Source organism: Uliginosibacterium sediminicola, from assembly GCF_039631295.1.
Classification (GTDB): domain Bacteria; phylum Pseudomonadota; class Gammaproteobacteria; order Burkholderiales; family Rhodocyclaceae; genus Viridibacterium; species Viridibacterium sediminicola.
In genome coordinates, this window is record NZ_JBDIVE010000004.1 from 1 (window position 1) to 113,561 (window position 113,561).

The following is a 113,561-nucleotide window of genomic DNA, read 5'->3' on the forward strand; positions in this document are numbered from 1 at the left end:
CCGCGCGCCTACTTCGAGAAAGACAACGACGCCCGCAGCGGCAGCAAGGGCGACTACATCTTCCGCGACAAGGACGAAGCCGACACCGAAATCGTCTCCATCATGTTCGAGATGAAGAACGAGAGCGACACCACCGCCACCAAACAGCGCAACGAAGACTTCCTCAAGGAACTCGACAAAGACCGCAACGAGAAAGGCTGCGAATACGCCGTGCTGGTCTCACTGCTCGAACCCGAGAGCGAGCTCTACAACACCGGCATCGTCGACGTCTTCCACCGCTACCCCAAGATGTACGTGATCCGCCCGCAGTTCTTCATCCCCATCATCACCCTGCTGCGCAACGCCGCGATGAACTCGCTCAAGTACAAATCCGAACTCGCCCTGGTGCGCGCGCAAAACATCGACATCACCAACTTCGAAAACGAGCTGGAGAGCTTCAAATCCGCCTTCGCCAAAAACTACGACATCGCCTCCCGCCGCTTCCAGACCGCCATCGACGAAATCGACAAATCCATCGACCACCTGCAGAAAACCAAGGAAGCCCTGCTCGGGACCGACCGCAATCTGCGCCTGGCGAATGACAAGGCGCAGGATGTGACAATTAAAAGGCTGACGCGGGGGAATCCGACGATGGCGGGGAAGTTTGCGGAGGTGAAGAAGGGGGAGGCTGGCGAATGACGAAGTGGATGCGGGATAGGGGAAGACGATTAGCACTTCGTCCTATGGGTATCTGGGGGGGGTTTAAGCATGCCGAGGTTTTGCCATGACTGATCGCAGTGCTACAGCGACTATCAAGGGATATTTCTACCAATTTGACCAAACAATCGTGCGATTGCTGGAAGGCTCGGAGCATGCGAGCGTCACGGTTGAAGGGATTGAAGATATCGATATTGACGATGGGAATGACAGTGCCTTCGTCCAATGCAAGTATTACGAGGGGACGGAATACAACCACTCCGTGATCAAGGAGGCGGTAATCCACATGCTGCGGCACTTTCATGCAGCTGGATGTCCAGCCAGTCAAGTCATTAAATACCGACTCTACGGGCACTACAGGAGCGGCCAGACAAAGCTTACGCTCCCCCTGACCGATAACTTCTTGAAAGTGAATTTCCTCACTTACACGAAGGACAAGGAGGAGCACAAGGTTCATGAGGAGCTTGGACTCTCTGGGCCGCAGCTTGCAGCTTTTCGGTCCCTGCTTGATATTGATGTGAATGCGCTCTCCTACGATGCGCAGCAAACAAAACTGCTTAAGCTCCTGGAGTTAGCTATTCCCGGATGCAGCGACGTCGATGCGAAGGTTTTTTACTATCCGAGCGCGATCAATGTGATTCAGCGGCTAGCGATTCAGGCTGACGAGGCGAGGCGAAAGATCACCAAGAAGAACTTTCTTCGGGAAGTGAATAGTAAGGACGTCATCTTCAGGTCCGTAGGGTGCAATAACCGAAGGGCATTGCACCGGATTTCGCGCCGCCAATCCTGCCCAATGCTGAGCACGCTGCGCACCCGGTGTCCCGATGATATGTCTGCCAATTCGGTGGAATGGGGCTCACATGCTGGCGATGACTTTCGGTGCAATGCCCTTCGGTTATTGCATACATGGACGCCCCCGTTTGCAAAGCCAATCTTTTCATTGATGACGACACACGGAGTCGATTGCAGCCATACATTCGGTCTTTAGTGCAGCCTTCGTATGGCTGCTGACGCATGATGAGATTCGCTGGTTGCCGCTCAATCACCCTAACGTGCTCAAAGGCACAGGTCCGTAGGGTGCAATAACCGAAGGGCATTGCACCGGATTTCGCGCCGCCAATCCTGCCCAATGCTGAGCACGCTGCGCACCCGGTGTCCCGATGATATGTCTGCCAATTCGGTGGAATGGGGCTCACATGCTGGCGATGACTTTCGGTGCAATGCCCTTCGGTTATTGCACCCTACGCGGTGGCTTTGATGAAAATGTCCGTCGCCTAGCATTGCACCGGATTTCGCGCCGCCAATCCGCCCGATGCCGAGCACGCTGCGCACCCGGTGTCCCCACGATATGTCTGCCAATTCGGCGGGATGGGGCTCACATGCTGGAGATGACTTTCGGTGCAATGCCCTTCGGTTATTGCACCCTACACGGTGGCTTTGATGAAAATATCCGTCGCCTGGCATTGCACCGGATTTCGCGCCGCTAATCCTACCCAATGCTGAGCACGCTGCGCACCCGGTGTCCCCACGATATGTCTGCCAATTCGGCGGGATGGGGCTCACATGCTGGAGATGACTTTCGGTGCAATGCCCTTCGGTTATTGCACCCTACACGGTGGCTTTGATGAAAATGTCCGTCGTCCGGCATTGCACCGGATCTTTCGCAATGGCAAGCTTTCCCGATGCCCAACTATCTGCGCGCCTGGCGCCCCGGCGGCACTTTCTTCTTTACGGTGAATTTGCTGCAACGGCAAGGCAATGACTTGCTCACGCGCCACATTGATGTGCTGCGACGCGTGGTCATGGATGTGAAGCGCCGTCATCCTTTCGTGATTCATGCATGGGTTGTGTTGCCCGAGCATTTGCATTGCGTGATCGAGCTGCCACCGGATGATGCGGATTTCGCCTTGCGCTGGCGCCTCATCAAAATGGATTTCTCGAAAGCGATTCCGCTCACTGAGCGACGGAATGCTTCTCGCCAGAAGCGCGGCGAACGGGGCATCTGGCAACGTCGATATTGGGAGCACCGGATTCGTGATGAGGCGGATTTCTGCGCGCACATAGATTATGTGCACTTCAACCCCGTAAAACACGGCTGGGTGCGGCGTGTGGCGGATTGGCCGCATTCGACGTTTCACCGGCTGGTGAAAGCCGGTGTTTATCCGGTTGATTGGGCTGGTGGTCTCGAAGAAAACGCTAGCGATCCAGCCAAATGAATGCTCATCGATAAAGCGACGAGATTCGGTGCTACGTGGTGCGATTGCGCATGGCATCTGACCGCGCACCCTAGATATTAATAATTCGGAACGCAAAGCGCTTCCGCCCATCCACCTCTCGTGCAGCCTGATCTCTGCCCTGCTAGCCGTAGTCGAGGCGGGCGAGGAGATTGCTGTGACGCGTCACGGCAAGGTCATTGCACGTCTGATCACGCTTGGCGGAGTTGGCGCAACGCTTGCCCTTGCTCGGCACGGAGCGCGAAACCTGTCGTCGTTATGCCCAGGTGCGCGCCCATCTTGAAGCGCATGGCACCCCTATTGGCGCCAATGACACCTGGATTGCCGCACAGGCATTGGCTGCTGATGCGCTACTCGTCACCGACAAGGAGCGGGAGTTTGCGCGCGTACCGGGATTGGTGATTGAGAACTGGTTGCGCTAGGGGCTGGCCTAGCTGAGGCCCTTGGGGGTCAATCGCCGACGAGCATTGCAGCAGATGTCCGCATTCGCCGCTCGATCTTCCGCGCCAGCGGGCGGGCGCGTCGACCACGCGCAAAAAAAATTTCACTCCAGCTGTAAGAAGCGGGCGGCTCGCTACGACTGAATCAGCAAGCCCCGGCATGACGCAGTGCAGATTCTGGCGCGGGGCGGTTGCCAGACGAGCCAACTTCTTAACTTTTTGTGGAGATTCAATCATGAGCAAGACTTTTACCCGTTCCCTTCCTGCTGCTGCGCTGGCCCTGGCGATTGGTGCTGCGCTGAGCCTGCCTGCTGCGGCGAATGCTGCCGATACCGAAAAATGCTACGGCGTCGCCCTCAAGGGCAAGAACGATTGCGCGGCGGGGCCGGGTACGACCTGTGCAGGTACGTCCAAGATGGATTACCAGGGCGCCTCGTGGAAGCTGGTGCCGGCGGGTAGCTGCGAGAAGACGGCGTCGCCGACTTCGCCGAGCGGCTTTGGCCAGCTCAAAGCCTTCAAGGAAAAGGCCTGATCGACTCCCGGAGCGCGCGATGAATCGTGATGACAATTTCATTGCAGGCCTGCATCGCGCCACGCCGGGGGCTGGCGCGCCGATGCTCCCCTTGCGGGCGGGCATCGGCCTCAAGCCGCAGCATTTCCGCGACATCCTGCACAGCCTGCCGGAGATCGGCTTTTTTGAAGTGCATGCCGAGAACTACATGGTGGCGGGCGGGCCTTTTCATCATTACCTGGGCCGCATCCGCGAGCATTACCCGCTGTCGATCCACGGCGTGGGCCTGTCGATTGGCGCCGAGGCGCCGCCGGACGAGGCGCATCTGGATCGCCTGGCGGCGTTGCTGGAGCGCTATGCGCCGCAGTCTTTTTCCGAACACCTGGCCTGGTCCACCCACGATGGCCGCTTTTTCAATGATCTCTTGCCGCTGGTGTACGACCGCGCCAGCCTGCAGCGCGTGTGCACGCACATCGACCGGGTGCAGGAGCGGCTTGGCCGCCGCATGCTGCTGGAGAATCCGGCGAGCTACCTAGAGTTTGCCGCCTCCAGTGTGGACGAGGCGGACTTCATCAGCGAAGTGGTGCAGCGTACCGGCTGCGGCTTGCTACTCGATGTGAATAATGTCTACGTCTCCTGCGTCAATCACCAGCGCGACGCCAAGGCTTATCTGGCGCGGCTGCCGCTTGCAGCGACGGGCGAGATCCATCTGGCCGGCTTTGCCCGCGATACGGATGAAGACGGCAGCAGCTTGCTGATCGACAGTCATGGCAGCGCGGTGGACGCAGCCGTCTGGGCCTTGTATGCCGATGTGCTGGATATGATCGGGCCGCAGCCGACACTGATCGAGCGCGATAACGATGTGCCCGCGCTGGCCGTGCTGCTCGACGAAGCCAGGCAGGCCGAACAGCTGCTGCAGGTGGCACGATGAACGCGGCGAGCGTGCAGGCGGAGTTTGCTGCCGCCGTGCTGGACCCGGAACGGCCTTGCCCGACCGGCCTCACACGCTGGAACGGCGGCGTACCGGCGCGGCGTCTGGCGGTGTATCGCAACAATGTGGTCAGCTCGCTGGTCGATGCGCTGGCCGATACTTTTCCGGTCGTCGCCGAGCTGGTCGGCGAGCCTTTCTTTCGCGCCATGGCGCGCTGCTTCGTGCAGGCGCAGCCGCCCAGCTCGCCATTGCTGGTGAACTACGGCGCCGGTTTCGCGGCCTTCGTGCGCGACTTTCCGCCGGCGGCGTCGCTACCTTATCTGGCTGAGGTGGCACAACTTGAATATGCACGCGTGGTGGCCTGCCACGCGGCCGATGCCGCCAGCCTGAGCCCGGCTCAGATCGCCGCCGAGCTTGCAGACGCCGAACGCGCCGGCGCCTGTCGCCTGCTGCTGCAGCCTTCGCTGCATTGCCTGCGCGGCGAGTTTGCTGCGGTGTCGCTGTGGGCTGCGCATCAAGGGCTGTGCCGCATCGAGTCGGTAGATCCCTTCCGCGCCGAGCATGCCCTGGTGTGGCGGCAAGACCTGGAGGTGCAGGTAATGGCGGTGGATGCCGCCGGCCTGCTGTTCATCGAAGCACTGCAGCAGGGCCGCACGCTGGGTGAGGCGGCTGCGTCAGCACTCGCGCTGCAGGCGGACTTCGAGCTTGGCGCGGCACTCGCCCAGCTGATCGGCGCCGCGCTGATCAGCGCATTTGATTTTTCCGACGATAGCGAAAGAGAACCGACATGAATCCAAGCCCTGCCGACGGCGCACGCTCGCCTGTCGCCCTGCTGCACTATGCAATGGCCTGCTGCGCGCGCATCCCGCCCGATCTGATCGCGCTGCTGGCGCGCTTTTCGATTGCCGCCGTGTTCTGGAAATCGGGCCAGACCAAGATCGAGGGGCTGGCCATCGACATCGTGGACGGCAGTTTCCAGTTCGGCTGGCCGCATCTGGCGGCCTCGACCATTCCGCTGTTTGCCGAGGAATACAAAGTGCCGCTGATCCCCAGCGAGCTTGCCGCCTACGCCGCAGCGTTCGCAGAGCATTTTTTCCCGCTGCTGATCCTGCTCGGGCTGGGCACGCGCTTCGCAGCGCTGGCCTTGCTCGGCATGACCTGCGTGATCCAGATCTTCGTCTACCCCGGCGCGTATCCCACGCATGGAACCTGGGCCGCCTTGCTGCTCTACCTCATCGCCCAGGGGCCAGGGCGCGTAGCACTGGATCACTGGCTGGCGCGGCGTTACGGCCTGCGTTGAGCGGGCGCCTCAAGCGCCGGGTTCTTCGCCATCGTCCGGCGGCGGAGCGCCAGCCGCGCCCTTGCCTTTGGCATACACGCGGCTGAGTTGGCGCAGGCTGCCCATCTGCGCGTCGAAATTGCTGCAGCCGCTGCACATCATGAGGTGGAAGCGCAGATTGATCGCTTCGCGCAAGCTGAGCTTGCGTTCAAGCTTTTCAGACATCAGGCGGGTGGCATTGTGGCAGTTCAACATACCTGATCTCCAGACACGAACCATTTGTTTTCCAGGCATTCGCGCAAGCGCAGGCGCGCGCGGTGCAGGCTGACATTGAGATTGCTCACGCTGATGCCAGCCACCGCGCAGATCTCGGGGGAGTCCATTTCGACGAACTCGCGCATCATGAACAAGCGCGCTTGCTGACTGGGCAGATTGTCGAGACAGGCTTCGAAGACGCGCCAGAACTGCTGCGTGTGCATGGCACCCTCCGGGTTGCCCCAGGCCTGCGGGCGCTCGTCCGGCTGCCAGTGACCCCTGGCATCGAACAGCTCGTCGAAGTCTTCTTCCTCTTCATCACTGTGCAGCAGGCGGCTGGCCTCCTGCAGCGCCTGACGCTGGCGCAGGATGTCGCCAATCTTGTTCTTGAGGATCGCAAACACCCAGGTCTTGAACGCGGCATTGCCGGCGAAGGAGTCGGCATTCTTCATCGCACCGATCAGCGCTTCCTGCACAGCATCTTCGGCCAGCTCGGCATTGCTGAGCTGCAGCGTGGCAAAGCGCAGCATCTGCCGGCGCAGCGCGGTGATGAAAACCGGGTCGTGCAAACCCTGGCTGCTACTGCGCTGTTGCTCATCAGTGCGTATGTGTTCGGTCACCAATCCTGTCCTCATGTGCATTCGGCACTAGCCTTACGGGATGATATTCAGGATGCCGCCGGACACCAAGACAATCTTGCAAGGCCCACCAAAAATGCCATATGCCTACAGCTTGCGGCTGGTTTCTTCCAGACTCTCCAGCAAGACTTCAAGCGCATGGGTGACCGGACTGCTCTTGAGCCACATCATGCCGACCGGGCGCATCAGGCGCGCCAGACGCAGCGGCAGGATCGACAGCGTGCCGGCCGCTTGCAGGCGACGGGCGACCGTGCCGGGCAGAGTGGCGACCGCATCGCTGGCTTGCACGTAGTTGAGCGACACGTTGAGCGAGAGCGTTTCGATGTAGTTGAGTGGTGGCCCGACACCGTGGGCGCTGAAGGCGACCAGCAGCGGCTGGCGCAGCAGGGAATCAGACGGAGGCAGCACCCAGGGGTAGCGGGCGACTTCTTCCCAGTCGACCGAGCTTTGCTCGAACAGCGGGTGGCCGCAACGGGCGACGAGCAGGGTGTCGTCGTCGAACAGCGCTTTTTCGGCGAGGTCTGGAATCAGACGACGGGTTGGCAGGGTACCGATGATGGCATCGAGATTGCCCACGCGTAGCTCGTTGAGGAGCAGGTCCATGGTCGCCTCGCGCACGAAGACGCCGGTTTGCGGCTGCTTGCGCTTGTAGTCGGCAATGGCGTGCGGCAACAACCATGAGGCAGACGCCGGCTGACTGCCGATGCGCAGACGGCGGCTGGCACCACTGGCGGCCGAGTGCAGTTCATCGCCCGCCTCGGCAAGGTCGTGCAGCATCTTGCGTGCGTGGCGAATCAGCACGCTGCCGTACTCGGTGGGCTTGAGGCCACGGCCCGTGCGCAGGAAGATCTTTTCGCCAAGGCCTGATTGCAGCTCGGCCAGGGTTTTCGACAGCGCTGGCTGGGTCACGTTGAGCAACGAAGCGACCTTGCCCAGATGGCGGTAGTCGTCGAGTGCAACGAGCAGCTGCAAGTGCCGGAATTTGAGATTGGCTCGGATGTACCAGTCCAGACGCGCCACGTGTATGCCCTGATATGAGTATTTGGTTATCTCATTTTCCAACAATCTCATTGGAAGCTGCGTAATTTTTTGGCAATACTGGCCTCATGAATTTCAGCGAGAGCCCAGCCGTGACAGTTGCCCGTGACATCCTTTACGTTCGCTACCAGCTTGCCGATCTGGACAGCGCCGAGGCCTTCATGACCGACTTCGGTCTGACCACGGTGCAACACGACGCAAAGGTTCTGCGCATGCGTGGTGCCGAGGCGGCGCCCTTCATCTACGAAGCAGTGAAGGGTGATGAGAACCGTTTTCTGGGTGTCGGTTTCAGCGTGCGCTCACGCGCCGCGCTGCAGCATCTGGCGAGCTTGCCCGGTTCTGCGCCCGTTGCCCCGCTCAACACCAAGGAGGGCGGCGAATTCGTGCGCATGCAGATGCCCGACGGCTTCCTGATCGACGCGGTGTGGAGCAGCGAGCGCCCGGCGGATTGCCGCGTGCGCGGGCCCTTCAGTTTCAACGCCGGTCATCGCAAACAGCGCACCAATGCGAGCATCCGCCAGCGCGCCGAAGCAGCGCCGGCGCTGCGTCTGGGGCATGTGGTGCTGCATGTCAGCAATCACCGCGAAGCGGTGCGCTGGCTCAACGAACGCCTGGGGCTGATTGCCTCGGATCACTTCGGCCCGCCGCCGGGGCGCATCGAAGATGCAGTCGGCAGCTTCATGCGCGTCGATGCCGGTGGCGAGTACGTCGATCACCACTGCCTGCTGGTGCTGGAGTCCAAGCGCATCGGTGTGCACCACTGCTCATTCGAACTGCAGGACATCGACCACCTGATGGCCGCCCATGACTATCTGCTGGCACGTGGTTACCGGCTCGATTGCGGCGTTGGTCGCCATTTGCTGGGCAGCCAGATCTATGACTACTGGCGCGACCCGGCAGGCTTTCGCGTCGAGCATTACACCGATGGCGACATCGTCAATGCACAGCACACGCCCACCGTGTTCACCGGCAGCGCCGACGAGACCACGCAGTGGGGCATGGCGCCCGACAAAGCCTTTTTTGATTGATACCTCTTCCCCCCGACAAAGCTAAAACATGATCACACGAATCACCAGTGCCAGCATCCGTGAGCCCGCCCCCGGCTTGTGGTCCAACTGCCTGAAGGTAGGCGACACCGTCTATGTGTCCGGCCTGACCTCGCGCGACCGCGACAACCAGGTGCAGGGCGACGACGAATATACCCAGTCCATCAACATCTTCCAGCGCATGGGGCAGCTCTTGCAGGCCGCCGGCGCAACACCGGACGATGTGGTCAAGCTCAATCTGTATCTGACGCGTATCGATCAGCGTCAGGCGGTATGGCGGGCGCGGCAGGAGTTCTTCGGCATGGCGCGTTGCTTTCCTGTGGCGACACTGGTTGAAGTGAGTTCGCTGCAACCTGGCGTGCTGGTCGAGATCGAAGCCGTGGCGGCGCTTGGCCACGGTGGTCGCCCGCTTGAGACGATGGAGGCCTGAGCATGAGTGAGCACTACACACACGCGGCCCACATCACCAGTGTGCCGGTTGCCGGGCGCACGCAGCGCTTCCCGATCCACCGCGTTTACTGCGTCGGCCGCAACTATGCCGATCACGCGCTGGAGATGGGTGTCGACCCGCGCATCGACCCGCCCTTCTTCTTCTGCAAGCCGGCCGATACCGTGTTTGCGCCCGAGACGCCGGAGGCTGTGCTGGAGCTGGCCTATCCGCCGCAAACCAGTAATCTGCACTATGAGGTGGAACTGGTGGTGGCCATCGGCCGCGGTGGCCGCAACATCACCAAGGAAAACGCACACGAACACATCTTCGGCTATGCCGTAGGCATTGACATGACGCGGCGTGATCTGCAGCAGGCGATGCGCAAGGCGGGCAAGCCCTGGGAGATCGGCAAGAGCTTCGAGCGCTGCGCGCCCATCGGCCAGATCCAGCCGCTGGCCAGCACCGGGATCATCGACAGCGGCGAGATCCAGCTCAGCGTCGCCGGCAAGCCCTGCCAGCACAGCAATCTGGACAAGCTGATCTGGTCGATTCCCGAGATCATTGCCGACCTCTCGGCCTTGTTCACGCTGCAGGCGGGCGACCTCATCTTCACCGGCACGCCCGAGGGCGTCGGCCCGGTGGTGGCGGGTGACACCATGCTGGCCGAAGTAGCTGGTGTAGGCCAGCTGCAGGTGCGCGTCACCGATACCGTGACGGAGGCAGCATGAACGAACCGGATGTCATGCCGCTGAGCACGCAGACGCGTGAGCTGCTCGCGCAATCGAGCAGCTCAACCATCGCCAATGTGTTGTTGATGCGCTTTGGTCTGCGCAACAGCTATCTGCTCGGTCTGTTCGCCGTGCGCAGCGGACTGCCGCGCATGGTTGGCCCGGCCTTCACCCTGCGCTTCATCCCGGCGCGTGAAGATATCGACACGATGCAGAACTACCAGCGCGACGACAATCCGCATCGGCGTGCCATCGAAGAGTGCCCGGCCGGCTGCGTGCTGGTGATCGATAGCGGTGGCAGCACGCGCGCCTCCTCGGCGGGCGACATCATGGTGGCGCGGCTGTCGATGCGGGGCGTCAGCGGCATCGTGACCGATGGCGGCTTTCGCGACACACCGTCCATTGCACGCATCGGCCTGCCCGCCTACCAGCGTGAAAACGCGCCGCCGGCAACCCCGATTGGCCTGCATCCACTGGAGCTCAACAAGCCGATTGGTTGCGCAGGCGTCGCCATCTACCCCGGCGACATCATCGTTGGCGACGATGAAGGCGTCGTCGCCATCCCCTCGCAGCTCGCTGATGAAGTCGCTGAAGCGGCCTTCGCCCAAATGCAGTACGAGCGCTATGTGGAGACCCAGATTCCGCGCGGCCGTGCGCTGTTCGGCCTGTTCCCCGGCACCGACGAGAGCCGTGCCGATTACGAACGCTGGGTGGCCGCCGGTCGGCCCAGCAGCTTTCCATAAGGTGCACGAATGGATACCAGCAAGCTTCCCGCGACGCTCGAAATGCTCTTGCACAGCACCGAGCTGGACCCCGCGAAATGGATCGACTTCCCCGAGTACGGCTTCCGTCAGTACTTCCTGTGGAAGAACGCCGAGACGGGCGCCAGCATCGCCTTGCTCGAATACCAGCAAGGCGGGCGCATTCCGGTCAAGCACACGCATGCCTCCAACCAGTTCATGTATTGCCTGGAAGGCGACTACGAGTACACCGATACGCAGCTACGCCTCAAGCCCGGTTCCTTCTACATGAACCCCAAGGATCATCCGCACGGACCGACGATTGCCCATGCCCGCAGCGTGCTGATCGAGATCTACGACGGACCGCACTACTACGCCAAACCGGTATTCCATACGGATGAATCGATTGGCGGATTTCTCTCTCAGCAAGACAAGGAATGATGATGTTCGACACCTTTGAAACACTCAGCGCGCTGGGTCTGGGCGCTCTCAATTCCGGCGCCTGCGCGGGGAGCGCAGAGGCCTGGACGGCACTCGATGCCGCCAGCAGCTTTGCCGCCATCAACCCGGCAACCGGCGAAGCCACCGCCCGCATCACGCCCGCCACGGCGGAAGATTTCGAACGCATCACGGCCAATGCCGTGGCGGCCCAGCTGCGCTGGCGCATGGTGCCGGCGCCGGTGCGCGGCGATCTGGTGATGCGCATCGGCGAACTGGTCAAGGAGCACCACACGCTGCTGGGTCAGCTGGTCGCCATCGATACCGGCAAGTCGGTGATGGAAGGCAAGGCCGAGGTCAAGGAAGTCATCGACATGGCCACCATGGCGGCTGGCCAGTCGCGCATGCTGTACGGCTTCACGCAGCAATCGCAGCGCGCACGCCACCGCATGTATGACCAATGGTTGCCGCTGGGCGTGACCGGCATCATCTCGGCCTACAACTTCCCTGCTGCGGTGTGGGCGCAGAATGGCTTCCTGGCCGCCATCGGTGGCAATACGGTGATCTGGAAGCCCAGCCCAAAGGTCTCGCTGACCGCGCTGGCCTTGCAGCACCTGAGCAATCGCGCCATGAAAGAGCTGGGCCAGGAAGGGGTGTTCTCCCTGTTCCTGCCCGAGGACAATGCCGTTGCGGAATTGCTGATCAGCGATCCGCGCATCGCCCTGGTGTCCTTCACTGGCTCCAGCGGCGTTGGCCGCAAGGTGGCACAGATCGTTGGCGCGCAGCTGGGCCGTCGCTACATGCTCGAATGCTCGGGCAACAATGGCTGCATCGTCGATGAGACCGCCGACCTCAAACTTGCTGCACGCTCGATCACCTTTGGCGTCGTCGGCACCACCGGCCAGCGTTGCACCAGCACGCGCCGCGTGATCGTGCAGAAGAGCGTTGCGGCGCGCTTTACCGAATTGCTGGCGCAATCATTCGCGCAAATCAAGGTTGGCGATCCACGCGAAGCTGACGCCGTGGTCGGCCCGCTGATCGACAAAGCCGCCGTCGGACATTTCGAAGAGGCCATCGCGCAGGCGGTCGCACTGGGTGGCCGTGTGGTTTACGGCGGCAAGCGCATCGAGCGCCCCGGCTATTACGTGGAGCCGACCATCATCGCCGGAGCAGACAACAGCTGGCCCTGCGTGCAGCACGAAACCTTTGCGCCCATCGTTTACATCGTCGAGTACGACACGCTGGAGCAAGCCATCGACCTGCACAACGGCGTGGTCCAGGGCCTGGCCTCGGGCATCCACAGCCAGGACATTTCCAATATCGAGCTGTTCCTCTCCGCCGCCGGCAGCGACTGCGGCATCGCCAAGGTGAATATGGGTACCACGGGCGCCGATGTCGGCGCGGCCTTTGGCGGCGAAAAGGAAACCGGCGGCGGGCGCACAGCTGGATCCGACGCCTGGAAGGGCTATATGCGGCGCCAGAGCGTGTGCATCAACTGGAGTCGGGAATCACCCTGGGATCAGCGCATCAAGCTCGACTAAGCCGTACGCAGCGGCACACCTTCTCTCATTTTGAAATCAAGCGTCCCGCAAGACGGGGCACAGGCGGAACCATGTCTATTGAAATCGTAAAGCAGTTTCACGCACTGGCCGGCAGCGGTCAGTTTGCCGAGGCGCTGGCGCTTTTTGCTGATGATGCAGTCATTGAATTCCACGGCCCGGCGAGCATCCCGCTGGCTGGCCGGCATGTCGGTCGCGCAGCGATCGGCAAGTTCTTCGCCACGATCGGCAGCGCGCTGGAGATCGAACATTTCGAGGCCAGCGAGTTTATCGATGGCGGCAGCAGCGTCGTGGTGCTGGGACGCGAACGCTCGCGGGTCAAGGCCACAGGCCGCGTCTTTGACGTGCCCTGGGTACAGGTGTGGCGCAGCAATGGCCGGCAGCTGACCGCACTGAGCGACTTTTTTGACACCGGCTCGATGGCGCAGGCCTTCGTTCAAGCCGCTTGAAGCACCGACACGAGGAGAGATCATGAGTACCAGCAGAACAGGTGAGGACTACATCAACAGTCTGCGCGATGGACGCGCGGTCTATATCAATGGCGAGCGTCTGGACAATCACGTCGACCATCCGGCTTTCCGCAATGCGATTCGCACGGTCGCCGGCCTCTACGATTATCAAGCCGCCAATCCCGAGACGATGAGCTTCCGCTCGCCCGGCAATGGCCGCGAGGTGAGCTTTGCATGGCAGATTCCGACCACGCCGGAGCTGCTCAAGAAGCGCGCCGAGGGTCACCTCGCCGTCGCCCGCCAGACCGGTGGCTGGCTAGGCCGCTCGCCCGACCACGTGCCCTCGGCCCTGGTCGGCATGATGGCCGGCATCGAGGTGCTCGAAGAGTACGACAGCAAGCGCGCGGCGGCACTCAAGGCCTATTACGAGTGGGCACGCGACAATGATGTGGCGATGACCTACACCATCGTCAATCCGCAAGGCGACCGCTCCAAGGATGTTGGCGAGCAGGGCAACAAGTACCACTCGCTGTGTGTCATTGATGAGGATGCCGAAGGCATCACCGTGCGCGGCGCCAAGATGCTCGGCACCTCGGCGACCCTGGCGCAGGAGTGTTTCGTCGGCGTGCAGAACCCGCTCAAGCCCGGCGATGAAGACTACGCCCTGTCCTTCGCCATCCCGATGGGCGCCAAGGGCGTGCGCACGCTGTCGCGCCGTTCGTATGAAGCGGCCGCCAGCTCGGAATTCGACTACCCGCTGGCGACGCGCTTTGACGAGAACGACGCCCTGGTGTTCTTCGACGATGTGAAGGTGCCCTGGGAACGCGTGTTCATCTACAAGCGCCCGGACCTGGTCAATTCGCTGTTCCACAAGACCGCTGCCGAAGCACTGATGAATCTGCAAAGCCAGGCCCGCCTGACCGTCAAGCTGCAGTTCCTGCTGGGTGTGGCGCGCCGCGTCACCGAGACCACCGGGGTGATCAACTTTCCGCCGATCCAGGACATCCTCGGCAAGCTCGCCGCGCAGGCGATGGCGGTTGAAGGCGCCTTCCGTTCGCTGGCCAATGACCCGACCCGGCGTGGCGATGTGTATGTGCCCAAGGCCTCACGTGTGTATTCGGCAACCTCGATCGGGCAGGAACTCTACCCGCTGTTCGTCAACGAGATCCGTGGTCTGGTGGGCGGTGGCGTGATCATGCTGCCTTCATCGGTCGAGGATTTCGCCAACCCCGAGATGAGCGCAATGATCGAAGCGACGCAGCGCTCCGGCGCCACCACGCCGCTCGGTCGCGTCAAGCTGATGAAGCTGGCCTGGGACGCGCTGGGTTCGGAATTCGGCTCGCGTCACACGCAGTACGAAATGTTCTATTCCGGCCCGCCCTTCGTGCAGCACATGCGCTGCTTCGGCAACTACGACTGGAACGCCTCGACCTCCATGGTCGACGGCATTCTCGACAGCATCCAGCTACCCGCCAAGGCCTGAGGACATCATGACTGCGCATGTCGCCTGGATTCCCCAGCCCACCGCCGGCGTATCCGCCGGCCCCTCGTCCTACCTCAGTGCAGAAGAGGCGCAAGCCGCGTTTCGCGGTGCCATGCGCCGCCTGGCGGGTGCAGTGCACCTGGTCACCACGCGCGCTGGCGAAGAGCTTGGCGGGCTCACCGCCACAGCGGTCTGTTCGCTGACTGCCGCACCGCCGCGCGTACTGGCCTGCATCAATCTGGCCGGACGCAGCTACCGCATGATCTGCGAGAGCCGCGTGATGGCCGTCAATGTACTCGGCGCCGAACACGAGGAAGTGGCCAAGCGCTTTGCCAACCCCAAATGCGGCAATCCCTTCGAGGGCAGCGAGCAATGGACCCAGGCGACGACCGGTGCGCCGCTGCTGGTCGGCGCGCAGGCGAGTTTCGACTGCGCCGTGGAACAGATCCTGGTCACCAGCACCCACGCCATTGTCATCGGCGACATCCGTCACATCAGTTATCAGGAGAGCGGCAAGCCGCTGCTCTACGCCGAGGGGCAGTTCATGAGTACCGCGCCACTCAGTTTCGCTTGATCCATCCCGCACCCATCAAAACGATCAGAAAGGCCCCAACATGCAACCCAGCAGACTCCCCGCCGCGCTCGTGGTCAGCGCCATCGCTCCGCTCGCAGCCCTGGCAGGCAATAGTGCCCAGGCAGCAGCTCTCGACTTCAAGAATGTCGCCACCAATATTCAATATGCCTACGCGCTGGATTCCAGCGAAGACAAGGCGCTGGGCTATGGCGCCGCAAGCAGCAAGCTGAGAACCTTCCGCTTCCACCATGAGGACTCGTGGCGCTTCGGCAACAACTCCTTCCTCTACGACTACCTCAAGAGCGACAAGGCGCTGGGCGGCGAAGTGTTCGGCCCGAACAAACCGGCCAATTTCGCTTACGGCGATGGCAGTGGTACCTATTTCTGGGTCGCCGAATCGGAACTGCTGGGCAGCAAAGTCTTCGGCCTGGAAGAAGGCAAGGGCTTGCTCAAGGACATCGGCTTGTCAGCCCGCGTCGAGCGTGGCGGCTACTACAAGTTCCATGCCTTCGAGTACGGCCCGCGCGTGCACCTGAATGTGCCTGGGCTGGATGTCTTCAAGCTGGCGCTGTGGCGCCGTGAAAAGTCCGACATCTCGGGCTCCGCCGGCAAGGGTGGCTTCGATGTCGGCACACGTCGCGATTATCGCGACAGCTGGCTGGTCGGCGCCGACCTGAAAACTTCGTGGCAGATGTTCGGCTACAAGTGGACCTCGCAAACCTTCATCCGCTACCAGATCGGCCGTGGTGGCAAGGCTGCCGCAACGGGCGACGAGAACATCAATGGCATTCCGTCACGCGTGTGGATCGAACCCGATGTGTTCATGGAACTGAACCCGCACCTTGCCATCGGCCTGCGCGACTACTACCTGCGCCAGAGCGACGCCATCGACAACGGCTACAGCACCGCGGGCACCAAGGCGCACCACGTGCCGCAGATCGTGCTCAAGGCCAGCTTCTGAGCGCTCCCAATCCTGATTAGCGAGGCCAGCATGAAACCCATCAAGTCCGTCCATCGTCGCCAGCTCTTGCAAGGCTTGTCGGCCGCCGCGCTGTCGCTGACGCTGCCGCGCATGGCCAGTGCGCAGAGCAAGGTGATCCGCATCGGCTACGTCTCACCGCAAACCGGCCCGCTGGCCGCGTTCGGCGAGACCGACAACTTCACCCTGGCGCAGGTGCGCGAAGCGCTCAAGGCAGGCATCAAGATCGGCAATCAAACGTATGCCGTCGAGATCATCGTCAAGGACAGCCAGTCCAACCCGAATCGTGCCGCCGAAGTGGCGATGGACCTGATCAACAAGAGCAAGGTCCAGCTGATGCTCTGCGCGGCCACGCCGGATACCGTCAATCCGGTCAGCGATCAGTGCGAGCTGGCCGAAGTGCCCTGCGTGTCGACGGCCTCGCCCTGGGAGTCCTGGTACTTTGGCCGTGGTGGTACGCCGGCCAAAGGTTTCGACTGGACCTATCACTTCTTCTTCGGCCTGGGCGATGGCATCGCGGCCTACACCGCGCTGTGGCAGAAGCTGCCAACCAATAAGGTGGTCGGTCTGCTGTGTCCGAATGATGCCGATGGCGAGGCCTGGGCCGACAAGCAGCACGGTTTGCCGCCGGCCCTGCAGAAGCAGGGTTACAAACTTGTCGATCTGGGCCGCTTCCAGTCCGGCAGCGACAACTACACGGCGCAGATCACGGCCTTCAAGAAAGCCGGTGTGGAGATCGTCAGCGGCGTGCTCAATCCGCCGGATTTCACGACCTTCTGGAATCAGGCACGACAGCAGGGCTTCAAGCCGAAGATTGTGACGGTGGCCAAGGCGATGGTGTTTCCGCAAGCGGTCGACAACCTCGGCACCGCCGGTGATGGCGTAACCGCCGAGGTGGTGTGGTCACCTTATCACCCCTTCAAATCCTCCCTCACCGGGGCCAGCTCGGCGCAAGTGGCCGAAGCCTGGGAAGGGCGTGCGAAGAAACAATGGACGCCGCCGCTGGGCTGGATTCATGCGCTGTTCGAGGTCGGCATCGACGCACTGCGGCGCAGTGGCGACCCCTTCAAAGCGGCCGCCGTGCGCGATGCGATCAAGGCGACCAAGCTGCAAACCCTGGCTGGCGCGGTCAATTTCACCAACGGGCCGATGAAGAACGTGTCCTCGATTCCGCTGGTGACCGGGCAGTGGAAATCCGGCGGCAAGTTCAAGCATGACATCGAGATTGTCTCCAATGAATCTGCGCCTGCAGTCGGTCTGACCGGCAAGCTGCGTGCCTTGAGCTGAGCGGAACGGAGTCTGTTATGGCCGGCTTGCAGCTGGAGGGACTGCACAAGTCCTACGGAGCGCTCAAGGTGACGGACGATTTGAGCTTCTCGCTCGAATTCGGCCGCACGCTCGGGGTGATCGGGCCGAACGGTGCGGGTAAAAGCACCTTGTTTAATCTGATCACCGGCGTCGTGCCGCCTGATGCCGGCCGCATCATTTTTGACGGGCAGGACATTACGCGGCGCCCGGCGACACAGCGCGCGCGCATCGGCATCTGCCGCTCCTACCAGGTGCCGCAGCCCTTCAACAACATGAGCGTGTTCGAGAACCTGCTGGTGGGTGCCAGCTTCGCTGCCGGCATGTCCGAACGCGAAGCGCGCACGCACTGTGCGCAGATCCTCGAACAAACCGGTTTGCTCGCGCGCGCCAATGAACCGGCCGGGCAGCTGCGTCTGCTCGACCGCAAGCGGCTCGAAATGGCGCGCGCGCTGGCGGCCAAACCGCGCCTGCTGCTGCTCGATGAGATCGCTGGCGGACTGACCGACGATGAATGCCAGTCCTTGTTGCAACTGATCCGCAGCATTCACGCGCAAGGCGTGGCGATCATCTGGATCGAACATGTGGTGCACGTGCTGACCTCCTTCGTCGACCGCTTGCTGGTGTTGAACTTCGGCGCAAAACTGGCCGACGGCACACCCGACGCGGTGATGGCCGATGCCGAAGTGCAGCGCGTTTACATGGGGCTTGAAGCATGAGTGCATGGGCGCTTGAAACACGCGGGCTATGTGCATGGCATCGCGATCTGCAAGTGTTGTTCGATGTTGACATCCAGGTGCCGGAAGCCGCCGTGGTGGCTTTGATCGGCGCCAACGGCGCAGGCAAATCCAGCCTGCTCGACAGCCTTGCCGGACTGGTGCGCAGCCGTGGCAGCATCGCGCTCGGCGATACGCCACTGCAGGGGCTGAGCCCGGCACGCATCGCGCAGCTGGGGCTGGCCCTGGTGCCTGAGGGCCGCCGCCTGTTCCCTTCACTGAGCATCGAAGAAAACCTGCTCATCGGCGCCGCATCAGGGCGCAGCGGGCCGTGGAATCTGGCGCGCATCTACGCGCTCTTTCCGGTGCTGGCGGAGAAGCGCCACGCGCCCTCACATTCGCTCTCCGGCGGGCAGCAGCAGATGGCCGCCATCGGCCGCGGCCTGATGTCCAACCCGCGCGTGCTGATGTGCGACGAGATCTCGCTGGGCTTGTCGCCCGCGGTCGTCAAAGGCATCTACGAGCAACTGGGCACGATCACCCGCGAAGGCACGGCCATCGTGCTGGTCGAACAAAGCATCGTGCTGGCCATGCAGGCGGCACAACACGTCTATTGCATGCGTGAGGGGCAGGTCGTGCTGAATGGCGCGCCTGAGGCACTGACACGCGAGCAAATCAGCCAGGCCTATTTCGGAGCGCACCATGAGTGATTGGTTGGGAATCGTGGTGCAAGGCATCCTCACCGGAGGACTCTATGCCTTGTTCGCCGCCGGTTTGTCGATGAGCTTCGGCATCCTGCGCATCGTCAATCTGGCCCATGGTGATCTGATCGTGCTGGCCTGCTTCGTCGCCTTGATGGTGGTGGAAACACTCGGCCTGCCGGCGCTGACAAGCTTCATCTTCGTCGTACCGGCAATGTTCGCGCTCGGCTACGCGCTGCAACAGGGCTTGCTGAACCGTGTCATCGGCAATGGCGAGCTGCCCCCGCTGCTGACGACGTTCGGGCTGTCCATCGTCATCCAGAACAGCTTGCTCGAACTGTTCAGTGCTGACAATCGCAAACTGCAAGCCGGTGCCATCGAAGTACAGAGCCTCGATCTGCTGCCGGGCGTCACGGTGGGCTGGCTGCCCCTGCTGATGTTCCTCTGCGCCGTCGTGCTGCTGGCACTGCTGCATGCACTGTTCTTCCGTACCCGCCTGGGGCGCGCCTTCCGCGCCGCCGCCGATGACCCGCGCACACTCTCGCACATGGGCTACGAGCCCAAGCGCATCTATGCCTTGGCCATGGGTACAGCGATGGCGGTGTGCGCAGTCGCCGCCGTGTTCATGGCAGTGCGCACGCAATTCACCCCGCTGTCCGGGCCGGCACGCCTGCTGTTCGCCTTTGAGGCGGTGATCATCGGCGGCATGGGTTCGATCTGGGGCACCTTCCTCGGTGCGCTGCTGCTCGGTGTGGCGCAGGCCGTGGGCGCCGCACTCGACCCCGTGCTGGAGACTCTGGCAGGCCATGTGCTGTTTTTCATCCTGCTCCTGCTACGCCCGCAAGGCTTGATTGCCAAAGGTAAATGAAGTGATGAACCCTGATCGCTCCGCTGCCACGCGCAGCCTCGTCGCAGGCGGCTGTTGCTTCCTGCTGTGCATCGTGCTCGGCCTCGCCCCCTGGTGGCTGGAACGCGCCAGCTTGTTGCGCGCGGTCGAGTTTGCGTACTACATCGCCCTCGCCCAGATGTGGAACCTGCTCGCCGGATATGCCGGATTGATGTCCATCGGGCAACAGATGTTCGTCGGTATCGGCGCCTATGTTCTGTACGCCATGGTCATCAAGCTCGGCTGGGGCGTGCTGCCTGCGCTCCTGCTGGCCGGCAGCGCTGCTCTCGTCATCGCCCTGCCCGCGGCCTTGCTGCTGTTCCGCCTGCGCGGCGCACAGTTCGCGATTGGCTCCTGGGTGCTGGCCGAGAGCGTGATGCTGCTGGTGACCCGCAGTGAAGATCTGGGCGGCGCCTCTGGTCTCAGCCTGCCCGCGACAGCAGTGCGCGCCATGGCCGCCTCGGCCGACGAGCGAATCCAGCTCATCTGGTGGCTGGCCCTGCTGCTGGCCATAGGCAGCACCTTGCTGGTGTTCCTGTGGCTGCGCTCACGCCAGGGGCTGGCCCTCACCGCGCTGCGCGACAACGAGACCGCCGCTGCGGGCCTCGGCGTTGACACCCGTCGCGTGAAATTCGCGGTCTATCTCGCCGTGGCCGGCATGAGTGGCCTGATCGGCGCGCTGATCTTCCTCAACAAGCTGCGCATCTCGCCCGGTGCGGCTTTCAGCATGAGCGACTGGACCGCCAGCGTGATCTTCATTGTAGTCATCGGCGGCATTGGCAGCATCGAAGGTCCGCTGCTCGGCGCGCTGATCTTCTTCGCCTTGCGCGAGGTGTTCGCCGCCTACGGCGCCTGGTACCAGATCCTGCTCGGTGCGACCGCCATCCTGGTGATGATCAAAGCGCCACGGGGTGTGTGGGGACTGCTGTCAGCACGCTGGGGCTGGTCCTGGTTGAGCGTACGGCGATTGCTGAAGAACTGATTTTCGCGCGCACACTGGCCACGGTGGCCAGCGCTTGATGCTGGCGTGTCGCCAGACCGCCATTCACTCGACGCGGCTTCACTCATGCACTGCCAGATGGCCGATGAAGTGGCGTGCGAAGTCGTCGAGCACCTTGGCGCGTGGCTGGTCGGCGCGAAAAGCCAGGCCGAAGGTGTAGGCGATGCGCGGGCGGAAGGGCCGGCAGACAATCGGCAGATGACTGAAGTGCGAGGCGAGCAGCGAGTTGATGATGGAGATGCCGAGGCCTTCCGCGACAAAGCCGCAGGCGGCGCCGGCCGAATGCACTTCGATGCGCACCTTGGGGATGAACTGCGCGGCGCGGAAGGCCAGATCCAGCTCGGTGCGCAGGGCGCGCTGGCGGCCGAGCAGGACCAGCGGTTCCTTGCGCAGATCATCGAGCGTGATCTGCGCGCGGGCACTGAGCGGGTGATCGAGGGGCAGGACGCAGACCGCTTCGCTGACCAGCGTGTGCACGATGTCGAAGTCGGCCAGCGCACTGGGCACGCGCACGAAGCCGATGTCGGCCGAGCCGTCGAGCACCGCGCGCTCGATGGCTTCGTAGGAGCCGGAAACGATCTCGACCACGGTATTGGCGTGCTCGGCGATGAAGTCCGCCACCACGCGCGGCATCAGCTGCTGCGCCATGCTGATCGGCACGCCAACCTTGATCAGGGTCTTGCGGATGCCGCCGACGCGCAGGGCATCGGCCAGGCGTTGCACGCGCTGCACTTCTTCGACCACACGATTGATCTGCGCCAGCAATTCCTCGGCGTCTGGCGTGGCCAGCAAGCGCCCCTTGCGCCGCACGAACAGCGACAGGCCCAGCGATTCCTCAAGCTGCGTCAGCAGGCGACTGGTGGCTGACTGCGAGAGGCCCAGCCGGGCCGCCGCCGCAATCGTCGAACCGCTGGCCATGATCGCCTGGAAGGCCTCGAACTGCTTGAGATTCATTGCGCGATGCTCCTCGATACAGCCGTGTCCGAAAGGCACTTAGTATCACGAAACGCCGCGCACTGCAGGCGGCCTGATCAGCAGCGAATGAGGCCGAGGCCTGCGGTGATCTCGATCTCGGTGCCGAACGGGGCGGACAGTCGCTGCAAGCGCTGCAGGATGCGCTGCGCGTCTTCGCCCTGAGCCAGACGCGGGATGCCGCGATCGGCATCGCGCTCGTTTTGCCAGTGCATCTCGACCGGGTGCAACTCGATCGCCTGCAGCCTGCCGTTGGCCTGATAGCGATTGATGGCGATCACGCTCTCGTACCAGATCTGTTCCTTGAACACGCCATGCACGCGGCGATGTTCCATGAACTCCGCCTCGGTCATGCTGCCCGGTTCGAGCTTGTCCTTGTCGTATTCATCGCGGGTAATCGGGAACTGCTGGTTCTCCATGAAGAAGAAGTTGCCCAGCGAGTAGTAGATCGGCCGCCCCTGGTAGATCTCGATGCCGCGCAGCTGATGCGGGCCGTGGCCGATCACCGCATCGGCGCCCTGATCGATGGCCTCGCGGGCGATCAGCGGCATGAAGTCGGGCGGCGTTTCGCTGAAATTGCCCGGCTCATGCGTGTGCAGCGAAAACACCGCAAAGTCGCTGCTCTGCTTGGCCTGGCGGATGTTGTGGAGGATGCGCCGGCGGTCCGCTTCGTTGAGGCTGAAGCTGAAGGCGACGTCCTGATCCAGATCGGCGCGGGCACGGTACTTGGTGTCGAACAGGCTCACCACCTGGTTGCGCGCGTCGGCGGCGAGGATGGAGCGCCGCATCATGCCCTTGGGCAAGGCGTCGCGCAGCGCGGCAAGCTGTTGCAGGCGCTGTTCGGAGACCAGCACGTAACGCGTGCTGCGCAAGGCGTTGAGGCCGGGGCGCCCGGGAATCTGGCCGAGCGGGTCGATGGCGCGCGCATCGGCCTCGAAGCGCGAAGCTGCGGCGACCAGGCTGACGCGCCCGGCGGCGGTGCTGAGGATCGCCGGCGCGCTGGCCTGCGCAAGCGTCTCGCCGGTGCCGGCCTGGACGATGCCTGCCGCGCGGAACAGCGCATCGGTGCTGCGCAGGCCCGCCACGCCCCAGTCGGTGCTGTGATTGTTGGCGCGGCTGAGCAGCGTGAAGCCCATCTTGCGCAGATCTTCAGCCACCGCAGGCGTGCTGATCAGCCACGAGCCGCCCGACAGCGCGGCGGGGCTGCCGCCGAATTGCTGCAGGTCGATGGCCGTGCCTTCAAAATTGCCAAAACAGGCATCGGCGTTCTGCAGCAAGGCCAGCAGATCGGGCGAGCGGCGCGCCAGACGGGCGTGGATCGCATCGGAGATGATCAGGTCGCCGACCGCGCTGAGCGTGAAGCCGGCAGCTACGTTGGCATCGCGCCAATTAGGCGCGAGCTCGCCCGGCGCGCCGGGCTGGCTGGAGTGTTGAGTCTGGGTCTGAGTCTGAGTATCAGCCATGCTGTGCGGCCTCCACAGCAATGCCGTCCCAGCACGCACGCGCCAGACGGCCCAGGGTTGAGAAGGCAGAGGCGTAGCCGGGCAGGCCATCCGGCATCACCAGCGGCACCTGGTCGGTGTAGCCGGTGAAGATGAACAGTGGCTTGCCGTCGCGGAACACGATGCCACCATCCATGCGGCCACGCTTGCCGGTGCCACCCTTGTGCGCCACCTTGGCATCGGCTGGCAGCAAGGAGGCCATCTTGGTCCGCAGCTTCTGCCAACTCAGCACCTCGATGGCAAACGCGCATTGCGCCTGCGTGCAGCCGAGCAGTGGCGCGCCAGCGGGACTCTGCGCACCTTGCAGGATCAGCTCGTAGAGACGGCCCTGATCGCCGGCACTCGTCGTCGTCACTTCCTCCAGCGCGTGATCCAGCGGCAGGTCGGGGCGCGGAATGGTGTTGCGGTGCCGGGTATTGTGCAGCCCGGCGCGCTGGCAGAAGTCATTGATTTCGTCGAGGCTGATGCGTTCGAGCACCATGCGCGTGCACACATTGTCACTGACGATGATCATCTGCACGAGCGCGTCGCGCAGGCTGATGCTGAATCCGGGCGTGAGGTACTTGAAGGTGCCGGAGACCACGCCTTCGCGCAAGCGCTCCTCGTACAGAATCGGCTCGGCAAGATCCAGCCGACCCTCGCCGACCGCGCGCAGCACCGCCATCAGGATCGCCGTCTTGCGCGTGCTGCCCGACGCGAATGGCATATCGCCGTTGCGCTGCAGGATTTCGCCGCTGACCAGATTGCGGACGTACCACGCCGTGGTGTAGATCTGCTCGTCGCAAATGCGGTTCAAGCGCAGTGCCAGGTCTTCCATGAGCCCTCCTTCAATCCATCCTGCGCTGCGCAGCTAGACAGCTCAGGATTTGCCTTTGGCATACACCGGCGCGGCGAGCGCGCGGGTGCATGAACGAAGCCGATCATAGTCAGCCGCGTTTTGGCCGCGCAAGGGTATGCGCGAAATGGATTGGGCTATGCGCTTTCTGGCGCTGCGCCTAGTTGCTCAGCTTGAAGCTGCTGCTCAGCACAAAGGCATAACGCTCGGGGCGGATGTAGAAGCTGGACTGGTCGCAGCAGGCGCCGCTCTCGAAGTAGGAGCTGCGCGTGAGCACCAGCAAGGCGTCGCCCGGCTGCGTCTGCAGCACCTCGGCGAGCGCGGCATCGGCAGCTTGCGCGCTGATCGCCATGTCGGCACGGACCGGAGCCTGACCCAGCAGCGTGTCGAGCAGGCTGTAGGCGGGCTGCTGCGCCACTTCGTCCCAGCTGGCGGTATTGAGCGCATCGGGCAGATAGCTGATGCCCAGCGCCACCGGCTGCGCATCGACCAGATGCAGGCGCCTCAGCTGGCAGAGCTGCGGCGCGCCGCCGAAGCGCTCGCGCAGCGTGGCCGGGGTGGCGACGCGCTGCTTGTCGAGCAGGCGCATGCTGGCATCGAGGCCTTGCAGGCGCAGCGATTCGTGAAAGCTGCGCAGCGAATCCAGACCATGCCGCACCTGCTTGCCGGCGGCGTAGCTGCCCTTGCCCTGGCGCCGCACGATATGCCCCTCGGCCACCAGCTTGTCGAGCGCCAGCCGCACGGTGACGCGGCTCACCTCGAAGCGCTCACCCAGCTGCGCTTCCGAAGGCAGGCGCCCGCTGGGCTCGTAGTGACCGGCTTCGATTTCCTCCAGCAAGCGGTTGGCGATCTGCGCGTAGAGCGAGGTCGCATTCTCACGCGCCAGCAGGCTGGGCGCCGCCGCTGCGGGCACTGCGGATTTCTTCATAAGCTTTTCCGGAATTCGTATTAGGCCAACTTGTATTAATACGTATTATTGCCACACAGTAGTTTAGCGCCAAGTGTTGAGCGACAACTTACAGCCCCACAATTTCAGCGAATCCAGATCATGCACGGCGCAGCCGACCTCGTTTCTCCCTCCACGCCGGTCGCAGCCGGGCCACGACGCGCGGCGCATCTGCAGCTCAGCGAGCTGGCCTTTGCCTATCCCGGCGCGGGCAGCGTGTTCCGCGCGCTCAATCTGCAGGTGCAGCCGGGCGAATTCGTCGCCGTGCTCGGCCCCTCGGGCTGCGGCAAGTCGACCCTGCTCAATCTGCTGGCCGGCTTTCTGCAGGCCGATGGCGGCAGCGTGCAACTCAACGGCCAGAGCATCCGCCCGGAGATGCCCGAGCTGGGCTATGTGTTCCAGTCACCCAATCTGTTCCCCTGGCTCACCGTGCTCGACAACGTGCGCTTCGGCCTGCAGATGGCCGGCAGCTTGAGCGCGGCCGAACAGATTGCGCGGGCACGCCACTACATCGATCTGGTCGGCCTCGGCGCGGCGGCCGAGCTGTTCCCGCACCAGCTCTCGGGCGGCATGCGTCAGCGCGTCTCGCTGGCGCGCACCCTGGCACCCGAGCCCACCTTGCTGCTCGCCGACGAGCCTTTCGGCGCGCTCGACGCGATCACCCGCCGCCACATGAACGAAGAACTGCTGCGGCTGTGGAGCCAACTCGGCCAGAGCATCCTGTTCATCACCCACGACATCGACGAAGCGATCTTCCTCGCCGACCGCGTGGTGCTGCTCGGCCGCGCGCCACAGGGCATCGACAGCGAACTCGCGATCGATCTGCCGCGCCCGCGCAGCTTCGCCAGCACCACGCGCCTGCCGCGCTTCCTCGAATACCGCAACCACTTGCTCGACCGCATCGCCCACGTCACGGAGACCTTCGCATGAGCCATCGTCGTCAATTCCTCAGCGCGCTTGCGCTGGCAGTCTCGTTCCTCGCCACACCCGCCGCCTTTGCACAAAACAAGCCGCTGCGCGTCGGCTGGGTGTTTGCGATGGCCAATGCGCCGGCGGTGATCGCCGAGCAGAAACGCTTCTTCGCCGAAGAAGGGCTGAATGTCGAGATCAAGTCTTTCGGCGACGGCCCGGTGCTGCAGCAGGCGCTGGCTGCCGGTGAACTCGACGTGGCCTATGTCGGCGCGCCGCCGATCTACCAGTGGTTCTCGCGCGGTCTGGATGCACGCATCCTCGCCAAGGTGAATTATGGTCAGGCTGCGATCATCGCCAACAATGCCAGCGCCATCAAATCGGTGGCCGATCTGCGCGGCAAGCGCCTGGCCTCGGTCGCCAAGGGCAGCGGCATGGATGTGCTGCTGCGCGGTTTCATCCTCAAGCAGCAGGGCAAGCTTGATCCGGACAAGGATCTGGACATCCAGACCATCCCGCCGGGCAATATGAATGCAGCATTGGATCGCAATGTCGTCGACGCGGCCTTCCTGTGGGAGCCCTTCGTCAGCCAGGCCCTGCTGCGCGGCAACAGCCGCCTGGTGCTCGATCTGAACCTCGCGCTACCGCAATACCCCTGGTACGTGGTGATGGCACCAGCCAGCACGCTCAAGGAACGCCCGGCCGATGTGATCAAGCTGCTGCGCGCGCATCGCCGTGCGATTGCCTTCCTGCAGAGCAATCCGGCGGAGTCGGACAAGATCATCGCCCAGGCTTTCAACCTCGAAAGCGTGCAGACCGCCGATGGCAAAACCCTGCAGGGCGAGACCATCGTGCATGAGGCACGCAAGCGCCTGGGGTGGTCCGACAAGCTGGAAACGCGCGACCTGCAATTCATCCAGCAGCTGATGGATTACTCGCTGGAGCTGGGCTTCATCAACCGCCCGCTGAAGGTCGACCAGGTCGTTGATCTGAGCTATTGGCAGAAAGCCACTTCAGCAAAATGAGTGTCAAGAATCATCCGGCATGGCGACGGCGCGCGCTGGCCTGGAGCTCGCTGCCCCTGCTGGTGCTGATCTGGATTGCACTGGCCAGCCGCGTGCCCGCCTATGTGCTGCCACAACCTTGGGACGTGCTGCGCGAAGGCCTGCAGTGGCTCGATAGCGGCAAGCTCGCCAAGCACCTGGGCAGCAGCCTGCTGCGCGAGCTGATCGGCTTTGGCAGCGCCGCCGCGCTGGCCATTGCGCTGGGCACCGGTCTCGGTCTGTCGCGTGCGCTGCGCGACTTCATGGGCCCGCTCAACAGCCTGTTCATGGCCATCCCGCCGATTGCCTGGACGCCGCTGATGATCATCCTCCTCGGTCTGGGCAATGCCTCCATCGTCGCCGTGATCATCCTCGCGGCGCTGTTCCCGATGGCGCTCACCGTGCAGGAAGGCGTGCAGGCTATCCAGGGCGGCCTGGTGCGCGCCGCACGTACCCTCGGCGCAGACAAACGCCAGTTGCTGCACCACGTCTACCTGCCCGCCTGCCTGCCTTTCATCACCGCTGCGCTGCGCATCGGCTTCAGCCAGGCCTGGCGCGCACTGATCGCCGCCGAGATGATCGGCGCCTCGCAAGGCATCGGCTGGATGGTGTCGACCGGCGGGCAGATCGGCAACAGCAGCCAGGTGCTGCTGGGCATCTGCCTGATCGGCCTGATCGCCTGGCTCACCGAGAGCCTCCTCTTCCGTCGACTGGAAGCGCATTACCAGCACTGGGTCGGTCAATAAAGGAATCCATCATGACAAAATCATTCGATCCGGCACGCGAAGCCGGTGACTACATCGCACCCGTCGGGCTTTACGAGCGCAACAAGGCGCGCCCCTTCCTCGGCCAGTTCAGTTGCGAACGCAGCGAGCTGATCGCCGGCGAATGGACCGAGCTGACCTTGGTCTACGAAGTCGGCGCCTCGGGGCTCGCCGATGGCGCATGGCTCAAGCTGGCTTTCAAGTTCTACTCGGACTGGGCGCTGTTCCAGACTTCCGACCCGCGCGCCGCCAACTTCGTTTCGGCTGAATACCATGCGGGTGCGCTGGTGCCGGGCCAGAGTCCAGCCACCGTGCAGCATCTCAAAGTACGCTTCGACCAGAAGGGCCACGAGCGCCCGTTCCAGAAAGCAGTGCTGATCGACATCGTCGATGGCTACCTCAACCCGGGCGACCGCATCGTCATCCGCCTCGGCGATCGCCGCCAGGGCGGGCCCGGCACGCGCGTGCAGAGCTTTGTCGAAAAGGGCTTCCGCTTCCGCATGTACATCGATCCGCTGGGCAGCTCGAAGTTTGCCGAAGTGCCCGGCGACTGCGTGCTCGACATCCTCGCCGGGCCGCCGAAAACTCTGGCGATCATCGCGCCGCGCCTGCTCGGCACCGAAGAGCGCTTCGATGTGCTGCTGCGCGTGGACGACGCCTGGGGCAACACCAGCCAGAACACGCCGCTGCCCGGCACCCTTTCGCTACACGGCCCGGCGGGCGAAGCGCTGGACTTCCCCTTCACGCTGGCGACGCAAGGCTGGGCGGTGGCGCGGATCAGCATTCCGGCTTTGCACAGCGCAGGCGAATGGCATTTGCATGCGCAGGTCGATGCGGGGCACGAACAGTTCCACGCCAGCGCTTACGTCACCACGGCCGCCAGCGGCGGCCTGCGTCCGCTGTATGCGGATCTGCATGTGCATTCGGACGACACCATCGGCACCAATGACACGCTCTACAACCTCAGCTACGGCCGCGATGTCGCCGGGCTCGACGTGCTGGGCTACACCGCCAATGACTTCAACATCACCGAGCAACGCTGGAACGACGCCGTCGCGCTGATCCATTCGCTCAACGAAGACGGCCGCTTCGTCTGCTACCCCGGCACCGAGTGGTGCGGCAATTCCTCGGCGGGCGGTGACCGCAACATCGTCTTCCTCGGCCACGGCAAGCCGCGTTTTCCGTTTGACGAACAGGGCCGCCTGGTGCGCAGCTTCGAGTGGAACGAGTTCACCGCCGGCACCATCCGCCCCGGTGCCTGGCCGGTCGATGAGTTGTATGCCGCCTATGCCGACGACGCCGAGCATCACCTGATGATGCCGCACGTGGGCGGCCGTCGCTGCAACCACGACTGGCATCACCCGCAACTGGAACGCCTGGTCGAAGTGACTTCGGCCTGGGGGCAGTTCCACTGGGTCTATGCCGAAGCGCTGGAGCGCGGCTACCGCGTCGGCGCTGCCGCCAATGGCGACGAGCACCAAGGGCGCTGCGGCGGCGGCGTGCCGGCGACGGCCGTGTTCGGCTCACGCGGCGGCCTCACCGGTGTGCTGGCCACAAGCTTCAATCGCGAAGGCGTCGGCCAGGCCCTGCGCGCACGGCGCACCTTCGCCACCACCGGCGAGCGTAGCTTCGCATCGCTACGCCTCGGCGAGCACTGGATGGGTGAAGTGTGCGCGAGCGACGGCAACACGCCGCTGCAATACCGCCTGCTCGGCGACCAGGGCTGGGAGAGTGTGGAGCTGTATCGTGGCGAACGCCGCATCTGGCAGCGCAATCTGCATGCCGAGCTGGGCTATGCCGACACGCGGGTGCGCATCCGCATCGGCGGCGCGCGCATCAAGGACCGCTACCGTGGCGCGTACTGGAGCGGCAGCATCGAAGTCATCGGTAGCCCGATTGGCGGCTTCACGACCTATGGCTTCGACCACCCCGAGCAAACCTGCTGGCGCGACAGCGCGACCACGCTGGGTTTCCGTACCGCGACACACGGCGACACCGACAGCATCGAACTCACGCTGGGCGCACTACGTCACGCACGCATCGAAGTCAAAGCGCGCATCGATGGCTACATCAAGGTCGGTGATCCGCTCACGCCGCAGTCTTTCGTGCATGCGCCCGAAGTGAGCTTGAGCATCAGCGGCGCGCAATTGCTGGAGCAGGGCTTCATCGAGCAACTGCTGCCCGGTGCCGAACTCAAGCTATCGATCGAACGCATCAGCGAACAGGCACTGCCACGCGATCTGGCTGGTGACATTGCGCTCGACGACTTGCCGCTGGAAGCTGGCAAGGAGCACCCGCTGTTCATCACCGCGCGGCAGCGCGATCAGTCACGGGTGTGGACTTCAGCGCTGTTCGTGCAGCGCTGAAGACGAGGCAGCGCGCTACTGGCGGGAGAACTTCTTGGCCAGCAGCGCGAGCTTTTCCTGACGCTCGCGTTCGGCGCGGGCGGCTTTCTCGGCCTTTTCCTTGGCGGCTTGCGAGGCCTTGTGCTCTTCGTTGCGCTTCTTGAAGCGATCGAACAGTTCCTTGCTGGCCAGCGCTCGCTGCTCTTCGCTGACTTCGCCGACAGCCACGCCCTCAAGGTCGAAGCGCTGCGTCGCCGCCTGGATGGACTTGAGGTAGCGCAGCGAATGGGTGTGCATGCCGAGGGCAGCACGCAGCTTCTTGCGGTTGATCTGCGGACGCAGCGCCATCAGCTGCTTGTCGATGCCAATTGCCAGCGGCAGATATTCACGCATGACCTTGAACTCCTGTTGCAGCTGCTTCAGCAGATCCTTCGCGGAGGGCTCAGCGACTGTTGTGCTCGGGACTTCGGTCATGGTGTACGTCTTGCAGGAATTTTTCGGAGGCTCAGTTTAACCAATCGCCCGCCACTTGGCTGTAAGTGCCGTCAGCAAGCGTGGTTCAAGGCGCTGCTTTTTGCGCTGCGGCAAGCGGGCAGACCAGGGTCTTGCCACCTTTACCGGGGCCCGCAAACTCAGCCAGATGATCATGCACGCACTGCACCGGGTCAGCGCTGTAGGCATAAGTGAGCGCCGCGGCGGGGAAAGGCTTGGTGGTCGTCCAGTCGCTGGCGTTCTTGAGCGTGCTGCGCGAAACATCCCAGGTGATGTTGTACTTTGCAAAGTCGGCCGGGCTGCTGATGTTGTTGTTGCGCAAATCCCAGTAACCAGCCACCGGGCTGTCACGCGAAGTCACCGGATTCCGGGCATTCTGGAACCAGTTACCCTCGATCAGCGCCTGCCCGTCCTGACGCACATTGATGCCGGAGACTTCAACACCGTCGTAGATGTTGTTGTAGGCATGCACAAAGCCGTAGCGCTGCAAGGGCAGACGTGCGCGGACATTGGAATAGATGTTGTGGTGGAAGGTCAGGTGACGGGTCGCGTTGTCGTGGTCCGAGGAGCCCGCCAGGCCCACCTTGAGGTGGTCATGCAGCAGGTTGTAGGAGATGGTGATGTTATCGACGTCATCGCGGATGTCGATCATGCCGTCGAAGGTGGTGTCGCCATCCGGCGTGTCGGGGCAATCAACATGCTTGTTGAAGAAGTTGTTGTGGTGCAGCCAGATGTTGCGTGAGCCGGCCTGGATGCCGATGATGTCGCCATTCCTGGCGCCGCCCTGCATCATGCCGATAGTCATGTCGCGGATGATGACGTTGCGCGCACCCTTCAGACGGATGCCGAAATTGGCCGAGGAACCCGGCGCACCGATGATGGTGAGATTGCTGCTGCCGATCAGGATTTCGCGCGGGCTCTTGCTCCACTGCCCGCAGACGTCGGCTTCAGCGCTCTTGATCGCGTCGTCTTCATTACCGGTATAGATGACAAGCTTGTTACCCCAAGCCACCGCCGACTGCAGCGCAGACATGCTGTCCGCATAGACCGGAGCAACATCACCACCGCCCGTGGCAGTCGAGTAGCCACCGCTGTCAGCAGCACTGGCAGCGCCGCTGCAGCACAGCGCGAGGGCCAGCAACAGCGCGCTCGGGTGGCGAAGGTGGGGGGCAATGGCCGGGCGGCCGGCGAAACGGGTTTTCATCTGGGGACTTTCTGCAACAACGATGCGAAGGGAGGGCTGCTTGCGCAAGCCGCGTATGTTCCGTGGCAATCTCCGGCCCGTCAATCACCTGACCGCCGCACGCCCTTTCTGTATGCTTGGCCCGGCGCGACATGCGCGGCAGCAGAGACCATGATGAAGTTGAGCAAGACGCAGCAGGACCAGCGGAGCAAACATGCTTGAGGCGGACCCGCCCGGTGACGAACTTCCCGGCGAAGGCGCGCGGGTGGCGGCGATCTACGCCCTGGTCGCCCACCAGCTCGATGCCTTCTACGAGCATGGTCAGTGGCTCAGCCAGGCGCAGGGCGCGACGCTGTGCAGCGAGTGGCTGGCGCGCTCGAAAAAGCGCTTGCCGCTGGCCGAGCGCAAGCAGCTGGCCGCGCTGGGAGATCAGGTGGCGGCGCAGATCCGCGACAGCCTCTCGCGCGAGGCCGGGCTGTACGCTGCGCACGAGTTGATGGAATCGCTGGACCCGCGCCATGTCTCGGAACTCGGCGCCTCGGTGATGGATGAGTGCCTGCGCGTCTTCAAGCAGGCCGGCGGCGCAGCTTAAAGCGGCGGCAGCGGGCTGCAGCAGCTGCGCTGATCAAGCGTCTCGATCAAACGGCAATGCTCGGCCGTATGGCTTTGGCATTCGACGATCTGGCTCAGCACTTCGCGCATCGCACAGAGGTCGGCGATGCGCGCTTCCACCTCGGCCAGATGCGCACGCGCCAGACTGTCTGCCTCGCGGCAGGGCGCTTCGGGGTGGTCAGCCAGCTGCAGCAAGGTCTTGATCTCCTCGATGGCAAAACCCAGCTCGCGGCCACGGCGGATGAAACGCAGGCGCTTGGCGGCGTCAGCGTCGTAACGCCGGTAGCCGCTCTGCGAGCGCGGCGGTGCGGCGAGCAGGCCGGTACGCTCGTAGTAGCGGATGGTTTCCGGATTGACGCCCGATGCGCGCCCCAGCTCGCCGATAGTGAATTCTGCAGACATGGCTTGACCCTGTAGTGACTACGGGGTTCACGATAGCGCTTTCTGATCTGCCGGAGAAACACCGATGAGCGCCCATTGCTGTCACCCCGAACCCTCCTCCGCGCCCCCCGCGCACGGGCCTTACCGCCGGGTGCTGTGGATCGCCCTGATCATCAACTTCGCGATGTTCGGCATCGAGATCATCTCCGGCGTCAAAGCCGGTTCGGTGTCCCTGCTTGCCGACTCGCTGGACTTCCTTGGCGACGCCGCCAATTACGGCATCAGCCTGTGGGTGCTCGGCCTCAGCCTTGCCACGCGGGCACGCGCCTCGCTGATCAAGGCTGCCTCGATGGCGGCATTCGGCCTCTGGGTGCTGGGCAGCACCGTGTGGCACGCCGCCAACGGCGATGTGCCGAGCAGCGAGACCATGGGCATCGTCGGCAGCCTCGCGCTGGCCGCCAATCTGGGCGTCGCACTGCTGCTCTACGCCTATCGCCAGGGCGACAGCAATATGCGCAGCGTGTGGCTATGCACGCGCAACGACGCGCTCGGCAATGTCGCCGTGCTGCTCGCCGCGCTGGGCGTGTTCAGCACCGATACGGCCTGGCCCGATCTTGCCGTCGCCGGCGTGATGGCTGCGCTGGCGCTGTCCTCCGCCTGGCAGGTGCTGCGTCAGGCGCGCGGCGAGCTGGGGCAGTGCGCAGCGCCCGCCCACGCGGGTCACAGGCACTAGGGCACTCAGGCACTAAGGCGCCATGGCCAAGGCCGCCCGCAGCCCGCTAACCAGGGCATCGAAGGTCACGCGGCAGCGCGGGCTATTGCGCAAGTCAGCGTGCATGGCGACCCAGGTGTCGAGCTGAATGTCCAGCGCCTCGGGCAACAGGCGCACGAGTTGCGCATCGCGCCGGGCGACACCAACCTGGCAAATGCCGACGCCGGCCCCGGCGCGGATCAAAGCCAGCTGGGCCAGATCGCTATCGCAGCGCAGGGCGAAGTTCTCGCGTGCCCAGATCGGGTAGCCGGCACGTGCGGCGCGCAGAAAGGGCGTTTCGACATCGAAACCGATCAGATCGTGCTGCGCCAGATCCGCGATCTGCGCCGGCAGGCCGCGCCGCGCCAGGTAATCGCTGCGCGCGTACAAACCCAGATGCACGGCGGCCACACGCGTGGCGAGCAGGACATCCTGCTGCGGCGGCAACATGCGCACGGCGATGTCCACCTCGCGCTGCACCAGGTCTTGCACGCGGTTGCTGAGCACCAGCTCGATCTCCAGCGCGGGATGATCGCGGCGCAGCGCGGCGAGGATGGGTGGTAGCCACTCCGTGCCCACCACTTCACTCGCCGAGATGCGCACGCTGCCGCTCACCGCCTGGCCAAAGCCGCCCGCCACGCGTTCCACCGAGGCGGCAATGTTGTGCATGGCTTCGACGTGGCCGCGCAGCGCCAGCGCCGCATCGGTCGGCGTCAGCCCGCTTTGCGAGCGCGTGAACAGCACGACGCCGAGCTGCGCTTCCAGCGCCGCGATCTGCCGCCCGGTGGTCGGCTGGGTCAGGCCCAGGGCGCGCGCGGCAGCGGACAAAGAGCCCTCCTGCAGCACAGCGAGAAAGCAGCGGTAAAGATCCCAATCGGTGGTGCGAGTCATACATAAATGTATAGCGACTCCACGCATTTAGCGAATTTTCGTTTCACCACAGCACGCCCACACTGCAGCCATGACAAGCCAACATGGAGTGCAGCAATGACGAATACAGCAAACACCGCCCTGGTCCTCGGCGCCTCGGGCGGCATTGGTGGAGAAGTGGCGCGCCAGCTGTGCGAAGCCGGCTGGCAGGTACGCGCACTTCAGCGCAATCTGGGGGCGCCCAGCCTGCAGCGCGACGGCATGACCTGGTTCGACGGCGACGCCATGCAGCGCGCCGATGTGCTGCGCGCTGCCGAGGGCTGCGCGGTGATCGTGCATGCCGTCAATCCTCCTGGCTACCGGCGCTGGGCGCAACTGGTGCTGCCGATGCTCGACAACAGCCTCGCCGCCGCACGCGCCAACGGCGCGACCATCGTGCTGCCGGGCACCGTGTACAACTACGGGCCGGATGTCTTTCCGCTGATCCACGACGACGCCCCGCAGCGCCCGCTGACGCGCAAAGGCGCCATCCGCGTCGAACTCGAACGCCGCCTGCAAGCGGCCGCAGAAGCCGGCGAAGCGCGGGTGATCATCGTCCGCGCCGGCGACTTCTTCGGCCCGCGCGTGCGCAACAGCTGGTTCTCGCAAGCCATGGTCAAGCCGGGGCGCAGCGTGTCGGCCGTCAATCTGCCGGCCAGCGCCGGCGTCGGCCACCAGTTCGCCTACGTGCCCGATGTCGCCCGCTGCATGCTGCGCCTGCTCGCCATGCGCGCGCAGCTGCCCGCCTTCGCCCGCTACAACATGGCCGGTCATTGGGATGCCGACGGCCGCACACTCGGCCGCGCCATACAGCGCGTCGTCGGCCGACACGGCGCGCCAAAGCCCCGTCTGCAAGCCTTCGCCTGGTGGCAGGTGCGGCTCGCCGCCCCCTTCATCGCGACGCTGCGCGAGATACTCGAAATGCGCTACCTCTGGCAGCGCGAAGTGCGCCTCGACAACAGCGGCCTGCGCGCCGTGCTCGGCGAAGAACCGCACACGCCGCTGGACGAAGCCATCGAAGCGAGCCTGATCGGCATCGGCTGCCTGCCCGCGCCAGCACACGACAAACGCGACAAGACCGCAGCGGCCAGCGCCTGAGCGATCAGCCCCCGAAACGCACCAATCCGCCCGCAAGCCGCGCCCCGCAAGGCTTGGCGGGCGGGCGTACGGTGCGCGAATGGCCGTGGCATGTGTATTGCTGCGAGGAAGTATCGACGCCAACACAGCGACACAGGCCATGAATCAGATCGGGATTTTCTTCGGCACGGAAACCGGCACCACGCGCCTGGTGGCCAAGAAACTGCAGCAAAAGCTCGGCGACGCCATCGCCGCCAAGCCGATCAACGTCAACCGCATCACGCCCGCACAACTGCTGCAGTACGACGCCCTGATCCTCGGCACACCCAGCTATGGCGTCGGCCAGATTCCCGGCCGTGGCGCCGGCTGCCTGGAAGCCAACTGGGCAGAATTCCTCGAGAGCTTCGGCACCCCCGACCTCAGCGGCAAACGCATCGCCCTGTTCGGCCTCGGCGCGCAAGAGCGCTACAGCGAGCGCTTCGCCAGCTCCCTGGTGCAACTCCACAAGATATTCAAATCGCTCGGCGCCGAGATGATCGGCGACTGGAGCACCGAAGGCTACGTCTTCGAACACTCCGCCTCCGTCATCGACGGCCGCTTCGTCGGCCTGGTCATCGACCAGCGCACCCAAAGCATGCACACCGAAGCCCGCATCGACGCCTGGCTCGCGACCGTCAAACCGCTGCTGCTGGAAAAACTTACCAGCGCAGTTTGACGCGGTAGGGTGCAATAACCAAAGGGCATTGCACCGGTTTTGTAATGGTGGCAACTTGCTCAATACCACTGCGCGCCTGACGCTGCGGCGATACTTTCATCTTCGCGGTGAATTTGCTGTAACGGCGATCGTTACGATTGCAAAAAATTCGGTGCAATGCGCTAACGCTTATTGCACCCTACGTGCTAATTGGATCGTGCAACGGTGCGCAATGCGCACCCTACCCCCTGGGATTTTATTTCCGATCAACTCAAACGTTAGCCGCACATGAAAATCAAGCCATCTCTCACCCCCAGTGACAATGCATATATTGGACAAGTGTTAATGGAACTGGCCAAATGCATAAGTGAGGGCCTGTCCAAGTTTTCCGGATGGTTACTAATCGGTTATGCGGCTATTCTCGGTGCGTTACTCGCAAACCTTGATTCAGCGACAAAATTCCTTGCCCCTGGCACGCTCAGCAGGCTTGCTTTGTTGTTCTCAGTGGTTGTTCTTCTCAATCTTTTACAGCGTTACTCGGCTGCGGTGGTCTCCTCTAGCGCCGAGGTCGGGAAAAAGGTGAAAGAACAACCGATTCCCCAAAATATGGATATAGTCTTGTTCTTGACGGAACTAGAATACGCCACACTTTGGCCAGCTCGATTGATGGTGCGTCGTTCAAATCGCAAAATTCTGGCAGGTGATCTAGCCGCAGGAGGCAGGCTGCTTTCGACGTTTGCTCAAATCGAGGCTTGGTTAGTTTTTGCGCAAGTTCTTGTTTCTATCGCAGCAACCTTGGTGCTCGCTTATGGGCTGCGCGGCTAACATGGCTGCCTTGCAGGGTGCGCCCCGCGCAGCAGACCCATGCTTGTGCGTTCGCGGTGTAAATCCACCACAACGACTCATTTAATCCTGCAATGGCGCGCAATATGCCCCCTAGCGCTTTTCCTCAGGCGCCAGCGCCTCCTGAATTTTCTTCGCATCCACAACCTGCATGTATTCCTGCATTTTCTGTGCGACAGCCGGATCGTTACTCAATTCACGGCCTGCGATCTGTCCGAGCTGTCCAAAGCTATAGCCCAGCACATCACCACCTTCGCTGCGCAAGGCTTGCTGTGCTTCGGCTTTGCAGGAAACGGTGAGCAAGCGCTCCATGAGGAGTGCTGCGTCTTGATTGGCGGCCTTGCTCTGTTCTGCGGAGACGGTGATCATGGACTTGAGCACCGGATGAACCGAGATGGAGGAGATCAGCCAACGCAGCATTGCGTGCCGATCAGCTTCTGTCGTCGTGCGGACCATACAGCGTGCCAGATCGTCGGCAAAAATACCGGCTTGGGCGGGCATGGCCAAGGCGCTCAGTAGTGCGCCCAGTACGACGCTCATCTTGCAAATCTTCATGTAAGTCTCCTTTGACTGTCGGAATTCTGCGTCGCAAGGATTCTATGCCATACGCTCGCGTTCAGCTGCGTACTCTTCGCCCGAGCCTTGAGGCAACTCACAATATTTTCGAGTTACCACTCGGCGCGGTGCTCGGCCGCTGACCCGCGCGACTCGCCACAGCAACTCGAAAAGCTCAGCGCCCGGTTTGGGGCGCACCGCAGTTCCGTAGATTGCAATAGCCAAAGGGCATTGCACCGGTTGCGTAATAGCGGCAACCTCGCCCAATGCCCTCTGCGTGCCTGGCGCCGCAGCGGCCCTCCATCTTCGCGGTGAATTTCCTGCGGCGGCAATCGTCAAGATTTCGACATCAATTGTGTGCTGGCAAACCTGCCGATATTCGGTGCGACAAGCGTTAGCGCATTGCGCCCAACATGCTGAGCGGCTGATTCGGAGCGCTCGCTTTCACCGCGATGGCTCAGCTTTGTCAGAGCGTCATTGCAATCGGCAAACGCATGCCGACACCGATGCGGTTCCAGGCATTCATGCAGGCAATCGCCATGGTGATGTCGACGATTTCCTGCACCGCGAACTGCGTTTGCAGCTGTGCGAAAGCGGCGTCCTGAATTTCGTGCTGATTGCGTGTGAGCGCGTCGGTCCAGGCCAGCGCGGCGCGTTCGCCTGATGAGAACAAGGGAGATTCCTGCCAGACCTGCAAGGTGTTGAGCTTGCGTGCATCTTCAGCTTGCTTGAGCAAGTCGCGCCAGTGCAGGTCGGTGCAATAGGCGCAACCGTTGAGTTGCGAGACGCGCAGGTAAATGAGGTCGATCAGCGGCTGGGGAATGCTGCTTGAATTGATGGCCTGGCTGAAGCCGCTCAGGGCTTGCACGGCTTGCGGTGCGAGTTGGCGGAAGGGCAGGCGTGCCTGGGCGGTGTTGCGCATGATGAACCTCGTGAGTGATTGGGAAATGCGTCGCAGCGTGTGACTGCGTACACTCACAAGACGCAGTGAGGGCCATTTTTGTGACAGCGCGCTGCAGAAAATGTGCGTCAAGACGGCAGCGTCGCATGCTCCGTGGCGATGGCGGCGAGCTTGTCAGGGTTGCGCACGATGTAGCAGGCGTGAATTTGCTCACCATCGGTGATCAGGCTCAGCACCGCATCGAGCTGGCCATCGACATAGCGCAGCAAGCCCGGCTCGCCATTGATGCTCGCGTGGCGATAACTCATACGATTACCCAGGCGCCGCGCAAGCACCTCGAAGAAGCGCACGATGCGCTCGGCACCATGCAGCACCTTGAGCACCGACAGCACCTTTCCGCCACCATCCGCAACGAACTGCGCGTCCGCCGCAAACAGCGCCTGCAGGGCGGCACGCTCGCCGCTGCGCGTCGCAGCGCAGAAGCGTTCAAGCAGGCTTTGATGCGCATCGCGACTCACATGTACGCGCGGCCGCTCATCGCGCACGCGCGCTTTGGCGCGATGCACGAGCTGGCGACAGGAGGCTTCTTCGCGGTCGAGCATGGCAGCCACTTCGGCATAGTCGAAGTCGAACACCTCGCGCAGCAGGAAAGCGGCACGTTCGTCAGGCGTGAGGCGTTCAAGCACGGCGAGGAAGGCGATGGACACATCGCTGGCCAGCTCGACCACTTGTTCAGGCGTTGCGGCGGGCGAGGCGATGTCTAGCAGCGGCTCGGGCAACCACGGGCCGACATAGTGCTCGCGCTCGCTGCGCAGAGTGCGCAGGCGGTCGATGCACAGGCGCGTGGTGACCGTCACCAGCCAGGCTTCGGCCGATTGCAACGCGGCGGTGTCGGCCGCATGCCAGCGCAACCAGGCGTCCTGCACCAGATCTTCGGCGTCGGCACGCGTGCCGAGCATGCGATAGGCAATGGCCAGCAGGCGTGGGCGCTGAGTGTTGAAGTAGTCCTGCATAGGCATGTGGATGAATGTTTACGATTGACCTGAACCCAGACGTTCCAGCCTGCGCATTTGTGACAGCGTGGTCAATCCTCGGGTGGTTGGCATGCATCAATTTGCTGCATTCTGCAGTCTGGCGCATAAGCTTATCCGGAACCCTTCTTTGCACTTGTCGAGCCAGGGCTCACAATGTGACTAAGTGAAAACCCGTACAGATGAGCGCCGCAAGCCGCTGGCTGCGTCGCGAACAGAATGAACAAAGTCGAATCCCTGCTGCGCTTCTTGCTGGGCATGCTGATGCTCGGGCTGGCGCCTGCCTGCATGGCGAAGAGCTATTTCATCGCGCCGGATGGCGACGATGCCGCAGCGGGCAGCGAGGTGGCGCCCTGGCAGTCGATCAGCCGTGCCCAGCAGGCGCTGGAGCCGGGCGACAGCCTGCTGATTCGTGGTGGGACTTACCTGATCACCCGTGGTGTGAATACTTGCGCCAGCATGACGGACACCGTCAATGCGATCACCCTGAACCGCAGTGGCGAGCCGGGCAAGCCGATCCAGTATTGGGCCTATCAGGACGAAGTGCCAGTCTTCGACTTCAGTCGTATGACGGACAACTGCCGCGTCAAAGGCTTCAACATCGTTGCCGACTGGATTCATCTCAAAGGCATCGAAGTGACCGGCGCGCCACAGCAGCCGCAAAACCGGCTCAATCATGAATCCTGGGGCATCTGGGTCAAGGGCAGCCACAACGTGTTCGAGCGCTTGAACCTGCACCACAACATGGGGCCGGGCTTCTTCCTCAAGGACGGCAGCGACAATCTGATCCTCAACAGCGACTCGCACCATAACTACGACCCTTACACCTCGAATGGCGCGGGGCAAAGCGCAGATGGCTTCGGTGCACACGTGTCGGCGGGCAAGCCCGGCAATGTGTTTCGCGGTTGCCGCGCCTGGGCCAATTCGGACGATGGTTTTGATCTGATCAACGCCTATTCAAGTGTGACCATCGAGAACTCATGGGCTTGGCAACAAGGTTATTTGCCGGGGACGCGGGTGCCGCTGCCGGCGGGAAATGGCAATGGTTTCAAGGCGGGCGGCTATGGCGGCGTGTATGTTGCCAATGCGGTCAAACACAGCGTGCGTTTTTCGGTGGCTTTCCAGAATAAAGCCGCCGGCTTTTACGCCAACCATCATCCGCTGGCGGTCGATTTTGTAAATAACACGGGTTTCCAGAATCATCCGGATTTCAATATGCTGGGTATTGGACCGGCAGGCGAAGCGATCAGTCTTGGCAATCTGCAGAACAATATTGCTTTGGGCCCGACGCCGCTGGCCAATTCAGATCCTGCAGCTGAGCGGAATAATTCATGGAATTTACCGGTGCGCCTCGACGCCGCCGATTTCCTGAGCCTGTCCACCAGCGCTTGGGACGCGCCACGCCAGCCCGATGGCAGCCTGCCGCATCTCAAGAGTTTGCGTCCGGCCGCGACGGGGGCATTGGCGAAAGCCAGCCGGGAAGCGGGTGTTGAGCCAATGCTGGGTGCGCTCGCGCCTGAATGATCACGACTGTCATTGTTGAACATGCCAGGCGCCGCGTTATTGCGGCTTTTTTTTGGCCGCTATTTTTGTGATCAAGAAATGCTGGCAAGGCCGCATTCATGAACTGATTTCAAAATCAATGCCGCCCAGGCTTATTTACGCACGATTACATGCGGCGGCTTGCATCACGTCAAACACTCAAAACCCAGCTAATAACATTTTAAGATAAAGGTGGAATATTTGAATATTTATAAATACCTGAGGTTTGGTCGAAAATCTTACCAAGCTTGCGAATCAAAAATTCGCTCCGCATTAAATGGCATCAAGAGAACCACCGCAATGCATTGCATCAGTTCAGCCGCCGAGGCCCACCGCCAAAGCCGCATCATAAATAGTTCGCTTGCCGATGATTTCAATGCGGCATGACTACTCATATTCTTTCTTCGCAAACGCTACGTTATCGCCGCGTGCGCAGCACGGCCGCGTCACTCGCGCATCGTGATCTCGCGCTAGGCGGGCGTGAGGAGCACCCCGCAGCGGCCTTGTTCTCGCCGCGAAATGCCGGCTTTGTCGCAGTATTGATTGCATTGCATCTTGCAGTGGCCTGGCGACCGTGGTCGCAAGCGCCGGACACGCCGGCCAAGCCGCAGGCGGTCGAGCTCGAACTGGCGCGCCCATTGCCGATGGCCGCAGCGCCCAAACCCTTGCCGCCCGCGCCGCCGCAACGCACGCCTGCGCCCAAACCGGTTGCGCCGGTGGCGCCCGCACCCGCGCCGCGCGAGTCCGTGCCGACCAACACCACGCCTGCGCCTGACAACAGCGCTTCGTCCAAGGCCGAGATCACGCCTGCTCCGGCGCCCGCACCTGTCCGTAGCGAGCCGCCACCGCCGGTAGAGACGCAAGCCGTCGGCAAGATGGGCTATCAGAACAATCCGGCGCCGATCTATCCCGACGCGGCACTGGAGCGCGAACTGGAAGGCACGGTGTGGTTGAGAGTGCGTGTTCTGGCCAATGGTCGTGCCGCTTCGGTCGAAGTGCAGCAAACGAGCGGCTGGCGGGTGCTCGATGACGCGGCGGTGCGCACGGTACGGAATTGGTTGTTCGTTCCCGCCTCACGCGGCGGCACCAACGTCGATGGCTGGGCCAGCGTGCCAATCGTTTTCAAACTTGGAAAGTGAGTATTGCTATGAACACAGGATCTGCATCAATCATTGTCGAGGGAACCCTATGGGCCCTTGCCGCGTTCTCGGTCCTTACCTGGGCAATCATCCTCATCAAGGCCGTGCAGAACTTCCGCGCCAAAGCTGAGAACAGTACTTATCGCCGCGCGTTTCAGAACACGCCGACGCTGTCCTTCGTGGCCAATCATGACAACGCTGACAGCGCTTTGTCGCGCATCGCGCGTACCGGCTTTGCAGACCTGAAGAGCGCCAGCGAGCACCTGCAGCGTGCGGATCAGAGCTGGGATCGCCAGGATCTGGTCGAGCGTGGCCTGCGTCAGCAGATCCAGCGCGAACGCAAGGCACTCGAAGGCGGTCTGGCCTTCCTCGCCACGATCGGCAGCACGGCACCTTTCGTGGGTCTGTTCGGTACGGTGTGGGGCATCATGCGTGCGCTGACCGGCATTGCCAGCCAGGGCAGCGCCAGCATCGAAGTGGTGGCAGGCCCGATCGGTGAGGCTTTGATCGCGACCGGCGTTGGCATCGCCGTGGCGATTCCGGCGGTGATGGCGTACAACTATTTCCAGCGTCGCCTGAAGACGGTGATCGCCGATTTCGAGGACTTTGCGGCTGACTTCCTCAAGCTCGCGCAGCTGAATCATTTTCTCGCTGCCCCCAGCCATCTGACCGCCGTGCATGGCGCGGAAAAGAAAGTGGTGGCGTAAATGGCAGCTTTCAGTGCGCAGGACGATGACATCGTCAGTGACATCAACGTCACGCCCCTGGTGGACGTCATGCTGGTGCTGCTGGTGACCTTCATCGTCACCATTCCGGCGCTGACACGCAGCGTCAATGTGAATCTGCCGAAAACCGCGGCATCGACGCCCAGCGAGCAGAAGACGCGAACGACGGTCAGCATCGACGCGGCAGGCAATCTGTTCATCGACAAGGACCCGGTGGCCAGCGCCGAGCAGGTCGCTGATTTGCTGGCCAGACAGAAGGCCACCTCGCCGGATCTGGTGGTGCAGGTCAAGGCCGATGAAAAGACAGCCTACGCGCCGATTGCCAAGGTCATCGGCGCGCTGGAACATGCCGGTGTCAATCATCTGTCATTGCTGACGGCGCCTGAGTGAGGCCGCTGCCCGCCTTCTGATTCACCTTCCCCTAGCGCTTCCTTTCACGCTTGCCCCGGCAAGCCGTGAGGGCGCGCTGTTGCCCGCAATCAGCGCATCAGGCCGCACATCTGTTCGCCTGAGTATGGAGAGATTCAATGCAAAAACGCATCCCTTCGCGTGTTCGCTCTTTGTCTGCCGTGGTGTTGAGCATGGCCATGGCGGTGTGCTCGCAGGCCGGCCAGGCGGCCGAGTCCTCGCCGGCGCAAGTGCTGGCCAGCGATGACTTCCGCCACGGCCTAGCGCAGTGGAAGGTCGAACAGCAGGACGCGGCCAGTGTCGTCAAAGCCGAGGACGGCGCGCTCGATGTGCTGGCCACCGCTGGGGTGACGATCTGGTATCGCCAGCCCTTGGGCGGCAATTACGAGTTGCGTTTCCGCGCCACGCCCCTGCTCGCGTCCTTTCCCAACTACAAGGATCGTATTTCCGATCTCAATCTGTTCTGGAATGCACGTGCGCCGGGCAAGGCCGACGGCAATCCGCTGAGCCTCAATGCCGATGGCTCGCTCAATGCCTACAACCCCTTGCAGCTCTACTACGTGGGTTTCGGCGCCAACGGTAACAAAACCACCCGCCTGCGCCGCTACGACGGCACGCCGGCGCGCCCGCAACTGCTGGGCTATGCCGATGCACCCGAGACGACGCCTGCTGATGGACTCGGTGCGCTGCCCGAGTTTGCGCGCCTGAAGGCCGATACGCCGGTGGACATCCGTGTCGTGTCGCGCGCTGCCACGGCGGACGATCCGGTCACGCTGCGCTTCTTCGCTAATGACAAATTGGTATTCGCCTACGCCGATCCTGCGCCGTACGCGGATGGCTGGTTCGCTTTCAGAACCACCACCAGCCATTTCCGCATCTCGGATTTCAAGGTTACACGTCAATGAATCAGTACGGCCCGGCTGCTCTTTACAGGTCTGCCGGGCTTGCAATCCAAGCCCCTTAAAGGAGTACATAAATGAAAAAACACGTTCCGGGTCACCCACTCAAGCGACTACCCGCACTCTTGCTGATCACCGGTCTGCTGGTGCTACCGGCGCTCGGCCAGGCCGCTGAAGCGGCACGCCAGAGCTATCAGCTGCCGACCGGACCGCTGGCCAATGTGCTGCAGTCGATCAGCGCACAAAGTGGTGTCGCCATCAACTACGACCCCAAGCTGATTGGTGCTTTGAAGGCGCCGGAACTCAAGGGCTCCTTGACCGTGGCTGAAGCGCTGCAGCGCGCGCTGCAAGGCAGCGGCCTGGAGGCCGTGCCTGCCGGCAATGGCTTTGCGATCCGCAGCAGTGCCGCGGCCGACACCCAGCAGCTAGCCGCCGTGACCGTGCAGGGGGTACGCAGACAGGCCGAAACGCCGCAGCGCCCGGTGACGAGCATCACGCGCAAGAGCGGTACGGAACTCGAAGAACAGCATGTTGAAGATCTGCAGGATCTGCAATACATCGTGCCCGGTCTCTTCATCCAGAGCACCGATTCGGAAGACACCCAGCTCACCATCCGTGGTCTGGGTGATGGTGGCGGCCAGACCAGTGGCGAATCCAACATCGGCATGCCGAGCAGCGTGGCGGTGTTCGTCGATGGCATCTACTACCCGCGCCCGGGTGTGATCCGTGCACTGACTGACATCGACTATGTCGACGTCTACAAAGGCCCGAGCGGCACCGTGTTTGGCGCCAATGCCACCGGCGGCGCAATCGACATCCACACCAAGGGGCCGTCCTTCACGCCGGAAACCAAGGGCAGCGTGTCCTACGCATCGCGCAACACCACCAAGGAATCGGCCAGCATCACCGGCCCGCTCAACGACACGGTGGCTTACCGTTTCAACATCCAACATTCGCGCAGCGATGGGGCGGTGAAGAATCTGGCTGACCAGAACTGGATCGGCGGCAATGAGCGCATCGGTCTGCGCAATCAGCTGCTGATCAAGCCGAACAACAAGTTCGACCTCAAGCTCAATGCCTACTACAGCTATGAGGAAGCGACCACGGCGCGCGTTTACCAGTCCGTCGCTGCAGGCAATTCAGTCATCACCAATGCCAAGAAATATGGCTACACCTTTGCTGCGGGCGGCCGTGAGACGGTGCTCGACGATGTCATCAGCACCCGCTCGGAACAAGGCGGCGCATCGGCCGAAGCGACCTACCGCTTTGACAACGGTTACAAGTTCCGCTCGCTGAGCTCGTTCAGCCAGTATCACTACTCGCAGCACCTCGCTGACGAACTGGCGATCTACAACTACACGGGTGGTTACAACGTGGCCGACAACGAGGTCGCACAGGACTTCCGCCTGGAGTCCTCGCGCGGCAAGTGGTTCGACTTCCTGGCTGGCGTCTCGTATACGCGTCAGAAGCAGAACACCGAAGCGCACACGATCTACGGCCCGAATGCGATCTCCGGCAGCAATGCGAATCTGCACATCATCCGCTTTGGCACGCTGCACGAGGAAGCTTCGTCGATCTACGGTCGCGGCACCCTGCACATCACCGACAAGGCCGACTTCCAGCTTGGCGTGCGTGAAACCTATAACGAGCGTCTGGGCAAGTTCCAGCGTCTGAACAAGGCCAGCATCAACACCGAAGTGCGCGAATACAAGGTGCTGCCGTCGGCAACCAGCTCGCTGACCTACAGCTTCACGCCGGACTGGAAGGCCTATGTGTCCTACGGCTACGGGCAGAAGGCGGGCGGCATCAATGTTTCGTCTGGCGCGGCCAAGGCGGCCGGCTACAACACCCTGCTGCTGCAACCGGAGACCACGCGCAGCACCGAGATCGGCTTCCATGGCGCCATCATTCCGCAACGTCTGCTGCTGTCGGCTGCGGTGTTCCGTACCAATGTGGTCAACTTCCAGACCCAGGCCTACGACGTCGATACGCAAACCAGCTACTTGATGAATGCCGGCAACTATCGCAGCCAGGGCATCGAAGCGGGGCTGAACTTCAAGCCTATCGACAGGCTGAGCATCGGGCTGACCGGCATCATCAACGATGCGCGCTACACCAGCTACCCTACCGCGCTGTGCCCGGATGAAGTCAAAACCACGACGGGCTATTGCGACCTGACCGGGCACCGCGTGTTCAATGCGCCCAAGCGCGTGTTCACGCTCAGCTCACGTTACAGCTGGAAGCAAGATGGCTTTGACCCCTATGTCAGCGGCAACTACAGCTATCGGAGCTGGACTTACAACACCGTCAGCGACTCGGAAGCAGACCGTCTGACCGGTTACGGCCTGGCAAGCTTCTCGACCGGGGTGAAGTTCAAAACCCAGCAAGGCCAATGGGACGCGTCGCTGTGGGTGACCAACGCCTTCAACAAGCTCTACTACACGCGTCTGATCGGCAGTGGCGGCGTCACCGGTTATGTGGGTGATCCGCGTACCGTCGGCATCACGCTGAAGTTCAGCGACCTCTGATAAAGCTGGAAAAAGTCTGAAGTCGTTTTGCGCTGCCGGGTAATGCCCGGCAGCGTCACATGAGCAAGCGCTCTGAATGTCTTTGCAACACGCTTTACGGAACACAGATCATGGAAATTTCACGGCGCAGCTTTCTCAAGATAGGCTCCCTCCTGGCTTCAAGCGCTGCGATTCTGGAAGCCCCTGACACCATTGCCGCCAGCGCAGAAGCTTCGCCAGCTTTGAAGGCCAGCGAGCTGGCCTGGCTCGAAGCGCATTCCGCCGAAGCCTTTCGCGGCAGCAGCTGGGGCCTGCCCTGGGCGCCGGGCAGCTTGCGTGTGCCGCAGCTGGCGCAACTGGCGCTCAGCGATGCGCGCTACCCGCTGCAGTCCTGGCCCCTGGCCTATTGGCCCGACGGCTCGCTCAAATGGACCGCGCACGCGCTGGCCCCGGCGGCTGACGGCGCACCGCCGCCCGCCAGCCTGAGCCTTGCGGCGGGCCAGCGCGCGGCGCCGGCCAGCAGCTTCGTCAGCGAATCGGCCGACACGCTGCGTATCGACACCGGCAAGCTGCGCGTGAGCCTGTCGCGGCGTGGCAAGGCATTGTTCGACCTGATCGAGGGGCCGGGCCAGTCGCAAGCGAAGAGCGCGCATCTGGTCGCCCTCGTCGATGTGGGCGGCGAGGCCGAGAACGAGAGCCGCGTGCGCGAAGTCTATGAGTCGGCGATCAGCGAGCTGTGCGTCGAAAACGCGGGACCCGCGCGCGTCGTCGTCAAGGCACGCGGCAGCCACCGCCGTGCGGACGGCCGCGAAGTGCTGCCCTTTACCGTGCGTCTGTATTTCTATCGCAACTCCGATGCGGTGCGCATCGTGCACAGCTTCGTCTTCGATCTGGATGAGCAGCGCGAATCGATTCGCGGCCTCGGCCTGCGTTTCGGCGTGCCACTGGCGGGCCCGGCGCATGAGCGCTATGTGCGCTTCGTCGGTGACAACGGCGGTGTGTTTGCCGAGGCCGTGCGCGGCCTCACCGGCTTGCGCCGCGATCCGGGCGCGGCGGCCACGACGGCCCAGCTGCGTGGCGAGCGCCTGCCCGAGCTCAAGGCGGTGGTCAGCAAGAACCTCAACTACATCCCGGCCTTTGGCGATTACTCCCTGCAGCAAACGCATCCGGATGGTTTCAGCATTGCCAAGCGCACCGCGGCCCATGCCGGCTGGCTGCACGCCGCCAGCGGCAGTCGCGCGGCGGGCACCGGCTACCTGGGCACGCCTGCTGGCGGCGTGGCTTTTGGTCTGCGCAATTTCTGGCAAAGCTATCCGGCTCAGCTCGACATCCAGGGCGCCGCCAGCGAGCAGGCCGCCATTACCCTGTGGCTGTGGTCGCCCGCTGCGCCGGGCATGGATTTGCGCTTCTACCACGACGGCCTCGGGCAGGATGACTATGCCAAGCAGTTGCAGGGCCTGGATATCACCTACGAGGACTACGAGCCCGGCTTCGGCCGGCCCTACGGTGTGGCACGCAGCAGCGAACTGGAACTGCAGCTGACCGCCGCCACGCCGGCCGCTGAAGAGCTGCTCGCCATCAGCCGGCGCATCCAGACGCCGCCGCAGCTCACCACCAGCGCCGAGCGCCTCAAGCAAGGCCAGGCCTTTGACGAATTGTGGGCACCGGCCAGCCACACGCCGGCGAGCAGCGAGCTGGAGCGCCAGCTGGCCTGGTGCTTCGACTTCTACCGTGACCAGATCGCCCAGCGCAAATGGTATGGCTTCTGGGATTACGGCGATGTCATGCATACCTACGACACGCATCGCCATGTCTGGCGTTACGACGTCGGCGGTTTCGCCTGGGACAATTCCGAGCTGAGCACCGAGACCTGGCTGTGGCATTACTACCTGTTCAGCGGGCGCAGCGATGTGTTCCGCCTGGCCGAGGCGATGACCCGCCACGTCAGCGAGGTCGACGTGCATCACGCCGGCCCGTTCAGCCCGCTGGGTTCGCGCCACAATGTGCAGCACTGGGGCGACAGCGCCAAGCAGCTGCGCATCTCCACTGCGCTCAACACGCGCTTCTTCTACTACCTCACGGCCGATGAACTCGCCGGCGATTTGCTGCATGAGCAAGCCGATGCGGTCAATCGCCTGCAGCAGATCATCGCTGGCCGCAAGGTCGGCCAGAAGGCGCCCGAGGGGCCGGATGTCGCGCATCAGGCAGCGGTTTCTTTCGGCACCGACTGGGGCGCTGTCTCAGCCGCCTGGTTCACCGAATGGGAGCGTACCGGCAACACGCAGTATCGCGACAAGCTGCTGGCCAGCATGGCGACGATTGCCGCGCAGCCCAAGGGCTTTTTCACCGGCGGCGGCATCATGGATCTGCGCACCGGCGCCTTCCTGATCACGCAGGACAATAGCATTGCCGTCTCGCACCTGAGCGCCGCCTTCGGCTTGCCAGAAATCTGCAGCGAGCTGATCCGCGCCATTCCCGATGCGGCCTTCCGCAAGGCCTGGCTGGATTACTGCGTGCTCTACAACGCCAGCGCCGAGGAACAGACGCGTGCCCTGGGCAAGCCGCTCGGGCCACTCAATCTGGGCCAGGGGCATGCCAAGCTGCTCGGCTACGCCGGCCGCGAACTGGCTCAGCCGGCGCTGCGCCAGCAGGCCTGGAAGCAGTTCTTCAAAGGTCAGGCCGGCATTCTCGGGCGCAGCTTCGTGCGCCAGCGCATCGATGTGCCGCAGGTGCTCAATGCGGTGGACGAGGCGCCGGATGTGTCGACCAATGCCGTCGCGCAGTGGGGCTTGGCGGCGATCAGCTTGCTGGCCACTGCGGCGGCGGAGTTGCCAGGCAGCTGAGCGAGTGACTGGAGCGGCGTGGCCTGTGGCATCCTTCCGCGATGCAGCTTTTCTACGCCGACCATTTCGTCCTGCCCCTGCCGCCGGGCCATCGTTTTCCGATGGACAAGTACCGCTTGCTGCGCGAGCGCCTGATGGCCAGCGGCGAGTTTGCAGCGAGTGATTTCTGCGAACCGCCGGCGGCCAGCGATGCGCAGCTCGCGCGTGCCCACGACGCCGATTACATCGCCCGCGTGGTGGCCGGCGAACTGAGCGCGGCCGAGCAGCGGCGCATCGGTTTTCCCTGGTCGGCAGCAATGGTCGAGCGCTCGCGGCGCTCCAGCGGGGCGACCATTGCGGCGGCGCGCGCAGCCCTGGCTGGCGCGGGCTGTGCGGTCAATCTGGCGGGCGGCACGCATCACGCGTATCGCAATTTCGGCAGCGGCTTTTGCGTCTTCAATGATTCGGCGGTGGCGGCCCGCGCCATGCAGGCCGAAGCCGGCGTCGGCCAGGTGGCGGTGATCGATTGCGATGTGCACCAGGGCGACGGCACGGCGGCGATCCTGGCCGAGGACGCCAGCGTATTCACCTTCAGCATGCATGGCGCGAAGAACTTCCCGGCGATCAAGCAGCGCAGCGACCTCGATATCGAACTGGCCGACGGCACGGGCGACGCCGAGTATCTGGCGGCGCTGCAGCGCGGGCTCGATGAAGTTTTCCGCCGCGTGCGGCCCGAGCTGGTGCTCTACCTGGCCGGCGCCGATCCCTTCGTGGGCGACCGCCTGGGCCGCCTGGCGCTGAGCAAGGAAGGGCTGCTGCAGCGCGACCTCATCGTCATGCAGCGTTGCCGCGCCGAGGGCGTGCCGATGTCGATTGCGATGGCCGGCGGCTACGCCGATGTGATCGAGGACATCGTCGATATCCACTACGCCACGGTCAGCGCCGCCGCGCGCCTGTTCGCCGCGCCGGCCACGGCCTAGCGCCCCGACATTGGCCGCGCTGCTGCGCGGCGTGTTACCGTGTCGGCCCTGCTCCGCTGATGATCCTGCGCGCTTGCCCGTCGACGCCTGCCGACGTTGCCGGTACGACGAAAGTCTCCGCCGCTCCGTGCTTGTCGAGGATCCGTCATGGCCGCTTATCAATTGCGTTTCCAGCATGTGTTTGTCGCCGGTGGCGAAACGCTGGAAATCCGCTCCCTGCTCGATTGCCAGCAATACCACGACCCGCTCGGCGAAGCCGCGCTGGCCGGCATTTCGCCGGCCACCTGGCCGCTATTCGGTCAGGTCTGGCCCTCGGCACAGAAGCTGGCGGACCTGATGCAGCACTGGCAGATTGGTAGCCGGCGCGTGCTGGAGATCGGCTGCGGGCTGGGTCTGGCCAGCCTGGTCTTGCAACGGCGGCTCGGCGACATCACGGCCAGCGACTGCCACCCGCTGACCGAATCCTTCCTGTGCGCCAATGCGCGGCTCAACCAGCTGCCACAGCTCAAGTACGGCATCGGCAACTGGGGGCGCGACAATCCGGCGCTGGGCGAATTCGACCTGATCATCGGCAGCGACGTGCTCTACGAGCGCGATCACCCGGCGCAGCTGGCCGGCTTCATCGCCCTGCACGCGGCGCCGGCGGCCGAGGTGCTGATCATCGACCCGAAGCGCGGCAATCGCAGCGCCTTTCACCGCGAGATGGCGGCGCTGGGGTTCAGCGTCGAGGAGCGCATCATCGACGCGCCGCTGCATGACGGCAGCGCCTACAGCGGGCGCATGCTGCACTACCAGCGCAAGGGCCTGCCGCAGCGCGCCAGCGCCTGAACAAGCAAACGGCAGCCCGCAGGCTGCCGTTTTTCAATGCCGATGGCGGCGCGCTTACTTGGCCAGGCTGATCAGGTGATCGACCGCAGCCTTCACCTCGTCGTCGCTCAGCGCGGGGTTGCCACCCTTGGCCGGCATGGCGTTCTTGCCGCCCAGCGCGCTCGTATAGAGCGCCTCCTTGCCTTGTGCAATGCGCGGGCCCCAGGCGGCCTTGTCGCCAGCCTTCGGTGCGCCGGCGGCGCCGGTGGCGTGGCAGGCCGAGCAGACCGTCTCGTACACCTTCTTGCCATCGACCGGGCCATCCGCTGCGGCGACCGGGGCAGCAACCGAGATTTGCGCCACCGGGGCGATCAGCTTGGCGGTCTCTTCAGCGGGCACCGGCTCCTTCTTGCTGCAGGCGAGCAAGGTGGCGAGCATGAGGGTCAGTGCAGCGGACAAGACAAGGCGTGCAGAGCGTTTCATGAGCTTCTTTCAGGGCGAGAGCGGAGTGGAAGCCGCGATTATAGCGACAGGCCTTAGCCTTGCCAGCCGATGTACGTGGACGTTGTCATGGGCAGGCGCTATCATCGGCGCCTCTGCGCTCGTAGCTCAATGGATAGAGTACTGCCCTCCGAAGGCAGGGGTTGCTGGTTCGATCCCAGCCGAGCGCGCCAGAACACCCCCGAAGCGATCCCCAGTGGATCGCTTTTGCGTTTCTGCGCAGGGCTCATCTACGTGCCCTGCCTTCGGCTTTCATCACTTTTCAGTGCAAACGCGTGTGCGCCAGTGCGCTCAGCGGCGCTTCGGGAACAACAGCGAGACGCGCCCGAATTCGGCGTATTCCTCTTGCCAGGCGTTGATCGCCAGCATGAGCGAGAGGCCTACCCAGAGCAGCAGGTATTCGATGCCGCCGAGATTCCACAGCCAGCCAAAGCCCTTGGTCGCGAGCGTGGCGTAGGTCGCCACGAGCAGCACGCCTGCCGAGGCCAGGCCGATCCATTTGGTCAGGATGTTGAAAGTGAGGCCAATGGCGCAAACCGTTTCCATGATCAGACCGAGGATCAGGAAGAACATCGGCGGCTGGAAGCCGGCCTTGGCGAAAAAGGCGGCGGAGGCGCTCATGCCGTTGAGCTTGAAGAGGATGTGGGGCACGTACAACAGGCCGCAGGCGATGCGGATGTAGGCGAGGGGGTTCAACTTGAGGTGAGCAATGCTGGTGGTTGTCATGATTTTCTTTCTTGGGTATTGGTGAAAATGATTCTGTGGCAAAACGAAAGTCGATTTTTGATCTAGCTCTAATCATTCGCATTCGGTTGATAAAGCGCACAAACAAGGCCAGACCATTTCTCCATACTTAACAATAAGCGCGTGGCATTTTCGCCGCGTGACAGGAGAAAAGGCGTCATGGATACATTGATGAGCATGCGGGTGTTCCACACCGTGGTGGAAATGCAGAGCTTTACGGCGGCGGCCAGCCAGCTGGCGATGTCAACGGCGATGACCTCCAAGCACGTGCAGCATCTCGAAGAGCATCTGGGCGCCCGTTTGCTCAATCGCACGACGCGCAAGCTGTCGCTGACGGACTCCGGTCAGGCCTATTTCGAACGTTGCAGTCAGATCCTCAGCGACATCAAGGAGTCGGAAGCCGAGGTACTGAGCCTGACGGCGACACCACAGGGTCTATTGCGCGTCACGATGCCGGTGTCTTTTGCGGTGCGCCATGTCGAGCCGATGCTCAGCCATTACATGCGTACCTGGCCGGATGTGCAGCTCGATCTGTTCCTCAGCGACCGGCTCACCGACCTGATTGAAAGCAACATCGATGTCGCGCTGCGCATTGGCCACGCTGTCGACGCCAATCTGATCGCACGCCAGCTGGCGAGCAACCGGATGATCGTCTGCGCTGCGCCGGATTACCTCCGCCAGCACGGTGTGCCGCAGACGCCCGCAGCGCTCGTCGACCACAATTGCCTGCTGTACAGCTATGCCGCAGCAGCTAACGAATGGCGCATGCAGGGTCGCGATGGCGAGCACCTGGTGAAGGTCAGCGGCAACGTAAAAATCAACAATGGTGACTTGCTCAACCAGCTGGCGATTGCCGGACAAGGCATCATTTGCCAGCCGGAATTCCTGGTCCGCGCCGAGCTGGATGCCGGCTTGCTGGTCGAGATCCTGCAGGATTACGCGCTGCCACGCATCGGCATCTATGCCGTCTATGCCAGCCGCAAACACCTCTCAGCCAAGATCCGCAGCTTTGTCGATTGCATGGCGGATTACCTCGCAGAGAAAGACACGCCCTAGCCCGTGGCACATGCCTGGCGCGGTTCAAGCAGCCCTGCTTCGTCGCTGTGAGCGCTGGGTGGCGCAGCGCGTGCGTCAGCGATTGCGCATGTGGTCAGCGAGGCCGACCACCGCTTCCCAGAACTTGTCGCGCACCTCGCCGGCGGGCAGGGTTTCGCTGACCGCCTGCTGCATGCAGTGCAGCCACTGGTCGCGCTCCGACTCGCCAATCGCGAACGGCATGTGGCGCGCGCGCATGCGCGGGTGGCCGTTCTTCTCGACATAGGTTTCCGGCCCGCCGAGCCAGTAGGAGAGGTATTCAAACAGCTTCTGGCGGCTGCCATCGAGCGATTGCGGATGCAGGGCGCGAATGCCGGCAGCCGCCTCGTCCAGATCCATGAGGTCGTAGAAGCGATCAACGAGCGTGCGGATACCTTCAGCGCCCCCGAAAACTTGGTAGGCGGTGGCGGTGGCTTGGGGGTCGGACATGGTGGGATTCCTGAGTTGGCGCTGGCGGCTTCTGGATTTTAACGGAAGCTACCGCAACGATCAGGATCATTCAGGGGCGCTGCCAGGACGGTGCGCGATGAATTCCATATCCGCCGTGCCTCCGAGGGCGGCCAGACGTTTGCCCGCTTGCACACGTACGAAAGTCTCAAGCGCCTGGCGGATAAGGTCGGTGTCACTTGTTTCTGGAGCAACAAATGAATGGGCTTTGGCGTAGAGCTCATCATCAAGTGAGATGCTAATCCGCATGATTCAGGTCTCAGCTGCTGGAAATGCCTTTATAGAAGCTGGGATAAACTTTTGTGCGGAAAAAGTCATCTAGGACTTCTTTGTGTCTGGAGTCTATTTCCGTCATCGCAGAATCAGATGTAACTCGCGCAGCGATGTGGCTGTTTTTATCGATTTCCCACAAAACAGTTGTCTCGTAACTGTTACCGACAAAACCACCTTTCCAAGCAATAACAAACTCCACCTGAACTTGGTCATTGAGTTTTGTTACGGTAAAGCGCTCGAATTGAGGCTCAGTGCCAGTTGGGTGGGCAATGCTCTGAACCGATCGAGCAAGCAGCTGTTGATTTTGTGGGATTAAATTACGCAAAACAGTATCTGCACGATCAGGCCAAGGAATAATTTGGGCTCCTAGCCCGGTATGGGACGCAATTTGATTGATTGTGTCCTTTCCTCGCTGATCTGAAAATTGATAGAGAATCCAGACCCCTGCAGAGACTACAAAAGCTGACATTAGGAGTTGTTGCCAGAGAGGTCGCTCAGCTTTTATTACTCCTTGAGTCGCGGCTTGGCTTGGCGCTTCCTGATTTTCAGCTGCTCCTATAAGGGAAGACACTATTACTCTTTGTTGCTCCGCATATACCTCATCGGTAATCAGCCCTTTTTCATGAAGGTCTTTTAGCTCTTGCAACTTATTTTGCATAGTGTCCTCCGCGTGGGCTTCAAAACACGTAATGCGCCGCAATCGGCATCTGCCGTCCGCTGCCGAAGGCGCGGCCGCGCAGGCGCAGGATGGGGGCGGCCTGGCGGCGTTTGTATTCGTTGCGGGCGATCATGCGGCGAATGCGCGAGAGCAGGGCGCGGCCGGCATCGTCTGCAGTCAACGTGGCGAATTCTGCTTCGACGGCGATGCGTTCGGCTTCGCCCAGGCGCTCGCCTTCGATGAGGTGCTTGAGCAGCACGTCGAGCACCGGGTAGGGCGGCAGGCTGTCGACGTCGCGCTGGCCAGGGGCGAGTTCGGCGGAGGGCTCCTTGTCGATGATCGCCTGCGGCACCAGCTCGCGGCCGGCGCTGGTGTTGAGGTGGCGGCAGAGGTCGAAGATCTCGGTCTTGTAGAGGTCGCCGATCAGGCTCAGGCCACCATTGGTGTCGCCATACAGGGTGCAGTAGCCGACCGACAGCTCGCTCTTGTTGCCGGTGGTGAGCAGCATGTGGCCGTGCGCGTTCGAGTATTCCATCAGGATGGTGCCGCGCACGCGCGCTTGCAGGTTCTCCAGCGCGAGGCCTTGCAGCGGGCTGCCGCAATGCGTGGCGAAGTCCTGCGTGTACTGCGTGACCAGGGCGCGGATCGGGTGCTCCAGCAGTTCGATGCCCAGATTGCGACACAGCGCGACCGAGTCATCAACGCTGCCGGCGCTCGACACGCTGGATGGCATGGTGATGCCGACGACATTTTCTGTGCCCAGCGCTTCGGCGGCCAGCGCCAGGGTCAGCGCGCTGTCGATGCCGCCGGAGGAGCCGACGACGACTTTGCGGAAGCCGCAGCGGCGCGTGTAGTCGCGCAGGCCGAGGACGATCTGGCGGCGGTAGAACTCCATCACCGGCAAACCTTCATGCGGCACCGCCGGCAGGGCGCTGCCATCGGCGGCCTGGAAGCCTGCGCCGTCAAACTGCAAGGTGGCGATGTCTTCGGCAAAGCGCTGTGCTTCGAATACCACGCCAGCCTCGGGCGTGACGGCGAACGAGGCGCCGTCAAAGACCAGCTGGTCGTGGCCGCCGATCTGATTGACGAACACCAGCGGCAGCTTGTGGCGGCGGCTGGCGGCGGCGAACAGGCTGTGGCGCTGCTCGCGCTTGCCGATGTTGGACGGGCTGGCGTTGATGGTGACGACCAGATCCGGCGCGGCGGCGGCGAGGCTGGCGAAGGGATTGACGGCGTAGTCGTCGCCCTCGTCGTTCCAGCCGTCTTCACAGATCATGAAACCGATCTTGCGGGCGCCGATCTGCAACAGCGGCACAGCGTCGTGGCCGGGTTCGAAGTGGCGATGCTCGTCGAAAATGTTGTAGGTCGGCAGAAGCTGTTTGGCATAACTGAGCAACACCTGACCGTCGCGCACGACGAGCAGGCTGTTATGCAGACGCTTGCCGGGGCCATCGCGACGCGTCGGCGCGCCGACCACCCAGTGCAGCTGCGGTGTGGCGCGCGTGGTGGCGATGAGTGCCTGCAGGCCGGCTTCAACACGGGCGAGGAAGTCCGGTTCGTCGAGCAGATCGCCGGGGTAGTAGGCGGTCAGGCTCAGTTCGGGAAAGATGACGATGCTGGCACCTGCGGCGGCGGCCTGCTGGGCGGCGGCGAGCATGCGCGCGATGTTGCCGTCGATGTCGCCAATGGTCGGATTGATCTGGCCGAGTGTGATGCGGAAGGTATTCATGCGTGAGCTGTCGGTTCAAGCCGGGTGGTGGAAGACCTGGCGCAGGTAAGCGAGAAAGGTTTCATCTTCGCACAGGGTCTTGCCCTGTGCGTCGGACAGTTTGGCAACCGGTTGGCCGTTGCAGGAGACGATCTTCATGACGATGTTGAGCGCCTTGTGCGGCGTGTCGTTGGTCAGATCGGTGCCGATGCCGAAACTGGTCTGGATGCGGCCGAAGAAATGGCGATGCAGCTCCAGCGCGCGCGGGATGTTGAGCCCGTCGGAGAACACCAGGCGCTTGCTGGCCGGGTCGATGCGCAGCTTGCGATAGTGCGAAATCGCCTTCTCGCCCCAGCTCACCGCATCGCCGGAATCGTGGCGCAGGCCGTCGAAGAGCTTGGCGAAGTAGAGGTCGAAGTCGTTGAGAAAGGCATCCATGCCGATCACGTCGGTCAGCGCAGTGCCCAGGTCGCCACGGAATTCCTGCACCCAGCCTTCCAGCGCGGCCTTCTGGAAGTCGCGCAGGCGCGAGCCGAAGGACTGGTAGGCCTGCAGGTATTCGTGGGCCATGGTGCCGATTGGCGTGAGGCCGAACTTGCGCGCCAGGTGCACGTTGGAGGTGCCGCGAAAGTGCTCCGGCACGGCGCTGGCCAGGCTGCGCACGACTTCCTCGTGCCAGCTGCCCGAGTAGCGGCGGCGCAGGCCGAAATCGAAAAAAATGAAGGGGAAATCGGCCGAGCGCGTGAATTCGCTGCGCTGCTCGCGCAGCAGGGCGATCTTGGCCTGCAGGCGTTGGCGCGCCACGTCGAGCACGTCCGCGCCGCCCAGGCGGCGGAAGTACAGCTCGTTGACGATGTAGAGCACGAAGATCTCGAAGCCCATCACATGCACCAGCGGACCGCGCGCATTGATCTGCAGGGTGTCGCCTTCGCTGCTGACTTCAACAAAGCGGCGCTGGAAGCGGAACACGGTGAGGAAGTCGACGAAGTCGCTCTTCATGAAGCGCAGGCCGCGCAGGTAATCGAGTTCTTCCTGGGTGAAGCTCAGCTGGCAGAGCTGATCCAGCTCGGCTTCGACTTCCTCTTTCAGCTCGGCCAGTGGAAAAGCCGGCTGGTTGCGGCAGACGAAGCTGTATTCGGCCTGCGCGCCGGGGTGGCTGTGCAGCAGCGACTGCCACATCGTGAATTTGTAGAGATCGTTCTCCAGCAGGCTGCGAACAATGGGGCGGGTTGCGGGCGCGTCTTGGTTCATCGTGTGCTTTACGTGTTGGCGTGCAGTTCGGCCAGCACATCGCTCGCTTGCGCAATTTGCACGCCGCGCGCACGCATGGCGGCGAGAAAGTCCTGGTAGTGCGTCTCGAAGCCCGCCACCGGGCTGATGCCATCGCTGATCAGCACCAGCTTGGCCGGATCGGCCGGCGCAAAGTGTTCGACGATATGTTCGGTGGTGGCCTTGACGCAGTGGCTGCCCGCTTCGCCGGCGATGAAGACGCGATCAGCCGCGCGCAGCTGGGCCATCAACACGGTGTTGAGCTGGGTTTCGTCATCGCTCGGGTCGGGCACCTCGGCCTTGATCGCACTGAAGTGCTCGGTCCAGGGATTACTCCCTTTGCTCACGTTGTTGACCACGGAGAGCTGGGTTGCCTCCCAGTGCTGGCAGGCGGCAAGCAGGTCCGCATGCACGCCCTGCCCCCAGCTGCCGATCTCGCAGTGCTGCGGCCACACCATGTGGGTGTAGCGGCCGCTCGCTTCGAGCGCATCGAGGTAGGTGATGACGCGCGGCAGCGCCTCGGCCTGGCGCGGGCGGTAGCGGCCGGTCAGCACATCGCGCGCGCTGATCTGTGTGAAGGGCGCCACCGGCGAGCCGTCGCCCTGCTGCCAGAACACCGGATGGGCGATATCGAGATGGTGGTGCGCGTCCTGGGTAAGGGTGATCGCGCTGAGTCCTGCGCCGCCCTCGCGGATCAGCGCGGCCAGGCGCTGCATGTCGGCATGCGCGCCAGGCACCGGCAGCGCCGGCTGCAGGACTTGGCCGGCAATCTGCGGACAGTAGTCGGCGGGTAAATCGCAGAAATCGTTCTGCGGATCGATGATCAAGAGATGAAACCTGTTCCGTGCCATGACGTTCTCCAGACAGCTCAAGCAGGCCGTAGCGCTGCTGACGCCTGAGAATGTACCGCGATCAGCGTGCTGTGGGCGATTGGGCGCTGACCTCCGGGTGCGCTCTGGCGCACTGCCAGAGCGGCCTCATCGGGCGGCGAGATGCGCTGTGCGGGATCGCGGCGCCCTGCCGCTGAAGTCTTTGCTTGTCTTTTCATTGGCATCAAATGATAATGATTCTCAAGTACGGGGCCGCTGAATGCTTGATCTGACACATGAAAGTTTTTACCGGGAGCACCATTCCTGGCTGACCAGCTGGTTGCGCGGTCGGCTCGGGCAGTGCTCCGACCGTGCGGCGGACTTCGCCCAGGACACTTTCATGCGCATCCTGCAGGCGGGCAGCCAGCCGCCCGAATTGCTGCAGCCACGCTCCTACCTGGCGACCATTGCGCGCGGCCTGCTGGTCGATCATTTCCGCCGCCAGGACCAGGAGCGCGCCTACCTCGCCGAGCTGGCCCTGCTGCCCGAGGCCTTGCAACCCTCGCCGGAAGAGCGGGCGATCCTGCTGGAAACCATCTTCACCATCGACCGCATGCTCGAAGGCCTGGGGCCCAAGGTGCGCCAGGCTTTCCTGCTGGCGCAACTCGAGGGCCGCGATTACGCCAGCATCGCGGCCGAGCTGGGCGTGTCGGTCAGCAGCGTCAAGAAATACATGCAGAAAGCGATTTTGCAGTGCCTGATGTGCCTGTGAACGAGGCGCGGCCCGAGCAGAGCCACCTCGCGGCGGCGGCCGAATGGCTGGTGCGCCTGGGCGAGCAGGACGCGGCCGTGCAGGCAGCATGGCGCGTCTGGTACGAGGCCGCGCCCGAGCATCGCGCTGCCTGGCAGAAAGTCGAGAAGTTGCAGAGCTTGCTTGCGGCGGCCCCGGCACAGACGCGCTCGACCTTGCTCAAGAGCGGGCACAACACACGGCGCCGCCTGATGGCCGTGTGCGGCCTGGTCTTTGCGGCCGGCGCCCTGTGCATGGCCTTCCCGGCCGGGCCGGCAGCGGTGCCGATCGAGTGGATCAGCACCGCCGCTGGCGAGCGCCGCAGCCTGCAATTGCCGGATGGCGGCACCCTTTTGCTGGGCGTGAACAGCCGTGTCGGCATCGCTTACGGTCCGCATGCGCGCGAGATCCACATCGCGGCCGGCGCGATCCGCCTGGACAGCGGCCACGATGCGCAAGGCCGCCCGCTGCGCCTGCTGGCCCGCGACGGCAGCATTCGCCCGCTTGGCACGCGCTTCACCCTCGAACAGGACGAGCGCTTCAGCGTGCTGTCGGTGCAGGAGCATGCCGTCGAGGTGTCCGGCCCCCAGGCGCCGGCCGCGATTCGCGTCGAGGCCGGCCAGCGCCTGGTGTTTTCGCGCGCCGAGATGGGCCGGCCCGAGGCCGCGCAATGGTCGGATGACGCCTGGACGCGCGGCGTGCTGGTGGCCCTCAATATGCCGCTGGCGCGCTTTGTCAGCCAATTGTCGGCACAGTCGGGGCAGCGCATCGACAGCGATCCGCGCCTGGCCGATCTGCGCGTCTCCGGCGCGTATCGTGTCGACGCGCTGGATTCCTCGCTGGCGACGCTGGCCGAGCTGCTGGCGCTGCGCATCGACAAGCAGCCCGGCGTGTGGCATCTGAAGCCGCGCTGAGCGGCGAAGTCAAAAATATTTTTGGCAGCATTGTCCTTTTGTCGTTCTGCTTCGGCCTACCAGTGTGAATAGTTCTCATTAGCGGGTTGAAGACATGCTGCACACCTCCAGAAAGGCCCCTGGCGCAGGCTTGCCGCCGCGCTGCCGCCCACTGCTTGCCGCCTTGCTCAGTGCAGGGCTGATCCTGCCTGTACAGGCTGCCGAACCGGCCGCTCGCGAGAGCGCGCCTGCGGCGAGCGCCCAGCGCAGCTACTCGATTGCCGCCGGGCCGCTGGCCGAGGTGCTCAATCGCTTTGCCGCCGAAGCCGGCATCGTCCTGGTCTTCGACGCCGCCCAGCTCAAGGGGCTCAGCTCGCGTGGCCTGGTCGGTCGCTACGACCTTGCCGGGGGCTTCCGCAGCTTGCTGGCGGGCACGCCCTTCGAGGCCCAGCCGAGTGCCAGCGGCGGCTTTGTGCTGCGCGCGCGCCCAGCCACTGCGGCGCAGACGGACAGCAGTCCGCCCAAGCAAGCGGAGCCGCAACTGCCTTCGGTCGTCGTCTATGCCAAGCCGCTGCCCTCGGTCGACAGCATGGATCGCGAGATGATCCGCAATCTGCCGGCGATCAATGGCGACATCACCAGCCAGCTCAAGCTCAACCCGAATATCCAGTACAGCGAGGGCCAGCTCTCGTCCTTCACCGGTGGCGAGATCGCGCCGGCGGAAATCAGCATCCACGGCGCCAAGCCGTATCAGAACGAAATGCTGATCGATGGGGTGTCGATTGCCAACGACCTTGACCCGGGCAACAAGATCACGCCGACCAGTCCGGAATTCGTGCCCGGCGCTGCACAAGCCCTGGCCATCGACAACAGCATCCTCTGCGATGTCGAGGTGCGCGACTCGAATGTGTCGGCCGAATACGGCCGCTTCACCGGCGGCGTGGTGGATGCCAAGATCTGCGCGGCACGCAAGCGCCTGGGCGGCAGCGTGTCGGTCGGTTACACCTCGTCGGACTGGACCACCCTGTTTGTCGATGATGCCAAGAAGGCTGAATTCGAGAATTCCTCTTCCGCCGATTACCAGCCTGAATTCAAGAAGTGGACCTACAAGGCCAGCGTCGAAACACGGCCGCGTGAAGACTGGGGCCTGCTGCTGAGCGTGGTGCGCAAGCAGTCGGATATTCCGCTCAACCGCTTTACCACCACCAATAGCGGCAGCACCGAGAGCCACAAGGTGACCCAGCAGCGCATCCAGGACACCCTGGTGCTGAAAACCGATTTCGCGCCAGCCGGCAGCAAGCACAAGGGGGACGTGTCGGTCGTCTATGCGCCGGCCTCGAGCAGCTATTTCATCGAGGATTATCGCGACAGCGATTACACCATCAAGTCCGGTGGCCTCAATTTGAGCAGCCGCCTAGAGTCCAAGTATGCGCTGGCCACGCTCAGCCAGCAGCTCTCGTATTCGCAGACTGAACAGTCGCGCCGCAGCGATGCCGACACTTACCGTAACTGGCGCTGGTCGAGCGACAAGAACTGGGGCGATGCGACATCCGGTACCAATCCAACCAGTGGTGAAGGCGCCTGGGGCGATGTCGATCAGCGCGTACAGACCATCAACTACAAATTCAAATCGGCCTTCAAGGCCATCGAAACGGCTGGCATCAAGCACCGCTTCACCAGCGGCATCGAACTGAGCAAGCAACACGCCGAGTACGAGCGCCTGAAAGACCAGACCTACTACTACACGGTGGCCAACTTGCCGACCACCGGGGCGATTGCGCGCTGCCAGCGCAGCGATGGCAGCTATGACACTGCCGCCTGCTCGGCCACGCCGACGCTGCGCCAGGGCGTGGGCCAGTACTTCCGCAACCAGATGATCTACCACGCCGGCAGCTTTGACGTGGATGCCCAATCCTGGGCGGCCTATCTCGAAGACGAGAGCAGCTGGCGCAATTTCATCCTGCGCGGCGGCCTGCGTCTGGACCGCGATTCGCTGACCGGCGACACCAATCTGGCGCCGCGTTCCCGCTTCAACTGGCAGCTGAGCGAACCGCTGAACCTGGAACTGGGCGCCAACCGCTATTACGGGCGCAATCTCTTCGCGTATGCGATGCAGGAGAAGGTCAACACGCTCAAGACCACGCAGACCCGCAACGGCACGCTCACCTGGGGGTCGGTCACCAGCTACAAGCCGCTCAACCGTCTGGAAGACATCAAGACGCCTTTTGACGACGAGCTCTCGGCCGGGCTCAGCTACGATCCGAACTGGCTGGCCGGCACCATGAACCTGCGCTTCACGCGGCGTGACGGGCGCGATCAGATCGTCAAGCGGATCAAGACCGGGCAGGCCGATTGCAACTCCAACCAGTGCTACATCTACACCAATGACGGCGGCAGCCTGACCAAGGATGTCACCCTCAGCTGGTCCAGCGCCCGCGCATTCAAGACCGGCCCGGCCGCTACCCGCGTGTGGTTTGCGTTCAACAAGAGCGACGTCAAGTCCAACTACTCGACCTACGCCGACACCTACAGCACCAGCCAGGCCAATGACGCGATCATCAAGTATGACGGTGAGTTCATCCGCTACTCGGAGATGCCGGCGGACAACTACAACCGCCCGTGGACCCTGCGCATCGGCACCCTGAGCAGCCTGCCGGCGCACCAGCTGACGATCAGCAACATCCTGCGCATTCGCGATGGCTACCAGCAGATGCTCAGCAACGGCACCACCGACTACCAGGGCACCACGGTCGATGTCTATGAGAAGACCGCGCTGCCGCGCTCGATTGCGCTCGACACGGTGTTCCACTGGAGCCCGCGGGTCTATCGCGACCAGCAGCTGGATATCAAGCTGAGCATCGAAAACATCACCAATCGCAAGAACAAGATCTCGGTCAGCGACACCTATGCCACCTACGAGCGTGGCCGCAGTTTCGCGCTGGAAATCGGCTACGTGTTCTGAACCCCAGGATTTCATTTTTGTGAGCAGTCCGCCACGGCGGACTGCGAGGACGCATCATGTTCAGTCTCCAGAACGCCCTGCGGGGCGTCATCCGTTTGTTCCTCTACGCCCTGCTGGGCAGCGCTGCGCTGGCCCAGGCGGCCGAACCGTTTGACTGGGATCCGCGCGTCGTGCGGGGCCAGCTCAGCAATGGTCTGTCCTATTACATCGTCGCCGGTGACAAGCTGGCCGGGCCGCGGGTCGCCATGCAGCTATTGGTGCGCGTCGGCTCTCTCGATGAGCGCGAGGATCAATCGGGCGTCGCCCACATGGTCGAGCACATGGTCTTCCACGCTTCAGCGCGCCATCCCGAGGGCTTGAGCAAGTACATGGAGAGTCTGGGCTGGCGCATCGGCACGCACTACAACGCGCAGACCAATTTCGAGCGCACGCTCTACATGCTCTCGCCGGAGAACCGCCCGGAGCGTATCGATGCGGCGCTCGATGTGCTGTCCCAGATGGGCGGTGCGGCGCAGATTCCCGCTGCCGGCTTGCAGAGCGAGCGCAAGGTCATCCTCGAAGAATGGCGCACCAAGCTGGGCCTGCGTGCGCGCATGGACCAGCAGCGGCGCGCGCTGCTGCGCGCCGGTTCGCTGTATCCGGAGCGGCCGACCATCGGCAGCGAGGCCAGCATCCGCACACAAACGGCCGAGTCCTTGCAGGCCTTCTACCGCGACTGGTACCGGCCGAACAACATGGCCTTGATCATCGTCGGCGACGTCGATGCGGCGGCCATCCAGCAGCGCATCGAAACTTATTTCTCCAGCTTGCAGGCGGCGCCGCTGCCGGCGCGCAACCCGCCTGATCCGCAACTGCAGGACAGCTTGCGCATCGCCCGCATGCAGGACGCCGAGAGCGGCAGCAGCCAGGTCGGCTGGGTGTTCCGCTTCGTGACCGACAATCGCCAGGACAGCGAGGGCCTGCGCCAGCGCATGATCGATCGCATCGCCGAGCGCGCCGTGCGCCGCCTGGCCCAGCGCCAGGCCAAAGATTTGCCGGCCGGCGTCGAATCGCTCAGCAGCAGCAAGGGGCTGCTGGGCAAGACCGTCGAGTCGCTCGGCTTTGCCGCCACGGTGGCGGTCGATGGCCACGCGGCCGGTCTGCAGCAGATCCTGCTGTTGCAGGAACGTCTGCGGCGCGATGGCGTGCGTGAGCAGGATGTCCGTCAGGAGATCGAGGAGCTGCAGCGCCTCAATGAAAAAGCCCTGAGCCAGCACGCCGCGCGCGACCAGTCGAGCTGGCTGCAAATACTCAGCGAGGCGGTGCAGGATGAGCGGGTGCTGCAGGCGCCGGTGCAAAAGCAGGCACAGATCCGCCAGATCATTGCCGGCCTGAGTCTGGCCGACATCAATGCGCGGGTACGCCAGTGGCTGTCCGCGCCGGACCGCCTGCTGTTCATGCTGGCGCCGGGGCTCAGCCCCCTGCAATTGCCCGATCAGGCCAGCGTGCTGGCTGCCCAGCAGGCGCTGCGCACGCGCAGCTTGCCGGCGCTGGCCGATTCGCCGGCCGCCGAAACCTTGGCTGAAGTGAGTTTGCCCGAAGCGAGCCTGCCGGAAGCCGGGCCGACGGCGGCGGTCTTGCAGGAAGAAGATCTGGGCCAGGGCGTCCTGCGTTGGACCCTGCCCAATGGCGACAAGCTGGTTTGGGATGCGCGCCCCGCCGGCGCGCCGTTGCGCTTCGTGGCCCGCTCGGCAGCCGGTTTCCGCCTGCCCGGTGCGCCGGCCTGGCAATGGCAGATGGCGGCCCAGCTCGGTGCTCAAGCTGATCTGCCCGGCCAGGCGGCCGGCACCCTGGCGCGCTGGGCGACACGCCAGACCCTGCAGCTCAACCAGAGTCAGGACGATCGCGGCTTGGTCTACAACGCGCAGACCAAGGCGGAGCTGCTGGAGCCGCTGCTGCAGCTCTACGTGGCGCGCCAGCAGAGCAGCCTGTCGGCCGCGGCCGTGCAAGCGGCCCGCCAGCAGCTGGCGCGTCAGCTGGCGCGCCAGACCGACAGCAGCAGTGATCGCATGGCGCGTGAGCTGAGTCGCCTGCGCTTTGGCCCCACGCCGCAGGATGCCGCACCCGACGCCGCCGCGCTGGCCCGCCTCGACACGCCGGCCGGCCTCGATGCGCTGCGTGAAAAGTGGCAGCTGCTGACTGCGCAGCCGACCACCTTCTTCCTCTCCGGGCCGAACGATGTGGCCACGGTCCGTCGTCTGGTGGAACGCTATCTGGCCACTTTGCCGCGCACGGCCACGCCGCTGGCATCGCAGCCGCTGCTGCAAGCTGCGGGCGCACGCAGTGCGCGGCTGGAGATCAGTCCGGAGCCGCAGGCCAGTGTGCGTGCCTTTGGCAGCCAGTCGCTGAACTGGTCGCCCGAGCGCGCCATGGCCGCCTCGGTGCTGGCGCGGGTGATCCAGCGCAGTCTGCGCGCCGAGCTGCGCGAGAAGGAGAGCGGCATCTACCGACTCAGCTTCAGCCTCAGCCTGGAGCCGCACAGCGGCCGGCTGGCCAGCGAGCTGTTCTTCACCACCGCGCCCGAGCGTGTCGACGCACTGTGGGCGATTGCGCACGGTGTGCTGGCCAAGCTGCCCGAGCAGCTCGATACGCGCCTCCTCGCCGAGGAGGTCGAACATGCGCGCAGCGCCGAGCGCGCGCGCCAGGGCGACGAGAGCACGCGCTTCCAGCGCTTGCAGCTCAGCTATGCGCAATACGGCGATGCGCGCTATCTGCAGAGCAGCACCCAGCTGGCCAGCACGCTGAGCGTGGACAGCGTGCGCGCCCTGGCGGCCGAGCTGGCGCTGACGCGTGATCTGGTGCTGGTGCAGATGCTGCCGCGTGCCGCGGGCGGGGAGGCGGCACGATGAGTGTGATGCGTGATTTCTGGATCCTGGCGCGACCCTTCTGGGTGCGTCGCGGCCACTACCTGGCCTGGCTGCTGCTGGCCAGCATCATCGCGCTGGGCTTGTTGCTGGTGCAGCTGAATGTGCGCTTCAGTTACTGGAACAAGGAGTTCTACGACGCGCTCGCCGCCTTCGACCGGCCGCGCTTGTACCCCTTGATGGGCCAGTACTGCCTGCTGGTGGGCGCCGCCGTGGTGATGTCGGTGTATCTGGACTGGTTGCGCAAGCTGCTGATCCTCAAGTGGCGTGAGCACATGACCGAGTCTTTGAGCCGCGCCTGGCTGAGCAACAATGTGTTCTACCGCCTGAGTCTCGCCGGCGAGCCGGACAACCCGGACCAGCGCCTGGCCGAGGACATCAACCTGCTGGTCACCGAAAGCCTGGATCTGCTGCGCTCCTTCATCAGCGCGGTGGCGCGCATCCTGTCCTTCTCGGTCTTGCTGTGGACCTTGTCGAGCGAGCTGAGCCTGCCCTTCGTCGACAGCCAGCTGCGCATTCCCGGCTACCTGTTCTGGTTCGCCATCATCTATGCCCTGATCGGCAGCCTGATTGCCGAGCGCATCGGTGCGATCCTGCAAGGCCTCAACTACACCCAGCAGCAGCGCGAAGCGGAATTGCGTGCCGACCTGCTGCGTCGGCGTGATCATGCCGAACAGATCTCGCTGTACGGCGGTGCCGCCCACGAACAGCGCCGCGTCATGCAGCGCTTTGCGGCGCTGGCGCTCAATTGGCGTCAGTTGATGAATCGCGAGCGTACGCTTGGCTTTTTCACCAGCAGCTATGACCGCATCAGCGGCCTGGTGCCGATCTTTGCCGCGCTGCCTTCGTTCATGAACAAGTCGCTCAGCCTCGGCGGCCTGATGCAGATCGAGACGGCCTTCAACCAGACCGCCTCGGCGATGAGCTGGTTCGTGCGCGCTTATCGCGCCATCGCCGAGTGGAAGGCGACGGTCCAGCGTCTGACCCAGTTCCGCATCGCTCTGGAAGCGGCCCGCGAGCCGCGCCAGCCACGCCAGGCCGCCAGCTTCGCCGCGCATCAACTGAGCGTGCACACGCCGGACGGCACGGTTCTGCTCGCGGGACTCGACTGGCAGATCGAGACGGCGGTGTGGACGCGCATCGAGGGGCCCAGCGGCATCGGCAAATCCACCTTGCTGCGCACCCTGGCGGGCGTCTGGCCGTATTACAGCGGCGACTTCAGCCAGCCACGCGGGCGCAGCCTGTTCGTGCCGCAGCGCGCTTATCTGGCCACCGATTCGCTGGCTGCGCTGCTGGCCTATCCGGCGCTGGACCTGCCCTCACGCGAGGCCATGCAGCAGGCTTTGTGCGACTGCGGTCTGGCCGCGCTGAGCACGCGTCTGGACGACGTGGCCGAATGGTCCGCGGTCTTGTCCGGTGGCGAACAGCAACGCCTGGCCATCGCGCGCGCCTTGCTGTTCGCGCCTGATTACCTGTTGCTCGATGAGGCGACCAGCCAGCTCGATCTGCCCGCGGCGCGTGCCCTGCTGTGCATGCTGCGCAGCCGGCTGCCACAGACCACGGTGATCGGCGTCACTCACCAGGACAAGCTGTCGTCCTTGTTCGAAAGGGTGATCGAGTTGCCGCAGCAAGCACCCGCAGCGCACTGAACGGCGGCGTGTCGGCAGGGCTTTGCAGCGCGTGCAGCAGGCGCGCTGCGAAGCCCTTTTTCTGTGCCTCCGCGTGCTCTGCAAGCGGGCGCAGCGCCCTGTGCTGGCGCTCGGTGTATAGGCGTGTATGTTTTTAATAAATTTGAGTCGGAAAGCGTTTCGAATTGATTCAAAGCTTTGGGTGACAGACTGTCATATAACAAAAAGTTTGCCTGCTTCTTGCTAACTGCAATTGCTTTTTATAAGCAATCGCAACTACATGCAGCAACCAAGAGGCAAACATGAATTTTCGCAGTCCAGTCAAACGCGGCATTTTGATCGTCAGCCCCATTCTGGTGGCGTTGTTGGCGGTCGTCGCGTGCAGCGGCAACAGTCCTGATACCACCACGCCCAGCTCTGCTTCATCCACCACATCGTCCACCGCCTGTACGGTCCTCAGCAACGACGGCACATCCGTTGTCGTCGGTTCCGGCCTGGCGGGTGACCCCGCTGCGCCCGAGCCGTCGTCCGGCTACCGCACCGGCAAGACCACGACGTATGCACGCAATTTCATGGTCACCAGCGCCAGTGCACTGGCCAGCAAGGCTGGTTGTGATGTGCTCGCCAAGGGCGGCGATGCGGCCGATGCGGCGATTGCCGTGCAAGCCGTGCTCGGCCTGACCGTGCCCGAAGCCACCGGCATCGGCGGTGGCGCCTTCATGCTCTACTACGATGCCAAGAACAAGACCGTGCAAGCCTACGACGGTCGCGAAACGGCGCCGGCTGCAGCCACCGAAAACTATCTGCGCTATGTCGACGACAGCAGCGACCAGACCACCCCCAAGCCCAGCGCTCGTGCCAGCGGTCGTTCGATCGGCACGCCGGGCGTGCTGCGCATGCTGGAGCTGGCCCACACCGACCACGGCAAGCTGGCCTGGAAGGACATGTTCACAGATGCCGTCTCGCTGGCCAACAAGGGCTTCCCGATCAGCTCGCGCCTGGCCGATGCGATCTCTGCCAACCGCGCCAGCCTGCTGCGCGACCCCGATGCGCTGGCTTACTTCCTCAACGCCGATGGTTCAGCCAAGACGGTCGGCACGACCTTGACCAACCCGGCGTACGCCACGACCCTGCAAGCCATTGCCGACGGCGGCGCCAAGGCTTTCTACACCGGCACCATCGGCCAAGCGATTGTCGACAAGATTGCGGTCACGACGGGCGCCGATGCCTCGGTGATCACCCCGGGCAAGACCACCCTGGCCGACCTGGCGGCCTATGAGGCCAAGCGCCGCACGGCGGTCTGTTCGACCTATCGCAGCTACTACGTCTGCGGCATGCCGCCGCCGTCTTCGGGTGGCATCGCGGTAGCGCAGACGCTGGGTATTCTTGAAACCTTCGACTTGGGCACCAGCAGCTTCGCGCCGACCGCTTACGACAACGAAGGCGGCAAGCCCTCGGTGCTGGGCGTGCACGTCATCTCCGAAGCCGAGCGGCTGGCTTATGCCGACCGTGACAAATACGTGGCGGACACCGATTTCGTGCCCCTGCCCGGCGGCAACTGGAATGCCATGCTGAGCAAGTCTTATCTGACCGGCCGCGCCGGCCTGATCAGCCTTGCCAAGAGCATGGGCACGGCGACGGCCGGCACCTTCAACACCACCACGGCACTGGCGGTGGACAAGACGGTCGAGCACGGCACCAGCCAGTTCACCATCGTCGACAAGAGCGGCAATGTGCTGACCATGACGACCACGGTGGAGTCCAGCCTCGGCTCCTTCCACTTCACCAAGGGCTTCATCCTCAACAACCAGCTGACCGACTTCTCGGCCACGCCGAGCGACACCAATGGTGCGATTGCCAACCGTGTGCAGCCGGGCAAGCGTCCGCGCAGCTCGATGGCGCCGACCCTGGTGTTCAAGAAGAGCAGCGACAACGGCATGGGTGACTTCGTGATGGCCACCGGCTCGCCGGGCGGTTCGACGATCATCCAGTACGTGGTCAAGACCCTGGTGGCCAGCCTCGATTGGGGTCTCGATGCGCAGCAAGGCACCAACATGATCGACTTTGGCGCCAGCAACAGCGCCACGACCAGCCTGGGCGGCGAGCATCCGAACCTCAACACCGCCAACAGCGGCGCCAACGACAGCCTGATCGTCGGCCTCAAGGCGCTCGGTCACACGGTGTCGACCAGTGCGCAGACCAGTGGCATCGGCACCATCATGCGCGCCACCGTCAAGGGTGAGAGTGTGTGGGCCGGCAGTACCGACCCGCGTCGTGAAGGCGTAGTCCTCGGCGACACCTTCAAGCCCTGATCGAATTCGGTCTTGTCGATCAGCCCTGCAGCGCTTCGGCCTGCAGGGCTTTTTTCATCCTCTGTTTGCGTCCATTTGCTGCTGTCGACATTTGCTTACATATCGACAAGAAGCTGAGAGGCATTCGCCATCATCCGGGTGTTTGATTGAGCTTCGCGGAGAGTCCGCTGGCGCGCCCGTTCGCGCCAAGCCAACGGAGGATGCAGATGAACAAGCTGGGACGTGTGACAACGCTATTGCTGGGTGTGCTGATGAGCGCGGCCGTCTGGGCGGCCGACCCTGGCATCCACGAAATTTATCAGGCCGCTGACGCCGGCAATCTGGGCCAGGCGCAGCAGATGATCGCGCAGGTGCTCAAGGACCATCCGAACAGTGCCAAGGCGCATTACGTCGACGCCGAGCTGCTGACCCGCCAGCATCAGCTGAGTCAGGCGCGGGCCGAGCTGGCGACGGCGGAAAAGCTCGATCCGGGCCTCTCGTTCGCCAAACCCGCTGCCGTGCAGGCGCTGCGCGCGCGCCTGCAGCCGGCCAGCCATGTGCAAAGTTTCACCACACCGACGGCCTACGATGGCCCTGCCTACACGCGCAGCAGTCCCAGCCTGCCCTGGGGCAGCATCATCGGCATACTGGCCTTGCTGAGCATCGCCTTTCTGCTGGCGCGTGCAATGTTCCGCCGCACCGCACAGCCTGAGTCTGTCGTCACACCAGCCTATGGTGCCCCGAGCTATGGCACGCCGGCTTACGCGGGTGGGGGCTATGCCCAACCGGGCTATGCGCCTGGCTATGCTCCGGCGCCTGCTGCGCCCGCGGCTGGTTTCGGAGCAGCTGCGGGGGGCGGTCTCGGTTCGGGCATTCTCGGCGGGCTAGCCACAGGCGCAGCGGTCGGCGCCGGCATGGTGGCGGGCGAGGCCTTGATGCATCGCGTACTCGATGGCGGCCACGCCAGCAATGTCGGCAACAGTCTGGCGGGCAATGCGCAGGCAGGCTACTTCGACGACACCGCGCAATACGTCGACTCGCTCACCCAGTACGACATGGGTGGGCAGGACTTCGGCATCCAGGATACCGCCAGCTGGGATGACAACAGCTCGCTCGCCAGCGGTGGCGCTGGCGATGACTGGAGCTAGGCGGATTATTTGAGGATCTGCCCGCCCTTCTGCAAGATCAGGTTCTCACCCTTGCGCGCCTTGATCTGGCTGGACACGCTGCGCAGGCTGGCATTACGCACCAGCATGCCGCGCTCGGCTTCGATCTTCACATTGTCGAAGCTGATGCCCTCAAGCGGCGCTTCCGGCACGCCGACGATGTAAGCGGCCGCCTTGCTCTCGCCGGTCGAGAGCAGATTGCTGATCTTGATGTTGCTGAAGTGCGGTGTCTTGGCGACATCAAAGGCAACGGCCGGGTCCGAGTCGGCCGGGTAGAGCTGGTCGCCGACGACAAAGCCGCCTTCGGCCAGCGCGCGTGCGAGTTCCGCCGCATCATCCGGCGCGCCCTTGTAGTAACCGGAGAGCACCAGGGGCACGCCGACATCCACCATCCGCGTGTCGCGGTAGGTCACGTTGCTGACCTTGCCGCCCTTGCCGCGCGGGCTCTTGATGCGCAGGCCGTACATCGAACCTTCGAAATTGTTGTGCTCGACCAGTACATTCGACACACCGCCCGCGGTTTCACTGCCAATCGAAATGCCACGACCGCCCTTGAGCGTGTTGTATCCGACATAGATATTGCTGGTCACGCCATCGGGATAACGCGGGTCAAGCTTTTCGGCCTTGATCGCCACGTGGTCGTCGTTGCAGTCGATGAAGTTGTTGGTGATGCGCACATTGCGGCTGTCGATCGGATCGATGGCATCGGTGTTGGGCGCAAATGCGGGGCTGATGATGCGCGTGCCGTTCACGTCGACGTCTTCCGAGTAGCGCATCACGACGTGAAAACTGGGCGAGTTGGTGAGCGTCACGCCCTCGACCAGGATGTTGCGGCTGTTCTTGATGTAGATGAGGCGCGGGCGATCCGTCGAGCTGCGCTTGGCCGGCGTCTCGCGCACATTGGCGCGCCAGCGCTCCCACCACACCGCGCCTTGCCCGTCGATGCTGCCCTGGCCGCTGATGGCGACATTTTGTGCATTGTCGATGCTGATGAAGGGCAGCCAGCCGTTCTCTGCCTCGGCGCTCTTGTTGTCGCGGGTCGCGCGGTAGCTGGCTTCGACGGTGGACGCGACAATCGTCGACCCCTTGTCCAGTTGCAGGCGGATATTGCTTTTGAGCATCAGCGGCGCGACCAGGTAGTTGCCGCGCGGCACGCGCACGGTGCCGCCGCCAGCGGCTGCACAATCATCGATGGCGCGCTGGAAGGGCTCGGTATTGAGCAGGATTTGCTGGCGTTCGCCATTGGCGCCGTAGGCGCTGACATCGCATACCTTGGCGGGGATCTGGATATTCGTGCTTGCGGCAGCATCCGTGAAAGTGGCGACGCTCAGCAGTGCGATGCAGCCGCCGACAATCGATGCCGGCTTGATCTGGGACATGAAAACTCCTTTGTGTGTACGAGGTGTATCTGAGCGCTGCGAGGTCTTGTTGACACGCTCGGCGCCCGGCTTTGTTCTCTGCTCATCATATAAGCTGGCCGGATCTTAGATTTGCGCTACCTTAAGTGTCAACGCAGCTTTGGCGATCCAGCGTGCAGCGGCAACGCCTCTAAACGCCAATATCTATGCGGTTTTCAGCGCGATATGGCAAGTTCTAGGCCGTTACGGGTAAACATTTAGGGGTTCGGATTGTTTGACAGCCGTGTTTCGATTTTCATAGCATTCGGCACACTTGTATGACGACTGATGAGATTGCGCCAGGCGCTCAGTTTTTCCCATCTGTGGTCGATTTCCAGGCAAGCCTATCCGTAGGCCAATGCGCTGGATCAGGTCAAACGCCTTTACGATGTTTTCGGCCCCAGGCGCTTGATGTAGGGCACCGATTGGCCGATCGCTTCGCCGCTGTTGGTCTGGCCATTCGGCTTGCAGGCATAGCGCTGCGCTCGGGCAGGAACGCACTCAGATCTTGAAAGGCACACCATGTTTTCGATGATTCGCCATCGTTTCGCCGTCCTGCTGGCCGCCAGCGGCTTGCTTGCCGCCTGCGCTGGAAACCAGGCCACGGCGCCACAATTACCGCCGGCGGCGGCCAGCGCGAAGGTGGCGGCGCCCGGGTGTGCGCCGGGCGTGTGGTTCTGCGAAGACTTCGAGGCTGAGCCGAACGCGCGCTGGGATTGGCTCCCGCCAGGTGCGGGGGCCAGCATCGGTACTGCCAATGGCACAGCCGTTGTCGAAAAAGAAGGTCGCAATACCGTGCTGCATTACGAGGCGGGCAGCAGCAAGGGCGTGGTTGCCGCGATCAAGGACACGGCTTTTGCTGCGGTGGCGGCCAAACACACGGCGGACTACTACGTCGAGGCGAAAATCCGCCCGCTCAGCAATAGCAGCAATAACAAGTTCGTCTGCCTGCTCGGCCGCTACCAGGATGTAAACAACTGGTATGGCGGGTGTCTGAATGTGCAGAACGGATCGAACTCCAAGGTCGAATTCCACAAGGCCAATGCTGGCAAGTGGTTCCGTGCGCGGCAGTTCAATCCGCGCACCATCGTCAATGACAAGTGGTACACGCTGCGCATGGAAATGAAGGGCGACAATCTGACTTTCTACATTGACGACGACTTCGTGGGTTCCTTTGTCGATGCGAGCATCAAGGCGCCCGGCAAGATCGGCCTGTGGCTCGACAACCGCTCCTTCGTGATCGACGACATCCAGGTCGGCGATGCCAACATCAAGCCGGTCTTGCTGTCGATCACGCCCGATACGGCGTGGACCAGCGAAGTCGGCGGCGCGGATCGCGAAGTGGAGGTGTCCGCCAGCAAGTCGGACGGCAGTCCCGACGGCTATACGCTCAGCGTCAGCGATCCGCGCGTGCTCAGCGTCGTTCAGCGCGGCAACAAGGTCTTGCTGCACGCCGTCGGCGCGGGCAATGCGACGCTCAGTTTCACCAGCCAGGCCAATCCAGCCCTGCGCAAGCAGATTGCTGCGAGCATCGAGCCGGCATTCGTATTGCCCACGGCACGCTATGCGCCATTCAGCAGTGAGCCGGCGGCGGGCAGTCGCGGCGCTTACATCGATCAGCGCCTGAGCCTCCGCTTTGACGGTCCGTTCAGTCTCAGCGGCAAGGGCTCGGTGCGCATCTTTGACGCGCAGGATGACCGTCTGGTCGACGTGATCAAACCACGCAGCGAGTCCAATGCCATCGGTCCCTCGGCGGATCAGTTCTATCGCGGCCTGAGCATGCCCCTGCTCCAGGTGGACGGCAACACCCTGCACGTACGGCCTCACGCCAACACGCTGCAATACGGCAAGACGTATTACGTGGCGATTGCCGAGGGCACCGTGCTGGGCGCCAGATTGGCGGGGCAGGACTTTGTCGGCCTGGGCAAGACGGCTGGCTGGCGTTTCGAGACGCGTGCCGCACCGGCCAAGGGGCTCACCACGCTGCGCGTTGATGATGATGGCGAGCAGGCTGATTTCCGCAGTCTGCAGGGCGCACTCAACTACGCCATGCAGAACCTGGCCAAGGAGACGCCGGTCCGCATCAAGCTCATGAATGGCCGTTACGAAGAGCCGCTCTACCTGCGTGGCAAGGACAATGTGAGCATCGAAGGCGAGAGTCGCGACCAGACGGTGATTGCCTTCGAGAACTATGAATCGCTCAATGGCGGGTCTGGCGCAGGCAGTCCGGGTGCCGCGAGCCGCGCTGGCGGCGGCCGCGCCCTCTTCCTGGTCGAGCAGTCCGATCTGCTGAGCCTCTCGAACATGAGCCTGCACAACACGCACATCAAGCGCAACGGCATCAATAACCAGGCCGAGACGCTCTATTTCAATGGCAGCACGCAGCGCCTGATCGCCCGCGACATGAACTTCATCAGCCGCCAGGACACGCTGCAGCTCAATGCCTACAGCTGGTTCTACAACAGCCTGATTGCGGGGGATGTGGACTTCATCTGGGGCAGCGCCAAAGCAGCGCTGTTCGAGAACAGCGAGATCCGCACCGTGGTCGATTCAGCCGATGCCACGCGCGGCAGCTACATCGTGCAGGCACGCGTGCTGTCACCGACAGACAAGGGCTATGTATTCCTGCGCAGTCGCCTGACGCGCGAAGCCGGCGTGCCAGATGGCTTGACGACACTGGCGCGCAGCGCCGGGGTGCCGGCTTATTTCGACAATGTGCTCTATCTCGATTGCCAACTCGACGCGCATATCGCGCCCGCCGGCTGGTGGGTAGATCCGATCCCCAACCCTGACAAGGCGAGTGCGACACTTGGCTGGCGCGAGTTCGGCAGCACGGCGAGCACAGGCTTGAAGCTTGATGCACGGGTCGGTGCAGCACGCCGCCTGAGCGCCGCCGAAGCCGCGCCGTATCTGAGCCGCGAACAGGTGTTTGCGGCGATCGGCTGGGTGCCCTAAGGCGGCTGGCAGCCTATTGCGCCTGCGTGAAGTAGGACGAGCGGCTGCGCGGATTGAGGTAGGACACTACTTCCAGCGACAGCGCCGATTTGCTCAGCGCGCTCTCGATGGCGACATCCGCTTCCTCGGACAGGTCCAGCACGATGGCGTCGCGGCGCGGCACGCTACCGTCATAAACCATCACCGTCGGCTTGAGCGGCTGTTCGGTGTTCACCGCAACGACCACGCCCTGCGTCCCGTTGTTGAGGGCGACCAGGGTGCCGGGCGGATAGATGCCCATGCAGCGGATGAACTGGCTGATCACGATGGGCGAGTATTCCTTGCGGCGCTTGGCGTACATCAGCTTGAGCGCCTCGTGCGGATTCATCGCCAGCATGGGATTGAGCGGATTGCACAGATTGTCGAAATCATTGACCACGCAGACGATGCGCGCACCCATGCAGATCGCTTCGTCCTTGAGCTTGTTCGGGAAGCCGCTACCATCGGCGCGTTCGTGATGCTCGGCGATGATCTGCAGCACGGCCGGCTCCAGACCGATGCGCCCACCGACCTCGACACCCAGCGGCACATGCTGGTTGAGCGCACGCTGTTCATGCGGCGAGAGCGGCGGAAACTTGTGGGTGATCGAGTTCGAAATCAGCGTCTTGCCCAGATCATGAAAGATGCAGCCCAGGCCCAGCGCCTGCAGGTCTTCACCTTGCAGGCCGAGCTGCTGGCCGATGACCAGACCGAGCACCATCACGTTCATGGCATGGTCATACACTTCACCGGAAGCCAGCTTGTTGTTGACCAGGCTGATCGTCACCTGGCGATCATTGATCGATGTCTGGATCAGGTTCTTCACCATCGCGCTGGCCCGCTCGATGGACTCTTCGGGCTGCGCGTAGATGTTGAGCTGGATCGAACGCATGTCCTTGGCCGCCGTGCGGAAAGCCTTCTCGCATTCGTCGATGGCCTGGTGATGCGCCTTGATGCGCGCCAAGCGTTCCATCTTGGCCTGATTGACTTCGTGTGCAGCGTGCGCTTCGCTCTCCTCGCTCAGTTCAGCGGGCTCGGCTTCCTGCGCACGTGAAGCACTCGTACGGGCAGCGGGCAGCGGGCAGCTGCTGCGACCCGGGTCCACACGGACACGCTTGAGCCCCAGCGCTTGCAGAGCCTGCAGCTGCTCCGGGGTCTTGATGCGGAAACGGTTGAAAGGGAAGGGGTGTTCAACCCAGTCCAGATCGAGCTCGATGAACAAGCCCACGCACAATTTGTCGGCGTCGATGTATTGCGGATTCCCAGCGCCTGGCATGATGTTTTTTGAGTCGTATGGACGCTTTGCAGCATCGTATTCAGTGAGTGATCGCCCGTTCGTATGTAGTTCGCGGGGATGCAGCATTCTAAGAGAATTTTGCGGCGCCGCAGCTTGATGGCTGCGCTAATTTTGCTGCACAGACCACTGTTCAGACCGGCTGCTGTGGAGACGGAGCCACGCTGCCGGAGGGCATGCCGTGCCGTGCCATCCAGCTCTGATAAAAAGCCATCCAATCGGCAGCGGGCAAGGGCTTGCTGATGAGGTAGCCCTGGGCCTCGTTACAATCGAGCGCGCGCAGGGTCTGCAGCTGATTTTCGGTTTCCACCCCTTCGGCAATCACCTCGAGACGCAAGGTCTTGCCCAGCTGGATGATGGCGCGGATGATTTCCAGACTCTCGGCATTGACGCCGATATCACGCACGAAAGACTGATCAATCTTCAGCTTCTCGACCTTGAACTGCTTGAGGTAGCTGAGGCTGGAATAGCCGGTGCCAAAGTCGTCGATGGCCAGTTTGACGCCCAGGCTCTTGAGCTGCTCGATGGTCGAGATGGAATGGCAGATGTCATTGAGCAGGCCGGATTCGGTGAACTCAAGTTCCAGGTAGTGCGCCGGAAAACCGGTGCCGTAGAGGATCTCCTCCACCAGGCCGAGAATGTCGCCGTTGTTGAATTGCTGCGCCGAAACATTGACGGCGACAACAAAGGGCCCAAGGCCGGCATCGAACCACTGCTTGCCCTGGCGACAGGCTTCCTCAATCACCCAGCGGCCAATCGGCACGATCAGGCCCGACTCTTCGGCCAGCGGGATGAAGCGCGCCGGTGATATTTCGCCTTGTTCCGGATGGCGCCAGCGGATCAGCGCTTCGGCGCCGACGATGGCCTTGGTCTCGATATTGATCTGCGGCTGGAACACCAGGCGGAACTCGTCGTTTTCGATGGCTGTTCCCAGCAGTGCCTTGAGCTTGAGTTTGTCCAGCGCGTCGACATTCATGTCTTCGGTGAACTGCCGACAGGTATTCTTGCCGGCCGCCTTGGCAGCGTACATGGCCGCATCGGCGTTCTTGAGCAGGGTGTCGAAGTCCTTGCCATGTTGCGGGAACAGGGTGATGCCGATACTCGCGGAAATGCCCAGAGCATGACCTTCGATCTCGAAAGACCTGGCCAGCGCTTCGAGTATGCCCGCGGCAATGCGCAACACCACGGCTTCGTCGGCCACGTTCGGCAGGATCACCAGGAACTCATCACCGCCCTGGCGCGACACCGTATCGGTTTCGCGGACTTGCTGCTTGAGGCGCTCGGCGGCGATCTTCAGCAGCTGGTCACCGGCTTTGTGGCCGAAGGAATCATTAACGTACTTGAAGTTGTCCAGATCGATGTAGAGCAGGGCGACACCGGTGCCGTCGCGTCGCGCCGTGGCGCTGGCATGCTGGAAGCGGTCCAGGGTCAGCACCCGGTTGGGCAGATTGGTCAGCGTGTCGTGATGGGCGAGGAACTCGATGCGCTGCAGCGCCAGGCGATGCTCGGTGATGTCGGAGAAGATCGCCACATAGTTGGCGATGGCGCCGCCGTTGTCGCGCACGACGCTGATGCTGTACCAGTAGGGCCGGATCTCGCCTTGCTTGTCACGGTTCCACAGCTCGCCCTTCCAGTGCCCGGTGCCGAGGATCGAGGCCCACATCTGCGCGTAGAAGTCCTTGTCATGGCGGCCCGAGGCAATGAAGTTGGGCGATTGGCCAACGGCTTCATCCGTGCTGTAGCCAGTGATCTGGCTGAAGGCTTCATTGACGGTGACGATGCGATTATCGGCATCGGTGATGATGATGCCTTCCTGGCTGTGCTCGAACACCGCGGCTGACAGGCGGGTGCGCTCGTGCAGCACCTGCGCCAGATGCATTTCGTGCTTGAGTTGCAGCGCGCTGCGAAAGCGCCCCAGCAGCGCATTGATGTCCAGCACCAAGCGGCCCAGCTCATTGTCTTCGTGGTGCAGGGGCTGGCCGAGCATGCCGCCTTCGGCTGCATCGAGGGCATGCAGCTGGTCGGAAATGTTTTTCACCGGCTGGATCACCAACACGCCGATGGATAGCGCCACGGCGCCGACCAGGCAGCAGGCGAGGGCGACCATCATGCCCGCACCGTAGCGCACCATGCGTTCGATGCGGCGATTGATCTCCGGCCAGTTCGGGGTCAGGCGGACCTGACCGACTTCCTCACCTTCGTTGAAGGGTGAAGAGACCTGGCGCGTGATGCTGCGCTGGATGTCGGCCGCCGAAATCTGCGCATCAGGGCGCGTAGCCAAAGCCAGTACGGAGTTGCCGGCACTGATGCTGACGCGGGCCACCGCGCTGCTTTTGAGGAAAGACTGCGCGGTTTCGTTGGCCAGGGTCACGTCCTGGGCAAAGCAGGCGATGCTGGCCATCGAGCTCATTGCATCGATCAGCTCATCCAGGCTTGCACGCGCTTGCTGCTCCATCTGCCGCTGGGTGATCGACAGGGTGATCATGATGAACAGCGCGGCCGTCAGCACGGCCGTGCCGCCAACAATCAGCAGCGTACGCAGGCGCAGGCTGTTACGCAGGGAACGCATGTTCAGCCGTGTGCGCAATGGTCTCCGGGGCATCTCTCAAACCCCTCGTCGATAGGGCTTCAATTGTTCACGCCCCCAACGCTGAAGACGATGCGTACCCGCGAGGAGTTGACGTCCTTGCGCTCAACGTAGGCAATAGCGCCCGGATTGGTGCTGACTTGCTGGACCGCATCGAGCGCAGAGAGCGCCAGACGCGGTGGCGAGGTATTACCCGCAAACACCAGGCGCGCCCAGTAGGCATCCATCTGTTCAAGGTCCTTGTTGACCAGATTGCGATAGAACAGCGCCTTGTCCGGTGAGGAGGCTGGCAGGTCGAGCGGCACGGCACTCTGGCCATTGCTGTATTCGCGATTGCGACCGAGGAAGATATTGATCACCTGGGCCTTGCTCAGCTGCTCGACGCCCGCCGCCGCATTGACGATCACCACCAGCTGCGCTCTGGCCGGAAGTGCCAGGCATAACAGGGCGATCAGCAGGGCGGCGCGGAGCAGGCTGTACATTGCGTGCGCCTCAGAACAGGAAGTCCAGCGTGACACTGAACACATCCGTCTTGCCATTCCAGCTTGCTGAAGGATGTGACACCAGGAAGCGCGAACGCGGCTTGCCACGCACGGCGTCCCATTGCAGCTTGAGCGCCAGATTGCGTTGCAGGTCCCAGCGCAGGCCGGTCGTGAAGGTATGCTGCTGCAGGGTGCTGCTGGCAATCACTGATTCGTAGGCTTCGTTGACTGCCGCAAAGGCCGCCGTGTCCGGCAGCCCCGAGCTGCTGTAGCGGCGATTGCTGTGCACCTGCGAATAACCGAGGTAGGGCGTCAGCGAATGCACCCGGTAGCCCGCGAGGAAATACGCCGCCGTCGAGTTCTGAAACAGATTGGTCTGGTGGCGGATGTAGTTGAACATCGCCTGCAGCAGCAGGGGGCCATCGTCATAGACAAAGCCAGCGGAATAATAGGTGCTGTTGGTGCCCTTGGTACCCAGTGCATTGGCGGCGGTGATCGCCGTGTCATAGCCATAGGCTGTGCCGATCTGCCGCAAGGTCTGGTCGAAACCGGCCAGGTCGTGGTTGTGCGAGAAACGCAGATTGGTGACACTGCCGCGCAGCTGCAGGGCGTCCATTTGCGTGCTGAGGATGATGCCGGCGATCTTCGAGCCGCTGGTGTCCCACATGCCCAGTGCCGAGGGAGCTTGCTCATGCAAGCGCCCGGCGAACAGCTTGGCCTGCAGGACCTGGGATTCGAGTGGAAAGCTCAGGCTGATGTCGGCGCCGTCCATCGCCGAGAAGAACAGTTGACCGAAATACTCGACCGGCGGCCTGACCGGCAGGTAGGAGTAGCCGATGCTGCGCGAGTCGGCGAACATCAGGAAATCGGCACCGATGCGGCCGGCCCGGATTTGCGTGCGTGCATCGGGCGACCACTTGGCGAAGCCCAGTGACAGCTGGGGCGCGAAGCTGCCATCGGCGTGGTACTTGCTAAGCGCCTGCCCGACCAGCTCGATGCTGGGCGAGGCAAGCCAGTTGGCCTGTACGCCGAGGCTGCTGTCGATGCGCGGCGACCAGCTTGTTCCTGCACCGTGGGGTTGCGAGAGGTCGCGCGTGAACTGTGCCTCGCCATTGGTCGAGCGCGCCATGCCCAGCGTGCCGAAGCCGCGAATCGAGAATTCATCGCCCGCACTCTCGCCAGCACGCCCCGCAGGAGCATGGCAGGCCGCGACCAGGCCAAGGCCTAGCGCGAGCAGGCGGAATCGTGATGTGGCATGCAGGGGCATAAGCTTCTTGTTATCGGGTGACCGCTTCCGGGGTTTTGTCGCCCCGATGCAGATGCTGCCAGGGGCATGCAGCTTTCATCCTCTATCGGCCGGGCACGTCTCTTCTTGAGTCCCCATGCTCGCCGCCAGCACGCGCAGCCTGCACAGATAGAGTGCCGGGCACCTCGTTTAGCGGACTTCTCTGAGCCTGCCTGGTGCGCAAAGACCTCCCTGTGTTTTCAAAAAAATAGTTTGTAAACACCCACTTAATTGAAGACACAGGCTGTGGCACCGTTCATGCTTCGTTGTCGTGAGTATTACGTTTATCTGTATTGGTAATACGAAACCCGACAATGAGGAGTTCCCCGTGAATCACAAGTCCTTGAGTAGCACCTTGAAGTGTTTTGTCGCAAAACTGTTGTTCCCGGCGGCCCTCGCGGCCGCCTCGCTGGGCGCCCAGGCGGCGCCCCTGAAAGTCGGTTACAGCGACTGGCCGGGCTGGGTGGCCTGGCAGGTGGCGATTGAAAAGGGCTGGTTCAAGGAAGCCGGCGTCGACGTGAAGTTCGAATGGTTCGACTACTCCGCCTCGATGGAGGCCTTTGCGGCCGGCAAGCTCGACGCGGTGACGATGACCAATGGCGACGCCCTGGTCACCGGCTCGGGTGGCGGCAAGAGCATCATGCTGATGCTCACCGACTACTCCAACGGCAATGACATGATCTTCGCCAAGCCGGGCATCAAGTCGCTCAAGGATCTCAAGGGCAAGAAGGTCGCCGTGGAAGTCGGCCTGGTCGAGCACCTGCTGCTGGTCAATGGCCTGAAGAAAGCCGGCCTCAAGGAGAGCGATGTCACCCTGGTGAACGCCAAGACCAATGAAGTGCCGCAAGTCTTCGCCTCCAGCGATATCGCAGCCGGCGGCGCTTGGCAGCCGGTGTCAGGCGAAGCCCTCAAGGCGGTGCCGGGTTCGCGTCCGATCTATACCTCGGCCGATGAACCGGGCCTGATCTACGACGTGCTGGCGGTCAATCCGGGCAGCGCCAAGTCGCGCAAGGCCGACTGGGCGAAGATGCTCAAGGTCTGGGACAAGGTGGTGGCCTACATCAATGACCCGAAGACCCAGCCCGATGCGGTGAAGATCATGGCGGCCCGCTCGGGTGTGTCGCCGGCCGATTACCTGCCGCTCCTCAAGGGGACGCACTTCCTGAGCATCGAAGACGGCAAGAAGATCTACGTCAAGGGTAATGACTTCAAGTCGCTCTACGGCTCGACCAAGATCGTCAACGAGTTCAACGTGGCCAACAAGGTCTATCCGAAGGCGGAAAACATCGACTCCTATCTGGACCCGTCCTTCACGTTCGGCAAGTAAGCGAATCGGCCAGCTCAGCCGCGCCAGCGCGCAAGTGAGGTGGTCAACACTGCGTGCGGCGTGATGCATCTGCATCACGCCGCCGTGCTCAGTAGAGCTGTTGCAGGTAGCGGCCCAGGGTGGCGGCTTCCTGGCTGTACCAGGCCTGCGCTTCGGCTTGCCAGGGCGTGGTCGGCGAGAACGCCAGGCGCGTTTCCAGGGTATCGACGACAAATACGCGTTCCCATTCCCCGTGTTCGTCCGCAAAGCGCTGCACGAGGCTCGGTGTGCCATCGGCCTGATCCGGCCCGAAGGCGAAGCCCTCAAGCGAAAGCAGGGCCTGTCCCATGCGTCCCGGCCGGCTGCTGAGGATGACCTCGTAACCGCGCGACAGCGAGCCCTTGGCGACCGAGGTTTCAAAGTCGAGCAGCGCCGCCAGCTTGTCTTGTTGCCCGACTGCGGCCAGTACCTCGGGTTTGAGTGGCTGCGTGCTGTCGACGCTGTGCGCTCGGCCCAGCACCAGTGCGGCATAGTCGCCACAGACGATCAGACCACCGCCGCGATGGCGTCGCTGAGCCGTGGCGAGGCTGCGCTCTTCGAGCAGACGCAGACCGATCAGGGGGCCGGGCACCGAGGCCTGCAAGCGCCAGTCTTCGACATAGGCATTGCTGGGGCAGAACTCCATCATGCAGTTGCCGATGCGCTGCAGTTGGGCAGGCTCCGGCCAGCGGTTGTGGCGCTGCAGGGAGGCTTCTGCCGCGTGCCATTGCAGGATCCGGCCGTCCCAGCTCGAGGGCGCGAGCCAGCCCTCGTAATCGGCGAGGACCGCCAGCTCCGCCGCCGAGTACTCCGCCCAGGCCTTCTTGTGGATGACTTGGTCGCTCAGCTGCGGCAGGCGCAGATCGATGGTGAAGTTGCGGCTCTGCAGCCAGCAGACATGGGTTTTCAGGTCGCTACGGCCGTCCGCGAAGCTGATCGAGTAGCGTTTCCAGAATCCCATCATCCAGTCCGGCATGCCTTGCGGGGCACGCCAGGGGCGAGACGCGAGCAGTGTTTGCAGATTCATCATCTCACCTCGTCTTGGGGCCAAAGGAAGACAGCGGCAAGGCGCCATCGGGCAGCGCCAGCTCGCCCTGTTCCAGGCGCGTGCGCAAATACTTGAAGGTCTGCATCGTCTGCGCGTAGAGGTGCTGGCCGCAGATTTGCGGCGCGTAGTCGCTGTGACCGTCTGCGGGCAGCAATTCAGGCAGCGGCGCAATCACCGTGTCGTAGTCGCAGGCGCAGAACAGCGGGAATGAATAGCGCTCTTCGGGCACTTTGCGGACGCGGTGCTTGGTCGCCACGAAGCGGCCATTGGAAAGTATTTCCAGCATGTCGCCGATGTTGATCACGAAAGCGCCGGGCACAACCGGTGCCGGGATCCATTCATTGGCGCCGTTCTGCACTTCCAGCCCGCCGGTCGTGGGCAGCAGGATCGTGAAGCACTCGTAGTCCGTGTGTTCGCCGATGCCGGGCCGTTCAGCGGCAATCGCCGGGTTGTAGGGATAGTGGATCAGGCGCAGCTGGCTCGGCGGCGTGCTCACCAGGCGCAGCAGGTTGTCCTCTTCCAGACCGAGGGCCAGTGCGAAGCCGCGAAACAGCACACGGCTCAAGTCATAAACCGCTTTGTAGTAAGCGCTGACATGGGTTTTGAAGCCGGGAAACGCCGACCACTGATTGGCGCCGAGCATCGGCCGCTGCCTGGCCGCCTGCAGGTCGGCAGGAAACTCGCCCAGATCGAAGCCCACATCGTAGGCTTCCTTGAAGTCCGGCTTGGCGCCGTAGAACTGCTCTTCGCCCTGCGGGACATAGCCACTGTGATTGCTGGACTGGCCGATGTAGTCCTGCATCTTCGCGTCCAGGTCCTGCGCGAAATAGTCCTTGGTCAGCCTGAGCAGATTGTCGATCAGCGACTGCGGTACGGCGTGGCCGGTGACATAGAGAAAGCCGGCATCGCGGGCGGCCGTCCCGAGTTGTTCGGCGGCCTGCTGGCGGACCACGGGATCATCGGCATACAGCCCGCTGATATCGACGACAGGGAGCTGTTTGAAGTCAGTGTGTTTGGCTTTGGTGCTACTGCTCGGCATGAACGGTTCCTCTGGAAATGAGCTGGCCGTCCAGGGGTGTTCAGCGGGATGACCGAGGGGTCAGCGCTGTTCGGGTCGTCCCGAATGAGCATTGCAGTCAAGCAAATACTGCACCCAAGGCTGGCGGGAGTTCTTGTTTCATCGGCTGCTTTGCGGCGCTGTTCCTGCGCACGCGGGGCTGCTTTTGTAGCGCGTGGGGCGGCCTTGGTTTTGTGCGTCAAGCCCAGATTCTGCACTGCGCTGGTGCTCTGGCGCCTCTCTCCAGATCTCGTTTTGACGCGCTTTGAAGCCTGATCCGGGGCTGGATCAGGCTTTGCTGGCCGCCAGGCGCGAAAAGCTGGCTACTGGCACCGTTCATGCTTTGTTTAGTATTACCAGACGACACGTTCGTAATACTAAAACCAGGTAAGGGCCCCCATCATGCTGACTCATAAACCCATTCTTGTTACGCTGAAGCGGGCCTTGGTGCGCCTGCTTGCTCCCGCGATTCTGGCTGCTGGCGCACTCAGTGCACAGGCCGCTGCACCGCTGAAAGTCGGCTACAGCGACTGGCCGGGCTGGGTCGCCTGGCAAGTCGCGCTCGACAAGGGCTGGTTCAAGGAAGCGGGCGTCGATGTCAAATTTGAATGGTTTGACTACTCGGCTTCTCTGGACGCTTTTGCAGCAGGCAAGCTGGACGTCGTCGGCGTCACCAATGGCGATGCGCTGGTAACCGGCTCCGGCGGCGGCAAGAGCCGTATCTTCCTGGTCACCGACTACTCGGCGGGCAATGACCAGATCATCGCCAAGCCGGGCATCAAATCGATCAAGGATCTGAAGGGCAAGAAGATCGCCGTCGAAGAAGGCCTGGTGGACCACCTGCTGGTGGTGACCGCGCTCAAGAAGGCCGGCTTGAAGGCCAGCGACGTCAAATTCGTCAATGCCAAGACCAATGAACTGCCGCAGGTCTTCACCGCGCCCGACATCGCTGCGATCGGCGTCTGGCAGCCCATCGCCAGCGAGGCGATCAAGGCGGTACCCGGTGCCAAGGCCATCTACACCTCAGCCGACGAACCGGGCCTGATCTACGACACCTTTGCGGCCCAGCCGGGCGTGGCCAAGGCGCGCAAGGAAGAGCTGAAGAAATTCATCAAGGTGTGGGACCGCGTGGTGGCCTACATCAAGGATCCGGCTACCCGCCCTGACGCGCTGAAAATCATGGCGGCACGCTCGGGCGTCTCGCCGCAGGAATACGAGGTCTTCGTGAACGGCACGCACCTGCTGAACTCCGAAGATGCCAAAAAGGTATTCACCAAGGGCCCGGGTCTGGATTCGCTCTACGGTTCGACCGAAAACGTGAACAAGTTCAACGTCGCCAACAAGGTCTATCCGAAGGCGGAAAACGTTGACGCGTATCTGGACCCCTCCTTCGCTCTCGGCAAGTAAGTTCCCACTCCGGATCAGGACGCAGCAACGATGAACGCTTTTCTAAAACGTTTTGGCCTCGGTACGGGTCTGCAGGGCAATCGCCATCTGATGTTGCTGGCGTCCTTCCTGCTGCCCATCCTGATCTGGGCCGCCGTCAGCTATCTGCCCTTCATCTGGCACCCCAAGGTGCTGGTGGAGGCGGCAGGCGGCGTTGATTACTTCCAGACCGGCATGCTCGTCGACAAGGCCGAGTTCGCCGATCAGGCAGCGCAGATGCGCGAGCAAGGCCTGGCGCTGCCGCAAGGCCGACCGGCCAACCCGATCTACCTGCCGGCACCGCATGAAGTGGCGCGCGCCTTCTACACCGCCTTCACCACGGCGCCCGAGCAGCGCGGCGCGCCCTGGCTGCACGAGAGCCTGTGGCACAGCATCCAGATCATCTTCTGGGGCTTCGTGCTGTCGTCCATCGTGGGCGTGCCGCTGGGCATTCTGGCCGGCACCTATGCCACGCTGGCGCGGCTCACCGAGCCCTTCATCGAGTTTTTCCGCTACCTGCCGGCACCGGCGTTCGGCGCGCTGGCGGTGGCCATCCTGGGCATTTACGATGGCCCCAAGATCGCCATCATCGTCATCGGCACCTTCTTCCAGCAGGTGCTGATCATCGCCAACACGACGCGCAAGCTCGATGCCACCATCATCGAAGCGGCGCGCACCCTGGGCACCCGTGGCGCACGCCTGATCACCCGCGTGGTGCTGCCGGGCATCCTGCCCGATCTGTATCGCGACCAGCGCATCCTGCTCGGCTGGGCCTGGACCTACCTGATCGTTGCCGAGCTGATCGGCACCAGCTCGGGCATCACCTTCTTCATCACGCAGCAGGCGCGTTACCAGCACTTCGATAACGTCTATGCCGCAATCATCATCATCGGCATCATCGGCTTCGGCAGCGATCTGCTGCTCGCCGCGCTGGGCCGCAAGCTGTTCCCCTGGGATCTGGCGCAGAAGCGAGGCTGAGAAAACATGAGCGACCATCAAACCAGCTACCTCGATCAGTCCGATGCCGTGCGCGAGCGCTTTGCGCGCATCCGCGAGCGCGATGTGATCCTGGAGGTGAAGAATCTTTACAAGCGCTACAAGTCAGCGCAAGGCGAGACCGAGGCACTGCGCAACATCAACTTCAAGATCCACCGCCGCGAGTTCGTCTGCGTGATCGGCGCTTCCGGTTGTGGCAAGTCCACCCTGATCCGCACCCTCGCCGGGCTGGAGAAGCAGAGCGCTGGTGAAGTGCTGCTCGATGGCAAGCCGGTGGATGGACCGGGGCGCGACCGTGGCATGGTGTTCCAGGGCTACTCGCTGTTTCCCTGGCTCACCGTCAAGCGCAATGTCATGTTCGGCCCGCAGATGAGCGGCCATGGATTTGACGCCGCCGAGCGCGACGCACGTCAATGGCTGGAGCTGGTCGGCCTCACCAAGTTCGCCGACAGCTATCCGCACCAGCTCTCCGGCGGCATGCGCCAGCGTGTGGCGATTGCGCGTGCGCTGGTGAACCAGCCGCGCATCCTGCTGATGGACGAACCCTTCGGCGCGCTCGACGCGCAAACGCGCAGCAAGATGCAAAGCCATTTGCTCGACATCTGGCGCAACATCGACATCACCATCCTGTTCATCACCCACGACCTCGACGAGGCGATCTACCTGGCCGACCGCATCCTGGTGCTCAAGCCGCATCCAGGCGAGGTGCTGGAATTCATCGAGGTGCCGGTGCCGCGCCCGCGTTCGGCAGCGCAGTTCTCCAGCCCCGAGTTCCTCGCCACCAAACGCCGTCTGGATGAGCTGATTCACCCGCCGGTGGCCGAGGACGAGCACGCCGCCGAGGCCAGCGAAAAGTCCAGCATCTACCGTCTCACCGACGTTGCGGACAACGTGGAGTAAGCGCCATGAAATGGGCTGACCTGACCTGGGAAGAACTCCCCGCCGTGCTCGCCGCCTGCGGTAACGCTGCACTGCTGCCGGTCGGTGCGACCGAACAGCACGGCCCGCACCTGGGCTGCGGTGTCGACAGCGTGATCGCCGAAGAGCTGTGCGCCAAGGTCTCTGATGACACTGGCGTGCCGATGCTGCCGGCGCTGGCCTATGGCTGCTCGCTGGGCCACAGCCGGCGCTGGCCCGGCACCATCGCGCTGACGCCGCCGCTGCTGATCGAGCTGGTGCGGCAGATTGGCGACTGGGCCTATCACAGTGGCGTGCGGCGGCTGTTCATCGTCAATGCGCATGTCACCAATGCTGCGCCCCTGCGTTGCGCGCTGGAGATGCTGCGCGCCGAACACGATGATCTGATGGTCGCCGTGATCAACACCGCCACGCTCAGCGAGCGGGTGCGCGAGTTCCACTTCGCCGATGCCGCCGACTGGCACGCCAACGACGCCGAAACCTCGATCATGCTGGCCATCGCGCCTGAAGGCGTGCGGCCCGACAAGCTCGCCGAAGCAGATGATCCGGATCGCACCTGCGGCTGCATCTTCGCCCATCCGGTCAATCGCACCAGCCTCAACGGCGTCACCGGCAAGCCCAGCATCGCCAGCCGCGACAAAGGCGAGGTCTGGTTCGACTGGCTGGTCGAAGACCTCGGCGCACTGGTGCGCAGCGGCTGCAGCGAGAGCCCGCCACTCGAACACTCCTACTTCCAGTCGCTCAGCCATCGCTGAGCATTCACAACAGAGCAAAGCAGAGAAACCATGAGCAGCCCCATCGATACACAGAAATTGCAGGCCGAACTCGAAAGCAAAGGCGTGAAGTATTGCATCGGCGCCTATGTGGACATCCACGGCGTGCCCAAGGCCAAGGTCGTACCCATCGCTCACTTGGGCCACATGGCCAAGGGTTCGGAGCGCTACACCGGCTACGCCCTCGACGGTCTGGGCCAGGCGCCCAACGAAGACGAGCTGACCTCGGTGCCCGATTTCTCGCGCCTGATCCAGCTGCCCTGGGAGCCCAAGATTGCCTGGATTCCCGCCGACAATCATTTCCAGGGCAAGCCCTATCCGCTCAATACCCGCGTGGCGCTGCAGATGCAGCTTGATGAAGCGGCCAAGCTCGGCTTCGGCATGAATCTCGGTATCGAGTGCGAAATCTTCCTGCTCAAGCAGGACGAGCAAGGCAAGCTCTCGGTGCCCGATCCCGAAGACAAGCTCGGCAAGTCCTGCTACGACGTGCGCGGCTTCACCAACAGCTTCGAGTGGCTGGACAAGATGGCCACCGCGATCAACGGTCTGGGCTGGGATCTCTATTCCTTCGACCATGAAGACGCCAATGGCCAGTTCGAGTTCGACTTCCAGTATGCGGATGCCATCACCACCTGTGATCGCCTGACCTTCTTCCGCTTCATGGCCAAGCACTACGCCCGCGAGCAAGGCCTGCTGGCGACCATGATGCCCAAGCCTTTCGCCGACAAGACCGGCAATGGCGCGCACTTCAACATGTCGTTGTACGATCTGGTCAGCGGCAACAACCTGTTCGCCTGCGATCCCAAGGACGACCCGCATGGCATCGGCCTCACCCAGCTGGGCTACCACTTCATCGCCGGCATCCTCAAGCACGGCCGTGCGCTGTGTGCGGTGTTCGCGCCGACGGTCAACAGCTACAAGCGCCTGGTGCGCCGTGGCGCGATGAGCTACTTCTCGTGGGCGCCGGTGTTCAATTCCTGGGGCTCGAACAACCGCACCAACTCGGTCCGCGTGCCCTCGGGCGGCGGTCGTTGCGAGTCGCGCAATGCCGATGGCGCCGTCAATCCCTACCTCGCGGCAGCGCTGGTACTGGCGGCGGGCCTCGAAGGCATTCGCGAAAAGCTCGACCCGGGCAAGCCCAACGAAGACAATCTCTACGAGATCAGCGACGCCGAACGTGCTGCACGCGGCATCGACTTCCTGCCGCAAACCCTGCAGGAAGCCGTTGCGGCCTTCGCCGCTGATCCGCTGGTCGAGCAAGTGCTGGGCAAGGGCTTGCGCGACGAGTTCATCCGCTACAAGAGCGAAGAGTGGGAGGCTTACCACCTGTCGGTGAGCAAGTGGGAAGTGGACCGTTACAGCTACATGTTCTGAGAGGCTGCTCATGATCCTACTGCGAGGCCGTGATCGGGGCTCATGCGCTGCTCGAAATCCTCATGTATCAACATACACTCCGGTTTCTGCGCTGCTCCACATTTGCCACCTGAGCCCGCTGACGCCCTCTCGCTACAGATCGTGAACAGCCTCTTACAACCGGACAAGGCAATGAACAAAAAAACCGCACCTGAAAAGAAGGTCGTGGAGGAGAAGGGCAATTCCCTGGTCAGCCGGATCAGTGTGTCCCTGCCGCCGCAGCTGCTTGAGGAGCTGGACCACATGGTCCAGAGCCGTGGCTATGACAGCCGCTCGCAAGCCATCGGCGACATGGTCAACTACCAGCTGGCCGAGCACAAACGCAAGCTCGGCAATGACGTGATGGTCGGCACCATCACCCTGCTCTACGACCGCACCACGCGCGGTCTGCAGAAGAAGATTGCCGACCTGCAGTACCAGCACATCGACGAAGTGATCAGCTCCCTGCACGTGCACCTGACGCACGACCAGCTGATGGAAGTGATCCTCGTGCAGGGCCCGGCCACGCTGCTGCAGGACATTGCCAATGAAATGATCGCCCTGCGTGGCGTGCAGACCGGCAAGCTGCAGCTGCTCGCAGCCGTCATCCCGCCGCTGCATCCGGCCAGCAGCGCGCGCTGAAACAAGGAAAGGACACGCATGACAACCACCTCCATGCCCGCCGCCCAAGCCGTGGACGCCTTCGAACACTGGCGCAGTTTCGCGCCCGATCTGGCAGACCGCGACGTGCTGTTCTCCGAGATCATTCCCGGCGGCGCACACTGGTCCTGGCGCCTGCCGCGCGGCACCACGCTGCGCCTGACGGCCATCGAGGCCGGCGCCAACCTCAGCGTGGTGCTCTACTCCGCGCTGGAAAAGCTCGAACGCTACAACATGCCCGATTCGCTCAAGGCGCAGCACACCGCGCACTACACACGCGGCCACGTGCTGATGAGCGACATGGGCCGCGCGATGGGCTCGATCACCGCTGACTCGCTGGGCTGGCACGACCCGCTGGGCCTGCTGCTCGATAACGCACGGATGAGCGAGAAATACGGCGAGCGGCGTTACCAGGAAGCGCGCAACAGCATGCACCGCGCCGGCAAGGAAGGCCTGCTGATCGAGATCGGCAAGTACGGCCTCGCCGCGCGCGACTTGATCGCGCCGGTCAATTTCTTCACCAAGCTGGTGGTTGATGAGGAAGGGCGCTTCGTCTTCGACAGCGCGCATTGCCCGGCCGGTGCCCATGTCGATCTGCGTCTGGACATGGATGTGATTCTCGCCCTCAGCAGCGCGCCGCATCCGCTCGACCCGGCGCCCGACTATGCGCCGAAGAAAGTCGGTGTGGCGCTGTGGCGCTCCGGTGTCGCCGCCAAAGATGATTTCTGCCGCCAGTTCCGCCCCGAGAACGCGCGCGCCCTGCACAACAGCGACATGCTCTACCTGGCCTGAGGAGAAGACCGATGACTACGACCAGCCAAGCCGCCGCGATCCGCATCCGCGAAAGCGCACTGCAGCCCGAGAACGCCGTCTTCAACCGCGTACAGCCAGCCGGCGAGCCCTGCCTGTGGGAGATCCGCAAGGGCCAGACCCTGCGCATCGTCGACCTCGAAGGCAACCAGGCCGCCGACGTGATTTTCTACAACCGTCACGACACCGACGAGCACTACAGCGCCACCGAAACCATGCTGCGCCAGGGTGGTATCTACCTCACCACGGGCAGCGTGCTGTATTCCAGCGAAGGGCGGCCGATGCTGACCATCGTTGCCGACACCTGCGGCCGTCACGATACCCTGGGCGGCGCCTGCGCGGCCGAGAGCAATACCGTGCGCTACGCGCTGTCCAAGAAGTTCATGCACAGCTGCCGCGACAATTATCTGCACGCGATCCAGAATTCCGATTCGGGTCTCAGCAAGGCCGACCTTGTACCCAATATCAATTTCTTCATGAATGTGCCGGTGACGGCTGAAGGCGAACTCACCTTTGCCGATGGCGTCTCGGGTCCCGGCAAATACGTCGAGATGCGCGCCGAGATGGACCTGTGGGGCCTCTTGTCGAACTGCCCGCAGCTCAACAACCCCTGCAACGCCTACAACCCGACCCCGGTGCAGCTCCTGATCTGGGACTGACACGCAGGTCCACTCATCGGCCGTCCGGGACGACCCGGCCGGCCTGAAGACTCCGCGGGACGACCCGCAGCTTTTGCGAGAGTTCAGCATGTTCAGCAAAGTTCTCATTGCCAACCGTGGCGCCATCGCCTGCCGGGTGATCCGCACGCTGCGCCGTCTCGGCATCGCCTCGGTGGCGGTGTATTCCGAGGCAGACGCCGATTCGCTGCACGTCAGTCTTGCCGACGAAGCGATCTGCATCGGCCCGGCGCCGGCTGCCGAGAGCTACCTCAAGGCCGACAAGATTCTCGCTGCGGCCCAAGCCACCGGCGCCCAAGGTATTCATCCGGGCTATGGCTTCCTGTCCGAAAACCCGGATTTTTCCGACGCCTGCGAAGCTGCCGGCATTGCCTTCATCGGTCCCAGCAAGGCGCAGATGCTGGCCTTCGGCCTCAAGCACACGGCACGCGAACTGGCCGAAAAAGCCGGTGTGCCGCTGCTGCCCGGCAGCGGCCTGCTTGACGATGCCGAGCATTCGCGGCGCGAAGCCGCCCGCATCGGCTACCCGGTGATGCTCAAGAGCACCGCCGGCGGTGGCGGCATCGGCATGCGCCTGATCTGGTCCGAAGCCGAGCTGGCTGAAGCCTGGGCCTCCGTGGATCGCCTGGCGCGCGCCAACTTCAAGGAAGCGGGCATCTACCTCGAAAAGTACGTCGAAGCCGCACGTCATATCGAGGTGCAGATCTTTGGCGACGGCCTGGGCCGCGTGTTGGCGCTCGGCGAGCGCGACTGCTCGGTGCAGCGCCGCAACCAGAAGGTGATCGAAGAGACACCGGCACCCGGCCTCAGCGCCGCGCAGCGCCAAAGCCTCGCCGACACGGCGGTGCGCCTGATGGAGTCGGTGGCTTATCGCTCGGCCGGCACCGTTGAATTCGTGATGGACGCCAGCAGCGGCGCCTTCTACTTCCTCGAAGTGAATACGCGCTTGCAGGTCGAACACGGCGTCACCGAAGAGGTGACGGGCGTTGATCTGGTCGAATGGATGGTGCTGCTCGCCTCCGGCGACTTCAGCCTGCCGGCGGCCGCGCCGGCACCGCGTGGTGCCTCGATACAGGTGCGCCTGTATGCCGAAGACCCGGCCAAGAACTTCCAGCCTTCCTCGGGCCTGCTCAGCGAAGTGAGCTTCCCGGCCGGCGTGCGCGTCGAGACCGCGGTGGCCACCGGTTCCGAGGTGCCGCCGTACTACGACCCGATGGTCGCCAAGATCATCGTGCATGCCGAAACGCGCGAAGCGGCGACCGACAAGCTGATCGCTGCGCTGGACGCTACCCGCGTCTATGGCATCGAAACCAATCGCGCCTATCTGCGCCAGATTCTCGACGGCGAAGTGTTCCGCGCCGGCCGCCAGACCACGCGCTATCTCAACAGTTTCGATTACCGCCCGACCACGGTCGACGTGCTCGAAGCCGGTGTGCAGACCACGGTGCAGGACTGGCCCGGCCGCGTCGGCTACTGGGATGTCGGCGTGCCGCCCTCGGGCCCGATGGACGATGTGTCGCTGCGCGCCGCCAATCGCCTGGTCGGCAATCCGCAAGGCGCGGCGGCGCTCGAATGCACGATGAGCGGGCCGAGCCTGCGCTTCAATTGCGACGCCGTAATCGCCCTCACCGGCGCGCTCACTGCGACGACCCTCGATGACATGCCAATTGCATTCTGGCAAGCGCATGCGGTCAAGGCCGGCAGCGTGCTGAAGATCGGCGCCGTGCTCGACGCGGGCTGCCGCACCTATCTGGCGATTGCTGGCGGCCTCGATGTGCCGGATTACCTGGGCAGCAAGTCGACCTTCACGCTTGGCCAGTTCGGCGGCCATGCCGGTCGCACGCTGCGCCTCGGTGATGTGCTGCACATCAGGCCGAGCAGTACCGTGCCAGCCGTTGCCGCGTTGCCGCCGCCGACTTACGGCCACCACTGGGAAGTGGCGGTGCTCTACGGCCCGCATGGCGCGCCGGACTTTTTCACCGATCCCGACATCGCCAGCTTCTTCGCCACCGACTGGGAGATCCACTACAACTCCAGCCGCACCGGCGTGCGCCTCAACGGCCCCAAGCCGCAGTGGGCACGAACTGATGGTGGCGAAGCCGGCCTGCATCCTTCAAACATTCACGACAATGCCTATGCCATCGGCGCCATCGACTTCACCGGCGACATGCCGGTGATCCTCGGCCCGGATGGCCCCAGCCTCGGCGGCTTCGTCTGCCCGGCGGTGGTGATCCAGGCCGATCTGTGGAAGCTCGGCCAGCTGCGCCCCGGTGACACCCTGCGCTTCGTGCCGGTCAGCGCTGCCACCGCCGCGCAGCGCTTGCAAGCCATGGATGCCGCCCTGCGCGCTGGCAGCAGTCTCGATCTGAAGATCACGGCTGAGCCACAGACGCTGACCACACCTGTGCTCTCTGAATTGCCTGCTGCCGGCGAGCGGCCGCGCGTGGTCTATCGCCAGGCGGGCGACGCCTACCTGCTGATCGAATACGGCCCGCTGGTGCTCGACATCGAACTGCGCTTCCGCGTGCAGGCGCTGATGAACTGGCTGCAGCAACATCCGCAGCCGGGCATCATCGACCTCACGCCGGGCATCCGCTCGTTGCAGCTGCATTTCGATGCGCGCAGCACCGATCGCGCCGCCCTGCTCGCCGCGCTGATCGCCGCCGAAGATGAGCTGCCCTCGGTCGATCACATGGAAGTGCCCAGCCGCACGGTGTATCTGCCGCTGTCCTGGGACGATCCGGCGACCCAGTTGGCGATTGAAAAGTACATGCAGTCGGTGCGCAAGGACGCGCCCTGGTGCCCGTCGAATATCGAGTTCATCCGCCGCATCAATGGCCTCGACTCGATCGATGACGTCTACAAGACGGTGTTCGAGGCCAGTTATCTGGTGCTCGGCCTCGGCGATGTCTATCTCGGCGCGCCGGTCGCCACACCGATGGACCCGCGCCATCGCCTGGTCACCACCAAGTACAACCCGGCGCGCACCTGGACGCCCGAGAATGCCGTCGGCATCGGCGGTGCCTACATGTGCGTGTATGGCATGGAAGGGCCCGGCGGCTACCAGTTCGTCGGCCGCACCGTGCAGATGTGGAACCGCTGGCGGCAGACCAAAGAGTTCAGCAAGCCCTGGCTGCTGCGTTTCTTCGACCAGGTGCGTTTCGTGCCGGTCAGCGAGGCGGAGCTGCTGCAGCTGCGTCGTGACTTTGTCGCCGGCCGCGCTGCGCTGCGCATTGAAGAAGGCAGGTTCCGGCTCGCCGATTACCGCCGCTTCCTGGCTGACAACGCCGAAGGCATCACGGCCTTCAAGACGCGCCAACAAGCCGCTTTCGAGGCCGAGCGCGAGCGCTGGAAAGCGGCCGGACAAGCCGAGTACATCAGCGAGGCCGACATCCTTGCCGCTGCAGGTGATGGCGTGGTGGACCTGCCGCCCGGCGCTCGCCTGATCGCCAGCCACGTGCCCGGCAATATCTGGAAATTGATGGTGGAAGCTGGTCAGCAGGTCAAGGCTGGCGATGTATTGGTGATTGTGGAGTCAATGAAAATGGAATTTTCGATTACGGCGCCGGCCGACGGCGAGGTACTGCAAGTGCTCTGCCGCGAAGCCACACCGGTGTTCGCCGGGCAGGATCTGCTGGTGCTGCAAACGACGGAGGCATCGGCTCATGTCTGATCTGCACCTGCTACCCGCCAGCCTCGACCTCGTCTCACTCGCTGCGGCCTATCGCCAGGGGCTCAAGCCCAGCCGCCTGTTTGCCCATCTGCATGCGCTGGCTGCTGCCGATGATCACCACGCCTGGATCAGCCTGATGCCGCTGGAGCGCCTGCTGTCCATGGCCGAGCTGCTGGAGTCGCAAGACCCGGCCAGCTTGCCGCTGTATGGCGTGCCTTTCGCGGTGAAAGACAATATCGATCTGGCCGATCTGCCGACCACCGCAGCTTGTCCTGACTTTGCCTACCAGCCCGCACGCAGCGCGACCGTGGTCGAGAAGCTCATCGCCGCCGGCGCGATTCCGCTGGGCAAGACCAATCTGGACCAGTTCGCCACCGGCCTCAATGGCACGCGCTCGCCGTATGGCGCATGCCGCAACGCTATCGCGCCGGACTACATCTCCGGCGGCTCCAGTGCCGGCTCGGCGGTGTCAGTCGCCTTGGGCCAGGTCAGCTTTTCGCTGGGCACCGACACCGCCGGTTCCGGCCGCGTGCCGGCTGCCTTCAATAATCTGGTCGGCCTCAAGCCGAGCTGCGGTGCGCTGTCCAATCGCGGCGTGCTGCCGGCTTGCCGCTCGCTCGATTCGGTGTCGATCTTTGCGCTGAGCGCCAGCGATGCGGCAGCGGTGTTCGCCGTGGCACAGGGCGTCGATGCGGAAGATCCGTACAGCCGCCCGCTGCGTGCCAGCGAACAGCGCTTTGTCGCCGGGCGCAGCTTCCGCTTCGGCGTGCCGCGCGCGGATCAGCTGGCCTTCTTTGGCGATAGCGAAAATCCTGGCTTGTTTGCCGCTGCCGTGGCAAAGCTGCAAGCGCTCGGCGGCACGCCGGTCGAACTCGATTTCGCACCCTTCCTGGAGACCGCCAATCTGCTCTACGGTGGCCCCTGGGTGGCCGAGCGTTACCACGCGATCCGCGACTTCATCGAGCGCCAGCCTGAATCGGTGTTCCCGGTGACGCGCGAGATCACTCTGGCCGGCGGCAAGGCCACGGCGGTGGAGCTGTTCGATGCGCTGTACCGCCTCAAGGCGCTCAAGGTGCGTTGCGATGCGGTGTGGCAGAGCGTCGATGTGGTCATCACGCCGACCGCGGGCTATCACCCGACGATTGCCGCGGTGCATGCTGACCCGATCCGCATCAATACCCAGCTGGGTTACTACACCAATTTCATGAACCTGCTCGACTATGCGGCGATTGCCGTGCCGGCGAGCTGGCGCAGCGATGGCCTGCCCTTTGGCGTGACCTTCTTCGCGCCTGCGCATCAGGACTCATTCTTGCTAGAGCTGGCAGCCCATTGGCAGCAAAGCATCGGTCTCAGTGCAGGAGCGCTCGGGCATGTGCCGGCACAGGGCGCCCAGCCGCGCCTGGTGACGGAAGAGATGATCAAGGTCGCGGTATGCGGTGCGCATCTCAGTGGCCTGCCCCTGAACTGGCAGCTCACCAGTCGCGGTGCGCACCTCCTTGGTGCCGTGCGCTCGGCGCCCGAGTACCGTTTCTATGCGCTGGCCGGCGGCCCGCCGCAGCGGCCGGGCATGGTGCGTGTGGAGCAAGGCGGCGCCAGCATCGCGATGGAAGTGTGGGCGCTGCCGGCGCGCCACTTCGGCAGCTTCGTCGCGGGCATTCCTGCACCGCTGGGCATTGGCAAGGTCAGTCTTGAAGACGGTAGTGAAGTCTGCGGTTTCGTCTGCGAAGGCATCGCCACCGCGAATGCCGAAGACATTACTGAATATGGCGGCTGGCGAGCCTGGCTCGCGCAGTCAAAATGAGTTTCTGGAGTTGTCGCAGTATCCTTTTCGTAAGCCATCAGGGAGAAAATCCATGCAACAAAAAGCCGTCCTTATCGCCATCCTCGCCGCGCTGTCGGCACCGGCCTTTGCTGACGATGCACCGGCCAGCAGCTTCAGCGCCAATGTCGGTGTGGTCTCCGACTACATCATGCGCGGCATCAGCCAGAGCCAGCACAACCCGGCCCTGCAAGGCGGTATCGATTACGCTCACGCCAGCGGTGTGTACGTCGGCACCTGGGCGTCGACCGTGAACTGGGTCAATCGCTCCGACTATGTGTATCAGAAGGACAACAAGGTCGAAATCGACCTCTATGCCGGTTACCGCAGCACCTTGGGTGATTTCTCCTACGACCTCGGCGTGGTGCGCTACTACTACCCGGGCGACTTCAACAAGGCGCCCTCCAACAAGACGCAGAACACGGTGACCGCCAACACCACCGAAGCCTATGTCTCGGTGGGCTGGAACATCCTCACCCTGAAGTACAACCGCGCCATTTCGCCGAACTTCGTCGGCTGGGGCGACACCACGCCCGCCACGCGTTCGCGCGGCAGTGACTACATCGACCTCACCGCCACCTACCCGCTCAACGAGACGATCAACCTGATCGGCCATATCGGTCACCAGAACGTCAAGAACAACAGCTACGCCAACTACAACGACTGGAAGATCGGCATCACCAAGGACACCGGTTATGGCGTCGTGGGTCTGGCCTATACCGACACCAATGCGCGCTACAAGGATGGTCTGGTGAACAACGCCGACTATGACTCGGCCTACAACTGGACGCGCAAGAATGTGGCCGAAGGCGTGTTTACGCTGTCCTACCTGAAGACTTTCTAAGTCGCAGCGGGCACGCCCGCGTCACGGTAAAAAGGCGCGCAAAGGGCCGCAGCGAAGCTCGTTCAGGGGCTCCGCTGCGGTGCTTTGTTTTGCGGCGCCACGTCGCGGTGCCGAGCCGCTAAAGTACGCACTTGCCCACTGTTTGCCCCAAGTCCGTGTTCAATCCCGTTTCCGCAGATTCCTCCGCGCTGGTCCCGCTCAGCGCGCATCCGGCAGCGCCCTGCAGCGAGAAGCTGCAACTGGCCGCGCAAGCTGCGCGGCTAGCTGATGGCAGCCTGCAGCTCCACTTCGAGCTTGCTGGAGCGCTGGAACGCCTCAAGCTGCCACCCTGGCAGGACACCGCCGGCTTTGCCGACGGGCTGTGGCAGCACAGCTGCTTTGAAGTCTTCGTTGGCCTCAGCGACGCGCCGCGCTACCACGAATTCAACTTCGCCCCTTCCGGCCACTGGGCGGCCTATGCCTTCAGCGCCGAGCGGCAGCGCGATCCGCACTGGTCGCCGGCCTTGGCGCCGCAGTGTGCGGTGCGCCGTAGTGCGCAGCAGCTGAGCCTTAGCGCGCAGATTCCCGCTGCGCTGCTGCCGGCGCCGGCCAGCGCGTGGCAGATCGGTCTCACTGCGGTCATCGAAACCGCCAGTGGCGCACTCAGCTACTGGGCGCTCAAGCACGTCGCTGCGCAGCCGGATTTCCACCAGGCGGCCAGCTTCATCCTGCCGCGCTAAGCCTTTTCCGGCCGAGTTGCCATGCTTTGTTACCCCAATGAACTTATTGGCGATGATCTTGATATAGTCCAAGGCAGGCGCTGCAAACTCGTGTGAATTTGGAGGCAGCGGGTGATTGCAGGCCTGCACCTACAAAAACACGAGGATGACAAATGCCGGGAAAATTCAAGTTCGCTGCCCAATGCGGCAGCCTGTGTCTTGCGCTCAGCCTGTTGTGGGCATGCAGTGGCGGTGACAGCAGTGATAGCAGCAGTGCATCCGCGTCCGCCAGCAGTTCAAGCGCCAGCAATGTTGCGGCGCCCGTCGAACTGTCCGTGCCGACGCTGGCGTATGACGACACCAGCATCACCCTGAGCTGGAAGAAGCCCAGCGACTACAGCAATATCGCCGACTACAACGTCTATCTCAATGGAATCAAGCTTGGCAGCGCCTCCGCCAATGCCAGCCTGACGCCCGTGAAGTCCTATATCGACGCCTTCTATGCGGCCGATACCGCGAACTTCCACACCAAGGTGCACTACCTCAGCTACACCGCCACCGGCCTCAAGCCCGATACCAGCTATACCTTCACGGTACGCGCGGTCGATGCCAGCGGCAATGAATCGGCTGACAGCGTCGCCCTCACGCAGAAGACCGCCGCCAGCTACAGCAACATCGTGAACATCGCCACCGCCGGTGCGCTGGGCGACGGTAGCACGGTCAATACCACGGTGATCCAGAACGCCATCGACAGCTGCGCAGCCGCCTCCACCTCGGCCTACGGCTGCAAGGTGCTGGTGCCGGCCAATGCCGCCAGCGGCAAGGTCTTCGTCACCGGCGCGCTGTTCCTCAAGAGCAATATGACCCTGGAAATCGCCGAGGGCGCCACGCTGCGCGCATCCGCCGCCGCCAGCGATTTCCCCCTCAGCAAGGGTTACCAGCTGTACAGCTTCTTCACCAATACCACCGATGATCGCCGCCCGCCCTCGCTGCTCAACCTGCTCAGCACTGCGCACATGAACGGCAGCACCGCGCTGGCCGACCATCAGGGCTATGACGAGACGCGCGGCGTGTTCAGCAATGTGCGCATCGTCGGCAAGGGCGTGCTCGACGGCAATGGCTGGAATCGCTTGAGCGACATCACCGACGAAGCCAGCCAGGCCCTGCCGCAATACGCCGCCGGCAGCGCCAGCACCTACAACACGCTCGGCGTGCTGGCCAAGAGCCAGATGGCGGCTGCGGTGGCCGAAATGCCCAGCGGCAGCGTCAGCAATCTCTACAGCAATCGCCGCTCCAGCCTGACCACCTTCCGTGGCGTCAAGAACATCTACCTCGGTGGCCTCACGCTGCGCAATCCGGCCTATCACGGCGTGATGTTCATCGAGAGCGAGAACATCGTTTTCGCCAACACCATCAGCCAGAGCTACGACGTAAATAACGGCGACGGCGTGGAATTCGGCAATAGCGACAATGCCATGGTGTTCAACAACTTCTTCGACACCGGCGATGACGACGTCAACTTCGCCGCCGGCCAGGGCAAGGACTACGAGAACAAGCCGCCGCAACAGAACGCGCGCATCTTCAACAACTACATGCGCGAAGGCCACGGCGCGGTGGTGGCCGGCAGCCATACCGGCGCCTGGATCCAGGACATCCTGGCTGAAGACAACGTCATGTACCACACCGACAACGGCCTGCGCATGAAGAGCACGCCGGCCACCGGTGGCGGCGCACGGCGCGTGGTGTTCCGCGACAACGCGATGAAAGACATGAGCACCAATGCCTTCATCTTCACGCTTGCCTACAGCGCTGGCAGCAATGTGTTCAGCAATGCCAGCGCCAGCGCGCAGTTCCGCGACATCACCATCAAGAACGTGACGCTGGACAACATCAGCGCCGGCGGCGCGCCCATCCTCGTCGACGGCTACGCCGGCACCGACACCACGCTGGGCTATGCCGAAACCTTCCAGGAGAACATCGTCTTCGACACGGTGAAGATCAGCAACGCCAAAGTCGCAACAAGCATCAGCCGCCTGAAGAACAGCAGCTTCAAGGATGTGACGGTTACCAATAGTCCGGCGAGCTTCTGGGTGATCAGCAACTCCAGCGGCAACACCTTTAGCAACGTCAGCCCGGCGCCCTGATCAGGCGCAGGCGCTGCACGCCTCACAGCACGTGCGCAAAGGGGAAACCCTTTGCGCACGTTTTTCTTCTGCCACCCACACAGCCAAGAACCCTGAAACCTAGGTCCTGCGCCGCGCCGGTTTGTCGCCCTTGCCCGGCACATCGGGCAGTGGCGCGAAGAGCTGGGCGAGATCGTCTTCGCTGAATTTGAGGTCGCCCGGCATGTCGCCGCTGAGCACGGCGGCGGCAAGTGCCGACTTCTTTTCCTGCAGGGCGACGATGCGCTCTTCGATGCTGCCGGCCACCACCAGCTTGTAGACGAACACCGGCTTGGTCTGGCCGATGCGGTGGGCGCGGTCGGTGGCCTGGTCTTCGGCGGCGGGGTTCCACCACGGGTCGACGTGGATCACCGTGTCGGCCTGGGTCAGGTTGAGGCCGACGCCGCCGGCCTTGAGGCTGATCAGGAACAAGGGCGCTGCGCCTTCCTGGAAGCGCCGCACCACGCTCTCGCGGTTGCGCGTCTTGCCGGTGAGCATCAGGTAGGGCATCTCGGCCGCCTTGAGCGCTTCGGCGATCAAGTCGAGCATGCCGGTAAATTGCGAGAACAGCAGCACGCTGCGACCTTCTTCGACCAGCTCGGGCAGCATCTCCATGAGCAGTTCGAGCTTGGCGTGTTCCTTCACCTTCTGCGCGCTCTCAAGAGAGAGCAGGCGCGGATCGCAGCACACCTGACGCAGCTTGAGCAGGGCGTCGAGGATGACGATCTGGCTGCGCTTGAAGCCCTTGCTGGCGACTTCCTGACGCACCTTGTCGTCCATCGCGGCGCGCACGGTTTCATACAGATCGCGCTGGCCGCCTTCGATGTCCACGCTGCGCACGACGATGCTCTTGGGCGGTAGCTCGGTCGCCACCTCGTCCTTGCGCCGGCGCAGGATGAAGGGCTTGACGCGGTCGCGCAGCAGCTCGCGGCGCAGGCCGTCATTGCCCTTCTCGATCGGCGTACGCCAGCGCCGCGTGAAGTCCTGCGCATCGCCGAGGAAGCCCGGCAGCAGGAAATCGAATTGCGCCCACAGCTCGCCGAGATGGTTTTCCATCGGCGTGCCGGTCAGACACAGGCGGTGCCGCGCCTTGAGCTGGCGCACCACGCCAGCAGCCTTGCTGGCGGCGTTCTTGACGGTCTGCGCCTCGTCGAGAATCAGCAGATGGAACTCGTGCTTGAGCAGCTCGTCCGCATCGCGCCACACCAGCGGGTAGGTGGTGAGCACAATGTCATGCTTGTCGATAGCCGCAAAGTCGCGCTGCGGGCCATGCAGGGTGAGCACCGACAAAGCCGGCGCCACCCGCGCCGCCTCGCGCCGCCAGTTGAACACCAGAGAGGTCGGCAGCACCACCAGCGCCGGCTTGTCGAGCCGCTCGGCCTGCTTTTCGACCAGCAGATGGGCCAGGGTCTGCGCGGTTTTGCCAAGGCCCATATCGTCGGCGAGGATGCCGGCCAGACCACTGGCGCGCAGTGTTTGCAGCCAGGCCAGGCCTTCCAGCTGATACGGCCGCAAGGCCACGCCGAGGCCTTTGGGGGCGCGCACCGGCGCGCGCTTGGCCAGCTCGGCCAGGCGCTCGCGCGCCGCCATCACCGCCTGCAGACCGCGCTTGTCGCCGATGTCGACCAGGGCATCGAGGCGAGGCGCGTCGAGCTTGGAGACACGCAGCGTGTCCTGGCCGTCGAAGAGGTCGATGAAGGTGCGCAGCACCGGCTTGATGCGCGACACCGGGAAGCGCACGCGCTGCCCGTCTTCCAGCGCCACCTGCAGCTGTTCGCCCTCGCGCAGCTTGTCGAGCGCGCCCTTGCTGGCCAGCTGCGGATGTTCGGCGAGCAGGCCGGCGAGGATGGGCGCCAGCGCAATGCGCCGCCCTTCGAGCTCGAAGCCCATGCTCACATCCAGCCAGCCCGGTTCGCCCTCGGCCACCGCGGTGCTGAAATCGTCGATATCGATGATGTGGTGGCGGAAGCTCGTGTCGCGCTCCAGCACCCAGCCGGCAGCGCGCAGCGCCGGCGCGAGGTGGCGCATCCAGCCGGCCCAGGCCTCTTCGCTGGCGAGGGCGAACAGATTCTTCTCATCCGGCAGCGCCCAGGGCTGGAAGATGCCCATCGGCACCGCCTCGAAACCCTGCTGCGCCAGCGCTTCGAGCAGGCGCTCTTCGGCGGCGCGGTCGCGCACCAGGCGCACCGCCTCGTCGCCCAGCTGGCGGAATTCGCGCGTGTCGTCGAGCGGCACGGCGAGGCCGCCGTAGTCGAAATAGGGCTGCGCCAGATCGAGCACGCCATTGAAGATCAGCGTGTAATGACGCCAGCGCCGCGCCGTGTTGGTGGGCAGGCTGAACAGGCGCAGGCGCGCCTGCGGTTGGGCGCGGATCTCGCGCAAGCCCTCGGTGCCACGCGTATCCGGGCGCGGCAATTGCGGCATCAGCTCGCCCAGCGCCTGCGCCACCACTGCCGCATCGACCGGCCGCAGCGGCGGCGCGCTGAGCAGGCTCAGCGCCAGGCGTGGCGCGATGCCCAGATCGAGCGCGCCGCATTCGCCGCTGCGCGTGTCGACGTACCAGGGCGGTTCGGTCGGCAAAACCAGAGCATCCGGGCGGCCGGGCAGATCGGCGACCGCGTGGGTCATGCCATCCTCGCCCAGGCGCCAGGCCAGGCTTGCGCTCAGCGGCGCGCCGGCGCGCAGCGGCAGGCGACTATCTTCACCCAACACACAGCGGCCGGTGGCCAGCATGCGCGGCAGCAGGTCGCCGACCTGGCGCCCTTCCAGGCGCAGCTGCACGAAATAGCCGGCGCGCTCGCGGGTCACCCAGAGCAGTCGCAGGATCGCCAGATCCTCATCGCTGACAAAGCTCGGCGGGCTGATCAGCGCGCGCTCGATATTGCTCCACGGGTCGATGTTGTCGGGCAGGCTGCCGTCGCTGCGCAGGCGCGCCTTGTAGAGATTGACGTCGAGGCTGGGCGGCTGGGCGCCGTAACTGAGTACATAGAACAGCTGCTCGCGCTGGCGATTGACCACCGCCTTCTTGGCCGGCACATCAACCAGGCCACGCAGATCCTTGACCCAGGCCAGCACGCGCGGATCGGGCAGAACGCGGGTTTCGCTGCGCTGGCGGATCGCCTCGATCATCGTCGCCGCACAGTGCTTGCACGAGGTAACCAGCGGACAGGTGCAATGCATGCTGGCGATGATGCCGCGCCGCCCCGGATGGAACACCACGCGCACCGTGTAGGGCCGTGGCGCCGAACCCTGCACCAGGGCGCTGACTTCGTAATCGCTGACATGCAGCTGGCTCACCGCACGCGCATAGGCCGCCGCCTTGGCAAGGGTCTGCTCGTCCAGCCACTTGCGCAGATCGTCAGGGCTGAAGTGCCGGGCGGGAGCAGAGGCGTTCATGGCAAGCAGGACATCCATGCAAAGGTTTCGATTCTAGCGGACCCACCCGCCGCTGCCGCCCGCTGATTGCACGCAGACAAAGGCCCGCACGTGGCGGGCCTGGCAAGATCGGTAGCGAGCGCAGCGCAAGTCAAGGTGTCGGCGGCAAATCTTCGGCCGCGATCTGGTGGCCCATGCGCGCGCGCTTGGTTTCCATGTAATGGCGGTTCTCAGGCCGGCTCGGCACGCTGTGCGGCAAGCGCTCGACCACATTCACCCCGGCCGCAATCAGCGCCTCCGCCTTCAGCGGGTTATTGCTCATCAGGCGCAGCGCGCTCACACCCAGGCTGCGCAGGATCTCCACCGCATCATCGTAGCTGCGCGCATCGACCGGCAGATCCAGCGCCAGATTGGCATCGACCGTATCCAGCCCGCCATCCTGCAGCTCGTAAGCGTGGATCTTGTTGGCCAGACCAATGCCGCGCCCTTCCTGGCCGCGCAGATAGATCAGCACGCCGCAGCCAGCCTCGGCAATGCGCTGCATCGCCAGATCCAGCTGCTCGCCACAATCGCAGCGCCGCGAACCGAACACATCGCCGGTCAGGCACTCCGAATGCACACGCGCCAGCACCGGCCCCGCGCCGAGCTCACCACGGCACAGCACCAGATGCTCAACGCCGCTGTGCACATTGCGGAACGCCAGCGATTCAAATTCGCCATGCCGGGTCGGCAAGCGCGCCTGCGCCACCCGCACCACCCCCGCATCAGCCTGTTTAGCCCTGCTATTCATTGAAATGGATCCTACGTTTCTAATCCCGCTGCCACTACAGCGGGACAAGCTTACATGTGGTCAGTTGCGCAGAACTCAAGGCTTGGAGAAAAAAGAGGGCGGCCCGGAGACCACAGCCATGCATCTAATTTGGCCAGCTCCACTCTCGTCGCAAGAACTAGCCAGTGGGCTGGCGACATATCAGTGCGCCGCCTCGGCTTCCTGCAAGGCTTTCAGGGTCGTACCCTGCGCATCCTTCCAGGCCACACGTCCATTGGAACTGCAGCCGAGTAAAACCGACGCAGCCGTCGAAGGAGAACTGAAAACGTAGTCCTGCGTCACTACGTAATGCTCACCATTTTTCTGCAAAACGCCGTTTTCGATCAGCACCTGGCGTTCATCTAACAGTCGGCTCATGTGTTCCTGCATAGAAGGAGTCACTGTCGCAACCGCTTGCGAGCCCGCCTTCACCACAAAACCTTGAGTCGATTCATAACCTGTCGCCGTGATGCCCTTACTCCGACAAGTCAGCATCGTATGCCCCGCAACGGGCACCGCCACAGCCTGCTCGAAAGCATGCACACCCAGCACCGGCAACATGCCCAGCATGTTTTCCAGAAAAACCAGCATATCTGCACGGTCAGGCTCCGACAGGCTGGGCTCGGCCGGGTTGTTCGCATTGTCCAGCGGCACGCGCTTGGCCGCCTTGGCCAAGCGCACAAGGTTGGACTCCAGAAACTGCACATGCGCCTTGTTCAACTGCCCCGGCGCCACGAAGCACACTGCGCGATTCCAGAAATCCTTCTTCGCGTAGTGATCCTCCAGCCGTGGTCGCACTGGATCTCCCTCGCCGATGTAGAGCATTTCCCCATCGCCATCCTCACGCGGCCCGAGCAAGAGGTACACCCCTGTGTACGCCAGCTCCTCGCGCTGCTTCACGCGTGGCAAGAGCGCACGCGGAAAGATGAGTGCCTTGCCAACCCAGTTGCTGCGCTCGACCACGCGCAAGCCATCCGGATCGCCATCGGCGACGAAGATGCGCAGGGAAAATGGTTTTGAAGCGTGCATGGCATTCCGTCCTGAATTTCCGCAACCAAGATAATCAAAGTCAGCTTCTGTAGAGCTAGCTACCCGTAGCGCTCCATCCCTCAGACAATCGCTCCGCCTGCTCCAGCACCAAGCGGATCGCCTCTTCCTGCATATCTGGCGGGTACTTGTAGCGGCGTAACGTGATACGCACCAGGTTGCGCAGACGCGCGCGCACACTCTCGCGCTTCTGCCAATCGACCGAGGTGCTGTTGCGCAGTTTTTCCGTCACCTCGATCGCGATCTTCTTCAAGGCTTCGTCGCCCAGCTCGCGTACCGCGCTCTCGTTGTCGGCCAGCGCATCGTAAAAAGCGAGCTCCGCGTTGTTGAGGCCGAGCTTCTCCCCTCGCCGTGCGGCCTCGCGGAACTCTTTCGCCATCGCGATCAGCTCTTCGATGATCTGTGCACTCTCCACCGCGCGGCTGAGATAACGGTTCAGCGCGGCCTGCAGGCGCTCGCTGAACTTGCGCTCCAGCACCACGTTGGTCCGCATGTGCGACTTCACCTGGTCGTTGAGCAGCTTCTGCAGCAGCTCCACGGCGAAGTTGCGTTGCGGCAGCTGGCGCACTTCTTCGAGGAAGGCATCCGACAGGATGCCAATGTTCGGCCGCTCCAGCCCGGCAAGCTTGAAGATGTCTTCCACGCCCTCGGCCACCACCGCGTTGTCGAGGATCTGCTTGAGCACCGCGTTGCGGCTCTCCTCGCTGAGCTTGGCTTCCGATGTCGTGGCTTTGGCGATCACCGCGCGGATCGCCTGGAAGAAGGCGATCTCTTCGCGCAGCGGCAGCGCCTCGTCCAGTGTGCCGCACAGCGAGAAGGCCTTGGTGATGGCCAGCACCACATCGGCCCAGCGCTTCTTGCCTTCATCCTGCCCCAACACAAAGTTGGCAGCAGGCAGCAACAGCACGGCGGCCTGTGTGCGGTAGGCGCTGAAGTCGAAGCCATGTAGCTGGGCGCGCGCCACCTCCATCAATTCCTTGAGTTTGGCCAGTGCCTCGGCCGCGTCCAGCGTCGGCTGCCCCTTGCCCTTGCTCTCGGTGTAGGTGCGCAAGGCGCTGCGCAGCTCGGCGGCAATGCCGATGTAATCCACCACCAGGCCGCCTTCCTTGTCGCGGAACACGCGGTTCACGCGGGCGATAGCCTGCATCAGGTTGTGGTCGCGCATCGGCTTGTCGATGTACATCGTATGCAGGCAGGGCACATCGAATCCGGTGAGCCACATGTCGCGCACGATCACCAATTTGAGCGGATCAGCCGCGTCCTTGAAGCGCCGCTCCAGCAGCTTCTTGGTCTGGTTGTTGTAGATGTGTGGCTGCAGCAGCGCATCGTCTGCGGCTGAGCCCGTCATCACTACCTTGATCGCGCCCTGCGCCGGGTCGTCGCTGTGCCAGTCAGGGCGCAGCTTGACGATGGCTTTGTACAGCCGCGCGCAGATCTCGCGGCTCATCGCCACGACCATGCCCTTGCCCGCCACCGCCTCGTTGCGCGCCTCGAAGTGCTGCACGATGTCGGCCGCCACCTGGTCGATGCGCGGTTGTGCGCCGACCAGTTTTTCCAGCGCGGCCCAGCGCGTCTTCTCGGCCTCTTTCAGCGCCGCGTCTTCCTCGTCTTCGAAGACTTCTTCCACCTCGGCGTTGAGCTGTTCCATCTCCGCCTGGTTGAGGTTCAGGCGGGCCAGGCGGCTCTCGTAGAAAATCGGCACCGTCGCGCCATCGTCCACCGCATCCTGGATGTCGTAGATGCTGACGTAGTCGCCAAACACCTGGCGCGTGTCGTTGTCCGTACCCTCGATGGGCGTACCCGTGAAGCCAACGAAGGTGGCGTTCTTCAGCGCATCACGCAGATGCTTGGCAAAGCCGTACTTGTAGCGGCCGGTCTTCTTGTCCAGCACCGCACGGAAACCGTACTGCGAGCGGTGCGCCTCATCGGCGATCACCACGATGTTGTTGCGGTCGGAGAGCAAGGGAAATTTCTCTTCGCCCGCATCCGGCGTGAACTTCTGCACCGTGGTGAAGATGATGCCGCCCGAGGGCCGGCCGGCCAGCAGGGTACGCAGCTCCTCGCGATTCCCCGCTTGCTGCGGCAACTCACGCAACAGGCTGCGCGCACCGACGAAGGTTTCGAACAACTGCCCGTCCAGATCATTACGATCCGTCACCACCACCAGCGTGGGGTTGTGCATCTCTTTCTGCTGCATCAGCTTGGCCGCGAAGCACAGCATCGAGATGCTCTTGCCCGAGCCCTGCGTGTGCCACACGATGCCACCCATGCGCGAGCCCGGCTTCACCTTGTCGGCATAGGTCGCCCACTGCTCCTGCACCATGTTGGCAGGCGGCTGGGTGGCGGCAATCACGGCCGCACGCACCGCTGCGCGCACCGCATGAAACTGGTGATAGGCCGCAACTTTCTTGACGATCTGCCCGTCGGCCATCTCGAACAGTACGAAGTAGCGCAGGTAATCGAGCAGCAATTCGGGCGCGAAGAAGCCGCGCACCACCTTCTCCAGCTCGAACTCCAGCAGTGGCCGGTCGTTCTCGTTCTTCACCGTGCGCCAGGGCAGGAAGCGCTCGAAGTTCGCCGTCAGCGAACCCACGCGCGCCTGCAGCCCATCCGAGATCACCAAGGCCTCGTTGAATACGAAGAGATCGGCAATCTCCTCCTTGTAAGTCCGCAACTGGTTGAATGCATCCTTGATACCCACCTGCTCGGCGGCGAGATTCTTCAGCTCGATCACCGCGATGGGCAGACCGTTGATGAAGCACACCAGATCCGGCCGCCTCGGCCGCACACCTTTCTGGCTTTGGCCCTGGATCGTGAACTGATTCACCACCAGAAAGTGGTTACGTTCCGGGTTCTCGAAGTCGATCAAAACCGCACGGTCGCCGCGCCGCTCACCCTCGATTTCCACCTCGACCTGCACGCCGCTCACCAGCGCCTCGTGGAAGGCGCGATTGCTCTGGATCAGCGAAGGATGCTCTGGCTTGGCGAGTTGATGCGCCACCTCGTCGAGTACCGAGGCCGGCAACTGCGGATTGAGCCGCACCAGCGCCTCGCGCAGCTCGCCCTGCAAGAGCACCTGGCGGTAGTCGCTACGCTCAGGCGTATCGCTATCCGGCGCGATGTCCGGCCCGGCGCGATAGTCCCAACCGGTGTCCTGAAACCAGGTGAGGGCGAGCTGTTCGAGGTCGTTTTCGGTCATGATCTCTCCGCCACATCCTTGTTGGCCGTATAGGCTTGCCTGGGGTCATTAGGCTTGCTCGGAAAAGCTCTCCGCAAGCGTTTGGCTGCGACCAGCGGGTTCAGCACATCCTTGCGCAAATAGTCTTCAGAACGCCCGAGCAACCGGGCAAGCACACTCAGCGTCAAATAGCTCTCGTCGCACAGCTCCAGTACGGTCTGCTCGATCAGCTCGCGAGAGCACTTGCCCTGGCTGGATACATCGTGAGCAGTCGCCAGAAGCTCTGTGCGGTAAACCTCATCAAGGCTATCAAGACCATCAACAACAGGCCGATCCAGCTCCGGAACCTCCCGACCAAACGGTCCGGACCTCCGCCCCAAACCCCCGGAGCTCTCGATCAAACCCCCGGAGCTCTCGATCAAACCCCCGGAGCTCCTGGGTAAAGCTCCGGAGGTTTCAGAATCGAGTGCTGCAGCGTTTGCCATAACGAAGCTTTCGGCTTCACCAAACACCTGTTCCGGCGTAGGCAACTGTTCGCCCGGCAGGTGATACACCGTCCCTCGCGAGCGGCCATCCGACACCAGAAATCCATCACGCACCAGATGCTGCAAAGAAAGCGTCAAATCGTGAGGATGCAGGCCGCTGATCTCCGCAACCCGTGCATGACTTACCACACGTTCGATAGCCGCTGTCGCCACAATCAGACGCTCAGCCTCATTCAAAGCATTGAAACCGATACCGAATTGCGCCCGCAATTTTGTGATCGCCGCCTCCGGCAGCAAATCCACCATGCGCAATTCCAGCAAGGTCTGCTCAGGCTCATCCTTCACATACAAAGCCGGGGGCCGCCAATGCGCGCTGGTCCAACCGCTGTAGATCCGGGGGATACCCGATCCCATTCGCTCGCCCAAACCAATCATCAGAAACATCTGGTGGATCAAACGGTTGCGACAATCGCTCTCACCGCCACGCAGGGCCTGCTCCAGCGATACCCGCATACCGCCGGGATTCCTGAAACCAAACATATCCGGTCGCTTCACCACCAGCACCGAAACCCGCCCACTGTAATCAGCATGTACCAGCGTGTTGACCAATGCCTCCCGCAAGGCCACGTGCACCGCGGTATCTTCCTGGCGCTGAGCATCCTTCAACTCGAACGGTACTTTGAGATCAGCAGAAAGCTTGCGATACACCCGGCGGAAAAAATCGAACACATTGCCGGACCAGCTCCCATCCGGCACCAGGCGATCCACCCAGCGCTTCTCCGTGCGCGCTTCCGGCCGCTCCTGATAATCCAGAAAATAATGCGGCAGTGCGTCCTGCAAAGCCGACCAGCGCCCAAACATCAATAACCCGGCCAGGGTCAAGCCGCTTTCCCCGGTCTGCCGATCCCTTCGCCAGCCTTTCAAGGCATGCAGAAACTCAAAGTCTTCCAGCTCCAGAAATGGATGCCCTGGCTTTTCATCACGCAGCATCTGGCGGTAGATGCGCAGGCTTTCCGGATCAATGTCATCCATGCCAAAACCAGTCAGGATGCGGTTATCCCGTTCATCCTCGATCTGCTCCGCCAGCATGCGCTTCACGCTTTCATCGTCACAGCGACGATCTCCCTCGTGCAAGCGGCGATAGGTGTTGCCATTGAAAGGATTGCCCTGCAGATAAACCGGCTTCTGCTTGCGAGACGCACTGGGAACATTCACCAGAATCACCGTCTTGCCCTCCAGCACCAGACGGCTGACATCACGATCCGTCAGCAAATTGAGGCTGACTTTTTGAGGATTATTCAGGGTATTGAAAAGATCACCGACAACACGCTCGGCCTCTTCGATCCCTTCGACGACAAAACGGTGATCCCGGGTCTCACGCAGACCCAGCACGATCACGCCGCCATGCGTATTGGCAAAAGCGCTGTAACTGGGCCAGAAATCCTTGGGAATCCGCCCCTTGCCATCCTGACCGGCAGCCAGCTTGCACTCGATTTCAAGTGACTCGGACAGCAGCTCAAGGTCTTCCAGAGAAGTGATCTGAAGCATGGTTTCTACGCTCCACCGCAATGCAGAACTGATTCGGCTTCCGGCACCCGTATCGAACACGTACTTGAATCAGCATGGGCATTCCAAGCGTTTTCCTGGGCGCGGCTAAGGGCGAGGTGTTCGAGGTCGTTTTCGGTCATTGCGCGTCGGCCGAGGATTTGCGTCTAAATGAGAAAAGTTTTTCTATTCATGCAGATAAGACACTACTGGCGACAAAAGCATGACCGCGCCTAAATATGCGTCAAACCCAGAACGGTACATAGCAGAACTAGCGCTTTGAAGCTGTTTAAGATCTTTCATGCTGCCACCATTTCCTGAATGGACAATTCACCGGACAGCAGTTTAGGCAGAAGAGAATCCCTAATCTCCGCAAGAATCGCCACCTGTTCCAAGTTCGCGCGTTGCTGCTTCAGGAACATAGCTGCGATGGGTTCAAAGGCATCCACGACAAGCTGAGGTGGCACGAGCACACGTACGGCATGGGCATGGTTCCTGTTGAGAGTGGGAACAGCCGAACCCGCATTCAAGCCCTTGTAATCCAGTCCCTGAAGCGCATGAAACGCGTAAGCGGGCTTTGCTCGCTTGAACTCTTTGACCCATAGCGACGTGTTTAATGGCCAATAGTCTTCGTGAACGTAGAAGACCTTTCCCAACACACCACTACGCCCTGTCGTCACACCTGGGCCGCGCACCATAAAGGCATGATGCGTTCCACTGGGGCCGCTGGCCGCCAGTATGGGATAGTCTCCGGGCGTTCGCTCTGGCGCAGGCAGATCGAATCCACGTTGCAGAACGAGCAGTTTTTCCAGAGGACCACATTCCCAGCATTTCGGAATCTCCCCAAGTTCCGAGTCCTCGAAACTATCGGGGAACAGGGCGAGAAGTTCGGGCGTGAGGCCAAGGCGCTGGCAGATGGATTCGGCGGGTTCGCCGCTGGCCTTGGCGCGGACGGGATCGAAGTCGACGAACCAGGACTGGAAGATCGCCCGCGCCATGGCTTCCAGCGTTTCGTTCATGCGGCGGTTTGCATCGATCTTT

General features: G+C 63.1%; 100 protein-coding genes and 1 tRNA gene (1 of these 101 running past the window's edge). 66 read left to right on the forward strand and 35 right to left on the reverse strand.

The features are described from left to right. From ABDB84_RS08915 to ABDB84_RS08950, 8 genes are all read left to right on the forward strand, one after another. The coding region (locus tag ABDB84_RS08915; protein ID WP_345919366.1) for a DUF2130 domain-containing protein at nt 1–678 on the forward strand (678 nt) is incomplete at its 5' end. 85 nt (nt 679–763) lie between these two features. Further along, nucleotides 764–1,684: a DUF4297 family anti-phage-associated protein gene (locus tag ABDB84_RS08920; protein ID WP_345919367.1), complete on the forward strand. Its 921-nt coding sequence runs from the start codon at nt 764–766 to the stop codon at nt 1,682–1,684. Nucleotides 1,685–2,378: 694 nt separating this feature from the next. Then, on the forward strand, nt 2,379–2,912 hold the full coding sequence (locus ABDB84_RS08925; RefSeq protein ID WP_345919368.1) for an REP-associated tyrosine transposase: 534 nt from the start codon (nt 2,379–2,381) through the stop codon (nt 2,910–2,912). Between the two features lie 224 nt (nt 2,913–3,136). Continuing rightward, on the forward strand, nt 3,137–3,352 hold the full coding sequence (locus ABDB84_RS08930; RefSeq protein WP_345919369.1) for a PIN domain-containing protein: 216 nt from the start codon (nt 3,137–3,139) through the stop codon (nt 3,350–3,352). Between the two features lie 253 nt (nt 3,353–3,605). Beyond that, the gene (locus ABDB84_RS08935) at nt 3,606–3,902 is read left to right on the forward strand and encodes a BufA1 family periplasmic bufferin-type metallophore (protein WP_345919370.1); all 297 of its coding nucleotides are present in this window, start codon (nt 3,606–3,608) and stop codon (nt 3,900–3,902) included. 19 nt (nt 3,903–3,921) lie between these two features. Then, complete coding sequence (bufB, locus tag ABDB84_RS08940; RefSeq protein ID WP_345919371.1) at nt 3,922–4,812, forward strand: MNIO family bufferin maturase; 891 nt, start codon at nt 3,922–3,924, stop codon at nt 4,810–4,812. Next, complete coding sequence (locus tag ABDB84_RS08945; protein ID WP_345919372.1) at nt 4,809–5,603, forward strand: HvfC/BufC N-terminal domain-containing protein; 795 nt, start codon at nt 4,809–4,811, stop codon at nt 5,601–5,603. Before bufB ends, ABDB84_RS08945 begins: the two co-directional genes overlap by 4 nt. Then, nucleotides 5,600–6,112, forward strand: coding sequence for a DoxX family protein (locus tag ABDB84_RS08950; protein WP_345919373.1), 513 nt, complete (start codon nt 5,600–5,602; stop codon nt 6,110–6,112). Before ABDB84_RS08945 ends, ABDB84_RS08950 begins: the two co-directional genes overlap by 4 nt. A 9-nt stretch (nt 6,113–6,121) precedes the next feature. On the opposite strand, the gene ABDB84_RS08955 is transcribed toward ABDB84_RS08950, so the two are convergent. From ABDB84_RS08955 to ABDB84_RS08965, 3 genes are all read right to left on the reverse strand, one after another. Beyond that, the gene (locus tag ABDB84_RS08955) at nt 6,122–6,346 is read right to left on the reverse strand and encodes a zf-HC2 domain-containing protein (RefSeq protein ID WP_345919374.1); all 225 of its coding nucleotides are present in this window, start codon (nt 6,344–6,346) and stop codon (nt 6,122–6,124) included. Then, the gene (locus ABDB84_RS08960) at nt 6,340–6,966 is read right to left on the reverse strand and encodes an RNA polymerase factor sigma-70 (protein WP_345919375.1); all 627 of its coding nucleotides are present in this window, start codon (nt 6,964–6,966) and stop codon (nt 6,340–6,342) included. Before ABDB84_RS08960 ends, ABDB84_RS08955 begins: the two co-directional genes overlap by 7 nt. A gap of 105 nt (nt 6,967–7,071) precedes the next feature. Then, nucleotides 7,072–8,004: a LysR substrate-binding domain-containing protein gene (locus tag ABDB84_RS08965; RefSeq protein ID WP_345919376.1), complete on the reverse strand. Its 933-nt coding sequence runs from the start codon at nt 8,002–8,004 to the stop codon at nt 7,072–7,074. Nucleotides 8,005–8,114: 110 nt separating this feature from the next. Between ABDB84_RS08965 and ABDB84_RS08970 the strand changes: the two genes are divergently transcribed. The 15 genes from ABDB84_RS08970 (at nt 8,115) to ABDB84_RS09040 (ending at nt 21,038) form a co-directional block, all read left to right on the forward strand. Next, nucleotides 8,115–9,050 carry a VOC family protein gene (locus ABDB84_RS08970; protein ID WP_345919377.1) on the forward strand — a complete coding sequence of 312 codons (936 nt, stop codon included), beginning with the start codon at nt 8,115–8,117 and terminating at the stop codon, nt 9,048–9,050. Between the two features lie 28 nt (nt 9,051–9,078). Beyond that, on the forward strand, nt 9,079–9,498 hold the full coding sequence (locus ABDB84_RS08975; RefSeq protein WP_345919378.1) for a RidA family protein: 420 nt from the start codon (nt 9,079–9,081) through the stop codon (nt 9,496–9,498). A gap of 2 nt (nt 9,499–9,500) precedes the next feature. Then, entirely contained in the window at nt 9,501–10,226 is a 726-nt protein-coding gene (locus ABDB84_RS08980) for a fumarylacetoacetate hydrolase family protein (RefSeq protein WP_345919379.1), read from the forward strand. Beyond that, nucleotides 10,223–10,969 carry a ribonuclease activity regulator RraA gene (locus ABDB84_RS08985; protein ID WP_345919380.1) on the forward strand — a complete coding sequence of 249 codons (747 nt, stop codon included), beginning with the start codon at nt 10,223–10,225 and terminating at the stop codon, nt 10,967–10,969. Before ABDB84_RS08980 ends, ABDB84_RS08985 begins: the two co-directional genes overlap by 4 nt. Nucleotides 10,970–10,978: 9 nt before the next feature. Continuing rightward, nucleotides 10,979–11,407 (forward strand): cupin domain-containing protein, encoded by a 429-nt coding sequence (locus tag ABDB84_RS08990; RefSeq protein ID WP_345919381.1) that lies wholly within the window; start codon nt 10,979–10,981, stop codon nt 11,405–11,407. After that, entirely contained in the window at nt 11,404–12,945 is a 1,542-nt protein-coding gene (locus tag ABDB84_RS08995) for an aldehyde dehydrogenase family protein (protein ID WP_345919382.1), read from the forward strand. Before ABDB84_RS08990 ends, ABDB84_RS08995 begins: the two co-directional genes overlap by 4 nt. A gap of 71 nt (nt 12,946–13,016) precedes the next feature. Then, a complete protein-coding gene (locus ABDB84_RS09000; RefSeq protein ID WP_345919383.1) occupies nt 13,017–13,412 on the forward strand; it encodes a nuclear transport factor 2 family protein in 396 nt (131 codons plus the stop codon). A 22-nt stretch (nt 13,413–13,434) separates the two neighbouring features. After that, a complete protein-coding gene (locus ABDB84_RS09005; protein WP_345919384.1) occupies nt 13,435–14,895 on the forward strand; it encodes a 4-hydroxyphenylacetate 3-hydroxylase family protein in 1,461 nt (486 codons plus the stop codon). Between the two features lie 7 nt (nt 14,896–14,902). Beyond that, nucleotides 14,903–15,469: a flavin reductase family protein gene (locus ABDB84_RS09010; RefSeq protein ID WP_345919385.1), complete on the forward strand. Its 567-nt coding sequence runs from the start codon at nt 14,903–14,905 to the stop codon at nt 15,467–15,469. 40 nt (nt 15,470–15,509) lie between these two features. Continuing rightward, complete coding sequence (locus ABDB84_RS09015; RefSeq protein WP_345919386.1) at nt 15,510–16,430, forward strand: hypothetical protein; 921 nt, start codon at nt 15,510–15,512, stop codon at nt 16,428–16,430. 30 nt (nt 16,431–16,460) lie between these two features. Continuing rightward, a complete protein-coding gene (locus ABDB84_RS09020; RefSeq protein WP_345919387.1) occupies nt 16,461–17,735 on the forward strand; it encodes an ABC transporter substrate-binding protein in 1,275 nt (424 codons plus the stop codon). A 17-nt stretch (nt 17,736–17,752) separates the two neighbouring features. Beyond that, the gene (locus ABDB84_RS09025) at nt 17,753–18,472 is read left to right on the forward strand and encodes an ABC transporter ATP-binding protein (RefSeq protein ID WP_345919388.1); all 720 of its coding nucleotides are present in this window, start codon (nt 17,753–17,755) and stop codon (nt 18,470–18,472) included. Then, entirely contained in the window at nt 18,469–19,179 is a 711-nt protein-coding gene (locus tag ABDB84_RS09030; RefSeq protein ID WP_345919389.1) for an ABC transporter ATP-binding protein, read from the forward strand. The genes ABDB84_RS09025 and ABDB84_RS09030 overlap by 4 nt, the downstream gene beginning before the upstream one ends. Next, nucleotides 19,172–20,038, forward strand: a complete 867-nt coding sequence (locus ABDB84_RS09035; protein WP_345919390.1) for a branched-chain amino acid ABC transporter permease — start codon at nt 19,172–19,174, stop codon at nt 20,036–20,038. Before ABDB84_RS09030 ends, ABDB84_RS09035 begins: the two co-directional genes overlap by 8 nt. A gap of 4 nt (nt 20,039–20,042) precedes the next feature. Continuing rightward, complete coding sequence (locus ABDB84_RS09040) at nt 20,043–21,038, forward strand: branched-chain amino acid ABC transporter permease (RefSeq protein WP_345919391.1); 996 nt, start codon at nt 20,043–20,045, stop codon at nt 21,036–21,038. A gap of 78 nt (nt 21,039–21,116) precedes the next feature. Here the strand turns inward: ABDB84_RS09040 and ABDB84_RS09045 are convergent, their stop codons facing one another. From ABDB84_RS09045 to ABDB84_RS09060, 4 genes are all read right to left on the reverse strand, one after another. Then, on the reverse strand, nt 21,117–22,010 hold the full coding sequence (locus tag ABDB84_RS09045) for a LysR family transcriptional regulator (RefSeq protein WP_345919392.1): 894 nt from the start codon (nt 22,008–22,010) through the stop codon (nt 21,117–21,119). Nucleotides 22,011–22,087: 77 nt separating this feature from the next. Then, nucleotides 22,088–23,491, reverse strand: coding sequence for a CapA family protein (locus ABDB84_RS09050; RefSeq protein WP_345919393.1), 1,404 nt, complete (start codon nt 23,489–23,491; stop codon nt 22,088–22,090). Continuing rightward, complete coding sequence (locus ABDB84_RS09055) at nt 23,484–24,347, reverse strand: serine hydrolase (RefSeq protein ID WP_345919394.1); 864 nt, start codon at nt 24,345–24,347, stop codon at nt 23,484–23,486. Before ABDB84_RS09055 ends, ABDB84_RS09050 begins: the two co-directional genes overlap by 8 nt. A 178-nt stretch (nt 24,348–24,525) precedes the next feature. After that, a complete protein-coding gene (locus tag ABDB84_RS09060; protein WP_345919395.1) occupies nt 24,526–25,293 on the reverse strand; it encodes a GntR family transcriptional regulator in 768 nt (255 codons plus the stop codon). Between the two features lie 120 nt (nt 25,294–25,413). Between ABDB84_RS09060 and ABDB84_RS09065 the strand changes: the two genes are divergently transcribed. From ABDB84_RS09065 to ABDB84_RS09080, 4 genes are read left to right on the forward strand one after another with little or no spacing between them, the layout of a single operon-like run. Continuing rightward, on the forward strand, nt 25,414–26,241 hold the full coding sequence (locus ABDB84_RS09065; protein ID WP_345919396.1) for an ABC transporter ATP-binding protein: 828 nt from the start codon (nt 25,414–25,416) through the stop codon (nt 26,239–26,241). Next, nucleotides 26,238–27,245, forward strand: coding sequence for an ABC transporter substrate-binding protein (locus ABDB84_RS09070; RefSeq protein WP_345919397.1), 1,008 nt, complete (start codon nt 26,238–26,240; stop codon nt 27,243–27,245). The genes ABDB84_RS09065 and ABDB84_RS09070 overlap by 4 nt, the downstream gene beginning before the upstream one ends. After that, nucleotides 27,242–28,009, forward strand: coding sequence for an ABC transporter permease (locus ABDB84_RS09075; protein ID WP_345919398.1), 768 nt, complete (start codon nt 27,242–27,244; stop codon nt 28,007–28,009). The genes ABDB84_RS09070 and ABDB84_RS09075 overlap by 4 nt, the downstream gene beginning before the upstream one ends. A gap of 11 nt (nt 28,010–28,020) precedes the next feature. Continuing rightward, nucleotides 28,021–30,393, forward strand: coding sequence for a hypothetical protein (locus tag ABDB84_RS09080; RefSeq protein ID WP_345919399.1), 2,373 nt, complete (start codon nt 28,021–28,023; stop codon nt 30,391–30,393). A gap of 15 nt (nt 30,394–30,408) precedes the next feature. Here ABDB84_RS09080 and ABDB84_RS09085 read toward each other — a convergent pair whose 3' ends face one another. Further along, on the reverse strand, nt 30,409–30,846 hold the full coding sequence (locus tag ABDB84_RS09085) for a ProQ/FINO family protein (RefSeq protein WP_345919400.1): 438 nt from the start codon (nt 30,844–30,846) through the stop codon (nt 30,409–30,411). Nucleotides 30,847–30,931: 85 nt separating this feature from the next. Beyond that, nucleotides 30,932–32,068, reverse strand: a complete 1,137-nt coding sequence (locus ABDB84_RS09090; protein WP_345919401.1) for a pectate lyase family protein — start codon at nt 32,066–32,068, stop codon at nt 30,932–30,934. Between the two features lie 193 nt (nt 32,069–32,261). Here ABDB84_RS09090 and ABDB84_RS09095 point away from each other — a divergent pair, with 193 nt between their 5' ends. Beyond that, nucleotides 32,262–32,639, forward strand: a complete 378-nt coding sequence (locus tag ABDB84_RS09095) for a hypothetical protein (RefSeq protein ID WP_345919402.1) — start codon at nt 32,262–32,264, stop codon at nt 32,637–32,639. On the opposite strand, the gene ABDB84_RS09100 is transcribed toward ABDB84_RS09095, so the two are convergent. Then, nucleotides 32,636–33,061 (reverse strand): MerR family transcriptional regulator, encoded by a 426-nt coding sequence (locus ABDB84_RS09100; RefSeq protein ID WP_345919403.1) that lies wholly within the window; start codon nt 33,059–33,061, stop codon nt 32,636–32,638. The two genes, ABDB84_RS09095 and ABDB84_RS09100, sit on opposite strands and share 4 nt — an antisense overlap. 64 nt (nt 33,062–33,125) lie before the next feature. Here ABDB84_RS09100 and ABDB84_RS09105 point away from each other — a divergent pair, with 64 nt between their 5' ends. After that, nucleotides 33,126–33,773, forward strand: coding sequence for a cation efflux transmembrane domain-containing protein (locus ABDB84_RS09105; protein ID WP_345919404.1), 648 nt, complete (start codon nt 33,126–33,128; stop codon nt 33,771–33,773). A 12-nt stretch (nt 33,774–33,785) separates the two neighbouring features. Here the strand turns inward: ABDB84_RS09105 and ABDB84_RS09110 are convergent, their stop codons facing one another. Further along, nucleotides 33,786–34,682, reverse strand: coding sequence for a LysR family transcriptional regulator (locus tag ABDB84_RS09110; RefSeq protein WP_345919405.1), 897 nt, complete (start codon nt 34,680–34,682; stop codon nt 33,786–33,788). Between the two features lie 96 nt (nt 34,683–34,778). Between ABDB84_RS09110 and ABDB84_RS09115 the strand changes: the two genes are divergently transcribed. The 3 genes from ABDB84_RS09115 to ABDB84_RS09125 all read left to right on the forward strand — a co-directional run bounded on the left by ABDB84_RS09115 (nt 34,779) and on the right by ABDB84_RS09125 (nt 37,296). Then, nucleotides 34,779–35,798 (forward strand): NAD-dependent epimerase/dehydratase family protein, encoded by a 1,020-nt coding sequence (locus ABDB84_RS09115; RefSeq protein WP_345919406.1) that lies wholly within the window; start codon nt 34,779–34,781, stop codon nt 35,796–35,798. A gap of 139 nt (nt 35,799–35,937) precedes the next feature. After that, a complete protein-coding gene (locus tag ABDB84_RS09120; RefSeq protein WP_345919407.1) occupies nt 35,938–36,492 on the forward strand; it encodes a flavodoxin in 555 nt (184 codons plus the stop codon). Between the two features lie 267 nt (nt 36,493–36,759). Then, nucleotides 36,760–37,296 (forward strand): hypothetical protein, encoded by a 537-nt coding sequence (locus tag ABDB84_RS09125; RefSeq protein ID WP_345919408.1) that lies wholly within the window; start codon nt 36,760–36,762, stop codon nt 37,294–37,296. Between the two features lie 111 nt (nt 37,297–37,407). Here ABDB84_RS09125 and ABDB84_RS09130 read toward each other — a convergent pair whose 3' ends face one another. From ABDB84_RS09130 to ABDB84_RS09140, 3 genes are all read right to left on the reverse strand, one after another. Beyond that, entirely contained in the window at nt 37,408–37,815 is a 408-nt protein-coding gene (locus ABDB84_RS09130) for a hypothetical protein (protein ID WP_345919409.1), read from the reverse strand. Between the two features lie 520 nt (nt 37,816–38,335). After that, nucleotides 38,336–38,791, reverse strand: a complete 456-nt coding sequence (locus ABDB84_RS09135; protein WP_345919410.1) for a carboxymuconolactone decarboxylase family protein — start codon at nt 38,789–38,791, stop codon at nt 38,336–38,338. 107 nt (nt 38,792–38,898) lie between these two features. Then, nucleotides 38,899–39,789, reverse strand: a complete 891-nt coding sequence (locus ABDB84_RS09140; protein WP_345919411.1) for an RNA polymerase sigma-70 factor — start codon at nt 39,787–39,789, stop codon at nt 38,899–38,901. Nucleotides 39,790–40,020: 231 nt separating this feature from the next. Between ABDB84_RS09140 and ABDB84_RS09145 the strand changes: the two genes are divergently transcribed. The 10 genes from ABDB84_RS09145 to ABDB84_RS09190 all read left to right on the forward strand — a co-directional run bounded on the left by ABDB84_RS09145 (nt 40,021) and on the right by ABDB84_RS09190 (nt 51,651). Further along, on the forward strand, nt 40,021–41,325 hold the full coding sequence (locus ABDB84_RS09145; protein WP_345919412.1) for a right-handed parallel beta-helix repeat-containing protein: 1,305 nt from the start codon (nt 40,021–40,023) through the stop codon (nt 41,323–41,325). Nucleotides 41,326–41,544: 219 nt separating this feature from the next. Then, complete coding sequence (locus tag ABDB84_RS09150; protein WP_345919413.1) at nt 41,545–41,730, forward strand: hypothetical protein; 186 nt, start codon at nt 41,545–41,547, stop codon at nt 41,728–41,730. After that, complete coding sequence (locus ABDB84_RS09155) at nt 41,727–42,482, forward strand: energy transducer TonB (RefSeq protein WP_345919414.1); 756 nt, start codon at nt 41,727–41,729, stop codon at nt 42,480–42,482. The genes ABDB84_RS09150 and ABDB84_RS09155 overlap by 4 nt, the downstream gene beginning before the upstream one ends. A gap of 8 nt (nt 42,483–42,490) precedes the next feature. Beyond that, nucleotides 42,491–43,189 (forward strand): MotA/TolQ/ExbB proton channel family protein, encoded by a 699-nt coding sequence (locus tag ABDB84_RS09160; protein WP_345919415.1) that lies wholly within the window; start codon nt 42,491–42,493, stop codon nt 43,187–43,189. After that, entirely contained in the window at nt 43,190–43,597 is a 408-nt protein-coding gene (locus tag ABDB84_RS09165) for an ExbD/TolR family protein (protein ID WP_345919416.1), read from the forward strand. It abuts the gene before it with no gap. Nucleotides 43,598–43,734: 137 nt separating this feature from the next. Then, nucleotides 43,735–44,520, forward strand: coding sequence for a DUF6250 domain-containing protein (locus ABDB84_RS09170; protein ID WP_345919417.1), 786 nt, complete (start codon nt 43,735–43,737; stop codon nt 44,518–44,520). A 71-nt stretch (nt 44,521–44,591) separates the two neighbouring features. Next, the gene (locus ABDB84_RS09175; protein ID WP_345919418.1) at nt 44,592–47,042 is read left to right on the forward strand and encodes a TonB-dependent receptor; all 2,451 of its coding nucleotides are present in this window, start codon (nt 44,592–44,594) and stop codon (nt 47,040–47,042) included. 110 nt (nt 47,043–47,152) lie between these two features. Next, entirely contained in the window at nt 47,153–49,864 is a 2,712-nt protein-coding gene (locus ABDB84_RS09180) for an exo-rhamnogalacturonan lyase family protein (protein ID WP_345919419.1), read from the forward strand. Nucleotides 49,865–49,905: 41 nt separating this feature from the next. Beyond that, nucleotides 49,906–50,823: a histone deacetylase family protein gene (locus ABDB84_RS09185; protein ID WP_345919420.1), complete on the forward strand. Its 918-nt coding sequence runs from the start codon at nt 49,906–49,908 to the stop codon at nt 50,821–50,823. Between the two features lie 147 nt (nt 50,824–50,970). Next, nucleotides 50,971–51,651, forward strand: a complete 681-nt coding sequence (locus ABDB84_RS09190) for a class I SAM-dependent methyltransferase (RefSeq protein WP_345919421.1) — start codon at nt 50,971–50,973, stop codon at nt 51,649–51,651. A gap of 54 nt (nt 51,652–51,705) precedes the next feature. Here the strand turns inward: ABDB84_RS09190 and ABDB84_RS09195 are convergent, their stop codons facing one another. Further along, complete coding sequence (locus ABDB84_RS09195; protein WP_345919422.1) at nt 51,706–52,113, reverse strand: c-type cytochrome; 408 nt, start codon at nt 52,111–52,113, stop codon at nt 51,706–51,708. A gap of 115 nt (nt 52,114–52,228) precedes the next feature. On the opposite strand from ABDB84_RS09195, the gene ABDB84_RS09200 reads away from it, so the two are divergent. Further along, nucleotides 52,229–52,304, forward strand: a tRNA-Arg gene (locus ABDB84_RS09200). Nucleotides 52,305–52,422: 118 nt separating this feature from the next. On the opposite strand, the gene ABDB84_RS09205 is transcribed toward ABDB84_RS09200, so the two are convergent. Beyond that, entirely contained in the window at nt 52,423–52,857 is a 435-nt protein-coding gene (locus tag ABDB84_RS09205; protein WP_345919423.1) for a DoxX family protein, read from the reverse strand. Between the two features lie 177 nt (nt 52,858–53,034). Between ABDB84_RS09205 and ABDB84_RS09210 the strand changes: the two genes are divergently transcribed. Then, the gene (locus tag ABDB84_RS09210; protein ID WP_345919424.1) at nt 53,035–53,931 is read left to right on the forward strand and encodes a LysR family transcriptional regulator; all 897 of its coding nucleotides are present in this window, start codon (nt 53,035–53,037) and stop codon (nt 53,929–53,931) included. Nucleotides 53,932–54,006: 75 nt separating this feature from the next. Here the strand turns inward: ABDB84_RS09210 and ABDB84_RS09215 are convergent, their stop codons facing one another. The 6 genes from ABDB84_RS09215 to ABDB84_RS09240 form a co-directional block, all read right to left on the reverse strand. Beyond that, nucleotides 54,007–54,399: a group II truncated hemoglobin gene (locus ABDB84_RS09215; RefSeq protein ID WP_345919425.1), complete on the reverse strand. Its 393-nt coding sequence runs from the start codon at nt 54,397–54,399 to the stop codon at nt 54,007–54,009. A 66-nt stretch (nt 54,400–54,465) separates the two neighbouring features. Beyond that, nucleotides 54,466–54,666 (reverse strand): type II toxin-antitoxin system VapB family antitoxin, encoded by a 201-nt coding sequence (locus ABDB84_RS09220; RefSeq protein WP_345919426.1) that lies wholly within the window; start codon nt 54,664–54,666, stop codon nt 54,466–54,468. Between the two features lie 10 nt (nt 54,667–54,676). After that, nucleotides 54,677–55,348 carry an SHOCT domain-containing protein gene (locus ABDB84_RS09225; protein WP_345919427.1) on the reverse strand — a complete coding sequence of 224 codons (672 nt, stop codon included), beginning with the start codon at nt 55,346–55,348 and terminating at the stop codon, nt 54,677–54,679. Between the two features lie 19 nt (nt 55,349–55,367). Further along, a complete protein-coding gene (locus ABDB84_RS09230) occupies nt 55,368–57,077 on the reverse strand; it encodes an NAD+ synthase (protein ID WP_345919428.1) in 1,710 nt (569 codons plus the stop codon). Between the two features lie 15 nt (nt 57,078–57,092). Continuing rightward, the gene (gene pncB, locus ABDB84_RS09235) at nt 57,093–58,307 is read right to left on the reverse strand and encodes a nicotinate phosphoribosyltransferase (protein WP_345919429.1); all 1,215 of its coding nucleotides are present in this window, start codon (nt 58,305–58,307) and stop codon (nt 57,093–57,095) included. An 8-nt stretch (nt 58,308–58,315) separates the two neighbouring features. Beyond that, the gene (locus tag ABDB84_RS09240) at nt 58,316–59,176 is read right to left on the reverse strand and encodes a cysteine hydrolase family protein (protein ID WP_345919430.1); all 861 of its coding nucleotides are present in this window, start codon (nt 59,174–59,176) and stop codon (nt 58,316–58,318) included. 238 nt (nt 59,177–59,414) lie between these two features. On the opposite strand from ABDB84_RS09240, the gene ABDB84_RS09245 reads away from it, so the two are divergent. From ABDB84_RS09245 to ABDB84_RS09275, 7 genes are all read left to right on the forward strand, one after another. Continuing rightward, the gene (locus ABDB84_RS09245; RefSeq protein ID WP_345919431.1) at nt 59,415–59,906 is read left to right on the forward strand and encodes a sigma-70 family RNA polymerase sigma factor; all 492 of its coding nucleotides are present in this window, start codon (nt 59,415–59,417) and stop codon (nt 59,904–59,906) included. Then, a complete protein-coding gene (locus ABDB84_RS09250; protein ID WP_345919432.1) occupies nt 59,888–60,838 on the forward strand; it encodes a FecR domain-containing protein in 951 nt (316 codons plus the stop codon). The genes ABDB84_RS09245 and ABDB84_RS09250 overlap by 19 nt, the downstream gene beginning before the upstream one ends. 94 nt (nt 60,839–60,932) lie before the next feature. Then, entirely contained in the window at nt 60,933–63,779 is a 2,847-nt protein-coding gene (locus tag ABDB84_RS09255; protein WP_345919433.1) for a hypothetical protein, read from the forward strand. Between the two features lie 56 nt (nt 63,780–63,835). Further along, nucleotides 63,836–66,667, forward strand: a complete 2,832-nt coding sequence (locus tag ABDB84_RS09260) for a M16 family metallopeptidase (protein ID WP_345919434.1) — start codon at nt 63,836–63,838, stop codon at nt 66,665–66,667. Continuing rightward, nucleotides 66,664–68,331 (forward strand): ABC transporter ATP-binding protein/permease, encoded by a 1,668-nt coding sequence (locus tag ABDB84_RS09265; protein WP_345919435.1) that lies wholly within the window; start codon nt 66,664–66,666, stop codon nt 68,329–68,331. Before ABDB84_RS09260 ends, ABDB84_RS09265 begins: the two co-directional genes overlap by 4 nt. Before the next feature lie 281 nt (nt 68,332–68,612). Beyond that, a complete protein-coding gene (locus ABDB84_RS09270) occupies nt 68,613–70,622 on the forward strand; it encodes a gamma-glutamyltransferase family protein (protein WP_345919436.1) in 2,010 nt (669 codons plus the stop codon). Between the two features lie 206 nt (nt 70,623–70,828). Next, complete coding sequence (locus tag ABDB84_RS09275) at nt 70,829–71,749, forward strand: tetratricopeptide repeat protein (protein ID WP_345919437.1); 921 nt, start codon at nt 70,829–70,831, stop codon at nt 71,747–71,749. Nucleotides 71,750–71,754: 5 nt separating this feature from the next. Here ABDB84_RS09275 and ABDB84_RS09280 read toward each other — a convergent pair whose 3' ends face one another. Then, on the reverse strand, nt 71,755–73,146 hold the full coding sequence (locus ABDB84_RS09280) for a glycoside hydrolase family 28 protein (RefSeq protein ID WP_345919438.1): 1,392 nt from the start codon (nt 73,144–73,146) through the stop codon (nt 71,755–71,757). 540 nt (nt 73,147–73,686) lie between these two features. Between ABDB84_RS09280 and ABDB84_RS09285 the strand changes: the two genes are divergently transcribed. Next, nucleotides 73,687–76,119, forward strand: coding sequence for a pectinesterase family protein (locus tag ABDB84_RS09285; RefSeq protein WP_345919439.1), 2,433 nt, complete (start codon nt 73,687–73,689; stop codon nt 76,117–76,119). A gap of 13 nt (nt 76,120–76,132) precedes the next feature. Here the strand turns inward: ABDB84_RS09285 and ABDB84_RS09290 are convergent, their stop codons facing one another. The 4 genes from ABDB84_RS09290 to ABDB84_RS09305 all read right to left on the reverse strand — a co-directional run bounded on the left by ABDB84_RS09290 (nt 76,133) and on the right by ABDB84_RS09305 (nt 81,767). Then, nucleotides 76,133–77,413 carry an HD-GYP domain-containing protein gene (locus ABDB84_RS09290; protein WP_345919440.1) on the reverse strand — a complete coding sequence of 427 codons (1,281 nt, stop codon included), beginning with the start codon at nt 77,411–77,413 and terminating at the stop codon, nt 76,133–76,135. 151 nt (nt 77,414–77,564) lie between these two features. Continuing rightward, on the reverse strand, nt 77,565–80,000 hold the full coding sequence (locus ABDB84_RS09295) for a putative bifunctional diguanylate cyclase/phosphodiesterase (RefSeq protein WP_345919441.1): 2,436 nt from the start codon (nt 79,998–80,000) through the stop codon (nt 77,565–77,567). Between the two features lie 59 nt (nt 80,001–80,059). After that, nucleotides 80,060–80,500, reverse strand: coding sequence for a hypothetical protein (locus ABDB84_RS09300; RefSeq protein WP_345919442.1), 441 nt, complete (start codon nt 80,498–80,500; stop codon nt 80,060–80,062). A 10-nt stretch (nt 80,501–80,510) separates the two neighbouring features. Further along, nucleotides 80,511–81,767 carry a hypothetical protein gene (locus ABDB84_RS09305; protein WP_345919443.1) on the reverse strand — a complete coding sequence of 419 codons (1,257 nt, stop codon included), beginning with the start codon at nt 81,765–81,767 and terminating at the stop codon, nt 80,511–80,513. Between the two features lie 346 nt (nt 81,768–82,113). Between ABDB84_RS09305 and ABDB84_RS09310 the strand changes: the two genes are divergently transcribed. After that, entirely contained in the window at nt 82,114–83,112 is a 999-nt protein-coding gene (locus ABDB84_RS09310) for an ABC transporter substrate-binding protein (RefSeq protein ID WP_345919444.1), read from the forward strand. Nucleotides 83,113–83,200: 88 nt separating this feature from the next. Here the strand turns inward: ABDB84_RS09310 and ABDB84_RS09315 are convergent, their stop codons facing one another. Both ABDB84_RS09315 and ABDB84_RS09320 read right to left on the reverse strand, forming a co-directional pair. Then, nucleotides 83,201–84,160, reverse strand: coding sequence for a hypothetical protein (locus ABDB84_RS09315; RefSeq protein WP_345919445.1), 960 nt, complete (start codon nt 84,158–84,160; stop codon nt 83,201–83,203). Nucleotide 84,161: 1 nt separating this feature from the next. Next, nucleotides 84,162–85,217, reverse strand: a complete 1,056-nt coding sequence (locus tag ABDB84_RS09320) for an isopenicillin N synthase family dioxygenase (protein WP_345919446.1) — start codon at nt 85,215–85,217, stop codon at nt 84,162–84,164. A 420-nt stretch (nt 85,218–85,637) separates the two neighbouring features. On the opposite strand from ABDB84_RS09320, the gene ABDB84_RS09325 reads away from it, so the two are divergent. The 13 genes from ABDB84_RS09325 to ABDB84_RS09385 all read left to right on the forward strand — a co-directional run bounded on the left by ABDB84_RS09325 (nt 85,638) and on the right by ABDB84_RS09385 (nt 102,064). After that, the gene (locus tag ABDB84_RS09325) at nt 85,638–86,642 is read left to right on the forward strand and encodes an ABC transporter substrate-binding protein (protein WP_345919447.1); all 1,005 of its coding nucleotides are present in this window, start codon (nt 85,638–85,640) and stop codon (nt 86,640–86,642) included. A gap of 30 nt (nt 86,643–86,672) precedes the next feature. Next, the gene (locus ABDB84_RS09330; RefSeq protein ID WP_345919448.1) at nt 86,673–87,638 is read left to right on the forward strand and encodes an ABC transporter permease; all 966 of its coding nucleotides are present in this window, start codon (nt 86,673–86,675) and stop codon (nt 87,636–87,638) included. A 6-nt stretch (nt 87,639–87,644) separates the two neighbouring features. Next, complete coding sequence (locus ABDB84_RS09335) at nt 87,645–88,556, forward strand: ABC transporter ATP-binding protein (RefSeq protein WP_345919449.1); 912 nt, start codon at nt 87,645–87,647, stop codon at nt 88,554–88,556. A 5-nt stretch (nt 88,557–88,561) separates the two neighbouring features. Continuing rightward, nucleotides 88,562–89,329, forward strand: a complete 768-nt coding sequence (locus tag ABDB84_RS09340) for a creatininase family protein (RefSeq protein WP_345919450.1) — start codon at nt 88,562–88,564, stop codon at nt 89,327–89,329. Nucleotides 89,330–89,359: 30 nt separating this feature from the next. Further along, entirely contained in the window at nt 89,360–90,721 is a 1,362-nt protein-coding gene (gene glnT, locus ABDB84_RS09345; protein ID WP_345919451.1) for a type III glutamate--ammonia ligase, read from the forward strand. Nucleotides 90,722–90,892: 171 nt separating this feature from the next. Next, nucleotides 90,893–91,381 (forward strand): nickel-responsive transcriptional regulator NikR, encoded by a 489-nt coding sequence (gene nikR, locus ABDB84_RS09350; RefSeq protein WP_345919452.1) that lies wholly within the window; start codon nt 90,893–90,895, stop codon nt 91,379–91,381. An 18-nt stretch (nt 91,382–91,399) separates the two neighbouring features. Further along, complete coding sequence (locus tag ABDB84_RS09355) at nt 91,400–92,191, forward strand: urea amidolyase associated protein UAAP1 (protein ID WP_345919453.1); 792 nt, start codon at nt 91,400–91,402, stop codon at nt 92,189–92,191. A gap of 11 nt (nt 92,192–92,202) precedes the next feature. Next, complete coding sequence (locus ABDB84_RS09360) at nt 92,203–92,868, forward strand: urea amidolyase associated protein UAAP2 (protein WP_345919454.1); 666 nt, start codon at nt 92,203–92,205, stop codon at nt 92,866–92,868. Nucleotides 92,869–92,956: 88 nt separating this feature from the next. Beyond that, on the forward strand, nt 92,957–96,559 hold the full coding sequence (uca, locus tag ABDB84_RS09365) for an urea carboxylase (RefSeq protein WP_345919455.1): 3,603 nt from the start codon (nt 92,957–92,959) through the stop codon (nt 96,557–96,559). Continuing rightward, nucleotides 96,552–98,360 carry an allophanate hydrolase gene (gene atzF, locus ABDB84_RS09370; RefSeq protein ID WP_345919456.1) on the forward strand — a complete coding sequence of 603 codons (1,809 nt, stop codon included), beginning with the start codon at nt 96,552–96,554 and terminating at the stop codon, nt 98,358–98,360. Before uca ends, atzF begins: the two co-directional genes overlap by 8 nt. 52 nt (nt 98,361–98,412) lie before the next feature. Beyond that, entirely contained in the window at nt 98,413–99,222 is an 810-nt protein-coding gene (locus ABDB84_RS09375) for a TorF family putative porin (protein WP_345919457.1), read from the forward strand. Nucleotides 99,223–99,377: 155 nt separating this feature from the next. Next, complete coding sequence (locus ABDB84_RS09380) at nt 99,378–99,941, forward strand: DOMON-like domain-containing protein (RefSeq protein WP_345919458.1); 564 nt, start codon at nt 99,378–99,380, stop codon at nt 99,939–99,941. A 152-nt stretch (nt 99,942–100,093) separates the two neighbouring features. Continuing rightward, entirely contained in the window at nt 100,094–102,064 is a 1,971-nt protein-coding gene (locus tag ABDB84_RS09385) for a glycosyl hydrolase family 28 protein (protein ID WP_345919459.1), read from the forward strand. Nucleotides 102,065–102,163: 99 nt separating this feature from the next. Here ABDB84_RS09385 and ABDB84_RS09390 read toward each other — a convergent pair whose 3' ends face one another. The 6 genes from ABDB84_RS09390 to ABDB84_RS09415 all read right to left on the reverse strand — a co-directional run. Then, nucleotides 102,164–105,478 (reverse strand): DEAD/DEAH box helicase, encoded by a 3,315-nt coding sequence (locus tag ABDB84_RS09390; RefSeq protein ID WP_345919460.1) that lies wholly within the window; start codon nt 105,476–105,478, stop codon nt 102,164–102,166. Nucleotides 105,479–105,608: 130 nt separating this feature from the next. Beyond that, on the reverse strand, nt 105,609–106,247 hold the full coding sequence (gene ribA, locus ABDB84_RS09395; RefSeq protein ID WP_345919461.1) for a GTP cyclohydrolase II: 639 nt from the start codon (nt 106,245–106,247) through the stop codon (nt 105,609–105,611). Nucleotides 106,248–106,427: 180 nt separating this feature from the next. Further along, the gene (locus ABDB84_RS09400) at nt 106,428–107,294 is read right to left on the reverse strand and encodes a GIY-YIG nuclease family protein (RefSeq protein WP_345919462.1); all 867 of its coding nucleotides are present in this window, start codon (nt 107,292–107,294) and stop codon (nt 106,428–106,430) included. A gap of 55 nt (nt 107,295–107,349) precedes the next feature. Continuing rightward, nucleotides 107,350–110,511, reverse strand: coding sequence for a type I restriction endonuclease subunit R (locus ABDB84_RS09405; protein ID WP_345919463.1), 3,162 nt, complete (start codon nt 110,509–110,511; stop codon nt 107,350–107,352). After that, on the reverse strand, nt 110,508–112,523 hold the full coding sequence (locus ABDB84_RS09410; protein WP_345919464.1) for an RNA-binding domain-containing protein: 2,016 nt from the start codon (nt 112,521–112,523) through the stop codon (nt 110,508–110,510). Before ABDB84_RS09410 ends, ABDB84_RS09405 begins: the two co-directional genes overlap by 4 nt. A gap of 296 nt (nt 112,524–112,819) precedes the next feature. Beyond that, on the reverse strand, nt 112,820–113,561 hold the 3' portion of the coding sequence (locus ABDB84_RS09415; RefSeq protein ID WP_345919465.1) for a restriction endonuclease subunit S. It continues 497 nt past the right edge of the window; only the last 742 of its 1,239 coding nucleotides appear in the window; its start codon lies off the right edge, out of view — the gene reads right to left on this strand; the stop codon is at nt 112,820–112,822.

What these genes read in the sequence shown, in the direction of transcription:
- ABDB84_RS09210 (WP_345919424.1), top strand. Translation starts at nt 53,035, where the DNA reads ATGGATACATTGATGAGCATGCGGGTGTTCCACACCGTGGTGGAAATG.
- ABDB84_RS09385 (WP_345919459.1), top strand. Translation starts at nt 100,094, where the DNA reads ATGCCGGGAAAATTCAAGTTCGCTGCCCAATGCGGCAGCCTGTGTCTT.
- ABDB84_RS09090 (WP_345919401.1), bottom strand. Translation starts at nt 32,068, where the DNA reads ATGAAAACCCGTTTCGCCGGCCGCCCGGCCATTGCCCCCCACCTTCGC.
- ABDB84_RS09410 (WP_345919464.1), bottom strand. Translation starts at nt 112,523, where the DNA reads ATGCTTCAGATCACTTCTCTGGAAGACCTTGAGCTGCTGTCCGAGTCA.
- ABDB84_RS09070 (WP_345919397.1), top strand. Translation starts at nt 26,238, where the DNA reads ATGAGCCATCGTCGTCAATTCCTCAGCGCGCTTGCGCTGGCAGTCTCG.
- ABDB84_RS09315 (WP_345919445.1), bottom strand. Translation starts at nt 84,160, where the DNA reads ATGATGAATCTGCAAACACTGCTCGCGTCTCGCCCCTGGCGTGCCCCG.
- ABDB84_RS09025 (WP_345919388.1), top strand. Translation starts at nt 17,753, where the DNA reads ATGGCCGGCTTGCAGCTGGAGGGACTGCACAAGTCCTACGGAGCGCTC.
- ABDB84_RS09105 (WP_345919404.1), top strand. Translation starts at nt 33,126, where the DNA reads ATGAGCGCCCATTGCTGTCACCCCGAACCCTCCTCCGCGCCCCCCGCG.
- ABDB84_RS09285 (WP_345919439.1), top strand. Translation starts at nt 73,687, where the DNA reads ATGTTTTCGATGATTCGCCATCGTTTCGCCGTCCTGCTGGCCGCCAGC.
- ABDB84_RS09145 (WP_345919412.1), top strand. Translation starts at nt 40,021, where the DNA reads ATGAACAAAGTCGAATCCCTGCTGCGCTTCTTGCTGGGCATGCTGATG.
- ABDB84_RS09245 (WP_345919431.1), top strand. Translation starts at nt 59,415, where the DNA reads ATGCTTGATCTGACACATGAAAGTTTTTACCGGGAGCACCATTCCTGG.
- ABDB84_RS08925 (WP_345919368.1), top strand. Translation starts at nt 2,379, where the DNA reads ATGCCCAACTATCTGCGCGCCTGGCGCCCCGGCGGCACTTTCTTCTTT.
- ABDB84_RS09095 (WP_345919402.1), top strand. Translation starts at nt 32,262, where the DNA reads ATGCTTGAGGCGGACCCGCCCGGTGACGAACTTCCCGGCGAAGGCGCG.
- ABDB84_RS09085 (WP_345919400.1), bottom strand. Translation starts at nt 30,846, where the DNA reads ATGACCGAAGTCCCGAGCACAACAGTCGCTGAGCCCTCCGCGAAGGAT.
- ABDB84_RS09360 (WP_345919454.1), top strand. Translation starts at nt 92,203, where the DNA reads ATGACTACGACCAGCCAAGCCGCCGCGATCCGCATCCGCGAAAGCGCA.
- ABDB84_RS09205 (WP_345919423.1), bottom strand. Translation starts at nt 52,857, where the DNA reads ATGACAACCACCAGCATTGCTCACCTCAAGTTGAACCCCCTCGCCTAC.
- ABDB84_RS09255 (WP_345919433.1), top strand. Translation starts at nt 60,933, where the DNA reads ATGCTGCACACCTCCAGAAAGGCCCCTGGCGCAGGCTTGCCGCCGCGC.
- ABDB84_RS09355 (WP_345919453.1), top strand. Translation starts at nt 91,400, where the DNA reads ATGACAACCACCTCCATGCCCGCCGCCCAAGCCGTGGACGCCTTCGAA.
- ABDB84_RS09020 (WP_345919387.1), top strand. Translation starts at nt 16,461, where the DNA reads ATGAAACCCATCAAGTCCGTCCATCGTCGCCAGCTCTTGCAAGGCTTG.
- ABDB84_RS09035 (WP_345919390.1), top strand. Translation starts at nt 19,172, where the DNA reads ATGAGTGATTGGTTGGGAATCGTGGTGCAAGGCATCCTCACCGGAGGA.
- ABDB84_RS09225 (WP_345919427.1), bottom strand. Translation starts at nt 55,348, where the DNA reads ATGCAAAATAAGTTGCAAGAGCTAAAAGACCTTCATGAAAAAGGGCTG.
- ABDB84_RS09325 (WP_345919447.1), top strand. Translation starts at nt 85,638, where the DNA reads ATGCTGACTCATAAACCCATTCTTGTTACGCTGAAGCGGGCCTTGGTG.
- ABDB84_RS08975 (WP_345919378.1), top strand. Translation starts at nt 9,079, where the DNA reads ATGATCACACGAATCACCAGTGCCAGCATCCGTGAGCCCGCCCCCGGC.
- ABDB84_RS09170 (WP_345919417.1), top strand. Translation starts at nt 43,735, where the DNA reads ATGCAAAAACGCATCCCTTCGCGTGTTCGCTCTTTGTCTGCCGTGGTG.
- ABDB84_RS09290 (WP_345919440.1), bottom strand. Translation starts at nt 77,413, where the DNA reads ATGCCAGGCGCTGGGAATCCGCAATACATCGACGCCGACAAATTGTGC.
- ABDB84_RS09215 (WP_345919425.1), bottom strand. Translation starts at nt 54,399, where the DNA reads ATGTCCGACCCCCAAGCCACCGCCACCGCCTACCAAGTTTTCGGGGGC.
- ABDB84_RS08995 (WP_345919382.1), top strand. Translation starts at nt 11,404, where the DNA reads ATGATGATGTTCGACACCTTTGAAACACTCAGCGCGCTGGGTCTGGGC.
- pncB (WP_345919429.1), bottom strand. Translation starts at nt 58,307, where the DNA reads ATGAACCAAGACGCGCCCGCAACCCGCCCCATTGTTCGCAGCCTGCTG.
- ABDB84_RS09065 (WP_345919396.1), top strand. Translation starts at nt 25,414, where the DNA reads ATGCACGGCGCAGCCGACCTCGTTTCTCCCTCCACGCCGGTCGCAGCC.
- ABDB84_RS09075 (WP_345919398.1), top strand. Translation starts at nt 27,242, where the DNA reads ATGAGTGTCAAGAATCATCCGGCATGGCGACGGCGCGCGCTGGCCTGG.
- ABDB84_RS09030 (WP_345919389.1), top strand. Translation starts at nt 18,469, where the DNA reads ATGAGTGCATGGGCGCTTGAAACACGCGGGCTATGTGCATGGCATCGC.
- ABDB84_RS09260 (WP_345919434.1), top strand. Translation starts at nt 63,836, where the DNA reads ATGTTCAGTCTCCAGAACGCCCTGCGGGGCGTCATCCGTTTGTTCCTC.
- ABDB84_RS09295 (WP_345919441.1), bottom strand. Translation starts at nt 80,000, where the DNA reads ATGCGTTCCCTGCGTAACAGCCTGCGCCTGCGTACGCTGCTGATTGTT.
- ABDB84_RS08980 (WP_345919379.1), top strand. Translation starts at nt 9,501, where the DNA reads ATGAGTGAGCACTACACACACGCGGCCCACATCACCAGTGTGCCGGTT.
- ABDB84_RS09300 (WP_345919442.1), bottom strand. Translation starts at nt 80,500, where the DNA reads ATGTACAGCCTGCTCCGCGCCGCCCTGCTGATCGCCCTGTTATGCCTG.
- ABDB84_RS09110 (WP_345919405.1), bottom strand. Translation starts at nt 34,682, where the DNA reads ATGACTCGCACCACCGATTGGGATCTTTACCGCTGCTTTCTCGCTGTG.
- ABDB84_RS09010 (WP_345919385.1), top strand. Translation starts at nt 14,903, where the DNA reads ATGACTGCGCATGTCGCCTGGATTCCCCAGCCCACCGCCGGCGTATCC.
- ABDB84_RS09175 (WP_345919418.1), top strand. Translation starts at nt 44,592, where the DNA reads ATGAAAAAACACGTTCCGGGTCACCCACTCAAGCGACTACCCGCACTC.
- ABDB84_RS09270 (WP_345919436.1), top strand. Translation starts at nt 68,613, where the DNA reads ATGAATTTTCGCAGTCCAGTCAAACGCGGCATTTTGATCGTCAGCCCC.
- ABDB84_RS08920 (WP_345919367.1), top strand. Translation starts at nt 764, where the DNA reads ATGACTGATCGCAGTGCTACAGCGACTATCAAGGGATATTTCTACCAA.
- ABDB84_RS09080 (WP_345919399.1), top strand. Translation starts at nt 28,021, where the DNA reads ATGACAAAATCATTCGATCCGGCACGCGAAGCCGGTGACTACATCGCA.
- ABDB84_RS09165 (WP_345919416.1), top strand. Translation starts at nt 43,190, where the DNA reads ATGGCAGCTTTCAGTGCGCAGGACGATGACATCGTCAGTGACATCAAC.
- ABDB84_RS08985 (WP_345919380.1), top strand. Translation starts at nt 10,223, where the DNA reads ATGAACGAACCGGATGTCATGCCGCTGAGCACGCAGACGCGTGAGCTG.
- uca (WP_345919455.1), top strand. Translation starts at nt 92,957, where the DNA reads ATGTTCAGCAAAGTTCTCATTGCCAACCGTGGCGCCATCGCCTGCCGG.
- ABDB84_RS09190 (WP_345919421.1), top strand. Translation starts at nt 50,971, where the DNA reads ATGGCCGCTTATCAATTGCGTTTCCAGCATGTGTTTGTCGCCGGTGGC.
- ABDB84_RS09185 (WP_345919420.1), top strand. Translation starts at nt 49,906, where the DNA reads ATGCAGCTTTTCTACGCCGACCATTTCGTCCTGCCCCTGCCGCCGGGC.
- ABDB84_RS09100 (WP_345919403.1), bottom strand. Translation starts at nt 33,061, where the DNA reads ATGTCTGCAGAATTCACTATCGGCGAGCTGGGGCGCGCATCGGGCGTC.
- nikR (WP_345919452.1), top strand. Translation starts at nt 90,893, where the DNA reads ATGAACAAAAAAACCGCACCTGAAAAGAAGGTCGTGGAGGAGAAGGGC.
- ABDB84_RS09005 (WP_345919384.1), top strand. Translation starts at nt 13,435, where the DNA reads ATGAGTACCAGCAGAACAGGTGAGGACTACATCAACAGTCTGCGCGAT.
- ABDB84_RS09140 (WP_345919411.1), bottom strand. Translation starts at nt 39,789, where the DNA reads ATGCCTATGCAGGACTACTTCAACACTCAGCGCCCACGCCTGCTGGCC.
- ABDB84_RS09060 (WP_345919395.1), bottom strand. Translation starts at nt 25,293, where the DNA reads ATGAAGAAATCCGCAGTGCCCGCAGCGGCGGCGCCCAGCCTGCTGGCG.
- atzF (WP_345919456.1), top strand. Translation starts at nt 96,552, where the DNA reads ATGTCTGATCTGCACCTGCTACCCGCCAGCCTCGACCTCGTCTCACTC.
- ABDB84_RS09050 (WP_345919393.1), bottom strand. Translation starts at nt 23,491, where the DNA reads ATGGCTGATACTCAGACTCAGACCCAGACTCAACACTCCAGCCAGCCC.
- ABDB84_RS08935 (WP_345919370.1), top strand. Translation starts at nt 3,606, where the DNA reads ATGAGCAAGACTTTTACCCGTTCCCTTCCTGCTGCTGCGCTGGCCCTG.
- ABDB84_RS09335 (WP_345919449.1), top strand. Translation starts at nt 87,645, where the DNA reads ATGAGCGACCATCAAACCAGCTACCTCGATCAGTCCGATGCCGTGCGC.
- ABDB84_RS09275 (WP_345919437.1), top strand. Translation starts at nt 70,829, where the DNA reads ATGAACAAGCTGGGACGTGTGACAACGCTATTGCTGGGTGTGCTGATG.
- ABDB84_RS09155 (WP_345919414.1), top strand. Translation starts at nt 41,727, where the DNA reads ATGACTACTCATATTCTTTCTTCGCAAACGCTACGTTATCGCCGCGTG.
- ABDB84_RS09230 (WP_345919428.1), bottom strand. Translation starts at nt 57,077, where the DNA reads ATGAATACCTTCCGCATCACACTCGGCCAGATCAATCCGACCATTGGC.
- ABDB84_RS09000 (WP_345919383.1), top strand. Translation starts at nt 13,017, where the DNA reads ATGTCTATTGAAATCGTAAAGCAGTTTCACGCACTGGCCGGCAGCGGT.
- ABDB84_RS09375 (WP_345919457.1), top strand. Translation starts at nt 98,413, where the DNA reads ATGCAACAAAAAGCCGTCCTTATCGCCATCCTCGCCGCGCTGTCGGCA.
- ABDB84_RS09340 (WP_345919450.1), top strand. Translation starts at nt 88,562, where the DNA reads ATGAAATGGGCTGACCTGACCTGGGAAGAACTCCCCGCCGTGCTCGCC.
- ABDB84_RS09045 (WP_345919392.1), bottom strand. Translation starts at nt 22,010, where the DNA reads ATGAATCTCAAGCAGTTCGAGGCCTTCCAGGCGATCATGGCCAGCGGT.
- ABDB84_RS09320 (WP_345919446.1), bottom strand. Translation starts at nt 85,217, where the DNA reads ATGCCGAGCAGTAGCACCAAAGCCAAACACACTGACTTCAAACAGCTC.
- ABDB84_RS09405 (WP_345919463.1), bottom strand. Translation starts at nt 110,511, where the DNA reads ATGACCGAAAACGACCTCGAACAGCTCGCCCTCACCTGGTTTCAGGAC.
- ribA (WP_345919461.1), bottom strand. Translation starts at nt 106,247, where the DNA reads ATGAATAGCAGGGCTAAACAGGCTGATGCGGGGGTGGTGCGGGTGGCG.
- ABDB84_RS09305 (WP_345919443.1), bottom strand. Translation starts at nt 81,767, where the DNA reads ATGCCCCTGCATGCCACATCACGATTCCGCCTGCTCGCGCTAGGCCTT.
- ABDB84_RS09240 (WP_345919430.1), bottom strand. Translation starts at nt 59,176, where the DNA reads ATGGCACGGAACAGGTTTCATCTCTTGATCATCGATCCGCAGAACGAT.
- ABDB84_RS09195 (WP_345919422.1), bottom strand. Translation starts at nt 52,113, where the DNA reads ATGAAACGCTCTGCACGCCTTGTCTTGTCCGCTGCACTGACCCTCATG.
- ABDB84_RS08990 (WP_345919381.1), top strand. Translation starts at nt 10,979, where the DNA reads ATGGATACCAGCAAGCTTCCCGCGACGCTCGAAATGCTCTTGCACAGC.
- ABDB84_RS09015 (WP_345919386.1), top strand. Translation starts at nt 15,510, where the DNA reads ATGCAACCCAGCAGACTCCCCGCCGCGCTCGTGGTCAGCGCCATCGCT.
- glnT (WP_345919451.1), top strand. Translation starts at nt 89,360, where the DNA reads ATGAGCAGCCCCATCGATACACAGAAATTGCAGGCCGAACTCGAAAGC.
- ABDB84_RS09280 (WP_345919438.1), bottom strand. Translation starts at nt 73,146, where the DNA reads ATGTCCCAGATCAAGCCGGCATCGATTGTCGGCGGCTGCATCGCACTG.
- ABDB84_RS09055 (WP_345919394.1), bottom strand. Translation starts at nt 24,347, where the DNA reads ATGGAAGACCTGGCACTGCGCTTGAACCGCATTTGCGACGAGCAGATC.
- ABDB84_RS09040 (WP_345919391.1), top strand. Translation starts at nt 20,043, where the DNA reads ATGAACCCTGATCGCTCCGCTGCCACGCGCAGCCTCGTCGCAGGCGGC.
- bufB (WP_345919371.1), top strand. Translation starts at nt 3,922, where the DNA reads ATGAATCGTGATGACAATTTCATTGCAGGCCTGCATCGCGCCACGCCG.
- ABDB84_RS09130 (WP_345919409.1), bottom strand. Translation starts at nt 37,815, where the DNA reads ATGCCCGCCCAAGCCGGTATTTTTGCCGACGATCTGGCACGCTGTATG.
- ABDB84_RS09180 (WP_345919419.1), top strand. Translation starts at nt 47,153, where the DNA reads ATGGAAATTTCACGGCGCAGCTTTCTCAAGATAGGCTCCCTCCTGGCT.
- ABDB84_RS09125 (WP_345919408.1), top strand. Translation starts at nt 36,760, where the DNA reads ATGAAAATCAAGCCATCTCTCACCCCCAGTGACAATGCATATATTGGA.
- ABDB84_RS09160 (WP_345919415.1), top strand. Translation starts at nt 42,491, where the DNA reads ATGAACACAGGATCTGCATCAATCATTGTCGAGGGAACCCTATGGGCC.
- ABDB84_RS08950 (WP_345919373.1), top strand. Translation starts at nt 5,600, where the DNA reads ATGAATCCAAGCCCTGCCGACGGCGCACGCTCGCCTGTCGCCCTGCTG.
- ABDB84_RS09330 (WP_345919448.1), top strand. Translation starts at nt 86,673, where the DNA reads ATGAACGCTTTTCTAAAACGTTTTGGCCTCGGTACGGGTCTGCAGGGC.
- ABDB84_RS09390 (WP_345919460.1), bottom strand. Translation starts at nt 105,478, where the DNA reads ATGAACGCCTCTGCTCCCGCCCGGCACTTCAGCCCTGACGATCTGCGC.
- ABDB84_RS09265 (WP_345919435.1), top strand. Translation starts at nt 66,664, where the DNA reads ATGAGTGTGATGCGTGATTTCTGGATCCTGGCGCGACCCTTCTGGGTG.
- ABDB84_RS08955 (WP_345919374.1), bottom strand. Translation starts at nt 6,346, where the DNA reads ATGTTGAACTGCCACAATGCCACCCGCCTGATGTCTGAAAAGCTTGAA.
- ABDB84_RS09120 (WP_345919407.1), top strand. Translation starts at nt 35,938, where the DNA reads ATGAATCAGATCGGGATTTTCTTCGGCACGGAAACCGGCACCACGCGC.
- ABDB84_RS09115 (WP_345919406.1), top strand. Translation starts at nt 34,779, where the DNA reads ATGACGAATACAGCAAACACCGCCCTGGTCCTCGGCGCCTCGGGCGGC.
- ABDB84_RS09220 (WP_345919426.1), bottom strand. Translation starts at nt 54,666, where the DNA reads ATGCGGATTAGCATCTCACTTGATGATGAGCTCTACGCCAAAGCCCAT.
- ABDB84_RS08945 (WP_345919372.1), top strand. Translation starts at nt 4,809, where the DNA reads ATGAACGCGGCGAGCGTGCAGGCGGAGTTTGCTGCCGCCGTGCTGGAC.
- ABDB84_RS09400 (WP_345919462.1), bottom strand. Translation starts at nt 107,294, where the DNA reads ATGCACGCTTCAAAACCATTTTCCCTGCGCATCTTCGTCGCCGATGGC.
- ABDB84_RS09135 (WP_345919410.1), bottom strand. Translation starts at nt 38,791, where the DNA reads ATGCGCAACACCGCCCAGGCACGCCTGCCCTTCCGCCAACTCGCACCG.